Annotated in this window: 100 protein-coding genes and 1 pseudogene (1 of these 101 running past the window's edge); 28 read left to right on the forward strand and 73 right to left on the reverse strand. The window is 52.8% G+C overall.

Translation table 11 applies throughout. From position 1 onward, the window contains the following. The 11 genes from ACMHXI_RS02460 to sdhC all read right to left on the reverse strand — a co-directional run. Positions 1–454: transposase domain-containing protein (locus tag ACMHXI_RS02460; RefSeq protein WP_413733910.1), on the reverse strand; the 454-nt coding region annotated here is incomplete at its 3' end. A gap of 103 nt (positions 455–557) precedes the next feature. Next, positions 558–839: a hypothetical protein gene (locus tag ACMHXI_RS02465; protein ID WP_025890086.1), complete on the reverse strand. Its 282-nt coding sequence runs from the start codon at positions 837–839 to the stop codon at positions 558–560. Between the two features lie 92 nt (positions 840–931). After that, complete coding sequence (rnk, locus tag ACMHXI_RS02470; RefSeq protein ID WP_025011010.1) at positions 932–1,345, reverse strand: nucleoside diphosphate kinase regulator; 414 nt, start codon at positions 1,343–1,345, stop codon at positions 932–934. A gap of 513 nt (positions 1,346–1,858) precedes the next feature. Then, positions 1,859–2,731, reverse strand: coding sequence for a succinate--CoA ligase subunit alpha (gene sucD / locus ACMHXI_RS02475; protein WP_025011011.1), 873 nt, complete (start codon positions 2,729–2,731; stop codon positions 1,859–1,861). Further along, positions 2,731–3,897: an ADP-forming succinate--CoA ligase subunit beta gene (gene sucC, locus ACMHXI_RS02480; RefSeq protein WP_025888715.1), complete on the reverse strand. Its 1,167-nt coding sequence runs from the start codon at positions 3,895–3,897 to the stop codon at positions 2,731–2,733. The genes sucD and sucC overlap by 1 nt, the downstream gene beginning before the upstream one ends. Positions 3,898–3,974: 77 nt before the next feature. Then, positions 3,975–5,171, reverse strand: coding sequence for a 2-oxoglutarate dehydrogenase complex dihydrolipoyllysine-residue succinyltransferase (gene odhB, locus ACMHXI_RS02485; protein WP_028780473.1), 1,197 nt, complete (start codon positions 5,169–5,171; stop codon positions 3,975–3,977). Positions 5,172–5,201: 30 nt separating this feature from the next. Continuing rightward, positions 5,202–8,024 carry a 2-oxoglutarate dehydrogenase E1 component gene (gene sucA, locus ACMHXI_RS02490; protein WP_413733919.1) on the reverse strand — a complete coding sequence of 941 codons (2,823 nt, stop codon included), beginning with the start codon at positions 8,022–8,024 and terminating at the stop codon, positions 5,202–5,204. Between the two features lie 194 nt (positions 8,025–8,218). After that, positions 8,219–8,926, reverse strand: a complete 708-nt coding sequence (locus ACMHXI_RS02495) for a succinate dehydrogenase iron-sulfur subunit (RefSeq protein ID WP_025011014.1) — start codon at positions 8,924–8,926, stop codon at positions 8,219–8,221. A 12-nt stretch (positions 8,927–8,938) separates the two neighbouring features. Beyond that, positions 8,939–10,705 carry a succinate dehydrogenase flavoprotein subunit gene (gene sdhA / locus ACMHXI_RS02500; protein ID WP_025011015.1) on the reverse strand — a complete coding sequence of 589 codons (1,767 nt, stop codon included), beginning with the start codon at positions 10,703–10,705 and terminating at the stop codon, positions 8,939–8,941. Continuing rightward, on the reverse strand, positions 10,706–11,053 hold the full coding sequence (sdhD, locus tag ACMHXI_RS02505; RefSeq protein ID WP_025011016.1) for a succinate dehydrogenase, hydrophobic membrane anchor protein: 348 nt from the start codon (positions 11,051–11,053) through the stop codon (positions 10,706–10,708). After that, on the reverse strand, positions 11,047–11,442 hold the full coding sequence (sdhC, locus tag ACMHXI_RS02510) for a succinate dehydrogenase cytochrome b556 subunit (protein ID WP_025011017.1): 396 nt from the start codon (positions 11,440–11,442) through the stop codon (positions 11,047–11,049). The genes sdhD and sdhC overlap by 7 nt, the downstream gene beginning before the upstream one ends. A 412-nt stretch (positions 11,443–11,854) precedes the next feature. On the opposite strand from sdhC, the gene ACMHXI_RS02515 reads away from it, so the two are divergent. The 5 genes from ACMHXI_RS02515 (at position 11,855) to ACMHXI_RS02535 (ending at position 22,146) form a co-directional block, all read left to right on the forward strand. Next, positions 11,855–13,141 carry a citrate synthase gene (locus ACMHXI_RS02515; RefSeq protein WP_025011018.1) on the forward strand — a complete coding sequence of 429 codons (1,287 nt, stop codon included), beginning with the start codon at positions 11,855–11,857 and terminating at the stop codon, positions 13,139–13,141. 617 nt (positions 13,142–13,758) lie between these two features. Beyond that, on the forward strand, positions 13,759–14,814 hold the full coding sequence (locus tag ACMHXI_RS02520) for an efflux RND transporter periplasmic adaptor subunit (protein ID WP_045282719.1): 1,056 nt from the start codon (positions 13,759–13,761) through the stop codon (positions 14,812–14,814). A 21-nt stretch (positions 14,815–14,835) separates the two neighbouring features. Next, a complete protein-coding gene (locus ACMHXI_RS02525) occupies positions 14,836–18,084 on the forward strand; it encodes an efflux RND transporter permease subunit (protein ID WP_208186643.1) in 3,249 nt (1,082 codons plus the stop codon). Beyond that, entirely contained in the window at positions 18,081–21,152 is a 3,072-nt protein-coding gene (locus tag ACMHXI_RS02530) for an efflux RND transporter permease subunit (protein ID WP_208186645.1), read from the forward strand. The genes ACMHXI_RS02525 and ACMHXI_RS02530 overlap by 4 nt, the downstream gene beginning before the upstream one ends. Before the next feature lie 109 nt (positions 21,153–21,261). After that, positions 21,262–22,146, forward strand: coding sequence for an MBL fold metallo-hydrolase (locus ACMHXI_RS02535; RefSeq protein ID WP_413733924.1), 885 nt, complete (start codon positions 21,262–21,264; stop codon positions 22,144–22,146). 40 nt (positions 22,147–22,186) lie between these two features. Here ACMHXI_RS02535 and ACMHXI_RS02540 read toward each other — a convergent pair whose 3' ends face one another. The 5 genes from ACMHXI_RS02540 to ACMHXI_RS02560 all read right to left on the reverse strand — a co-directional run bounded on the left by ACMHXI_RS02540 (position 22,187) and on the right by ACMHXI_RS02560 (position 28,615). Continuing rightward, on the reverse strand, positions 22,187–22,912 hold the full coding sequence (locus tag ACMHXI_RS02540; protein ID WP_028780479.1) for a phosphotransferase: 726 nt from the start codon (positions 22,910–22,912) through the stop codon (positions 22,187–22,189). Between the two features lie 284 nt (positions 22,913–23,196). Continuing rightward, the gene (locus ACMHXI_RS02545) at positions 23,197–23,376 is read right to left on the reverse strand and encodes a Trm112 family protein (protein ID WP_025011023.1); all 180 of its coding nucleotides are present in this window, start codon (positions 23,374–23,376) and stop codon (positions 23,197–23,199) included. Next, the gene (gene lpxK, locus ACMHXI_RS02550; RefSeq protein WP_045282658.1) at positions 23,366–24,394 is read right to left on the reverse strand and encodes a tetraacyldisaccharide 4'-kinase; all 1,029 of its coding nucleotides are present in this window, start codon (positions 24,392–24,394) and stop codon (positions 23,366–23,368) included. Before lpxK ends, ACMHXI_RS02545 begins: the two co-directional genes overlap by 11 nt. Beyond that, positions 24,395–26,194 (reverse strand): lipid A export permease/ATP-binding protein MsbA, encoded by a 1,800-nt coding sequence (gene msbA / locus ACMHXI_RS02555; RefSeq protein WP_028780481.1) that lies wholly within the window; start codon positions 26,192–26,194, stop codon positions 24,395–24,397. 33 nt (positions 26,195–26,227) lie between these two features. Next, complete coding sequence (locus tag ACMHXI_RS02560; protein WP_338402358.1) at positions 26,228–28,615, reverse strand: DNA internalization-related competence protein ComEC/Rec2; 2,388 nt, start codon at positions 28,613–28,615, stop codon at positions 26,228–26,230. 29 nt (positions 28,616–28,644) lie between these two features. Between ACMHXI_RS02560 and ACMHXI_RS02565 the strand changes: the two genes are divergently transcribed. Continuing rightward, on the forward strand, positions 28,645–29,151 hold the full coding sequence (locus ACMHXI_RS02565) for a DUF2062 domain-containing protein (protein WP_144168519.1): 507 nt from the start codon (positions 28,645–28,647) through the stop codon (positions 29,149–29,151). A gap of 155 nt (positions 29,152–29,306) precedes the next feature. Here the strand turns inward: ACMHXI_RS02565 and lolE are convergent, their stop codons facing one another. From lolE to ACMHXI_RS02580, 3 genes are read right to left on the reverse strand one after another with little or no spacing between them, the layout of a single operon-like run. Further along, positions 29,307–30,566 carry a lipoprotein-releasing ABC transporter permease subunit LolE gene (gene lolE, locus ACMHXI_RS02570; RefSeq protein WP_208142877.1) on the reverse strand — a complete coding sequence of 420 codons (1,260 nt, stop codon included), beginning with the start codon at positions 30,564–30,566 and terminating at the stop codon, positions 29,307–29,309. After that, positions 30,563–31,279 carry a lipoprotein-releasing ABC transporter ATP-binding protein LolD gene (gene lolD / locus ACMHXI_RS02575; RefSeq protein WP_208142878.1) on the reverse strand — a complete coding sequence of 239 codons (717 nt, stop codon included), beginning with the start codon at positions 31,277–31,279 and terminating at the stop codon, positions 30,563–30,565. The genes lolE and lolD overlap by 4 nt, the downstream gene beginning before the upstream one ends. Next, positions 31,272–32,504 carry a lipoprotein-releasing ABC transporter permease subunit gene (locus tag ACMHXI_RS02580; RefSeq protein WP_039035104.1) on the reverse strand — a complete coding sequence of 411 codons (1,233 nt, stop codon included), beginning with the start codon at positions 32,502–32,504 and terminating at the stop codon, positions 31,272–31,274. The genes lolD and ACMHXI_RS02580 overlap by 8 nt, the downstream gene beginning before the upstream one ends. A gap of 96 nt (positions 32,505–32,600) precedes the next feature. Here ACMHXI_RS02580 and ACMHXI_RS02585 point away from each other — a divergent pair, with 96 nt between their 5' ends. From ACMHXI_RS02585 to ACMHXI_RS02595, 3 genes are read left to right on the forward strand one after another with little or no spacing between them, the layout of a single operon-like run. Further along, a complete protein-coding gene (locus ACMHXI_RS02585; RefSeq protein ID WP_039035105.1) occupies positions 32,601–33,197 on the forward strand; it encodes a hypothetical protein in 597 nt (198 codons plus the stop codon). A 53-nt stretch (positions 33,198–33,250) separates the two neighbouring features. Beyond that, positions 33,251–36,715 carry a transcription-repair coupling factor gene (gene mfd, locus ACMHXI_RS02590; protein WP_413733928.1) on the forward strand — a complete coding sequence of 1,155 codons (3,465 nt, stop codon included), beginning with the start codon at positions 33,251–33,253 and terminating at the stop codon, positions 36,713–36,715. Beyond that, positions 36,715–37,833 (forward strand): CsiV family protein, encoded by a 1,119-nt coding sequence (locus ACMHXI_RS02595; RefSeq protein WP_144165772.1) that lies wholly within the window; start codon positions 36,715–36,717, stop codon positions 37,831–37,833. Before mfd ends, ACMHXI_RS02595 begins: the two co-directional genes overlap by 1 nt. Here ACMHXI_RS02595 and ACMHXI_RS02600 read toward each other — a convergent pair whose 3' ends face one another. From ACMHXI_RS02600 to nagZ, 3 genes are all read right to left on the reverse strand, one after another. Beyond that, a complete protein-coding gene (locus ACMHXI_RS02600; protein ID WP_025011030.1) occupies positions 37,834–38,106 on the reverse strand; it encodes an acylphosphatase in 273 nt (90 codons plus the stop codon). It abuts the gene before it with no gap. A gap of 306 nt (positions 38,107–38,412) precedes the next feature. After that, complete coding sequence (gene ycfP, locus ACMHXI_RS02605) at positions 38,413–38,973, reverse strand: alpha/beta hydrolase YcfP (RefSeq protein ID WP_028780489.1); 561 nt, start codon at positions 38,971–38,973, stop codon at positions 38,413–38,415. An 83-nt stretch (positions 38,974–39,056) separates the two neighbouring features. Then, positions 39,057–40,073, reverse strand: a complete 1,017-nt coding sequence (nagZ, locus tag ACMHXI_RS02610) for a beta-N-acetylhexosaminidase (RefSeq protein ID WP_208184893.1) — start codon at positions 40,071–40,073, stop codon at positions 39,057–39,059. Positions 40,074–40,371: 298 nt separating this feature from the next. On the opposite strand from nagZ, the gene ACMHXI_RS02615 reads away from it, so the two are divergent. Then, positions 40,372–41,748 carry an L-serine ammonia-lyase gene (locus ACMHXI_RS02615; protein WP_025888736.1) on the forward strand — a complete coding sequence of 459 codons (1,377 nt, stop codon included), beginning with the start codon at positions 40,372–40,374 and terminating at the stop codon, positions 41,746–41,748. Between the two features lie 155 nt (positions 41,749–41,903). Here the strand turns inward: ACMHXI_RS02615 and hutW are convergent, their stop codons facing one another. Together hutW and cysB are read right to left on the reverse strand one after the other, a co-directional pair. Then, the gene (hutW, locus tag ACMHXI_RS02620; protein WP_335901112.1) at positions 41,904–43,250 is read right to left on the reverse strand and encodes a heme anaerobic degradation radical SAM methyltransferase ChuW/HutW; all 1,347 of its coding nucleotides are present in this window, start codon (positions 43,248–43,250) and stop codon (positions 41,904–41,906) included. Between the two features lie 218 nt (positions 43,251–43,468). Continuing rightward, the gene (cysB, locus tag ACMHXI_RS02625; protein ID WP_025011034.1) at positions 43,469–44,443 is read right to left on the reverse strand and encodes an HTH-type transcriptional regulator CysB; all 975 of its coding nucleotides are present in this window, start codon (positions 44,441–44,443) and stop codon (positions 43,469–43,471) included. Between the two features lie 228 nt (positions 44,444–44,671). Between cysB and ACMHXI_RS02630 the strand changes: the two genes are divergently transcribed. Continuing rightward, the gene (locus ACMHXI_RS02630) at positions 44,672–45,451 is read left to right on the forward strand and encodes a hypothetical protein (RefSeq protein WP_025011035.1); all 780 of its coding nucleotides are present in this window, start codon (positions 44,672–44,674) and stop codon (positions 45,449–45,451) included. A 272-nt stretch (positions 45,452–45,723) separates the two neighbouring features. Here ACMHXI_RS02630 and topA read toward each other — a convergent pair whose 3' ends face one another. Continuing rightward, complete coding sequence (topA, locus tag ACMHXI_RS02635; protein WP_208183799.1) at positions 45,724–48,363, reverse strand: type I DNA topoisomerase; 2,640 nt, start codon at positions 48,361–48,363, stop codon at positions 45,724–45,726. Positions 48,364–48,699: 336 nt separating this feature from the next. Between topA and astB the strand changes: the two genes are divergently transcribed. Continuing rightward, the gene (gene astB, locus ACMHXI_RS02640) at positions 48,700–50,034 is read left to right on the forward strand and encodes an N-succinylarginine dihydrolase (RefSeq protein WP_044734782.1); all 1,335 of its coding nucleotides are present in this window, start codon (positions 48,700–48,702) and stop codon (positions 50,032–50,034) included. A 161-nt stretch (positions 50,035–50,195) separates the two neighbouring features. Here astB and tnpA read toward each other — a convergent pair. Then, positions 50,196–50,523: pseudogene (tnpA, locus tag ACMHXI_RS02645) on the reverse strand (IS200/IS605 family transposase). Positions 50,524–50,684: 161 nt separating this feature from the next. Beyond that, the gene (locus tag ACMHXI_RS02650) at positions 50,685–53,117 is read right to left on the reverse strand and encodes an Ig-like domain-containing protein (RefSeq protein ID WP_028781265.1); all 2,433 of its coding nucleotides are present in this window, start codon (positions 53,115–53,117) and stop codon (positions 50,685–50,687) included. A 220-nt stretch (positions 53,118–53,337) separates the two neighbouring features. Here ACMHXI_RS02650 and ACMHXI_RS02655 point away from each other — a divergent pair, with 220 nt between their 5' ends. Beyond that, entirely contained in the window at positions 53,338–54,690 is a 1,353-nt protein-coding gene (locus ACMHXI_RS02655) for a dicarboxylate/amino acid:cation symporter (protein WP_028781266.1), read from the forward strand. Between the two features lie 156 nt (positions 54,691–54,846). Here the strand turns inward: ACMHXI_RS02655 and ACMHXI_RS02660 are convergent, their stop codons facing one another. From ACMHXI_RS02660 to htpG, 5 genes are all read right to left on the reverse strand, one after another. Further along, positions 54,847–56,151: an inosine/guanosine kinase gene (locus ACMHXI_RS02660; protein ID WP_025011037.1), complete on the reverse strand. Its 1,305-nt coding sequence runs from the start codon at positions 56,149–56,151 to the stop codon at positions 54,847–54,849. 161 nt (positions 56,152–56,312) lie between these two features. After that, a complete protein-coding gene (hemH, locus tag ACMHXI_RS02665) occupies positions 56,313–57,350 on the reverse strand; it encodes a ferrochelatase (protein ID WP_044734783.1) in 1,038 nt (345 codons plus the stop codon). A 70-nt stretch (positions 57,351–57,420) separates the two neighbouring features. Next, complete coding sequence (adk, locus tag ACMHXI_RS02670) at positions 57,421–58,065, reverse strand: adenylate kinase (protein WP_025888745.1); 645 nt, start codon at positions 58,063–58,065, stop codon at positions 57,421–57,423. A 187-nt stretch (positions 58,066–58,252) separates the two neighbouring features. Beyond that, positions 58,253–59,098, reverse strand: a complete 846-nt coding sequence (locus ACMHXI_RS02675; RefSeq protein ID WP_028781268.1) for a tetratricopeptide repeat protein — start codon at positions 59,096–59,098, stop codon at positions 58,253–58,255. Between the two features lie 70 nt (positions 59,099–59,168). Next, the gene (gene htpG / locus ACMHXI_RS02680) at positions 59,169–61,082 is read right to left on the reverse strand and encodes a molecular chaperone HtpG (protein ID WP_025011038.1); all 1,914 of its coding nucleotides are present in this window, start codon (positions 61,080–61,082) and stop codon (positions 59,169–59,171) included. A gap of 243 nt (positions 61,083–61,325) precedes the next feature. Between htpG and ACMHXI_RS02685 the strand changes: the two genes are divergently transcribed. Further along, positions 61,326–61,787 carry a carboxymuconolactone decarboxylase family protein gene (locus ACMHXI_RS02685; RefSeq protein WP_045282655.1) on the forward strand — a complete coding sequence of 154 codons (462 nt, stop codon included), beginning with the start codon at positions 61,326–61,328 and terminating at the stop codon, positions 61,785–61,787. A gap of 117 nt (positions 61,788–61,904) precedes the next feature. On the opposite strand, the gene recR is transcribed toward ACMHXI_RS02685, so the two are convergent. The 9 genes from recR to ACMHXI_RS02730 form a co-directional block, all read right to left on the reverse strand. After that, positions 61,905–62,504 (reverse strand): recombination mediator RecR, encoded by a 600-nt coding sequence (gene recR / locus ACMHXI_RS02690; RefSeq protein ID WP_039033855.1) that lies wholly within the window; start codon positions 62,502–62,504, stop codon positions 61,905–61,907. Between the two features lie 13 nt (positions 62,505–62,517). Next, positions 62,518–62,847 carry a YbaB/EbfC family nucleoid-associated protein gene (locus tag ACMHXI_RS02695; RefSeq protein WP_025011505.1) on the reverse strand — a complete coding sequence of 110 codons (330 nt, stop codon included), beginning with the start codon at positions 62,845–62,847 and terminating at the stop codon, positions 62,518–62,520. Positions 62,848–62,978: 131 nt separating this feature from the next. Then, a complete protein-coding gene (gene dnaX, locus ACMHXI_RS02700; RefSeq protein WP_413733936.1) occupies positions 62,979–65,858 on the reverse strand; it encodes a DNA polymerase III subunit gamma/tau in 2,880 nt (959 codons plus the stop codon). 121 nt (positions 65,859–65,979) lie between these two features. Beyond that, entirely contained in the window at positions 65,980–66,531 is a 552-nt protein-coding gene (gene apt / locus ACMHXI_RS02705) for an adenine phosphoribosyltransferase (protein WP_025011504.1), read from the reverse strand. 95 nt (positions 66,532–66,626) lie between these two features. Then, on the reverse strand, positions 66,627–67,022 hold the full coding sequence (locus tag ACMHXI_RS02710; RefSeq protein WP_025011503.1) for a response regulator: 396 nt from the start codon (positions 67,020–67,022) through the stop codon (positions 66,627–66,629). Positions 67,023–67,109: 87 nt separating this feature from the next. After that, the gene (locus ACMHXI_RS02715) at positions 67,110–67,484 is read right to left on the reverse strand and encodes a YbaN family protein (RefSeq protein ID WP_025888748.1); all 375 of its coding nucleotides are present in this window, start codon (positions 67,482–67,484) and stop codon (positions 67,110–67,112) included. Positions 67,485–67,881: 397 nt separating this feature from the next. Next, a complete protein-coding gene (locus ACMHXI_RS02720; protein WP_071239182.1) occupies positions 67,882–68,670 on the reverse strand; it encodes a DUF2063 domain-containing protein in 789 nt (262 codons plus the stop codon). Then, positions 68,670–69,506, reverse strand: a complete 837-nt coding sequence (locus tag ACMHXI_RS02725; RefSeq protein WP_208184897.1) for a DUF692 domain-containing protein — start codon at positions 69,504–69,506, stop codon at positions 68,670–68,672. Before ACMHXI_RS02725 ends, ACMHXI_RS02720 begins: the two co-directional genes overlap by 1 nt. 59 nt (positions 69,507–69,565) lie before the next feature. Continuing rightward, entirely contained in the window at positions 69,566–70,018 is a 453-nt protein-coding gene (locus ACMHXI_RS02730) for a hypothetical protein (RefSeq protein ID WP_025011501.1), read from the reverse strand. 293 nt (positions 70,019–70,311) lie between these two features. On the opposite strand from ACMHXI_RS02730, the gene ACMHXI_RS02735 reads away from it, so the two are divergent. Next, entirely contained in the window at positions 70,312–71,265 is a 954-nt protein-coding gene (locus ACMHXI_RS02735; protein WP_208184898.1) for a tRNA-dihydrouridine synthase, read from the forward strand. Between the two features lie 126 nt (positions 71,266–71,391). Further along, complete coding sequence (locus ACMHXI_RS02740; RefSeq protein WP_025890162.1) at positions 71,392–71,733, forward strand: TraR/DksA family transcriptional regulator; 342 nt, start codon at positions 71,392–71,394, stop codon at positions 71,731–71,733. A 212-nt stretch (positions 71,734–71,945) separates the two neighbouring features. On the opposite strand, the gene ACMHXI_RS02745 is transcribed toward ACMHXI_RS02740, so the two are convergent. From ACMHXI_RS02745 to trmJ, 14 genes are all read right to left on the reverse strand, one after another. Next, positions 71,946–74,597 (reverse strand): TonB-dependent receptor, encoded by a 2,652-nt coding sequence (locus ACMHXI_RS02745; protein WP_208184899.1) that lies wholly within the window; start codon positions 74,595–74,597, stop codon positions 71,946–71,948. 448 nt (positions 74,598–75,045) lie between these two features. Further along, on the reverse strand, positions 75,046–77,718 hold the full coding sequence (locus ACMHXI_RS02750) for a TonB-dependent receptor (RefSeq protein ID WP_413733940.1): 2,673 nt from the start codon (positions 77,716–77,718) through the stop codon (positions 75,046–75,048). Positions 77,719–78,106: 388 nt separating this feature from the next. Then, entirely contained in the window at positions 78,107–78,538 is a 432-nt protein-coding gene (gene ndk / locus ACMHXI_RS02755; RefSeq protein ID WP_025011497.1) for a nucleoside-diphosphate kinase, read from the reverse strand. 394 nt (positions 78,539–78,932) lie between these two features. Beyond that, entirely contained in the window at positions 78,933–79,130 is a 198-nt protein-coding gene (iscX, locus tag ACMHXI_RS02760; RefSeq protein WP_025011496.1) for a Fe-S cluster assembly protein IscX, read from the reverse strand. A gap of 81 nt (positions 79,131–79,211) precedes the next feature. Beyond that, on the reverse strand, positions 79,212–80,111 hold the full coding sequence (gene rimK, locus ACMHXI_RS02765; RefSeq protein WP_025011495.1) for a 30S ribosomal protein S6--L-glutamate ligase: 900 nt from the start codon (positions 80,109–80,111) through the stop codon (positions 79,212–79,214). 132 nt (positions 80,112–80,243) lie between these two features. Next, a complete protein-coding gene (gene fdx / locus ACMHXI_RS02770; RefSeq protein ID WP_025011494.1) occupies positions 80,244–80,579 on the reverse strand; it encodes an ISC system 2Fe-2S type ferredoxin in 336 nt (111 codons plus the stop codon). Between the two features lie 8 nt (positions 80,580–80,587). Continuing rightward, on the reverse strand, positions 80,588–82,450 hold the full coding sequence (hscA, locus tag ACMHXI_RS02775; protein ID WP_413733943.1) for a Fe-S protein assembly chaperone HscA: 1,863 nt from the start codon (positions 82,448–82,450) through the stop codon (positions 80,588–80,590). An 83-nt stretch (positions 82,451–82,533) separates the two neighbouring features. Next, complete coding sequence (gene hscB, locus ACMHXI_RS02780; RefSeq protein WP_025011493.1) at positions 82,534–83,058, reverse strand: co-chaperone HscB; 525 nt, start codon at positions 83,056–83,058, stop codon at positions 82,534–82,536. 23 nt (positions 83,059–83,081) lie between these two features. Further along, complete coding sequence (iscA, locus tag ACMHXI_RS02785) at positions 83,082–83,405, reverse strand: iron-sulfur cluster assembly protein IscA (RefSeq protein WP_025011492.1); 324 nt, start codon at positions 83,403–83,405, stop codon at positions 83,082–83,084. 14 nt (positions 83,406–83,419) lie between these two features. Beyond that, a complete protein-coding gene (gene iscU, locus ACMHXI_RS02790) occupies positions 83,420–83,803 on the reverse strand; it encodes a Fe-S cluster assembly scaffold IscU (protein ID WP_025011491.1) in 384 nt (127 codons plus the stop codon). Between the two features lie 32 nt (positions 83,804–83,835). Further along, the gene (locus ACMHXI_RS02795) at positions 83,836–85,050 is read right to left on the reverse strand and encodes an IscS subfamily cysteine desulfurase (protein WP_096142292.1); all 1,215 of its coding nucleotides are present in this window, start codon (positions 85,048–85,050) and stop codon (positions 83,836–83,838) included. Between the two features lie 81 nt (positions 85,051–85,131). Beyond that, entirely contained in the window at positions 85,132–85,593 is a 462-nt protein-coding gene (gene iscR / locus ACMHXI_RS02800) for a Fe-S cluster assembly transcriptional regulator IscR (protein WP_025011489.1), read from the reverse strand. Positions 85,594–85,791: 198 nt separating this feature from the next. After that, positions 85,792–86,613, reverse strand: a complete 822-nt coding sequence (cysE, locus tag ACMHXI_RS02805; RefSeq protein WP_025011488.1) for a serine O-acetyltransferase — start codon at positions 86,611–86,613, stop codon at positions 85,792–85,794. A gap of 14 nt (positions 86,614–86,627) precedes the next feature. Next, positions 86,628–87,356: a tRNA (cytosine(32)/uridine(32)-2'-O)-methyltransferase TrmJ gene (trmJ, locus tag ACMHXI_RS02810; RefSeq protein WP_025889458.1), complete on the reverse strand. Its 729-nt coding sequence runs from the start codon at positions 87,354–87,356 to the stop codon at positions 86,628–86,630. A 151-nt stretch (positions 87,357–87,507) separates the two neighbouring features. Here trmJ and suhB point away from each other — a divergent pair, with 151 nt between their 5' ends. The 6 genes from suhB (at position 87,508) to ACMHXI_RS02840 (ending at position 91,974) form a co-directional block, all read left to right on the forward strand. Beyond that, a complete protein-coding gene (gene suhB, locus ACMHXI_RS02815; protein ID WP_025011487.1) occupies positions 87,508–88,308 on the forward strand; it encodes an inositol-1-monophosphatase in 801 nt (266 codons plus the stop codon). Positions 88,309–88,659: 351 nt separating this feature from the next. Then, entirely contained in the window at positions 88,660–89,826 is a 1,167-nt protein-coding gene (locus ACMHXI_RS02820) for an NnrS family protein (RefSeq protein ID WP_186297281.1), read from the forward strand. An 85-nt stretch (positions 89,827–89,911) separates the two neighbouring features. Further along, positions 89,912–90,316, forward strand: coding sequence for a phosphate-starvation-inducible protein PsiE (locus ACMHXI_RS02825; protein ID WP_028781034.1), 405 nt, complete (start codon positions 89,912–89,914; stop codon positions 90,314–90,316). A gap of 277 nt (positions 90,317–90,593) precedes the next feature. Continuing rightward, a complete protein-coding gene (locus ACMHXI_RS02830; protein WP_054745529.1) occupies positions 90,594–90,896 on the forward strand; it encodes a PilZ domain-containing protein in 303 nt (100 codons plus the stop codon). A gap of 72 nt (positions 90,897–90,968) precedes the next feature. After that, on the forward strand, positions 90,969–91,637 hold the full coding sequence (locus ACMHXI_RS02835) for an AAA family ATPase (protein WP_025011484.1): 669 nt from the start codon (positions 90,969–90,971) through the stop codon (positions 91,635–91,637). Continuing rightward, positions 91,624–91,974: a hypothetical protein gene (locus tag ACMHXI_RS02840; protein ID WP_025011483.1), complete on the forward strand. Its 351-nt coding sequence runs from the start codon at positions 91,624–91,626 to the stop codon at positions 91,972–91,974. Before ACMHXI_RS02835 ends, ACMHXI_RS02840 begins: the two co-directional genes overlap by 14 nt. Here the strand turns inward: ACMHXI_RS02840 and ACMHXI_RS02845 are convergent. Beyond that, complete coding sequence (locus tag ACMHXI_RS02845) at positions 91,968–92,210, reverse strand: YecH family metal-binding protein (protein WP_025011482.1); 243 nt, start codon at positions 92,208–92,210, stop codon at positions 91,968–91,970. The genes ACMHXI_RS02840 and ACMHXI_RS02845 overlap by 7 nt on opposite strands. A 121-nt stretch (positions 92,211–92,331) precedes the next feature. Here ACMHXI_RS02845 and ACMHXI_RS02850 point away from each other — a divergent pair, with 121 nt between their 5' ends. The 3 genes from ACMHXI_RS02850 (at position 92,332) to ACMHXI_RS02860 (ending at position 96,292) form a co-directional block, all read left to right on the forward strand. After that, a complete protein-coding gene (locus ACMHXI_RS02850) occupies positions 92,332–94,008 on the forward strand; it encodes a sensor histidine kinase (RefSeq protein ID WP_044734795.1) in 1,677 nt (558 codons plus the stop codon). Beyond that, a complete protein-coding gene (gene btsR / locus ACMHXI_RS02855; RefSeq protein ID WP_413733949.1) occupies positions 94,005–94,715 on the forward strand; it encodes a two-component system response regulator BtsR in 711 nt (236 codons plus the stop codon). The genes ACMHXI_RS02850 and btsR overlap by 4 nt, the downstream gene beginning before the upstream one ends. A gap of 134 nt (positions 94,716–94,849) precedes the next feature. Next, complete coding sequence (locus ACMHXI_RS02860; protein WP_044734796.1) at positions 94,850–96,292, forward strand: carbon starvation protein A; 1,443 nt, start codon at positions 94,850–94,852, stop codon at positions 96,290–96,292. Between the two features lie 82 nt (positions 96,293–96,374). Here ACMHXI_RS02860 and ACMHXI_RS02865 read toward each other — a convergent pair whose 3' ends face one another. From ACMHXI_RS02865 to ACMHXI_RS02910, 10 genes are all read right to left on the reverse strand, one after another. Then, on the reverse strand, positions 96,375–96,923 hold the full coding sequence (locus tag ACMHXI_RS02865) for a YaeQ family protein (protein WP_025889452.1): 549 nt from the start codon (positions 96,921–96,923) through the stop codon (positions 96,375–96,377). A 55-nt stretch (positions 96,924–96,978) separates the two neighbouring features. Next, positions 96,979–97,890, reverse strand: coding sequence for a bifunctional precorrin-2 dehydrogenase/sirohydrochlorin ferrochelatase (locus ACMHXI_RS02870; RefSeq protein WP_208138889.1), 912 nt, complete (start codon positions 97,888–97,890; stop codon positions 96,979–96,981). A 20-nt stretch (positions 97,891–97,910) separates the two neighbouring features. After that, entirely contained in the window at positions 97,911–98,249 is a 339-nt protein-coding gene (locus tag ACMHXI_RS02875; RefSeq protein WP_413733952.1) for a rhodanese-like domain-containing protein, read from the reverse strand. A gap of 30 nt (positions 98,250–98,279) precedes the next feature. Beyond that, positions 98,280–98,597, reverse strand: coding sequence for a putative signal transducing protein (locus tag ACMHXI_RS02880; RefSeq protein WP_025889448.1), 318 nt, complete (start codon positions 98,595–98,597; stop codon positions 98,280–98,282). A gap of 249 nt (positions 98,598–98,846) precedes the next feature. After that, positions 98,847–99,794: a protein translocase subunit SecF gene (secF, locus tag ACMHXI_RS02885; RefSeq protein WP_028781039.1), complete on the reverse strand. Its 948-nt coding sequence runs from the start codon at positions 99,792–99,794 to the stop codon at positions 98,847–98,849. An 11-nt stretch (positions 99,795–99,805) separates the two neighbouring features. Next, complete coding sequence (secD, locus tag ACMHXI_RS02890) at positions 99,806–101,656, reverse strand: protein translocase subunit SecD (protein ID WP_071239192.1); 1,851 nt, start codon at positions 101,654–101,656, stop codon at positions 99,806–99,808. A 17-nt stretch (positions 101,657–101,673) separates the two neighbouring features. Then, entirely contained in the window at positions 101,674–102,006 is a 333-nt protein-coding gene (yajC, locus tag ACMHXI_RS02895; RefSeq protein WP_025011473.1) for a preprotein translocase subunit YajC, read from the reverse strand. Between the two features lie 28 nt (positions 102,007–102,034). Continuing rightward, positions 102,035–103,159, reverse strand: coding sequence for a tRNA guanosine(34) transglycosylase Tgt (gene tgt, locus ACMHXI_RS02900; protein WP_028781041.1), 1,125 nt, complete (start codon positions 103,157–103,159; stop codon positions 102,035–102,037). A gap of 149 nt (positions 103,160–103,308) precedes the next feature. Further along, positions 103,309–104,346 (reverse strand): tRNA preQ1(34) S-adenosylmethionine ribosyltransferase-isomerase QueA, encoded by a 1,038-nt coding sequence (queA, locus tag ACMHXI_RS02905; protein WP_025889444.1) that lies wholly within the window; start codon positions 104,344–104,346, stop codon positions 103,309–103,311. Positions 104,347–104,404: 58 nt separating this feature from the next. Further along, positions 104,405–104,566 carry a hypothetical protein gene (locus ACMHXI_RS02910; protein WP_156019312.1) on the reverse strand — a complete coding sequence of 54 codons (162 nt, stop codon included), beginning with the start codon at positions 104,564–104,566 and terminating at the stop codon, positions 104,405–104,407. A 146-nt stretch (positions 104,567–104,712) separates the two neighbouring features. Here ACMHXI_RS02910 and ACMHXI_RS02915 point away from each other — a divergent pair, with 146 nt between their 5' ends. Both ACMHXI_RS02915 and ACMHXI_RS02920 read left to right on the forward strand, forming a co-directional pair. Further along, on the forward strand, positions 104,713–105,306 hold the full coding sequence (locus ACMHXI_RS02915; RefSeq protein WP_028781043.1) for an ACP phosphodiesterase: 594 nt from the start codon (positions 104,713–104,715) through the stop codon (positions 105,304–105,306). 99 nt (positions 105,307–105,405) lie between these two features. Further along, positions 105,406–106,059 (forward strand): RluA family pseudouridine synthase, encoded by a 654-nt coding sequence (locus ACMHXI_RS02920; protein WP_413733956.1) that lies wholly within the window; start codon positions 105,406–105,408, stop codon positions 106,057–106,059. A 97-nt stretch (positions 106,060–106,156) separates the two neighbouring features. Here the strand turns inward: ACMHXI_RS02920 and ACMHXI_RS02925 are convergent, their stop codons facing one another. The 7 genes from ACMHXI_RS02925 to ACMHXI_RS02955 form a co-directional block, all read right to left on the reverse strand. Next, positions 106,157–106,492 carry a hypothetical protein gene (locus tag ACMHXI_RS02925; RefSeq protein WP_223828843.1) on the reverse strand — a complete coding sequence of 112 codons (336 nt, stop codon included), beginning with the start codon at positions 106,490–106,492 and terminating at the stop codon, positions 106,157–106,159. Positions 106,493–107,130: 638 nt separating this feature from the next. Further along, positions 107,131–108,351, reverse strand: coding sequence for a serine/threonine transporter SstT (gene sstT, locus ACMHXI_RS02930; RefSeq protein ID WP_025012087.1), 1,221 nt, complete (start codon positions 108,349–108,351; stop codon positions 107,131–107,133). 141 nt (positions 108,352–108,492) lie between these two features. Next, positions 108,493–109,389, reverse strand: coding sequence for a chemotaxis protein (locus ACMHXI_RS02935; protein ID WP_028781045.1), 897 nt, complete (start codon positions 109,387–109,389; stop codon positions 108,493–108,495). A gap of 75 nt (positions 109,390–109,464) precedes the next feature. After that, entirely contained in the window at positions 109,465–110,982 is a 1,518-nt protein-coding gene (locus tag ACMHXI_RS02940; protein WP_071239193.1) for a phospholipase D family protein, read from the reverse strand. A gap of 84 nt (positions 110,983–111,066) precedes the next feature. Continuing rightward, positions 111,067–111,528 carry a dual specificity protein phosphatase family protein gene (locus ACMHXI_RS02945; RefSeq protein ID WP_144133700.1) on the reverse strand — a complete coding sequence of 154 codons (462 nt, stop codon included), beginning with the start codon at positions 111,526–111,528 and terminating at the stop codon, positions 111,067–111,069. Between the two features lie 88 nt (positions 111,529–111,616). After that, a complete protein-coding gene (locus ACMHXI_RS02950) occupies positions 111,617–112,186 on the reverse strand; it encodes a methylated-DNA--[protein]-cysteine S-methyltransferase (protein WP_238336444.1) in 570 nt (189 codons plus the stop codon). A 106-nt stretch (positions 112,187–112,292) separates the two neighbouring features. Then, positions 112,293–113,891 carry a DNA-3-methyladenine glycosylase 2 family protein gene (locus ACMHXI_RS02955; protein WP_156019307.1) on the reverse strand — a complete coding sequence of 533 codons (1,599 nt, stop codon included), beginning with the start codon at positions 113,889–113,891 and terminating at the stop codon, positions 112,293–112,295. A gap of 278 nt (positions 113,892–114,169) precedes the next feature. Here ACMHXI_RS02955 and ACMHXI_RS02960 point away from each other — a divergent pair, with 278 nt between their 5' ends. Continuing rightward, positions 114,170–115,343: the 5' portion of an ABC transporter ATP-binding protein gene (locus ACMHXI_RS02960; protein WP_107110320.1), read on the forward strand. It continues 656 nt past the right edge of the window; only the first 1,174 of its 1,830 coding nucleotides appear in the window; its start codon is at positions 114,170–114,172; its stop codon lies beyond the right edge, outside the window.

Consider the following 115,343-nt stretch of genomic DNA (forward strand, 5'->3'; position numbering starts at 1 on the left):
CCTGATTGTTTTGCTCACTATCAGGTGTTCGCCATACGATACCATCGACCCCATAGAGATTGAGTCCACACCAATGAGGATGCTCTGCTCTTTCATGCCAGGTCTTGGCACTTCGCTTAAACACATCTCGAACAACGTCGGAGCCCAGCCGCTTGCGCGCTTGCGTGACAGCGCTGCGCGCAACGTAATCCACCTCTTGAGGTAAGACGATATCAAGCTTATTGATGAGAGAGCGGACGGATTCGCCTCTGAACAGAGCCATACCAATCACCGCCCAAATCATGGCATCCATAGGTAACTTACGTCGCCTTAAACTGGCAACACCATGTGAATCAAGGCACGACTGAATTAAATCGGGCTCAAGTACATCGGCCAGACAGGTGAATTCGGTAAGACGGTTGATATGAGTACGCGCCAAAGCTTCTGAAAGTTGCATAAAAAAATCCGATGACATGGGTCATCGGATTTTGATCCTTTCAGTGAGATCGTCAAGCGATCTGTCTTAACTGATCGGCATTACGCCAAGCGCTGGTTTTTTATTGCCGGTAACCTTGGAGTTACCAGTTTAAAGCCAGAGGCTCGCCCTTCTTCCTTGGGCAGGCATGGCTGAAAAGTGTTGGATCCGCATAGCAAAGAAAACGGTTATTGGCGAAAAGCCTGAACAACCAATCCCCCTCTTCGGCAAACTGCGCCGGTGGGGTCAAATTCCCTACGTGCTTGGGCTCCAAACCAGCAAACTGCATCAGTTTGTCGGCGTCCTGTTCACTGATCAACTGTGGATCCGCCGGTAATTTACCGCTGCCGGCAGAAAAACCATTGTGGACAAAGTACTGCTTCATCTTTATCTCCATTCCCTGTCGTTGGTGCATTCTGAGTGACTTAGTTGTATATCACTCCCGTATCCGTTCAAGAGCCTTACCGGCTCCGGTGCTTAGCGGTGAAAATCACCTGAGCGCTCCGGTTGATAGATAATCTCTTCAATCCGCACTTTCACTGTGCCGCCACCCGGGCCCGGCCATTCAATTTCATCACCCTGGGCCAAGCCCAACAAGGCGCCGCCAACCGGAGCCAGAATTGAAATTTTACCGGCACTGCCATCGGCATCTTTTGGATAAACCAGACGCAAGGTGAACTCTTCATTGGAGGAAGACATACGAAAACGAACTTCAGAGTTCATGGTCACCACATTGTCCGGCATCTCCTTGGATGGCCTGATTTCCGCTCTCTCCAGCTCAGCCTCAAGCGCTTGATGGCCAGGAAAGGCATTGGCCGGCAATGAATCCAGTAAACGCTCCAGGCGCTCCAGATCCACTTCAGAAATTACGATATTAGGTTGTGTACTCACAGCAATCCTCTACTTTTCAGAAAAGCCGCCTGAGCGGCCCCACATCGGGTCATCCCTTCCCCCATTGAGGGTTGACACCAATACCCAATCGCTGAAAATCGCCTGACAGGCGTTTCAGACTCATTCAGCTTGAATCAACTATCTCGAGGTCTTTCGCCCCCGAATTGCACTTCAGCGCCGCATCGGGCGAACCAATACGGCGCTGAAGTCTGTGTTAACACTGCATCAAACCCTCTGGGTTTATCCGGATACCCGCGTCAGTGGCTGCTCTGGCGCAACCCATTACCCGGCTCCTGATAACAACAAACCCACAACCCAGAGAAAGATGATTGATAACAATTTGAATTTTTTAATTTTTTAGCGCATTAATGCACCAAGACTCCCCGAAGGGATAGCCTAGCCCCAATCTAACCTTTTCCCAATCAAATATCCAGCCGGGGGCATCTGAGCTTCATCACAGCAGCCAATAAAAAAGGCGCCTTGCGGCGCCTTTTGTGAGCTTAACGACTGTGCTTACCAGCCGGTCTTCTCACGCAGCGCGCTGCCGATTTCGGCCAGCGAGCGTACGGTAGTCACGCCCGCGGCTTCCAGAGCAGCGAACTTGTCGGCGGCTGTCCCCTTACCGCCGGCAATGATGGCGCCCGCATGGCCCATACGCTTACCTGCTGGTGCAGTCACACCGGCAATGTAAGAGACCACAGGCTTGGTGACGTTGGCCTTGATGTAAGCCGCCGCTTCTTCTTCGGCGGTACCGCCGATTTCACCTATCATCACTATGGCCTCGGTCTGAGGATCGTTCTGGAACATTTCCAGTACGTCGATGAAGTTGGTACCAGGGATTGGGTCACCACCAATGCCCACACAGGTAGACTGGCCGAAACCTTCGTCAGTAGTCTGCTTAACGGCTTCGTAAGTCAGAGTGCCGCTGCGGGAAACGATACCCACTTTACCTGGCTTGTGGATGTGACCTGGCATGATGCCTATTTTACATTCGCCGGGGGTGATAACACCCGGGCAGTTAGGGCCAATCATGCGCACGCCGGTTTCTTCCAGCTTCACTTTTACCTGCAGCATATCCAGAGTTGGGATACCTTCGGTGATACAAACGATCAGCTCGATACCGCCATCGATGGCTTCCAGGATAGCGTCTTTACAGAAAGGCGCAGGTACATAGATAACAGATGCAGTGGCGCCGGTGGCGGCAACAGCGTCTTTCACAGTGTTGAATACTGGCAAGCCCAAGTGAGTGGTGCCGCCTTTACCTGGAGACACACCGCCGACCATCTGAGTACCATAGGCAATCGCCTGCTCAGAATGGAAAGTACCCTGACCGCCGGTGAAACCCTGGCAGATAACCTTGGTATCTTTGTTGATTAAAACAGACATTATTTGCCCTCCGCAGCTTTAACTACTTGCTGAGCAGCGTCGGTCAGACTTGTCGCAGCAATGATATCCAAACCTGATTCGGCCAGAACTTTAGAGCCCAGCTCGGCGTTGGTACCTTCCAGACGCACAACCACAGGCACTTTCACACCGACTTCTTTCACTGCACCGATAATACCTTCGGCGATCATGTCACAACGCACGATACCACCGAAGATATTCACCAGAACGGCCTTCACATTGCTGTCAGACAGAATGATCTTGAAGGCTTCGGCAACACGTTCTTTGGTCGCGCCACCACCTACGTCGAGGAAGTTGGCTGGCTTGCCACCGTGCAGGTTAACAATATCCATGGTACCCATGGCCAGACCGGCACCGTTTACCATGCAACCTACGTTACCGTCCAGAGCCACATAGTTCAGTTCGAACTTGGCAGCGTGGGCTTCACGTGGGTCATCCTGTGAAGGATCGTGCATGTCTTTGATCTTTGGCTGACGGAACAGAGCGTTACCATCTACGCCAATCTTACCGTCCAGACAGTGCAGGTTGCCTTCGGTGGTGATCACCAGAGGGTTGATCTCCAGCAGGGCAAAGTCATGCTCCAGGAACATGGTCGCCAGACCCATAAAGATCTTGGTGAACTGCTTGATTTGAGTTGGGTTCAGACCCAGCTTGAAGCCAAGGTCGCGCGCCTGGTAAGGCTGAGGACCTGTGATAGGGTCGATAATGGCTTTGTGGATCAGCTCAGGGGTCTCTTCGGCCACCTTTTCAATTTCCACACCACCTTCGGTAGAAGCCATAAACACGACGCGGCGAGTGCCACGGTCGACAACGGCACCCAGATAGAGTTCGTTGGCGATATCAGTGCAGCTTTCAACCAGGATCTTGGCAACCGGCTGACCTTTTTCATCAGTCTGATAAGTTACCAGATTCTTGCCCAGCCAATGTTCGGCAAAGGCTCTGATCTCTTCTTTGTCGCCAGTAACTTTAACGCCACCTGCCTTACCGCGGCCGCCAGCGTGCACCTGGCACTTGACTACCCACATGTTTCCGCCAATGCGACCGGCTGCTTCAACAGCTTCCTGAGCTGTGTCACAAGCATAGCCTTCTGACACTGGTAAACCATATTCGGCAAATAGGGCTTTTGCCTGATACTCATGCAAATTCATGATGATCTATCCGTATACTACGTTTTAAATCCAACCGGCCCCGAGGGGCCAGTCACGAGGTTATTGTCTGGCGGCGCTTACAAGTCCAGCAGCAGACGAGTTGGGTCTTCCAGCAGATCCTTAATGGTTACCAGGAAGCCAACTGACTCACGACCATCAATGATGCGATGGTCATATGAGAGAGCAAGGTACATCATGGGCAGGATTTCCACCTGACCATTGACTGCCATTGGGCGGTCCTTGATGGCATGCATGCCAAGGATTGCACTTTGTGGCAGGTTAAGAATAGGCGTCGACATCAAGGAGCCAAACACTCCGCCGTTGGTCACAGTGAAGTTACCACCTGTCATATCTTCCACTGTCAGCTTGCCGTCACGGCCCTTGATAGCCAGTTCGCGAACCGCTTTTTCAATATCGGCCAGGCTCATGGTATCTGTGTCGCGCAGCACAGGCGTTACCAGGCCGCGAGGCGTGGAAACGGCGATGCTGACATCAAAGTAGTTGTGGTACAGGATGTCGCTGCCATCGATAGAAGCGTTGACTTCTGGATAACGCTTCAGCGCTTCGGTTACGGCTTTCACATAGAAAGACATAAAGCCAAGACGGATGCCGTGTTTCTTCTCAAAGACTTCCTGATACTTCTTGCGGATGTCCATGATAGGCTTCATGTTGACCTCGTTGAAGGTGGTCAGCATGGCGGTGGAGTTCTTGGCTTCCAGCAGACGAGTGGCGATAGTCTTGCGAAGACGCGTCATAGGTACGCGCTTCTCGCTGCGATCGCCCGCCAGGGTCACAGGTGCTGTGGCAGCAGCTGCAGCTGGCTTGGCAGAGCTGGACTTAACGAAGGCTTCCACATCTTCTTTGGTGATACGGCCACCTACACCTGTGCCCTTGATTTTAGCGGCATCCAGGTTGTGTTCGGCTATCAGGCGACGTACTGATGGGCTCAGGGCATCGTTGCCTTCTGCCGCGGCTTCTTCAGCCTTTGGCGCAGCGGCTTCAGCCTGCTCTTTGCTCACTTCCTGGCCGGCAACCGCGCCGGCGACGAAGTTGGCGATAACCTGCTCTGCCAGGACGGTATCTCCTTCCTGGAACAGCAGTTCGCTGATCTGGCCATCTTCGGGTGCTACAACTTCCAACACCACTTTATCTGTTTCAATATCAACCAGGTTCTGATCACGGGAAACCGGCTCACCAGGCTTAACGTGCCAAGTGGCGATAGTCGCGTCGGCAACAGATTCGGGCAGTACAGGTACCTTGATTTCGATACTCATGGAAAGCTTTCCTTTTTGTATAAATTTCTATTACTTCAGTTTTAATGCGCTAGTGATCAGTGATTCCTGCTGATGCGTATGCAACTCAGGGTAGCCACAGGCCGGCGCTGCAGAGGCGTCACGGCCAGCGTAGCTGAGCTGGGCACCTTTGGGAATGGCTGCCCAGAAGTGATGCTGGCTGCAATACCAGGCACCTTGGTTCTGAGGCTCTTCCTGACACCAAACAAAGTCGGTCACATGCTGATAGTCTTTCAGTGCTGTTGCCATCTCTTCGTGTGGGAAGGGATACAACTGCTCGACCCGCACCAAAGCGACGTTATCGATATTCTCTTTGCGGCGACGTTCCAGCAGCTCGTAGTAAACCTTACCGCTACAGAACACCACGCGATCGACCTTGGCGGCATCCAATGTATCGATTTCACCGATAACGTTCTGGAATTGACCATTGGCCAGCTGATCCATGGAAGACACTGCCAGCGGATGACGCAGCAGCGACTTGGGAGACATTACCACCAGCGGACGACGCATTGGACGCACCACCTGACGACGCAGCATGTGGTAAACCTGAGCCGGAGTCGAAGGCACACACACCTGCATATTGTGGTTGGCACACAGCTGCAGGAAGCGCTCCAGACGAGCACTGGAGTGCTCCGGACCCTGACCTTCATAGCCGTGAGGCAGTAACATGGTCAAACCGCACAGACGGCCCCACTTCTGCTCACCGGATGACAGGAACTGGTCAATAACCACCTGGGCACAGTTGGCAAAGTCACCGAACTGGGCTTCCCAGATAGTCAGGCCGCCTGGCTCAGCAGTGGCATAACCGTACTCGAACGCCAGCACTGAGGCTTCAGACAACACTGAGTCAGTGATGTCGATAGGGCCCTGCTCTTCGGCCACATGGCGCAGCGGCAGGTAAGTAGTGGCATCGTTCTGGTTGTGCAGCACGGCGTGGCGATGGAAGAAGGTACCACGACCCGAGTCCTGACCGGTGATCCTAACTCTTTGCTTGTCTTCGAGGATGCTGGCATAGGCCAGAGTCTCGGCAAAGCCCCAGTCCATCAGCTTCTCGCCTTTGGCCATAGCAACGCGGTCGTTGTATATCTTGGCCACGCGGGAGTGCAGCTTATGGCTCTCCGGCACATAGCTTATCTTGTCGGCCAGATTCTGCAGACGTTCGCGGGTCATACCGGATTCAAAAGACTCATCCCACTCGCGGTTGAGATAAGGAGTCCAGTCCACAGTGTGCAGCGTCATTGGACGCCACTCTTTGACCACACAATCCCCTTGATCCAGCGCGTCACGATAGCTGTTGATCATGGCGGTGACATCGTCGGCCGCAATGCTGTTTTCGGCAATCAACTTGTCGGCGTAGATCTTACGTGGCGTTGGGTGCTTCTTGATCTTGGCGTACATCAGTGGCTGAGTCGCGCTTGGCTCATCGGCCTCGTTGTGACCATGGCGGCGGTAGCACACCAGGTCGATAACGACGTCACGCTTAAAGGTGTTGCGATAATCCACCGCCAGCTGAGATACGAAAGCCACAGCTTCTGGATCGTCAGAGTTGACGTGGAAAATCGGCGCCTGCACCATCTTGGCGATATCGGTACAGTATTCGGTTGAGCGCACATCCTGGTGGTTGGAGGTGGTAAAGCCCACCTGGTTGTTCACCACGATGCGGATAGAGCCGCCGACTTTAAAGCCACGGGTCTGAGACATATTGAATGTCTCCTGCACTATGCCCTGTCCGGCAATGGCCGAGTCACCATGGATGGTGATAGGCATTACCTGCAGGCCATCTTCGCTGCCGCGACGATCCAGTCTGGCGCGTACCGAACCCATCACTACCGGGTTAACGATTTCCAGGTGTGAAGGGTTAAACGCCAAAGCCAGGTGGACATTGCCACCGGGCGTTTCAAAATCGGAAGAGAAGCCCTGATGGTACTTAACGTCCCCTGAACCCAGCGTCTCATGATGCTTGCCGGCAAACTCGTCAAAGAGTTCGGCAGGACGCTTGCCCAGAATGTTAACCAGAACGTTAAGACGGCCACGGTGAGCCATACCCACGACTATCTCTTTGGTACCCGCTTCACCGGCGCGATAGATAATTTCGCGCATCATAGGCACCAGCGAGTCGCCCCCTTCTAGGGAGAAGCGCTTGGCTCCGGGGAACTTGGCACCCAAATATTTTTCCATGCCTTCGGCGGCATTCAGTCCTTCAAGGATCCGGGTCTTGACGGCCTTATCATAGCTGCCCTTACCCAGTGAAGGTTCGAGACGTTGCTGGATCCAACGTTTCTCCTCGGTGTCGGTGATATGCATATATTCGGCGCCGATAGAGCCGCAGTAAGTTGCCTTGAGCGCCTTCACCAGCTCACCCAGTTTCAGGGTATCACCGCCATAAGCAAAAGAACCTGTGTTGAACTCCCGCTCCATATCCTCGCCGCTCAGGCCGTGGAAAGCCGGATCCAATTCAGCAACTGTGTCGCGCTTCCACAGCTCCAGTGGGTCCAGATTGGCATTCTGGTGGCCACGGAAACGGTAGGCGTTGATCAATTGCAGAACTTTAACCTGTTTGGCGTCCACATCAGGATCGGACACACGGCTGGTACCTTTGCTGCGGCCTTCCTGTGCAAGAGAACGAAAATAGTCACGGATCTTGGAGTGAGAAGCTTCGGGTACATCAGCAGAGGCACCGTTCACGGGAGGGAGTTGCTCAAACACCGCACGCCAGTCATCAGATACCGAGGTGGGGTCTTCTTGGTAGGCTTCATACATCTCTTCAACGTAGGTCGAGTTCGCCCCACTCAAGTGAGATGATTCGAGCCAGGCTTTCATGCTGCCTTGGTGCATTTCTTATCCTTTCAAACTTGATACACGTGCTTAGCCATATTTTCCCTGCCTTGGCAGGGTCTCAGCCGCCCCTGGGACATCCGGATGTTACGGCCTTTTGTAGTCCTTTACACACAAAAGAGCCACTTCCTGCCCAGAGAAAGTGACTCCCTACGAGCCTATGTAGTTATTGGATTAAGCTCGTCGTCTTGCATTTATACAGCCCGCTTCAGCAACATAGACTTTATGTGTCCGATGGCCTTGGTTGGGTTCAAGCCTTTCGGACAAACATCCACGCAGTTCATGATGCCGTGGCAACGGAAGACGCTGTATGCATCATCCAGCTCGCTCAGACGCTCTTCGGTCGCAGTATCACGGCTGTCTATCAGGAAGCGATAGGCATGCAGCAGACCACTGGGGCCAACAAATTTGTCCGGGTTCCACCAGAATGATGGGCAAGCCGTAGAACAACAGGCACACATGATACATTCATACAGGCCATCCAGGTGAGCACGCTCCTCCGGTGATTGCAGATGTTCACGGGCCGGCTTCTTCTCATCATTGATGAGGTACGGCTTGATCTTCTCGTATTGCTTGTAAAACTGACTCAGGTCAACCACCAGGTCACGCACCACAGGCATACCGGGCAGAGGACGGATTTCAATCTTCTTGCCTTTGAAGGTAGACACAGGCGTGATACAGGCCAGACCGTTTTTGCCATTCATGTTCATGCCGTCGGAGCCACAAACCCCTTCACGACAAGAGCGGCGGAAAGACAGGCTTGGATCCTGCTCTTTAAGCTTGAGCAAGGCATCCAGCACCATCATATCTGAACCTTCAGCCACTTCCAGGCTGTAATCCTGCATGTAGGGCTTGGTATCTACATCAGGATTGTAGCGATAAACTGCAATATCCAATTTCATCTTCGCAACTCCTTAGTAGGTACGCTTCTTAGGCGGGAAGGCTTCACGTGTCTTGGGCGCCATGTTCACTTCACGGGTGGACATGGTTTCGTTGACAGGGTCAAACAGGCTGTGGCACAGCCAGTTGGCGTCATCACGCTCAGGGAAGTCTTCACGGCTGTGAGCACCACGGCTCTCGGTACGGAAGTTGGCTGCGTAAGCAGAAGCGATTGCTGTCGCCATCAGGTTATCCAATTCCAGACACTCGATACGCTGAGTGTTGAACTCTTTGGAATTGTCAGACAGCTTGGCATTGGCCAGACGCTCACGAATTTTCTGCAATTCTTTCAGGCCTTCGGCCATAGCATCACCGCTACGGAATACCGAGAAGTTCAGCTGCATGCACATCTGCAGATCTTTACGGATAACCGCTGGGTCTTCACCGTCTTTATTGCTTTCCCAACGATTCAGGCGCTCGAGAGACTTCTGTATGTCGGCTTCGGTCGCAGCCTTGGGATCTGCCGTTTCATCCAGCGCTTTACCCAGATGCTGACCGGCCGCACGACCGAACACCACCAAGTCGAGCAGTGAGTTACCACCCAGACGGTTGGCACCGTGAACCGATACGCAGGCGATTTCGCCCACGGCGAACAGGCCCGTGATATCTTCTTCAGTACCATCGGCGTTCTTATGGATCACCTGACCGGATACCTTGGTTGGCAGACCACCCATCATATAGTGACAGGTCGGGATAACCGGAATTGGGCCATCGGCGGGATCTATGTGAGCAAAGGTACGGGACAGTTCGCATACGCCAGGCAGACGCGCTTCCAGGGTTTCTTTGCCCAGATGGTCCAGTTTCAGCTTCAGGTGTGGGCCCATAGGACCTTCACAACCGCGGCCTTCACGAATTTCTGTCATCATGGAGCGGGCAACCACGTCGCGGGATGCCAGGTCTTTGGCGTTGGGCGCATAGCGCTCCATGAAGCGTTCGCCGTCCTTATTGAGCAGATAACCGCCCTCACCACGACAACCTTCAGTCACCAGAACACCTGCACCGGCAATCCCGGTTGGGTGGAACTGCCACATTTCCATGTCCTGCAGCTGAACCCCGGCACGGGCAGCCATACCAACGCCATCACCTGTGTTGATGTGAGCATTGGTGGTAGAGGCAAAGATACGACCGGCACCGCCGGTAGCCAATACAGTGGCCTTGGCTTTGAAGTAAACGATTTCACCGGTTTCAATTTCGATTGCAGTACAACCTACGATGGCACCGTCTTCGTTTTTAACCAGATCCAGGGCATACCACTCGGAAAATACCTGAGTCTTGTTCTTAACGTTCTGCTGGTACAAGCAGTGCAGCAGAGCGTGGCCGGTACGGTCAGCTGCAGCCGCGGTACGGGCCGCCTGCTCACCACCGAAATTCTTGGATTGACCGCCGAAAGGACGCTGATAAATAGTGCCGTTTTCAAAGCGTGAGAATGGTAGACCCATCTGCTCCAGCTCGATAACCGCTTCGGGGCCGGTCTGACACATGTACTCGATGGCATCCTGGTCGCCGATGAAGTCGGAACCTTTTACCGTGTCGTACATGTGGTGTTCCCAGTTGTCCTCGTGGGCATTACCCAGAGCAACAGTGATCCCGCCCTGAGCCGAAACCGTGTGAGAACGTGTAGGAAAAACCTTGGACAGGAGCGCACAGCTCTTGCCTTCTTGGGAAATCTGCAGTGCTGCGCGCATGCCGGCACCACCGGCACCAATCACGACAGCGTCAAACTCGCGTACTGGAATAGCCACTTAAACACCCCACACTATTACTATGCCTGACGCCAGATAAGCAAAGGCGGTCACGACAAAGACAAACTGTAAAACCCCACGCAGTGCTACGTTTTTGACGTAGTCTGTCAGTACCTGCCAGATACCGATCCAGGCGTGGATCAGCAGCGCAATCAGCGCCAACAGAGTAAAGACCTTCATCGGCAGTGAAGCAAACAGCCCATGCCAGACGTCGTAGGTGAGAGGTGAACTGCAAGCTGCGAATCCGACCAGGAATATAGTGTAAACGGCCAGAATAACGGCGCTTGCGCGTAATAGGATGAAGTCATGAACACCACTGCGTCCAAAACTCGCTGCATTGGTTACCATACCCAGATCCCCGCTAATACAGAAAACACTGCGGTCAGGACAAATACTGCCTTGGCCGATGCTTTACCCGAAGGTAACTCTTCCCAACGACCGGTATCCATTACCAGGTGACGCAAGCCGCCCAGCAAGTGGTAAGCCAGTGCGGTCAGAATGCCCCACAGGATAAACTTCACCACGAAGTTGTCTAACAGAGATTGTACGCCTTGGAAACTCTCGGCCGATGCCAGTGAGGCATTCAGCAACCACAGGAGTATACCAACAGCGAACAGCATGATGACACCGGAAACCCGGTGCAGAATGGACACAATTGCAGTCGCCGGGAAGCGAATGGTCTGCAGATCTAAATGGACAGGTCTTTGCTTTTTCACGTTCTGCTCACTCAGCTCCATTGAGCATTTTTTTTGTTATGTGAACCGATTTTGCTCTTACACAGTTCCGTGACTGAAGTCACAGAGAAGGGTTTCACAAAAGAAAGTTGAAACAAAAAGCTAACTTGTTGACAACACACAAAATTAGTTAATTAGTGATATGCTAACCAAGCCCGCCGTTTGCAGCTCTTGCGAGCCGGAGCAAGTATACTCGCCGTAAATGTCAAATACAAACATCACATTATCCAAATTTTGTTTTTTTGAGCTTTTTTCAGGATAAGTGCTGGTGTTATCAGGGAAATTGGTCTTACCTATACCATGGTCTAACGAATTTAAACGCTTATTTAAATTGAAATGTGATCTAGATTGGCTGTAAAGTAATGGCCGTTTGACATGCCGCACTCACATAAGAATGAAGTAAGGAGAACGGGGTATGGCTGATTTAAAAGCCAAATTGGAATTACCAGGGAACGACTCGATTGAACTGCCAGTGAAACAAGGAACTGCTGGTTTCGACGTAATCGACATCAGTAAACTCGGCAGTAAAGGCTACTTTACCTTTGATCCAGGATTTCTCGCGACGGCCTCCTGTGAATCTGCAATTACCTATATCGATGGCGCACAGGGCGTATTGTTGCACCGTGGCTATCCGATAGATCAACTGGCGACAGAATCCGACTATCTGGATCTCTGTTACCTGCTGTTGTACGGCGAGCTGCCAACCAAGGCAGAATATGAGAAGTTTGCCTACACAGTTAAAACTCACACTATGGTGCATGAGCAGTTGGCCTTCTTCTTCAGAGGCTTCCGTCGTGACGCTCACCCAATGGCCATGCTTTGTGGCGTAACAGGCGCCCTGTCTTCTTTCTATCAGGACTCTCTGGATGTCAACGATGCCCGTCATCGTGAAATTGCAGCCTTCCGCCTGGTTTCCAAGATGCCGACCATTGCCGCCATGTGCTACAAGTACTCCATAGGTCAGCCGTTCGTGTACCCACGCAACGATCTGAGCTATGCCGGTAACTTCCTGTCGATGATGTTCGCGGTACCTTGTGAAGAGTACAAGGTGAACCCGATTGTTGAACGTGCCATGGATCGCATCTTTATCCTGCACGCCGACCATGAACAGAACGCTTCAACCTCTACCGTGCGTCTGGCGGGCTCTTCGGGTGCCAACCCATTTGCCTGTATCGCTGCCGGTATCGCTTCGCTGTGGGGACCTGCCCATGGTGGTGCCAACGAAGCTTGTCTGCGTATGCTGGAAGAAATCGGCACTGTGGATCGCATCCCTGAGTTTATCGAACGTGCCAAGGACAAGGATGATCCTTTCCGTCTGATGGGCTTCGGTCACAGGGTTTACAAGAACTTTGACCCACGCGCCAAAGTGATGCGTGAAACCTGTCACGAAGTGCTGGCTGAACTCAAGGTTAACGACCCTCTGCTGGATGTCGCCATGGAACTTGAGCGTATCGCGCTGGAAGATGAATACTTCATCTCCAAGAAGCTCTATCCAAACGTCGACTTCTACTCAGGTATCATCATGAAGGCGATTGGTATTCCAACCTCCATGTTTACCGTTATCTTTGCCCTGGCCCGCACCGTTGGCTGGATTGCTCACTGGAAAGAGATGCTGGATCAGCCTGGTCACAAGATCAGCCGTCCACGTCAGCTCTACACAGGTGCCACATCCCGCGACTTCGTGGAACTGGACAAACGCTGAGCCTGACAACGCTAAGTCTAACTCATTGAAAAAAGGCGCCTTGGGCGCCTTTTTTGTGTTCAAGCATGTCGCGTGATCAAGGGGAAACCAGCCAGGCTTCACTTTCGATAACCGGCTGCTAACTTTGTTCTGCAAATTGGCCCTCGCCTAACCCACTATCTCTTAAGCTCACTTGCTGTTGTCTCACCTCTCAAAAGCCGGTTCACCCGCTAAAGCCGCATCCTGCACAACTCTTCATGTCACTAACTCCTACCGCCACTAACTCTTAATGCCGCCAACCCTAATGTCACCAACCCTTAGTGCCCACTTCATGTTATCAAGCCTCAATAGCGCCGCCTTTAGCGAATGAGTGAGCCCCTCGCTTGCCGTGAACTGTATTACACCATCAGCTCAGCGCAGTGCGGTCACTTCCCTGGTCTCAGCTCAGCCGCTTGCGCAGACGCTATACTGAGCAGCATTGGTAAAAATCATCACAAAATAAACTTTTTTGCTACATCGGCATCAAACACCTCAATAAGGTAGACACCAAAATATTATTACCCTTTGTTTTAAAAGGAAATTTAAAATTGGCATTGGTTTTGCTTTATCGCAACAAAGATCAAGATAAGGACTTTCACATGAAGCGTAACCTCACCTACACCCTGAGCACTGTTTTGCTGCTTGGGTCTTTGGCCAGCGGCTGCAGCGAACAGCAGCAAGAAGAAGAACAACAAGCCTTTGCCATTCCGGTCGAGACCAGCATAGTCACTCAAGGCCAGGTTTCCTCCTTCTACGCCACCACAGCCACACTGGAAGCGCCACAAGAAGCTCATGTGGTCAGCCGTATTGCCGGGTTGATAGAAGCTCTGCAAGTCGAGGAAGGTGACAGAGTCACCAAGGGGCAGTTGCTGGCGGTGATAGACTCCCGTCGCCAACGTTATGAACTGGATAAGGCCGAAGCCGAGGTGCAAATCATCGAGCAGGAGCTCAACCGGCTGAAGAAAATGAATAACCGTGAGTTTGTCAGTGCCGATGCCATGGCCAAACTGGAATTCAACCTGCAAGCCGCCAAGGCGCGTCGGGACTTGGCCAAACTGCAGGTGGAAGAAAGCCAAATCCGCTCTCCCATAGATGGCGTCGTCGCCAAACGTTTTGTCAAACAGGGCAATATGGCCAAGGAGTTTGAAGAGCTGTTCTACCTGGTCAATCAGGATGAGCTCTACGGCATAGTCAATCTGCCGGAGCAGCAACTGAGCAGTTTGCGCATAGGTCAGGAAGCCGAAGTCATCAGTTCCCGCCAGCAGCAAGTGGCGGCCAAGGTACTTAGAATAAGTCCTGTGGTGGAAGCCACCAGCGGTACTTTCAAGGTAACCCTTTCGATCCCCAATCAGGATGCCAGTCTCAAGGCCGGGATGTTTACCCGGGTGGAACTCAGATACGACACCCACGATAATGTGATAGTGGTGCCCTATAACGCCGTCATCAATCAGGATGATCGCAAGGCGCTCTATGTGATCGAAGAGGGCAAGGCGCAGCGCCGCGAGGTCAAACTGGGTTACCGCCAGGACGATAAAGTGGAAATCACCGAGGGCATAAGTCCGGGTGAACAGGTGGTGGTTCGCGGTCAACACAATCTCAAGGATCAATCATTGGTGGAAGTGATAGCTCCGCTGGATCTGGCCAAGGCCAACTAACTGTCACAAGGACCACCTCTTATGTCTATTATTACCACTTCGGTCAAGCGTCCGGTGACCGTCTGGATGTTTATGCTGGCCGTTATCCTGTTCGGCATGGTGGGTTTCTCCCGTCTGGCGGTAAAGCTGTTGCCTGACTTGAGCTACCCCACACTCACCATACGCACCCTATACGAGGGCGCGGCACCCGTGGAGGTAGAGCAGCTTATCTCCAAACCTATCGAGGAAGCGGTCGGTATTGTTAAAGGCTTGAGGCAGATAAGTTCGATTTCCCGTTCCGGTATGTCCGATGTGGTGCTCGAATTTGAATGGGGCACAGAGATGGATATGGCCAGTCTCGATGTGCGGGAAAAACTCGACACCATAGAGCTGCCACTGGATGTGAAAAAGCCTTTGTTGCTGCGCTTTAATCCCAATCTCGATCCCATCATGCGCCTGGCACTGCCGGCCCCCAAGGCCACAGAAGCCGAGCTCAAGCGCCTGCGGACTTATGCCGAAGAGGAGCTTAAGCGGGATCTCGAGTCGCTTTCCGGAGTCGCTGCCGTGCGCCTTTCCGGCGGACTGGAGCAGGAAGTGCATATTCTGCTCAATCAAGAGAAACTGGCACAGCTGGATCTCAGCAGCGAAGCCATTCGCAACCGTATCAGTGAAGAAAACGTCAACCTTTCTGCCGGTAAGGTGATCCAGGGCGACCGCGAATATCTGGTGCGCACCGTTAACCAGTTCCACTCCCTCGATGAGCTGGCCAATGTGATTGTCTATCAAAAGGGCAATACCCTGGTACGTCTTGGCGAAATAGCAGAGGTCACAGATGCCTTTAAAGAGCGCAGCGATATTACTCGCATCGGCGGCAAGGAGTCCATTGAGCTCGCCATCTATAAGGAGGGCGATGCCAATACGGTAGCCGTAGCCAGTAAGCTTAAGAGCCAGTTGCAACAGATGCGCTCCGAGGCCAAAGACAGCGCCACGCCAGTGCCCGAGATAATTTACGATCAGTCGGAGTTTATCGAAAGCGCCGTCAGTGAAGTGACTTCATCAGCCCTTATCGGCAGTCTGCTCGCGATGCTGGTGATCTACCTGTTCCTTCGAGACATCATCCCTACCCTGATCATCTCCATCTCTATCCCCTTCTCTGTGATAGCCACCTTTAACATGATGTATTTTGCCGATATCAGTCTTAACATCATGTCGCTCGGCGGTATCGCGCTGGCGGTGGGGCTGTTGGTGGATAACGCCATCGTGGTGCTGGAAAACATCGACAGGTGCAAGGCCCAGGGGATGGATCGCCGTCAGGCCGCCATCACAGGAACCAAAGAGGTGGCCGGGGCGATTTTTGCCTCCACCCTGACCACGCTGGCGGTATTTGTACCCTTGGTATTTGTCGACGGCATTGCCGGAGCCCTGTTTGCCGATCAGGCCCTGACCGTTACTTTCGCCCTGCTGGCCTCTTTGCTGGTTGCCCTCACCTCGATTCCTATGTTGGCTTCCCGCGAAGGCTTCACAATGTTGCCGGAACTGGTCAAGCGTGACAAACCGCAGCCTCCGGCGGGTAAGCTTGGCAAACTCAAGCATTACAGCGCCACTGTGTTTACTTTCCCTTTCCTGTTGCTGCTCAGCTATCTGCCAAGATTGCTGCTGACGCTGGTGTTAATCGTCACCCGGCTGCTGGTGTGGCTGGTATCCCTGGTGATGAAGCCGCTGTCCAGACTGTTTAACCTTTGCTACGGCTGGCTGGCCGATGGCTATCGGCCGCTGCTGAACCTGGCGCTCAAGTTCCGAGGCATCACTCTGGCGCTGGCCGTTGTGGTCACCGCCATCTCTGGCGTCTTGATGAGCCGCCTGGGAATGGAGCTGATCCCACCGATGAATCAAGGCGAATTCTATGTGGAAATCCTGCTGCCTCCCGGCAGTGAGGTGAGCCAAACCGATGCCGTATTGCAGCGTCTGGCGCTGGCTATCAAGGACAGAGAGGACGTGAAACACGCATACAGCCAGGCCGGCAGCGGTGGACTTATGACCTCGGATACCCGGCGTGGCGGCGAAAACTGGGGGCGTCTGCAGGTGGTGCTGGCCGATCACCGCGCGTTTGACCAAGTTGCCGCCAAACTGCGCAGCACTTTGCGCACTATTCCCGAGCTGGAAGCGCAGATCCAATATCCCGAGCTGTTCAGCTTCAAGACTCCGCTGGAGATAGAGTTGTCCGGCTATGAACTGGAACAGTTGAAAACCTCGGCCGCTTCACTGGTTAAGGCGCTGGAGGGCGATCCCCGCTTTGTCGATGTCAGCAGCAGCCTGCGTGACGGTCAGCCGGAGCTGAGTATCCGTTTTGATCACGCCAGAATGGCCGCCCTTGGCCTGGATGCGCCAACCGTGGCCACCAGCATAGCCCAGCGGGTTGGCGGTACCGTAGCCAGCAAATACACCCTGAGGGAGCGCAAGATAGATATTTTAGTGCGCAGCGAGTTGGATGAACGCAATCAGATAAGCGATATCGATGCCATGCTGATCAACCCATCCAGCCCGCAGCCCATCCCCTTGAGCGCCGTGGCCGATGTCTCGTTGACTCTCGGACCTTCGGCAATCAATCGCATCAGCCAGCAGCGGGTAGCCATAGTGTCGGCCAATCTGGCCTATGGCGATCTTAATCAGGCAGTGGCCAGTGCCAAACGCATTCTCAGCCAACTGACACTACCCGCCTCGGTGCAAAGCCGATTCGGCGGTCAGAATGAAGAGATGGAGCATTCGTTCCAATCGCTGAAGATAGCGCTGATCTTGGCGGTATTCCTGGTTTATCTGGTGATGGCCAGTCAGTTTGAGTCATTGCTGCACCCCTTGCTTATCCTGATGGCTGTACCCATGGCACTGAGCGGCAGTATCTACGGCCTGGCGATAACCGGCACCCAGTTGTCTGTCATCGTCTTTATCGGCCTTATCATGCTCGCCGGGATAGTGGTCAATAACGCCATAGTATTGGTAGACAGGATCAATCAGCTCAGGCAAAGCGGCAAACAACGTCTCGACGCCATCAAGCAAGCGGCAGCATCGCGTTTAAGACCCATACTGATGACCACACTGACCACCAATCTGGGGCTGCTGCCCATGGCAATAGGCTTAGGGGATGGCAGTGAAGTACGTGCCCCCATGGCGATCACTGTCATTTTCGGCCTCAGCCTGTCGACTCTGCTGACTCTGGTGGTTATTCCTGTGCTCTATGCCCTGTTCGACCGCAAACAGTACGCCGAGCCGGCCACCATGGGAGAAGGCGCATGAACCTGACCAAACTGGCGCTTAAGCGCCCGGTGACCACCAGCATGTTCTTTGTGGCCATTTTGCTCTTTGGTCTGGCCGCCAGCCGCTTGCTGCCGTTGGAGATGTTCCCCGGGATAGAGATACCGCGGATCTTCATCCAGGTGCCTTACAAAGGCTCCTCTCCGGCGGAAGTGGAACGCGACATCACCAATGTCCTGGAAGAGTCACTCGCCACCATGGGTGGACTCGATGAGCTGCGCTCACGTTCCAGCCAGGATGGCAGCGAGATAGAAGTGAGAATGAAGTGGGGTGAAAACGTCGCCGCCCGCAGCCTGGAAGCGCGGGAAAAGGTGGATGCGGTGCGCCATCTGCTGCCAACCGATGTGGAGCGGGTGTTTATCATGCAGTTCTCCACTGCCGACATGCCTATGCTGAATATCAGGATATCCAGTGAGCGGGAACTCTCCGGCGCCTTCGATCTACTGGAAAAACAGCTCAAACGGCCACTGGAGCGGGTGGAAGGTGTCTCCAAGGTCACTCTCTATGGCGTGGAGCAAAAACAGATAGAGATACGTCTCGATGCCCAGCGCCTGGCTGCCAGTGGCATGAGTGTTCCCGCCATTCACAAGCGTCTGGCGGCAGAAAACTTTGTGATAAGCGGCGGCAACCTGAGGGACAACGGCCGGGTCTATCAGGTGTCTCCTAAGGGCGAGTTCCGTAATCTCGAAGAGATCAAGGCGCTGGTATTGCTGCCGGGTTTGACCCTGGGCGATATCAGCGAAGTCAATTTCGCCCTGCCTGAAGCCACCGAGGGCCGCCATCTGGATAAGAAATATGCCGTCGGCCTGGATGTGTTCAAGGAATCCGGCGCCAATCTGGTGGAGGTTTCGGCCAGGGTGCTTAAAGTGATTGAGGCCGCAAGAGAGGACAAGCAATTTCAGGGGATCAAGCTGTTTATCATGGAAGATCAGGCCCATGGAGTGAAATCGTCACTCAAGGACTTATTAATGTCCGGCCTGCTGGGCGCCCTGCTCTCCTTTGCCGTGCTGTACCTGTTCCTGCGCAACCTGCGCATGACTCTGGTGGTGGTTTCCTCCGTGCCCATCTCCATCTGTATGACATTGGCCGGCATGTACTTTCTCGGCTACAGCCTCAATATCCTCTCTATGATGGGGCTGCTGCTGGCAATAGGTATGCTGATTGATAATGCCGTGGTGGTCACAGAGAGTGTGTTGCAGGAGCAGCAACATGGCGCTGCCGGTCACAATACAGATGACAGCCCCAACGACAATGGCGATCGGGCAATCCTCAACGGGGTCGACAAGGTAGCGCTGGCGGTGCTGGCCGGCACCCTGACCACGGCGATAGTGTTCCTGCCGAATATTTTCGGGGTCAAAGTGGAGCTGACTATCTTCCTCGAACATGTTGCCATCGCCATCTGCATTTCGCTGGCAGCCTCGCTGTTGGTGGCCAAGACACTGATCCCCTTGATGCTGTCAAAACTGCAACTCAGGTTTGAGCGGGTCGAGAAAGAATCGCGGCTGCAGAAGTCTTACCACACCAGTCTCAACTGGATATTGCAGCACCCGAAAATCGCTACTTGCCTGGCACTGCTGATGTTGCTGTCAACCGCCCTGCCGCTGTCGTTGGTGAAACAGGACAGTCAGGACAGCCAAAGCAAGGAGCGCTTCTACATCAACTACCAGTTGGAAGGACGTCACAGCCTGGCGGTCACCGAGGCCATGGTCAGCCAGATGGAAGACTACCTCTATGCCCATAAGGAAGAGTTCCACATAGATGCCGTCTACAGCTATTACTCTCCCGAGGATGCCTCTTCCACCATACTGCTGAAGCCGGATCTGGAGGAAGATGTCGCCGAGCTGAAAAAGCGGATCCGCGAAGGATTTCCCAAGTTCTCCATTGCCAAGCCTCAGTTTGGCTGGGGCAGCGATGAGTCCGGCGTCAGAGTCACACTGACCGGGCGATCCACCTCAGAGCTGATTCGCCTCAGTGAACAGGTGATCCCTTTGCTCTCCAACATAGAGGGCCTGCATGATGTGCGCTCTGAGCTCAACGGTGCCCAGCAGGAGGTGATAGTACAGATAGACAGAGAGCTGGCCGCCCGCCTGGGACTGAGCATCAAGGATATTGCCGGCAGTATCTCCTTGGCACTGCGGGGCGCGGCGCTGCGTTCATTTCGCCACGATCCCAGTGGTGAGCTCAGAATCGAACTGGCCTTTGAACGCGACTGGCGTCAGTCGCTGGAGCGGCTAAAACAATTGCCCATAGTGCGACAGGACAACAAGGTCTATTCGCTCGAGAGTCTGGCCAAGGTGGAAATTGTCCCCAGATTCGATGTCATTCGTCACTATGATCGCCAGACGGCACTATCCATAGGCGCTAACCTTGAAGATCTCAGTATGGAAGAGGCGCAGAAACAGATCATGGCGGCGCTCAAGCATGTCAACTTCCCCCATGGTTATGACTACTCACTCAGAGGCGGCTTTCAACGTCAGGACGAGGAAGAGTCAGTCATGCTGATCAACATGGTGTTGGCGATTGCCATGATCTATATAGTGATGGCGGCTTTGTTTGAGTCGCTGCTGCTGCCGAGCGCCATCATTACCAGCATACTCTTCTCCATCACAGGGGTATTCTGGGCCCTGTGGCTGAGTGGCACGCCTATGTCCGTGATGGCCATGATAGGCATACTGATCCTGATGGGGATAGTGGTCAACAACGGCATAGTGCTGGTGGATCAAATCAATCAGATGACGCCACCGCTGGAGCAGTTGTCTGAGGTCATCGCCTCTGTCTGTGTCACCCGCTTGCGGCCGGTATTGATGACGGTTGGGACCACAGTTCTGGGCCTGCTTCCTCTGGCGCTGGGAGACACTCAGATAGGCGGCGGTGGCCCGCCATACTCACCTATGGCGATTGCCATCATAGGCGGCTTGAGTTTCTCCACCCTGACCAGTCTCTATTTGGTGCCCCTGTGTTACCAGGCCTTCTTCCGCCTGCGTCATAATGCGGCCATCAGGCTCGGGCAATCGCTCAAACTCAGTCAGCGCCTGCTGCCCTGGACCTGAGCCCAAAACACCGCAGAACAGATAAAAAAGCTGCCATGGCAGCTTTTTTATTGCCCGGACATCAATAGCGAACTAGCTTTATCCCAGCACTCAACTATTTGGAGTTCCCATGCCAGGTTTGCTTAAACGCTTTACATCACTCGTGCTGTTTACATTTGTCAGCTTGGCTGCCGCGGCGGAAAACAATTCCTATGCCGAGAATCCCTATGCCAAGGTCAAGATAACCACTCATGAACTGCTGCCAGGTCGCTATATGTTGACCGGCGCCGGCGGCAACATAGGTGTCAGCGCCGGGGAGGATGGACTGCTTATCATAGATGACCAGTTTGCGCCGCTGGCAGAGAAGATTTCTGCGGCATTACAGGGTCTCAAGCCGGGCCATCCGGCTTTTGTCATCAATACCCATTTTCACGGCGATCATACCGGGGGCAATCTGTACTTTGGCCAAAACGCCAACATTCTTGCCCACGAGAATGTGCTCAAGCGGTTGAATGAGAAAGCAACCCAAAAGAAGGCGCTACCTGTTATCACTTATGACAAGGGACTGAAAATTCACTTCAACAACCAGGTGTTGGAACTTATTCATCTGGGCCCAGGGCATACGGATGGTGACACCCTGGTGCTGTGGCAGGATCGCAAACTGGTGCATATGGGCGATCTCTTCTTTAAAGACAGGTTTCCTTTTATCGATCTCGACCACGGCGGCTCAGTCATCGGCTACAGAGACAATGTCGCGGCCGTGCTTGAACTCATAGATCAGGATACCTTGGTTATCCCAGGTCATGGTGAACTGGCCAATAAGGCCGATCTCCTGAGGTTCAAACATATGCTGGATGACTGCATCAATTGGATGAAAGAGGGCAAGCAGCGCGGCATGACTCTCGAACAGATGCAGGCCACAGAACTGCCCCAAGCATGGCGGGAATGGGGCTGGCAGTTCATCCCCAAGGAGCGCTGGGTCAAGACCCTGTATCAGGGATTAACCCAGGAATGACTGCCCTCTCAGTTGTAGGCGTTTATTGACTCGGCAAGGCTCAGGCAGGAATATTGCGAAAATGCCACAACACCCAATAGATGGGCTTGAGATCACGGCCGCCTATATCGCGAAACGGCCTCAGCAACAGATAGAGCCACTGCCAACTGACCAGGAAACTTCTGGTCTCATGCCAGATAGCTTCACCACCGGCTTGGCGATAACTGGCTATCGCTTGGGCAATCGCTTCGTTGGCCGGCCCCATGTAGCGGTATAAGCTGTGAATGTACACCAGCAGATCCCTTATCTGCTGCATCAGCATGTCTTTACCCTTTTGATTGGCTTCAAAGTCGATAAAGGTTACCTGTCCCTGTTGCCAACTGATATCCCTTAGTGCCGGACGGCCGTGGGCCAAGCCCATACTGTGCAAACCCGCCAAAGCAGCGGCGCTGTCATTGAGGATCTGCTGCATGCCTTGCTGATCCTGCGATTTGAGTGCCAACCAGTCTTTGACTGTCACACCGGCATCTTCCACGACAAAGTAGCCCTTATCGGACTGAACAATGCGCGGCACAGGAGCTGAGCGGCTGGCCAGATGTTCCAGAGTCTGTTTCTCTTTTTCCAGCGCCAGTTGAGGATTGGGTTTCAACACCCGCATGGCCCCCTGAAGAGTCTCTGCCTGTTTGAGCCAGTATTTTTTACCCTCATATTCAAACGAGCAAATACGCTCCCCGGGATGAGCTTCCAGCACCCGCAGAACATATTGATTGAATTTAGGTTGCTCCATGGACAGGACTCCCTTCCAAGAATTGGTGGTGGTTCACAGAAAATTCTTATTAGTATCTTAGGGAATGGCGATTAAAGCAAATTCACTTAGGCTAAAACCCTGCTATTTAACGCATTTTCAGAGACTAATACCACAGAGGCTTAATGATAAAAACAATTGATGAATGAAATTAACAATTTCCAAACACAACAACTAATACAAAAGAGGGAGACGATGCCAGGGAGGGAAGTAGAAATGTAGACCCCAATCCGCTGTTGCGGATTGGGGGGATCGGACAGGGGCTGTTATTGCTTTTCCTGCCAAGGCTCGGCCTTGTCAGCCAGCAGCACAGGGATCCCATCATTGATAGGATAAGCCAGCCTATCTGCCTTACAGATGAGTTGCTGTGCCTGCTTGTCATACTCCAGTCTGCCTTTACATATGGGGCAGGCTACGATTTCCAATAGTTTCTTATCAAACGCCATCAGACTGTCCTTTTTGGTTTGCCTTTTGTTTGCTTGCCATTGCCTCTCGCACCCGAGTCAGCAATTGGGCATCGAATTGGGGTGATAGCTTGGCATTGACGGCCAAATACCACCAGTGTTGTTTTGCAAATTCGCGACACTTGATCGCATCTTTTTCTGTCATCAGCAGCGGCAGTTCATCACCAAGCGGCGTCAAGGCCTCCAGACTGTAGGCCTGATGATCGGCAAAGACCTCTTGGGCTTCGAGCTTGAACCCCATCTGAGAGAGAGTTTCAAAAAAACGTTCCGGATTACCGATACCGGCCATGGCTTTTACCGCCATAGGCGCTGTGGGGGCCTGAGTCTGGTTTTCCCCTGCGACACTCAGTACTGCACCGGGAATGAGCTGCATACCAAACTCTCTGACAGTATCGCTGGCTTCACCGTTGTGAATAACGAAATCGGCACTCTCCAAGCGCCATTCACCCTCTCTCAAGGGACCTGCTGGCAATAACATGCCATTACCCAAGCGGCGGCTGGCATCGAGCACCACCACTTCAATATCCCGCGCCAGTCGATAATGCTGCAAACCATCATCGCTGATAATAATATCCACCTCAGCGGACGCCAGCAGCAACTCGGCGGTGGCTATACGATCTACTCCCACAGCCATAGGCACTTGAGTGCGGGCCACTATCATCGCCGGCTCATCACCAAAATCCGTTGGATTGGCGCCTTGGGGCACAAGTCTCGGCTCGGTTTGACCACTGCCATAACCACGGCTTATTACCCCGGGGTGGTAACCATAGTGCCTGAGCAACTCAATCAGATAGATAACGGTAGGCGTCTTGCCACTGCCGCCGACGGTAATGTTGCCGACAATGATCACGGGTACGGGCAAAGCTTGCGAGGCCTTGAGTCCAAGTTTAAACCCCAGGCGTCTCAGGCCACTGAGCAAGGCAAACAACCAGGAAAGCGGCCAAAGCAACCACCTTGCCCAATGCTTCTGATACCAGATACGGTTAAGCAGAGCTTCCACTTAACCTCCGAATTGCATCTGGTACAACTTGGCGTACGTCCCATCCTTTTCCAGCAAGCTCTGATGCGTGCCGCGCTCGAGGATCTTGCCCTGATCGACCACCAAAATCTGATCGGCACTTTCAATGGTCGACAGCCTGTGGGCAATAACTATCGAGGTACGATTGCGGCGCAGGTTATCCAGCCCCTTTTGAATCGCCTTCTCTGATTCGGTATCCAGTGCCGAGGTCGCTTCATCGAGGATCAACACAGGGGCATCCCTGAGGATGGCTCTGGCAATGGCGATCCGCTGGCGTTGACCACCGGACAACATCACGCCGTTTTCACCTATCTCGGTATCCAGTCCTTGGGGCAAGGTTTCGATAAACTCCATCGCATAGGCCAATTTGGCGGCGTTTTCTATCTGTTCGCGGGTCGCCTCGCCTGGATAGGCATAGGCGATATTATTGGCTATGGTGTCGTTGAAAAGAGTGACCTGCTGCGACACCAACGCGACCTGGCTACGCAGACACTTGAGTGAATAGTCGTAAATACTGACATCGTCCAGGGTAATCTCCCCCTGTTTCAGTCCAGCGTAAAAACGAGTCACCAGACTGGCGATGGTCGACTTACCCGAGCCTGAACGGCCCACCAGCGCCAGAGTCTGCCCCTGACGCACTTCAAAGTCGATATTCTCAAGCGCCAGACGCTCCTGCCCCGGATAACCAAAGCTGACGTTATCGAAACGCAGATTACCCTCAACCCGCTCTACTGTGTGAGTGCCGCTATCGGACTCCCCCGGAGTATCCAGCAACTCAAACACTGTGGTACAGGCAGCAATACCGCGTTGAAACTCGGCGTTAACCCGGGTGAGGTTCTTGATGGGCTGCAGCATGGCCAGCATGGCACCCAGGATAGTGGCAAAGGTACCCGCGGTCAGTTCATCCTTCAGGCTGTCAAAGCTCGCAGCATAGAGTACAAAGGCCAATGCAAAGGAACCTATGATCATAATAAGCGGTTGGCTGATGGCCTGGGCCGCTGCCAACTTCATGTTCTGATAGCGGTTTTGATCGTTGACCTTGGCAAAACGCTCGGCCTCAGTCTTCTGACCGCCGAAAGACAACACGTTCTTGTGGCCCTTGATCATCTGCTCGGTCACTGCAGTCACTGACCCCATGGCGCCCTGGATCTGCCGCGATACCTTACGGAAGCGGCGACTGACAACGGCAATCACCACCCCGATGAAAGGACCAATGATCAGAATGCAAAGCGACAGCTTCCAGGAGTAATAGAACATCAACCCCAGCATGCCGATGACAGTGACACTGTCTCTCACCAAGGTGATCAGCGCGCTGCCGGAGGCTCTGGCAATTTGCTCTGTGTCGAAGGTTACTTTGGAGATCAAGGAACCCGTGTTTTCCTTGTCCATATAGCTGACAGGCAGCGACAGTATGTGTTCAAACACCTGCTGACGCATGTCCTGAATAAGCTTGGCACTGATATAAGAGATGCCATAGGTAGAGACAAAGTTGGCCAATCCCCTAAGACTGAACAGCCCCACTACCACGAAGGGGGCCATGGTCAACACATCCGAGCTGGCATTAAACCCTTTGGAGGTGCCCAGCTCCACGCCGGCAACGACCGAATTATTGGCAAAGCCTTCATCAATAAAAGGTTTCACAAAAGCGATAAAAGTAGCGTCCACAACCCCATAGGTGATCAACGCCAGAATCGAGATGATAAATACCCCTTTGAGAGGCTTGAGGTAGGACAGCAAACGTCTGAAAACCGTCCAGACTTCACGTTGTTGAGATGTGCTCATCAGCGAAACTATATTTATGACAAAGTCGCCATTCTACTCTGGATTCCCTGCCATACCAAACCCAAACAAGCGGTTATACCAAAATGGCGCCAGATCCTCGCGGTAACTGTGCACTGTATAACCTTGGCTATCAAAGTGGATACTCACCTGCCCCAGCTCGCCGGAAATCAAGGCTTGGGCCCCAAAGGCGTGATATCTCAAACGTATCTCCTCTTTGGGAAACCCCCAACGATTGCCATATCCGGCAGCAAACAACACCCATTTCGGCGCCACAGCACCGATAAACTCTGGGTGAGATGAAGTGCGGCTGCCATGATGGGGCGCCAGTAAAATATCGCTCTCAAGTGAGCTTTTTTTGTGCAATAAGGCAACCTCGGCGGCCAGCTCTATGTCCCCCGGTAACAGTACCCTATGATGTCCATCGAAGAGTTGCAGCACGCAGGAACCGTTGTTGCCTGGCTCTGGCTGCTCGGGGCCGAGAAAGTTCAGCTCTATCCCTTGCCAATCGAGCATCCCCGGACGGCAGCCCCTGTGCCAACGCTTTGGATGACTGCTCTTGAGCTCAGGGACATCGGTTATCAAACCTGCCTTGTCAAAGGCCTGCATCAGCACTTGGGTACCTCCGGCGTGGTCATTATCGCCATGGCTGACAATAAGGAAATCGAGCTTGGTCACGCCTTTGGCGCCAAGGAAAGGCACTATCACCCGCTCTGCGTAGCTGAAACGCTCGCCAAAAGCCGCACCTGTATCATAGAGCAATGCATTAGGCCCCTTTTGTACCACCACAGCCAGCCCCTGCCCCACATCCAACATATGCAGCTGCCAGCCCTTGGGTTTGAGCAGTCCAAGCCATAGCCCGAGCTGCAGTATAAAGGGCAATATCAGCAGCATGGCCACTCCCCGCCCCTTGGGCAACAAACGCCAACAAAGCCATGCCGGAAACAGCAACAGCGCCGCGGCGCTGAGAGCCTGCGGCAACATGAGCCAGCCGCCGGGAAGCTGACTATTGAACTGCCATAATTTTTGCACCGGCCAGAGACTGAGAGACGCCAATTGCCAAGGCATGAGTGCCACTGCATCCATGCCGAGAGCGGAAAAAATCGACCACAGCAGCAGTGCCAGTAGCGCCAGAGGGATCACCAGTAAACTGAACCAAGGCACCAGCAGCAAGTTGAGCCACAGGCTGTGAACTGTCACGGCGCCAAAGAGTACCGCCTGCAGTAACGACAGCCCCAGACAAAGGCGCCACTGTATCGCCCAAAATGCCAAGGCCCAGCGCTTGAGCTTGGCAGGCCAGTGGGTCAGCACTTGCTCCTGCTCCAGAGCGTTAGGATTATGAACTTGATGGTTAAGGCTAAGCAAAATTAACGCCAGTGCCGAGAATGACAACCAAAAGCCGCCGCTGAGACTGGCCAAGGGGTCAATCAAGAGCACACAGGCCAGCGCCCACAGCAGCCGATCCCAGGCCGAGGCATAGCGCATCATTAATGAAGAGAGCACCAGCAAAAACAGCATCAGCAAGGCTCTTTGGGTGGCAATGGCAAAGCCCGCCAGATAGGCATAAAAGAGTGCCATCAGCAACGCCGCCAAAGATGCCAACACCAAATTGCGCCGCCCATAGGTGGGTGCCCAACGTTTGAGCGCTCCAAAACTCAGCAGATAACACCAGAAAGCGACCACCGAAAGATGCAACCCAGAAATCGCCACCAGGTGGGCATTGCCGGACTGGCGCAGCTCTTGCCAGCGCGCCTTGGAAAAGAGTGACCGCTCACCCAAGGTCAGCGCCAGCAGCAGATCGCCGCCATCGATTTCGGCCAATATTGGAGTTAACTCTGTGACCAAACGTGCCCTGAGCCCAGTTGATGGCAACAGCCGCTCACCTGATATCACCTGGCCTCTGGCAGCTATTCGCTCGCCGAGCAGATAGCGCTGACGATTGAAGCCGCCCTGATTAAGCACGGCGGCGAAGGTTCTGGGTTTGACTTCAAACTGCCACACCTCACCCAATTGCGGTGACGGCAATGCATCCCCCTGCCAGCTCAAACGCCACATGGAGGCCAGGGTTGGAGAATTATCATCAATTGGCCGAATATCCATACGGATCCAGTCGCCGTTTGCAGAAACTAGTGATATGATTTCGCCCCGCAGTGTCTGAGTAACAGACGTTTCAGAGCTGGATGATGAGTCAGTAAGGCTTTTAATATCAATAACTAACTGACAGTAAACACTGACCCACAGCACGCCGCCCAAAGCACCATAGAGCAAAGCACTTCCCTTGGGAACCCAGCTCCCGCTCAAGACTCTGAGGCACAAGACCAGCAGCACTGCAATAATTGGCAATGAGAATAAGGGCGGTATCCAAGGCCAAAGCATGGCCGAGAGTACAGCGATGCAAAAGCCCGATAAGCATTGATTCATCATTGAGTAATTTAAGACAGCAATCCAAGCCTATGCCAAAAAAGATCATTCAGAGATTCATGCCCGATCCGGAGAAACTGAGGAATCATAAACACCTCAGGATCTTCGGCAGCCTGCTGAACAAACCCAACCTCTGGGCACTGAATCGCCGCTCTGCCCCCGGCGCCTTCGCCATAGGCCTGTTTGTTGCCTGGATGCCGATGCCGTTCCAAATGGTGTTGGCCGCCGCGCTGGCAATCTACTTCCACGTCAATCTGCCGGTGTCGGTCGCCTTGGTTTGGATTACCAACCCTGTGACCATGCCGCCCATGTTTTACCTGGCCTATTTGATAGGCGCCAAGCTGCTCAATCACCCGCCGCAGCAGTTTACCTTCGAAGCCAGTTGGGCCTGGATAGAATCTTCCATCAGTACCATAGGCCCACCTTTCCTGCTCGGTTGTTTGGTATTGGGTGTGGTCAGTGCCCTGACGGGATATTTTGTGATCAAGAGTGCCTGGCAGTACTCCATCTATCTGCAGTGGCAAAAACGACGTAAGTAATTGCTGCTGGCAGTAACATCACTGGAGCGGCACAATTCAGGGATACCTAGTCTTAGCGCTGACCAAACTTGGCAACCCAAAGCATGTTCAGCCAACCAAAACCAAGAACCCGGCGATGGCCGGGTTCTTGGTATTTAGGATGTGCCTGTCGCTTATCAGCGCCCGGCCAGGGCGGTTGCCGGGGCGATTCGACTGGCCCTGAACGCCGGATACAAGGTAGCCAGCAGACTCATCAGCAGCGCCATAGCCACCACGACCAGTACGTCTGACAACTCGAGCCTGGATGGCAAGAAATCGATAAAATAGATATCCCCCGAGAGCAACTTATGCCCGGTCAACTGCTCAATCCCCTTGGCGATGGCCGAGAGATTCTTGGCCAGCAGTACCCCCAGTAGAGCTCCTATGGCGCAGCCGAGCACACCATTGAGCGCACCCTGGACAATAAATACCAGCATCACGGCGCCGCGCTTAAGTCCCATGGTCATCAAGATGGCGATTTCCGAAGCCTTGTCACGCACCGCCATTACCAGGGTGGAGACTATGTTGAAACAGGCCACACCTATTACCAATGCCAGCACCAGATACATGACGGTGCGCACCAGCTGAATGTCCTGGTAAAGATGCCCCTGGGTGCGGGTCCAGTCGTTGAGATACAAAGTCTGGCTCTGGGCATAACCCAGCTCGCGAATCAGCCGCGGCGCTTCAAACACACGTTCAACCTTGATTCTCACCCCGGTCACCTCGTCTGCAAGCCCAAGCAGGCGCTGGGCATAGGCCATGGGCACATAAGCCGTGGTGTATTCAAGCTCGCCGCCGAGACGAAAACTGCCGCTTATCAACAACGAATGACTGCGGGCCTGCGCCAGTTGACCACTGCCCTTGCCATGGGGTGATGGCAGATAGAGGGTCAGGCGCTCACCCACCTTAAGTCCCAGTTTGTCCAGCATCCCCTGGCCCAGCACGATATGATTGCTGTCGCCCGCAAGGCTCTGCCAGCTTTCCTGTGTCAGATATTGACTCAGGGTCGAAACCCGCGCTTCGGCCTCGGGATTAACCCCCACCACAGACAAGCCGACAAAGCCGCCCGGCTTTTGCACCAACCCCTGCATACGTGCCAGCGGAGCGGCGGCGCTGATGCCGTCGATTTGCTCGGCGTCCGACACTATCTGACGCCAGTCATGAATAGGTTCGCGGACCTGGCTCAACTCCCCCTGGGGCACAACCCCGAGCAGGCGCTGCTCCAGCTCGCGCTCAAAGCCGTTCATCGCCGACAGCACCAGAATAAGCACGGCAACCCCGAGGGCGATACCTGCGGTGGAAGCAAAAGAGATAAAACTGATAAAACTGCTGCTCTGGCGGGCACGGTAAAAGCGCCAGCCGATGACCAGGGGCAGCAAGGCAGGATGCGCCGTCATTGGCCCGCCTCCGGCGCCGACAAACGACCATCGACCATCTGCAGCTGCCTATCCATCCTGGTCGCCAGTTGATGATCATGGGTTACCACCACAAAAGCCGTGCCCAGTTGTGAGGCCAGCTCGCGGATAAGCTCATAGACAGCCTCGCCGCTGTGGGCATCCAGGTTACCCGTAGGTTCATCGGCAAGTACCACTTTGGGGCTGTTGATCAAGGCCCTGGCAATGGCCACCCGCTGGCGCTCACCACCGGAAAGCTCCGCCGGGGTGTGAGCCAATCTATGTCCCAGCCCCACTCTTTCGAGCAAGGCCCTGGCCTGCGCTCGCACTTCCGCCTTGGGTCGACCGGCAATCAGCCCCGGCATGGCCACGTTTTCCAGGGCATTGAATTCGGGTAACAGATGATGGAACTGATAGATAAAGCCCATCGCCTGATTGCGCAGCTGTGCCTGGCGGGAAGCCGAGGCCTTGTATAAATCCTCGCCTTCGAGCAACACCTGACCGGCAGAAGGCCTATCCAAGGTGCCAAGAATATGCAGCAAGGTACTCTTGCCCGAGCCCGAACTGCCGACAATCGCCAACTGCTCCCCCGGATACACCTTGAGGTCGACCTGCTCCAGCACCTTGGTGCTGAGCTTACCTTCTTGATAACTCTTGCTGACGGCTTTGGCTTCAAGGAGCGCGGCTTGTTGCATGGTATTGATTCTCTTATTCATATCTAAGTGCAGTCGCAGGTTCTACCCGGGCGGCCCGAATAGCCGGGTATAAGGTGGCGGCCAGGGTCATCAGCAGAGTGCCGATGGCGATAAGCACCAGTTGCTGCGGTTCCAGCTGCACGGGTAACCTCTGCCCGGCGCCCAATACGGCGATCCCCAGGGTCGACAGCAGCGGATTAATGTTGAGGGTGGCCACTATGCCAACACCCAAACCCAGCGCCAGGCCTATCAGGGCATTGAGGGAGCCCTGGGAGATAAAAATCGTCATGATATCCAGCCTGCCCAGCCCCTGGGTCTTGAGCACGGCGACATCGGCAGTTTTATCCACCACCATCATCACCAGCGCAGAGACGATATTGAAGGCTGCCACCGCAACAATCAGGCTTAACATCAAAGACATCATGTTCTTTTCCATCTTCACCGCGGCGAAGAGATGGCCATAACTGTCACGCCAGTCGCTGACGCTCACCTCGACTCCCTTATCTTCGAACAAATGTTCAACCTTGGGCGCCAGCGCCGGGGCGCTGAAGGGGTCGCTCAGAAACAGCCTGAGATCCTGAATTTGCTTTGGCGACTGACGCATCAAGCGGCGGGCATCTTCATAGTGCAGAAAAGCCACCCCGGCATCTACCTGAGAACCCATCTCAAAAATACCCGCCACTTCAAAAATTCGCTGGCTGGGAACAGGCCCGAGCGGCGAGTACACCACACCATCACCGCTGAGCAGGCGCAGCTTGTCTCCGGTGGCAACATTAAGCCGCCGTGCCAGCTCTGAGCCCAACAACACCCGGTAGCTGCCGCTGCTGAGCGAATCGAAGGCATCCAGATAGGCGTGTTTGGCTACAACCGAGAGATTTTTTTCGGCCTCGGGGTAGATGCCATAGAGCTGCACCGCACTGATATTATCGGCCGACTGGGCCATCGCCTGGGTGGTCGCCGAAGGCGCCAGCCCAAGCACGCCGGGCAATTGTTGCAAATCGCCTTTAAAGCTTTGCCAGTCATCAAAAGAGTTGTCCGTATGTACTGTCAGTTGTGGAATGGCCCCCAGGATACGGGTCTTGAGCTGGCCTTCCAGGCCGTTCATCACAGAGCTGACAATAATCAATGCTGCCACCCCGAGAAAAATCCCGCTGACGGCGAAGAAGGTAATAAAGGAAGCAAAAGCGTTGGCCTTGCGGGCACGCCAGTAACGATAACCTATGTAAAATGAGAGTCCCGGATTCATGAGAGGGATAGCATGTCCTGTGCGCTGCGCTTGCTAAATCAATGAAGTGGGCACGATAATAGGTGGATTGACTGGGTAAATACAAGAGGCGGGACCTTGTTTCCTGAATCCAATCCATACTTCAGCGTGCCCCACGCCTTCGATGTCTATCTCAGCCTCTGGCCCAAGGACACTCCCTTGCCGACCGAGAGCCAACTGCTGGCGATGCAATCCACCGGCTTGAAACTGATGAGCGAGGTCAAGGCGCTGGAAGCCGGCTGTTTGTTGCAGCTGAGGCAACTCGGCGATGAGGGCCGGGCAATAGTCGACTACCTCAAACTCCAGTCCCGTAAGATAGATCTAGTGTTACAGCACGTATTGGAGCAGGAGAGCCGCGAAGGCCAACACTGCCCCGGGGTGCAATTTGGCGGCAGCGGCGTGCGGGTGCAGTTACCCCAGGCACTGGACGCCGGTACATTTTGCAAGCTGACCCTGTTTATTCGCGATGAAATCCTGTCCTTGCAGTGCATCGCCTCGGTGCGGGAATGCCGCGACGACCCAGACCATGAAGGCCAGTTTCTGGCCGATCTCGACTATCGGGTGATCCAGGATGCCGATATCGAACTCTTGGTCAAGGCCAGTCTCAGCGTGCAACAAAAGCAGCTCAAGCGGCGTAAGGCCAGTCAGGATCCCAACTGGCATGAGCCATCCTAAATCTCTACAATGGTGCGCAATCCATTCAGAATGAATCTGTTATCACATCTTCAATGAATAAGTTTTCTGTACTGGCGCCTGAGGGTGCCCCAAAGGCCGGCGAGATCCGCCATCTCGGCCTCGGCGAAGGCGTGGAGCGCGCGCTGACCTTGGCCAACCTCGCCCGCCAACATCAAGGTGTCAGCCTGTTGGTAACAGCGGATACGCCAACCGCCCTGACACTGGAAGCCGAACTTAAATACCTTTTGGGTGATGCCCTGCCCGTGTGGTTGTTTCCCGATCGGGAAACCCTGCCCTACGACAGCTTTTCGCCGCATCAGGATCTGATCTCCCAGCGGCTGGAAACCCTTTCAAGGTTGCCAAGTGCCAAGCGCGCCCTGGTAATAGTGCCTATCAACACCCTGATGGTACGACTGCCGCCCAAGTCTTTCCTGTCGGCCAATGTGATGTTGCTGAACAAGGGTGACAACTACAGCCTGCAACAGATGCGCGAGCACTTGGTCAGCGCCGGTTACCATCTGGTCGGCCAGGTTTATGAACATGGTGAATTTGCCATTCGCGGCTCGATTCTGGATATCTTTCCCATGGGCTCATCCGAGCCGCTGCGAATTGAACTGTTCGATGATGAAGTGGAATCGATTCGCCATTTCGATCCTGAAACCCAGCTATCCAAGGAACCCCTGTCGCAGGTACGAATGCTGCCGGCCAAGGAGTTCCCCACAGATGAACGGGCCATTGAAGGCTTCCGCCAGCGTTATCGGCGCTATTTTGAAGTATTGGTTAAAGAGCCCGAGTCCATCTATCAGCAGGTGAGCCGCCATTTGATGCCCGCCGGTATCGAAAACTACCTGCCCTTGTTCTTTGATGAAACCGCGACACTATTTGACTATTTTGCCGGCGATGTGCAACTGCTGACGCTGGGCGACCTGCAGCAAGCCGCCGACACCCACCTGACTCAGGTGCGCAATCGCTATGAAGACAGGCGGGTCGATCCGCTGCGGCCCCTGCTGGCCCCGGCAGACCTATATCTGTTGACCGAGCAGCTGTTTGCCGCCTTCAAGCGCTGGCCAAGACTGCAACTGAGCCAGGTGGATGCCCAAAAACAGCAGCAATTGGCTGCAGTAAGCGCGCTGCCGGATATCTCGGTCAACCATAAGCTGAAGCAGCCCTTGCAGGCATTGGCCGATTATATCGCCTCGGCGGGCAGAGTCCTGTTGAGCGCCGAATCCGAAGGCCGCCGCGAGGCGCTGATGGAGCTTCTGGCCAAGATAGAGTTGCGCCCGGTACTGTTCCCGCATCTCAAGGCGTTTATCGACTCGGATGCGCCGCTGGGGTTAATCGTCTCGCCCCTTGCCAAGGGCTGCGTACTCCATGAGCCCAAGCTGAGCATTATTTGCGAGACCGAGCTCTTCGGTCAGCGGATCTCCCAGCAGAGGCGGCGGGAAAAACAGCGCCAGATCAGCAGCGATGCCCTGATTAAAAACCTCGCCGAGCTCAAGGTCGGCCAACCCATAGTGCATCTGGAGCACGGCGTCGCCCTCTATCAGGGGCTGGAAACCCTGGATACCGGCGGCGTGGTGGCCGAATACCTCAAGCTGGAATACGCCGGTGGCGACAAACTCTATGTGCCTGTGTCGTCACTGCACCTCATCAGCCGCTACGCCGTGGCACCGGATGAATCCCCCAACCTCAACAAGTTGGGCAACGAGAGCTGGGCCAAGGCCAAGAAGAAGGCGATAGAGCGCATTCGCGATGTGGCCGCCGAGCTGCTGGATGTTTACGCTCGCCGTCAGGCCCGCCCCGGCGAGGCCTGTGAACTGGATGAGGCCGAATACGCCCTGTTCGCCCAGGGTTTCCCGTTCGAAGAGACAGTGGATCAGGAAACCTCCATCGCCGCCGTTCTCGCCGATATGCAGTCACCGGTGGCTATGGACCGTCTGATCTGTGGTGACGTGGGCTTTGGCAAGACAGAAGTGGCCATGCGCGCCGCCTTTGTTGCCGTCAACGCCGGCAAGCAGGTGGTGGTGTTGGTGCCCACGACTCTGCTGGCTCAGCAGCACTATGAAAACTTCAAGGACAGGTTCGCCGACTGGCCGGTGCAAATTGAAGTCATGTCCCGTTTTCGCACCGCCAAAGAGCAGCAACAGGTGATTGCCGACCTGGCAAACGGCAAGGTGGATATTGTTATCGGCACCCATAAACTGCTCAACAGCGAGGTGAAATTTGACTCCCTCGGCCTGCTTATCATAGATGAGGAACACAGGTTCGGGGTACGGCAGAAAGAGAAGATCAAGGCGCTCAGGGCCAATGTGGACATTCTCACCCTGACGGCGACCCCTATTCCCCGCACCCTGAATATGGCCATGTCCGGCATGCGGGATCTGTCGATTATCGCCACCCCGCCGGCCAAACGCCTGGCGGTGAAAACTTTCGTGCGCGAATACGACAAGGCCAGTGTCCGTGAGGCCATAGAGCGGGAGATCCTCCGTGGCGGCCAGGTCTATTACCTGCACAACAATGTGGAGAGCATAGAGAAACGCGCCGAAGAGCTGCGCGAGCTGTTGCCCGATGCCAGAGTGGTCGTAGCCCACGGCCAGATGCGTGAGCGCGAGCTGGAGCGGGTAATGTCCGATTTCTACCACAGACGCTACAACGTGTTGGTGTGTACCACCATTATTGAAACCGGTATCGATGTGCCGAGCGCCAACACCATCATCATAGAGCGGGCCGACACCTTCGGGTTGGCGCAGCTGCATCAGCTCAGGGGCCGGGTTGGCCGCTCCCATCACCAGGCTTATGCCTATCTGATGACCCCGCATCCGAAACGCATGACCTCAGATGCCCGCAAGCGTTTGGAAGCGATTGATGCCCTGGAAGATCTTGGCGCCGGCTTTATGCTGGCGACTCAGGATCTGGAGATCCGCGGCGCCGGTGAATTGCTGGGGGATGAGCAGAGCGGCCATATCTCCAAGATAGGCTTCAGCCTCTATATGGAGATGCTGGAGTCGGCGGTCAAGGCGCTGAAACAGGGCAAGGAGCCATCCCTGGCGCAGATGCTCAACCAGCAGTGCGAAATCGAGCTGAGGATCCCGGCGCTGTTGCCGGAAGACTATGTGGGCGATGTCAATATTCGTCTGTCGCTCTACAAACGGATAGCCAACTGCACTACGGAAGCGGCGCTGGATGAGCTCAAGGTAGAACTGATTGACCGTTTCGGTTTGTTGCCTGAAGCCACCCGTAACCTGATGCAACTGACACTGTACAAGCATCAGGCCACCGCGCTCGGGCTGAAGAAACTGGATTTTCACGCCCGCGGCGGCAGTGTAGAGTTCGGTGACGATCATATTATCGATCCCGGCTTTATCATTGGCCTGTTGCAATCCCAGCCACAAATCTATCGAATGGATGGACCGAATAAGTTAAAGTTCACCCTGGCGGCCGAAAGCAGTAAAGAACGCCTGGAGATAGTGGGTCTACTGCTGCAACAACTGGCACAACACACTGTGGGAGAAAAATAGTGTATCGAAATATGCTGGCAACCCTGGCTCTGGGGCTGACACTTTCGCCTGTATTGCAGGCGGCACAATACCCTTGGTACGAAGTCGAGGTATACCTGTTTGAACGCCCCGGGCCAAGCACGGAAAAGTGGCCGGATACGCCGCTGGAGCTCAAGCTGAACAAGACCATAGACTTGATCACTCCCCAGGTCGCCACCGAAATCAGCTCAAGCAGCATGGCTGTGGGAGACTGTGATCCGCAATGGCAATCTCAATCCGCAGACAGCGCAGCAGATAAGGCTCTCAATAAAGATACCTTTGACTCACAGCGCGGCCGTCCCCTTCAGGCAGGCCAAGTGATATCTCTGGCCCAGACCGATAACACGACTCAAGCGGATGCCGCCGGTTTGCCTTGCCAACAGCAGCAAGCGGAAATCCGTATGCCCAAGCAGTTGCCTGTGAATATCAGTCCCAGAGACAGCAGCACAGCCAGCCAACCCGGCGCCTTGCTGCTCAGTGAGAACCAGGCCCAATTTGGCGGTGTTATCAATGCCCTCAAGCGGCAGAGCGGTTTGAAAGGGCTTTTGCACCTCACCTGGCAGCAACAGATGAAACCTCGCCATAGAGCAGAGGCGATGCATCTCTTTGGTGGCCGTAACTTTGGCTCGCAGTTCAGGCAGTCAGGTTTACCCCAGAGCCAGTTGGACACGACTTCAAGCTCCTCTTTGAATGGCTTGTCGGAAGACAAACTGCCTGGGCAGGCAATAGGCAATGGCCTAAGTGAACCAAATCAAATGGGCAGTGAGGAATACGCAGCGCTTGGGAGCTTGATGGTCCCCAAAACACCCAAGGCGGTGTGGGAGTTCGATGGGCTTTTGAATATCTATCTCAGCCATTATCTCTATGTGGAAACCCGCTTTAACTTGAGGGAGGCCGGCTATAAATCTCTGGCCACCCAGGAAGGCGAACCTGAGCTGCAAACCCCCTTTCTTTACAGCATTCCCATGGAACAGAATCGCCGTATTCGCAGCGGGGAAATACACTACTTCGATCATCCCAGAATGGGGATGATCCTACAGGTAAGGCGTATGGCCCAGCCGGGCAGCCAAACTCAAGCCGATGGTGGCGAAGAACTCTGATCAATCACTGATAGAGAAGTCGAGGTAGATCTCATCTGCCTCGTCTTCCTCTACATACACTCCATCGACCCGAGCCTGAGGTGGCCCTTGCTCGCACCAGGCAATCAAGTGGTCGACCGCCGGGAAGGCGCCCTGCGCCAACACCTCGACCGAACCATCTTCTTTGTTGCGCACATAGCCTGTCACCCCAAGTGACTGAGCCTTTTGCTGGGTAAAGCGTCTGAAACAGACTCCCTGCACCTTGCCTTTCACAGTCAGCAGCACCCGCTTCATGGGCGTCTCCTTGTAGACTTGTCTTGGTGGCCTTGTGTTGCCATGCTTATAAATCAAGCAGTTGATTAACAAAAAAGCAAAAAAAACAGCTAACAAAAGAGTGTTAGCTGCATCGGGCGACATACGCAAAAGGTCTGGCACTGTATGAATAACCGAATGTAACATTCTGTATCAAACTCGCCATGGTTGGTAACTTTACACAGTCAATGGCCCGATGCAACCAGCGAAACAAACTGAAAAACAACCCGGAGGCACTCTCGTGACTTGGATCACAAAAAGCACTCAATTTACCGTATGAGTGGATATTTATCCTACCCGTTCAACCCCCTCTGTTTGCTTGAAGGCTTTTATCTGAGTCAAATGGCTCGCCAGCGAAGCAAACTTATGACTCTGTTGTTTGTCCCAAATCACTTCATAATAGCGGCTGAGCAAGGCATGACTGCGGGTGCTATCCAAGACCTCATCCTCGGTCGACAGCAGGCACAGGGCACGGTTACGGTTCTTACTGCGAAAATCGGTCACGCATTTGCTGGCAATATCGGCATACTCTTCCGGCCTGTCTATCTTGCCGGGCATATTTTCCTCCGGCCACAGATTGGGGTTGACCAATACCGCCTTGAGCCCGGACAGAAAAGCGATTCGCTCGGCCCAATAGGCACCCAGCCCCACACCTATGATCAGTGGATGGGGGTCATCGGTGAGTTTAAGCTGCTTACTGACCTCATTCAGCAGATGCTGCATGTCGTGTCTGGGATGCTGGGTGCTGTAGCTGATGAGACGCACATCATCATCAATAAACTGTAACTGTCTGACTTTTTCATGATTACCCGGGCTGGTGGCATCAAATCCGTGAAAATACAAAATCATTTTGTTTCCTCAAGTCTCATTTCCAGTCATGGTTATACAGGTTTCAAACTAACCAAGTTAGTTTGCGCCTATATTGTGCCAAATCAATTTTTTGTGGATGAAATCCTTGCCGCCAGCTCGCGGGCCCGCTCCCAGCGTACTTCATCCTGTAATGCACGCATCACCTTTACGGGGTCGGCCCTTAATGTTGCAGCCGGGAAAGGATTGCTCTCTGGCCAAGGGAAGTCCCCCAGAAGACTTCTGGCACCCTCAGGGTCATTGCATACCAATACCATGTTACAACCGGCATCCAGCGCCGCTCTGGCCCTTGCCTGATAATCTCCGGCTACCGCCGCCCCTTTCATGCCGAGATCGTCCGAAAAAATCACCCCGTTAAAGGCCAGTTTGCCACGCAGCTCATGTTGGAGCCAAAAAGATGAAAAACCGGCTGGGTTAGGGTCTACTTCGGGATAAATGACATGAGCCGGCATAATGCCTTGGAGTATCTCTCTGGCGATCAGCTGTGAAAAAGGCTGCATGTCACACTCGGCAATCTCTTGGTAACTGCGCGGGTCGACCGGCTGGGCAATATGGGAATCGGCCTCGACGCTGCCGTGGCCGGGAAAATGTTTGCCCACCGCGGCCATACCGACCTCAGTCATGCCTTCAATAAAGTCCGCTGCCAGAGCCGTGACCTGCTCGGGCTTTGAGGCGAAACTGCGAGTGCCTATCACCTGACTGATACCATTGAGATCGAGCACAGGGGCAAAGCTTAAATCTATGTCACAAGCCAAGAGCTCAACGGCCATCAGGAAGCCCAGCTCTTTGGCCCAGGTTGTCGCCAGTTCCAGCGAGCCTGCGGCGGCCGGCAATATATCGCCCATGGCTGGGATTTCGGTAAACCCTTTTCGAAAACGCTGTACCCTGCCCCCTTCATGGTCGACGGCGATCAGCAGTTCGGGACGCACACTGCGAACCGCACGGATCAGGGCTATCAGTTGCTCTCTGTCTTGGTAATTACGGCTGAAAAGGATTAGGCCGCCAACGGCCGGGTGCTGCAGGACAGAGGCCTCCTCTGGCGTCAACTCGACAGAGGCAAGATCCAGCATTAAGTGACTCATAAACATCTCCAACAGGGTACCGCGCATGAAAGCGACTGAAAAAGGTACGAAATGGTGTTAGCCCCGATACAGGTATGGCTGCCAGGATAGCGCGACTAGGGTCAATCCCATTGTTAGCAAGGCTAATCCGACCATAGCTTGATAAAAATAACTAATGATATTCCAGGCCAAAAGTATGGGATACTTGCCCTATGGGCAGAGTAACTCTGGGTCAAGGTTACTCCGAAACCCGCGTATGCGCGAGCAATGCGCCTCCCAATGACTAAAATAACAACGAAACAGCAACAGGGTTAACCAAATGATTAGCGTATTCGATATGTTCAAGATAGGTATAGGGCCCTCCAGTTCCCATACCGTGGGTCCGATGAAAGCGGGCAAAATCTTTATCGAACAACTGGCTGCAGATGACTTACTTGGACAGGTCGACGAACTGCAGGCCGAGCTTTTTGGCTCTCTTGGACAAACGGGCAAGGGCCACGGTACGGGCAAGGCGGTGATCCTGGGATTGATGGGGGAAGATCCGGAAACCGTCGATACCGACAGCATAGAGACGATTCTGGCAGAGGTGGCCGACAGCCAGACACTGACACTCAGCGATGGCCGTAAGGTTAAGTTTACCCGCGAAGATGGCATCACCTACCACAGACGCAAGACACTGCCTGCACACGCCAACGCCATGACACTCTACGCCCTCAAGGGCGGAGAGTGTTTGTATCAACGCACTTACTATTCGGTCGGCGGCGGTTTTATTCTCGATGAGGATGAAATTCAGCAGCGTAACGCCTCTCCTGCGACCCCCATTGCCCAGGCTCCTTACGATTTCAATACCGCCAGCGAACTCTTGGAGCTGTGCTGCGACAATGGCCTGAGCATCTCTTCGCTGATGATGGCCAATGAGCTCAGCATAGCCCCAGAGAGTGAAGTCAAAGCCAAACTGTGGCATATCTGGCAAACCATGAAGGCCTGCGTGGAGAAAGGCTATCAGAAAGAAGGTATTTTGCCCGGCGGTCTCAAGCTGCGCCGCCGCGCCCCGGCGCTGTATCGCCGTCTCAAGGCTGAGGGCCGCAACAACATAGATCCCCTCAATGCCATGGATTGGGTGGACTTGTTTGCCCTGTCGGTGAATGAGCAAAATGCTGCCGGCGATCGGGTGGTAACGGCCCCGACCAATGGCGCCGCCGGTATCATCCCCGCCGTGCTCTGCTACTACGACACCTTTGTTCAGGAAGTGGATGAAGATGTCTGTAGCCGCTTTCTGTTGACGGCCGCGGCCATAGGTATTCTGTACAAGAAAAACGCCTCCATTTCCGGAGCCGAGGTTGGTTGTCAGGGCGAAGTCGGCGTGGCTTGTTCCATGGCAGCAGCCGCTCTGACCGAGATCATGGGTGGTACGGTCGAGCATGTCGAAAACGCGGCGGAAATCGGGATGGAACACAATCTGGGGTTAACCTGCGATCCTGTCGGCGGCCTGGTACAGGTTCCCTGTATCGAACGTAATGCCATGGGCGCCGTCAAGGCGATCAACGCTTCACGCATGGCGCTGCGCGGCGACGGTAATCATAAGGTTTCCCTGGATAAGGTGATCAAGACCATGATGGATACCGGCAAAGATATGCGCAGCAAGTACAAGGAAACCGCCAAAGGCGGCTTGGCGGTTAATATCGTCGAATGTTGATTGGTGCCGCCCTGCGCTGACTCAGGGGATAGCAAGAGTAGATTCGTTCACCAAAGCTCATATGAGGCGTTGCTCAGGCAACGCCTCAATACTGCCCCCCCTGTTTACAAGATTTCCGATGCCTGTAACCCTCTTTTTCTGATAGCTTGCAGACCTTAAGCACAATTTTCCCGCTCTTGTGGAACAGATGGATATTCCGCCGGCGGGTTGCGCTCAAGGTATTCAAACAAGCCCGACTGCATACTGACATTCCAAAAACGCCCCGCCATAGACAACTCCAAGGCCGTTTGACTGAGCTCGGCCAAACCATGGCTTTGCCAACGTAAAAACAGCGGCATCAAGTGACCGACCAGACTGTCAGGCAGGAGAGAAAATGCCAGGGAGCCTGAGTCCAGAGCGCCCTTAATCGTGCCGGCAAATCCTTTGGGCACAGGCGCTGTAATATGGGCCGGTGGCCGGATCCCTAGCTTCAGCGCCTGCTGCCAGGCCGAAAGCTCACGGCCATACATGATGCCATACCCGAGAATGTTACCGCCGGCACCGGCACCAAAGGGAATGATCTCGGCGCCGGCTTTGGCCATATGGTTATAGCGGCTGCGTTCTCTGACATCTCTGCGCCAATGGTTACAGGACAAAGCTTGCCAGGCGCCAGCCTCAAGAGTCTTGGCACCATAAGCGTACATCCGCGCGCGAGTAGCACTGTCAGCACGCGGCGCTTCAGCCTCACTCTGCTGCTGGCGCTGAATACGGCTGCCACTCAAGGTTATCAGCTGATACAGATCCACTCCGTGAATGCCGCTTTCAATCACATCGGCAATATCCTGCTGCCACACCCGCTCATCTTGCCAGGGCAAGCCAAAGATAAGATCGGCAATAACAGGTGCATCATTTCGGCGGCTGAGTTGCTGTAGACGCTCTATGACCTTTTCCCTTGAGTCCAGACGCCCCGCGGCAAGGCGCACCTGGGTATCAAAGCTCTGCACCCCGAATGAAAAGCGATTAACCCCACCATTGAGTGCCGCCTGCCATTTATCGTCGCCAAAACCGTTGAGACGCCCCTCCAGGGTGATTTCCGCATCATCACTCAAGGGGAAATCAGTCAGTGAACGCAGCAGAAGTGCGATTTGGCTGGCCGTCATGTCGCTCGGCGTGCCGCCACCTATGTAGACGGCCTGGAAAGGCCTGCTTTGCACCAGTGGATTTTGGCCGGCGCGGCGTAGCTCAGCGCTCAAGGCTTCAACATAATCGGCTATTCGTTGCGGCTTGGCGCCATTTTCAAAAAAGTTACAGAAACTACAGCGTTTTCGGCAAAAAGGGATGTGCAGATAAAGAGCACGCTGGCTGCTGGTCGAGGTTTGTTGCCAAAGCTCGTGCCATTGGCCGGCATCGAGCTGAGCTTCAACTCTGACTCCGCCATGGGAATGGGGCGCACGTTTTGGGCTAAAAGCAAACTGCAAGGGGGATGGGCTGGCGATCCCCGTCATGGAAGGAGTGAAAATCATCGGAAAGTCCGTTGAACGACAGATTTAAATGATAATAAATATCATTACAATTATTTTGATTCAGATCAACAGACTGTGAAGCGGCTCCTGAAATTTACCCAAGAGCTTAGTGATAACGTCAAAAAATCCCCAAGGTGCAATGATCGCAGTTACTTCTCCAGCCTTGTAACAGCATAAAAAACCGCCCAACTTGTGGACGGTTCTGTTAAGCAGTGGTCTCAGCGCAGCGGCAGTTCGACATCGGCGAACATCTGCTCTATCAACTGCGCATCACGCAATGCAACCGCCTTTTCCACCACATCCCTTGTCAGGTGCGGCGCAAATCGTTCAATAAAGTCATACATATAACTACGCAGGAAGCTGCCCTTTCTAAAGCCTATCTTAGTGGTACTGTGAGCAAACAGATGACTGGCGTCTATAGCCACCAGATCCTTGTCGATCACAGGATCAATCGCCATGGAAGCTATCACACCAACCCCGAGACCCAATCTGACATAAGTCTTGAGCACATCGGCACTGGTGGCGCTGAAGACGACTCTGGGCTCAAGCCCGGCACCATGGAAACCACGCTCAATTTCCGAGGCTTTATCAAAACCGAACACATAAGTGACCAAGGGGAAGCGCGCCAGCTCTTCAATGCTGATCTGACTGCGGCTGGCCAGAGGGTGATCTCTGGATACCACCACAGAACGATTCCAGTGGTAACAAGGCAACATAATCAGGTCGGAATAGAGATGCATCGCCTCGGTGGCAATGGCAAAATCGGCGTCCCCGCGAGCAGCCGCTTCGCTTATCTGCGATGGCGTGCCCTGATGCATATGCAGATTTACCTTGGGATAACGTTCAATAAACTGGCGGATAATCTGCGGCAAAGCATAGCGGGCCTGAGTATCTGTGGTAGCGATATTCAGCTCCCCCTGATCCGGCTTGGTGTACTCTTCGGCCACTTTCTTGATACTTTCGACTTTACCGAGAATATCATTGGCAATTTTGATGACCTGTTCGCCGGCCGGTGTCACATGGGTCAAGTGTTTACCGCTGCGACCGAAGATCTGGATCCCCAGTTCATCTTCCAGCATGCGTACCTGCTTACTGATCCCTGGCTGAGAGGTATAAAGGTTTTCGGCGGTAGCGGAAACATTGAGGTTGTGATTGACCACTTCTGCAATATATCTGAGCTGTTGCAGTTTCATCTTTAGATCCTTGAATTTCTGCTCCATTCAGGAGCAGAATTTGAATGTTGTAATGCCGGACATCTATAATCAATGGTTATAGTATAAAGCAATAACTAAATCAAACAGGAATATAGCCACGAATGCGAACTATCTTCAGGACAGATACCTCATGCTGGACTAAGATAACTAGGCTAGTTTATTGATTTATTGTAGCATTAACAGAATTATAAAATTTACGGAAAGGCTATGGCATTTACTCTTGTACTGGTGCTGATTGGCGCGCTTCTTCTGCTGGTGATCGGCATCAATGTTATTCAGCAACAAAAAGAGCGAGCCGAGGCCGAACGTCGTACCGAGCTGGCTCGCCAACGGGCTATTTTGGACGAAACCGAAGAAGTCCTCTCCAATACCGGCATGTTCCCTTGCTCTTCACAAATGGTTTTGGTGCTCTACAAGCGTATTCAGGATGCGGCAAGAATCGCCGTTACCCTGAGCAAAGCCAATCAGAAAGGGGATTATGAGCGGCGGCTGACTGATCTTGAGGCGCTGATCAACAATCTGCAAAGCAGCGGCCCTCAAACACCGGCCATTGAAAACTTTCGCCTGCCTGACAACGATCGTCAGGTATTGGTGCTGGTACAGACCTTGAAAAAGCTCAAGGCGATTTTGCGCGCCGAGCATAACAAGGGCAAAGTCGATCCCACAGTATTTGCCGCTGAAGAAGGACGCATTGACAGCCTGCAACTCAGGATCAATGTGGAGAGCATGCTGTCACGCGCCCGCGCCGCCAGTTACATGAAACAATACGGCTCATCGAGGCAGATGGTCACCAAGGCACTCAGTACCCTGCATACCATCAAGGCACAAACTCCGAATGATCCCTTTATTGCCCGAAAAGTGGATGAAGCCAAGCAACTGCTCGATGAAATCATGGGCGCGCAAAAGATGGCTCAGCCCAGCGCCCCCAAACAGAAAAATGATGAAGATGATATCGATGTGTTGTTCCAGCCTAAGAAGAAGTGGTAAGCCGTCAACTTGAGCTTAAGCTACTACCGGTAAACTCCAACAAAAAGCACCTCTTGGGTGCTTTTTGTTGCTGCTGTCGGTTTTGCCTAGCCAAGTGAACTCTGCCAGCCAAGTAACTCATCCCCAAAGTTCTCTCAGCCAATTCTATCTCGATTAATTTATTCCGAATAATCCAGGCTGCCGATACAGCCCGTTTAGGGTCAACTTACACTTTCACAAACAATAACGCCCTGCAATTGCAGGGCGTTATTGGCTCAAGTATTCAGTTGAGCTTAGCTCTTGGCTTTCTTTTTCTTGCTGTTTTCAGCAAACCACTTGCCATCGCGATAGTGGGCGACCCAGCCGGTTGCCTTACCATCAACTTCGCTGGCCACGTACTGCTCTTTAGTCTTGCGGCTGAACTTCACCAGAGTCGGATTACCTTCATCATCTTTCACCGGCGCATCGGCCAGGAACTGATATTTGGGCCACAGCAACTCACGGTATTCCACCAGCTCGGAGACCAACGGCGCGCGGGTTTCGCGGGATCTCGGGAAGGTACTGGCGGCCAGAAAGATACCCGAGGCACCATCACGCAAAACAAAATGAGCGTCAGACTTGCTGCACTTGAGTTCGGGCAATGGAATAGGATCTTCCTTGGGTGGCGCCACTTCGCCATTCTTGAGCAGTTTACGGGTGTTCTTGCACTCGTTGTTGGTGCAACCAAAATACTTGCCGAAACGGCCGTTCTTCAGCTCCATATCACTGCCGCAGCGGTCACATTCAATGACCGGGCCTTCGTAACCCTTGAGTTTGAACTGTCCCTTCTCGACTTCATAACCCGGGCAGGCAGGATTGTTACCGCAAACATGCAACTTGCGGGTTTCATCCAACAGGTAGCTGTCCATGGCGGTGCCACAGATGCCACAGCGATGCTTGGCCCTGAGCGCCTCGGTTTCGGCATCTTCGCTCTCGCTGATCGCTTCTTCACCCGGAGTCAGGTTCAGCGTGGTCTTACAACGCTCTTTCGGGGGCAATTCGTAGCCGGAACATCCCAAGAACACACCCGTAGTGCCTGTACGGATCCCCATGGGGCGCCCACAAGTAGGACAGGCTATGTCTGTCAGCACCATCTGGTTGGGGCGCATACCGCCCTCTTCCGGTGGCAGCTCGGCATGTTGCAACTGCTTGGTGAAATCTTTGTAGAAGCCATCAAGCACCTGTTTCCAGTCGAGTTGCCCCTGAGCAACGTTATCCAGGGTCTGCTCCATTCCGGCGGTAAAGTCATAGTTCATCAGGTTGGCAAAGTTTTCCACCAGACGTTCACTGACAATTTCACCCATCTTCTCGGCGTAGAAACGGCGGTTTTCCACTTTCACATAACCACGGTCCTGGATGGTGGAAATAATAGTGGCGTAAGTAGAGGGACGACCTATGCCGCGCTTTTCCAATTCTTTAACCAGAGAGGCTTCGCTGTAACGCGCCGGTGGCTTGGTAAAGTGTTGTTTGGGATCCAGTTGTTTCAGATCCAGTTTATCGCCCTTGGCCAGATATGGCAGAGTGACTTCTTCTTCATTCTTGCGTTTTACCGCAGATTGTACCCGGGTCCAACCATCGAATTTCAGGGTGCGACCACTGGCCTTCAGCTCAAACTCACCGGCCTTGACCGTGAGTCGGGTGGCATCATATTGAGCCGGAGTCATCTGACAGGCAACAAACTGGCGCCAGATAAGCTCATAGAGCCGCTGAGCGTCACGCTCCATGTCGGTCAGTGACGCAGCGTGTACAGAGACATCTGAAGGTCGAATCGCTTCGTGAGCCTCTTGCGCGCCCTCTTTGCTGCCATAACGAATAGGCGCATCCGGCAGGTACTTGTCGCCGAACTCTTTGGCAATCATGGCTCTGACGTTATCCAGCGCTTCCTGGCTCAGATTGGTAGAGTCGGTACGCATATAAGTGATATGACCCGCCTCATAGAGACGCTGGGCCATCATCATGGTCTTCTTCACCCCAAAACCGAGACGGGTACTGGCGGCCTGCTGCAGTGTCGAGGTAATAAAGGGAGCGCTGGGCTTGCTTTGAGTGGCCTTGTCTTCGCGGCCGATCACCTCATAACTGGCCGATTGCAGCGCTGCCACAGCGGCCAGCGCCTGGGCTTGGTTGACCGGCTCAAATGCCTTGCCGTTTTGCTTGACCACTTGCATGGTCAGAGCATCATCGGTAGCGGTCGCCAACTGAGCGTGCAGATCCCAGAATTCTTCAGGCACGAAGGCTTTAATTTCGGCTTCCCGCTCAACCACCAAACGCACTGCTACCGACTGAACCCGTCCGGCAGAGAGGCCTCTGGCAACCTTTTTCCACAGCAGCGGCGAAACCATAAAGCCCACTACCCGATCGAGGAAACGTCGAGCCTGCTGAGCGTTGACCATATTGTTGTCGAGATCGCTGGGTTTGCTGAAGGCATCCTGGATGGCACTCTTGGTGATCTCGTTGAACACCACCCGCTTATAACGGGAATTGTCGCCGCCTATCACCTGCTGCAGATGCCAGGCAATCGCTTCCCCTTCTCTATCCAAATCCGTCGCGAGATAGATTTCATCGGCGGAATCGGCCAGCGCTTGCAGCTCTTTTACCACCTTCTCCTTACCAGGCAGAATTTGGTAGTTGGCTTTCCAGCCATGCTCAGGATCAACCCCCATACGGGCAACCAGAGCCTTTTTCTCTTTCACCTTCTTGTACTTGGCCTTTTCTTCAGGCGACATTTTACGCACTTCGGCTGCGCTTTTTGCCTTGCCGTTGGCGTCGGCGGAGGAGGAAGTCGGCAAGTCACGTATGTGACCCACACTCGACTTAACGATGAATTCTTTACCAAGATATTTGTTGATAGTCTTGGCTTTGGCCGGCGATTCGACAATAACTAGCGATTTACCCATAGTGTGATTTGCGCCAAACGATCTCAGAACGGTGAAAATTGGCACCATATATAGAGGGTTGTCCTCGGACTTTCAAGTTAATCCCTCTTTTATGTGTACCGGCGACTCAATTTTTAAGCAGGGTTAAAAATTTGTACAAAATAATATTGCGTAATTAAAAACTAATATTTCATTATTTCACTGCAAGCAAGTAATAGTTATGCATTTGTGATGAAAAAGCACTTTTGCCACCCTGTGGGGCGACTTGTTAAGCCTAGGAGCTCAAGTATACTGGGGCCAGTCCAGGGCCTGGATTGGGCCCCTATAACAACCTCAAATACCCCAAAAGGACAAGCAATGAAGCATTTTGAAGCGAATTTTGACGGATTGGTGGGACCCACCCACAACTATGCTGGCCTGTCGTTCGGCAATGTCGCCTCCCTGAACAATGCTGCCCAGGCAGCCAACCCCAAGGCTGCGGCCAAGCAGGGATTACAAAAAGCCAAGGCGCTGGCCGACATGGGGATGATCCAGGGCATGCTGGCACCGCAAGAACGCCCCGATCTGCATACGCTGCGAAGGATAGGTTTTAGCGGTACCGATAAAGAAGTACTGCAGAAGGCCGCCGAGCAGGCACCGGCGGTTCTCAGAGCCTGTTGCAGCGCCTCCAGCATGTGGACCGCCAATGCAGCAACCGTATCCCCAAGTGCCGATACCCATGATGGCCGTGTGCACTTTACCCCGGCCAACCTGGTGGATAAATTGCATCGCTCAATCGAGCCGCAAACCACAGGCAACATTCTCAAGGCCATTTTCAGTGACAGTCGCTATTTTGTACACCACCAGCACCTGCCGGAACACAGCAGTTTTGGTGATGAAGGCGCTGCCAACCACACCCGCCTGTGTCAGGAATATGGTCATGCCGGAGTCGAAGTCTTTGTTTACGGTCAGGAAGCTACCAATCCTCAGGCCATAAAACCGAAGAAGTTTCCCGCCAGACAAACGCTGGAAGCCTCACAGGCTATCGCCCGCTTACATCGTCTTGATGAAGACAATACTGTCTTTATTCAACAAAATCCTGAGGTGATAGATCAAGGCGTATTCCACAATGATGTGATTGCTGTCGGTAACCGCAATGTGCTTTTTCATCACGAGCAAGCCTTTGTTGATACCAAGGCCAAGCTGGCAGAGATCCGGGCCAAGCTGGAAGGTGATATCCATTTCATTGAAGTACCGACCGCCAAAGTCAGTATTCAGGATGCGGTCAAATCTTACCTGTTCAACACACAACTTTTGAGTATGAGTGACGGCAAAATGGTCATCATAGCGCCAACCGATTGTGCCGAGAACCCTGCGGTAAAGGCCTACCTCGATGAACTGCTGACTCTGGATACTCCGATTCAGAAAGTTGAATACTTTGATGTTAAACAAAGCATGCAAAACGGTGGTGGCCCGGCTTGCCTTCGTCTGAGGGTCGCCATGAATGATGCCGAGTTGGCAGCCATCAATCAGCATGTACTGCTCGACGATAACCTGTTTACTCGCCTCAACGCCTGGGTGGACAAACACTACCGCGACCGCTTGTTACCCGCAGACTTGGCCGACCCACAATTGATAGTCGAGTCTCGCACCGCGCTGGATGAGCTGACCCAGATAATGAAGCTCGGTAGTGTCTATCAGTTTCAGAGATAGGCAACTTCTTAATGAAAAGACCACTCAAATGAGTGGTCTTTTTGTAGATAGCGCGTATTTCAAGTCGTTATAGACCAATCGACATGTACAAACACTCTTGTAAAAAATCCACCTGCATAGCAGGTGGCTTTGAACAGCCCCCTAGAAGGGGGCTAAAAGAATCACCCATCCAAACCAAGCTTGATCTGACCGTTTGATTCCTCTGCCTCTACTTTCTGTTGATACCTTACATATCGACGAATGATCTCTTCGTTTGCTCCCACTGAAAACACTCAAGCTTGGCGGAAGTCTCACCAGTAAGTGAACATGGTCTATCTGGACATTTAGTTCTACTATCCGACACTTCTTCATGCCGCTATAGCTATAAATACTTCGACAAACCTCCTGCCCAACTCGGCCCTTCAAGATCCTGTGTCTATACTTTGGCGTCCATACAGTGTGATACTGACAGCGATAGAAGACGTGCGATGCACTTTCATATCGGCTCATACTGCTTACTCCTTGATTTGCTGGTAACAAACCGAGTCAGTATGCAGTATGGGCACTCTTCGGGCTGAGCCCCGACTTGACGATCACCACCTCCATAGGAGGTGGTTTTGGGGTGACAATAAAAAAGGCGCCGATGGCGCCTTTTGGGTCACTTGATTTTATCAATAAATATTGACCTTCAAGTTAACGACTTCGGTTTCTGCACCACCAGGAGTTTTGACCTTAACAATGAAGGAACCTGAATCTGGTTCATCTGCCCCCTTCAAGGTTACGCTGAATTGACGGCCACCGTTGTGATTGGAGCTGGGCCAAGTATAGCTTCCTGAGCTGGCTACCGAACCGGCAGATGTCGTAAAGGTCACCACGCTTCCGGATGGCATTTGCTGATTATGCAAGTCAGAAATAGTGAACTGCACTGTCGCACTCGATTTACCGTTGATATCAATGTCACCTCCCAGATTATCGCCGTCACGATCAATGATGCGGATGTCGGCTGGGTCGGTGGCATAAGCCGTGCTGCCAGACATTACCATCACCAAGCTGGAACGTACGTTGATGGATTGAGAATGACTAATGCCATCGGCACAAGCGTCATGGGCGGGGATAGAGCACAATACACCATTGTATTTGCCATCGGCCGAGTCAAATACGCCATCGCTGTCGAAGTCGATCAGTTCCTCATTCTCACCGCCAATTTCACCACCGGCTTGCTGAGGATTGAACAATCCATCTTCATTGTGATCAACAAAGGCCTCTGCCAGATCATAAGGTTGGCCACTGACATCAGTACCTTGGAATGCAGCGACTTCAGATGCGTCAAAACGGCCGTTACCATTGGTATCCGGGAAAGACTCCTCACCGTTGGCTGTAGCTGTGATGGTTGCGCGGCCACCATACTTTTGGCCATAGAAGTTGCCACCGGTTGCAGAAAGCTCCGCAATGGGGTTACGGGAGCCGCTGTTATCGACCAGTAATTGGCCTTCAGGGCGAGCGTTCTGGCTGGTCCAAGTCACTGAGCAAACACCACCTGTGGTGGTACACGAAGGAGTAATTGCGCCCCCCTCTGTTGTAAAGTAAACCGCCGTGCCGTCCGGAACCGGGTTATTGAAAGCATCGGCCAGACGAGCAGTTACTTTCACTGCCGTGCCATCTACATCCCATCCCTCGGCATTGAGGGTTTCAGCCGAAAGCGAGAAGGAGTCCTGATCCGGTTTACCGGTAGAGATAACCAAGACACTGGACTGACTGGAGATCAGCGGAGAGGTCCCATCTATGTCAGCCGTCACCCGAACGGTAGTTGCTACCGTGCCCGAATTTACAACTGTCTGTACTATCCCTTCGTTATTGGTTGTCGCCGTTGCCGGGTTGAGACTCAAACCACCTACATCGGTATTAAGGCTGAAACTGACGGCCTTGTTGGCAACAGCATTACCATTGGTATCCAACACCTTAAAGCGAATAATAGAGGACTCATCCGAACCTGTACCCTTGATACCGATATTCTCAGGGGAAGCATCAACAAACACTATGCTTCCGGCGTCGGCTGCCAATATTTTCACAACCCCGGTAGCAGACAGGTTTTTGCCACCAACATCGGCAGAAACCGTGATGTTATCGTCACCGACACATCCTTTGGCCAGATAAGTACTGGTCGCCAGGCCATTAATGGCCGTTACAGGGCTACTAATTACGGCTTCAGGAGAGGTCTTTTTGGAACAGGTTGATGAAAAACTCACATCGACAGGTTCAGTAAACGGCTTACCTTGGCTATCTTGCAACATTACCGAAATCGTAGCGGTCCCCCCCGCCGATAGAGTCGCTGCACTCACTGCTGCTTTTCCGGAAACAAAAGGATCACCACTCCCCATCTGTACATCTGAAGCACCGATCACAAAGACATGCTCAGCCTTTTCACCGGTTGCCAACGAGGCGGTGGCAGAACTGGCGCCTGGAGTACTTCCTGCATAAATACTGACGCTGGCCTTACCGTTGGCATCCGTAATCGCAGTTTTTATCGGGAGATCGCCCAAAGAGGCATCGAATGTCACTATGGCCGGTTTTGACAGGCCGGTTACTGTGGCAACAAGAATACCGGGAGATGTGCTGGTAATGCTGTCTGTCGTATTACCATCAACGTCAGTAAGAGTTAAGGTGACTTGCGCGCCACCTCCGGCTTGACCGCCATCACCTTTCATAGTGAAACCGACCGAGGCAGACTCTCCTGAGCTGATTGCAGCGCTAACAGTACCGGCACCGGCAATGTTGGACGTTGCCAGCGAAATCACGGCTTTGCCATCTGCATCAGTCAGGGCTGTGCCTATGGCTGGGTTGAAGGTGCCCAGGTTTTCGTTACTTAGGGTAAAAGTCACCAGTTGCCCCGCCAACGCTCCCGTTAAGCTATTGCTGACAGTCGCAGTCAAGGTCGCAGGGTTTTCTGCGGAAATATTGGGATCTGAAATATTCAGAGTGACGGTTGTTGTTCCCGTTGGCGGCGTCGAGCCATCCCCGGTATCTGAAATACTGCCCCCACCGCCACAGGCAAATAAAAGAAAACTACATAATAAAGTGAAGCAAAACTTAAACGCTGACCTCATTGTCAGACTCCCTGTTACTCAATAAATACGAACAATCTGCTTGTGTATTACTTATAGAGCAACATTACACAATTTTCCTTAAACATTTCCAGCACAAATGCGCTATACGACTCATTATTTGCCAAAAACTTTAACTCACGTATCATTTCCTCGAGAGAGCTTTCTTGCTAGGCTTTAGTGCGCCAAATAACAAAAGTACAAGAATTAAACAGGAAGATTTATGGCATTCACTCCAACCAAGAAAATAGGCCTGACCGGCAAGATCCTTATCGGGATGGCGGCCGGTATTTTATTCGGCCTTCTTCTGAGACATTTTTTCCCCGATGGTGACCTGAACTCAGAACAAGTTCGGCAAGACCCCTACTTCATCTTTGTTGAGGATTACATCACCGAAGGTTTTCTCAACGTTGTCGGTACCATCTTTATCTCCAGCTTGAAAATGCTGGTGGTGCCATTGGTATTTATCTCTCTCGTCTGCGGTACCAGCTCACTCAGTGAGCCTTCAAAACTGGGACGCCTTGGGGGTAAAACCTTGGCTTTCTATCTGTTTACCACAGCCGTTGCCCTGACACTGTCGATTATGGCGGCGGTATTGCTGCATCCTGGACATAGCAGTATGCCTACCGCAGGTAACAGTTTTGAGGCCAAAGATGCCCCCAGCCTGGCAGAAGTGTTAATCAACATAGTGCCCACCAATCCGATGCAGGCAATGAGTGAAGGCAATATGCTGCAGATCATCATCTTTGCCGTGATCTTTGGTTTCGCCATCTCTCATGTGGGTGACAAGGGCAAGCGGGTTGCCGCCCTGTTTGAGGACCTCAATGAGGTAATCATGAAGGTGGTAACCCTGATCATGCATCTGGCCCCCTATGGCGTATTTGCCCTTATGGGTAAACTGGCATTGACGCTCGGTATGGAGACCTTCAGCAGCGTAGTCGCTTACTTCTTTGTGGTACTGGGCGTACTGCTGGTGCATGCCTTTGTCACCTACCCAGTGCTGCTCAATCTGCTTTCAGGGCTGAATCCCCTCACCTTTATCCGTAAAATGCGCGACGTGCAGCTATTTGCCTTCAGTACCGCCAGTTCCAACGCTACCCTGCCGGTCACTATCGAAACGGCCGAGCATCGCCTGGGCGTAGATAATAAGATAGCCTCGTTCACCTTACCCTTGGGCGCGACCATCAACATGGACGGCACCGCCATCATGCAGGGTGTGGCGACTGTGTTTATTGCTCAGGTTTACGGTATCGACCTGACGATTACCGACTATATCACTGTGGTTGTCACGGCCACCTTGGCCTCAATCGGCACAGCCGGGGTACCGGGAGTGGGTCTGGTGATGCTGGCCATGGTGCTCAATCAAGTGGGCCTGCCGGTAGATGGTATAGCACTGATTATCGGCGTAGACAGATTGTTGGATATGGTGCGCACTGCGGTTAACGTCACAGGTGATACAGTCGCAACCGTGGTGATTGCCAAGTCGGAAAATGAGTTCAATGAAGAGACCTTCAATGACCCTAAAGCCGGCAAAAACAATGTCAGCTTTCACAAGGAACACCACACTCCCATGTAAGGGATAATCCGGATTTGGGTATCAAAGCCAAGTTAGCCCTTGCTGCTTGGCTTTCAGATATCAAAAACAAAAAGAGTGGAAATACAAAGAGGGCGCTCATTTGAGCGCCCTCTTCTTTTAATCTATTTGTCTTTTAATCTACTTGTGGAAACGAGCTTAACGCTCCCAGTAGGCTTCTTCCAGGCTATCTTCCCGCTCAGGCAAACCTCTGGAGAGGCGTGGGCTATGCTGCGCCAGCACTTCATAAGCCACCCGGTTGGCGTACTTACAGATTTGCGAGAATGAGGAGTAACACAAACCATCGCGTTTATGCTTGCTGGAGCCCGGCACGTTGGTCTTATGGAAAGTATTGGCCGCCAAGTCATGCAAGAGAGCAGACAGAGCGCCATCACCGGCGCCATTGGTATTGTGAATCTTCTCCGGCCCGCCCATGTAAGGCGAAATATGGGCATACACCTTGATGGGCTTGTCACAGTCTTTTTTCAGTTTCGGGCGGGAGAACTCATAACGGTTGAACTCAGGAATAGCACCGGGAAGCAGAGTATGAGCCGTCTCGCGTTTCTCGGCATCGTTGGTATAACCGGCGGTGTAAAGTCCCGAAGCACCCGCTGTGGTCAGTACCATGTCACACCATTCAAGTGCCGCTTCACTGGCCAGCAAAGGATCGGCAAATCCGGTCAGCGCCTCACCTTCATCTTCATTCATCGCCAGCACAGTAACGTGCTGGCGAATAAACTCCTGCCACCACTTGGGATCTTCGGCAATCAGGAAGCGGGTTCCCAAGGTCAGTACTACCGGCACTTCGGCTTCCTGGGCGTAGCGAATGGCGGTCAACGCCGCTTCACCAATCTGATCGCCATCGCTGGCTCGCATCAGGTAGGCAGTCAACACCAAAGCAGAACTGCCCTGAATCACTTCTTTATCGATAAACTCAGGGCTTAACTTGTCCATTGAGCCTTTGCTGATGGCAAAAGTGCGCTCACCGCCATCGGAGATCAGGGTAAAACAGCGACCTATAGGGCCTTCAACCGGTTGCAGGTAGTTAAGATCTACCTTGGACGAGGTGTTGCAGAGATAGCGGTAGGCATAACTGCCTACTTCAATATTCTTGCTCATCACGCCAAAGAGCACAGATCTGTCATCGGCGAGAATTGAGTAATTATGAATGGTATTGCCGATAGTACCGCCGGCAAACTCATCGCTGACCAACTCACGGCTTTTGAGCTCATGATACAACTGGTGGGCACTGGCATCATCAATCAGAGTCGAGTTGCCTTTGGGTAAGCCGTAACGCTGCAGCAGTTCATCTTCGACCTTGGCTTCGATATCCACCAGAGTTTGATCTATACCTGAAATCCAGGTACTGAAAGGTTGCGGCTGTTGAGTCAACTGCGCCAGCAGAGGATCACGGGTTTTGACCGGGAAATAGTGTTTGGATTTACGCTGACCGGGAAATTTCATATTGGGCTCTCGTTGTCTTCGTCCCTGAGTAGCTGCACTGCTTGAGTACAAACTTTCCTGATAATGATCTTAGGCCAGGCTGACTGGGCTGCCAGCGACCACACCGAATGGCGGCAGATTCTATCACAAATCCACCGCCGCACCAGTGCGCGCTCGCCGGCTTAATGCCAGTTTTCAGTGTGAAACTTCACCAAATCGGCAAGAAAACGCATATGAGCCGATTGTGCATTGAGACAAGGGATAAATTGATATTGTTTCCCACCGGCTTCAAGGAAGCTTTCACGGCCCCCTTGGGCTATCTCCTCCAGTGTTTCCAGACAGTCGGCGGCGAAGGCGGGACTCATGATATCGACCGCTGTGATTCCCTGTCCCGGCAAAGATTCGAGCAGCTCATCGGTATAAGGGGTTAACCAAGGCTCTTTGCCGAAACGGGATTGAAAGCACAGCTGCCATTCGCCTTCACCCAGGCCAAGTTCGGCGGCCAGCAACTTGGCCGTGGTTTCGCAATGACTGCGATAAGGATCGCCCTCCTTGATGTAGCGCTCAGGCACCCCATGAAACGACATAAGCAGCCTTTGTCCCCGCCCTTCTCGCTGCCAATGGCTACGGACGCTGCCTGCCAGGGCCTGAATATAACCTGGCTTGTCGTGGTAATCCCGCACAAACCTCAGCTCAGGCAGATTACGCTCCAGTTTCAGTGCAGCGGCAACACCATCAAACACACTGGCCACAGTGGAGCAGGAATATTGAGGATAGAGAGGCAACACCAGCACCCTGTCCACACCGGCATTTTTCAGCGCCGTCAGGCCATCATTCAAGGACGGGCTGCCATAGCTCATACCCAGCTCCACAGGAATATGGCAGCCAGTTTGCTCCCGAAGCAATTCCGCCAGCGCTTGTCTCTGCTGTTTACTGACCACCATTAATGGCGAGCCTTCTGCTTGCCAGATAGACTGATACAACTTGGCGACTTTGCCCGGTCGGGTATTGAGAATAATCCCTTGCAACAGGGGTTGCCACAGCCAGGGAGACAGATCCACCACACGTTGATCACTGAGGAACTGCTTCAAAAAAGCACGCACCGCCGCTTTGGTTGGCGCAGAGGGAGTTCCCAGGTTAACTAAAAGCACACCGAATGGAGGACGGGTATCCTGCACTGTATTATTCCTGTTCCGAGAAAGATGGCGCCAAGTTAACATCGCTAAAACCATAAAAAAAGCCCGCAGCTGCGGGCTTTTTTCGATTATGAGAACCGGTTCTGATAATTAATCAGCCCAGTGCCTTCACAATGGCTTCGCTGACGGAAGCAACGCTCTGGGTACCATCGAACTTGCTGTACTTGGTATCACCCTTGGCAGCCATGGCACCATAGTAATCCACCAAAGGTTTGGTTTGTTCGTGGTAGATGCCAAGGCGCTTACGTACTGTGCTCTCTTCATCATCGGGACGGATAACCAGCTCTTCACCAGTGACGTCATCCTTGCCTTCTTCTTTAGGCGGATTGAAGACTACATGGTAAACCCGGCCAGAACCAGGGTGCACCCGACGACCGCTCATACGCTTGACGATTTCTTCGTCCGGCACATCGATCTCAATCACATGATCGACATGGATACCGTTGGCCACCATGGCATCAGCCTGTGGAATGGTGCGCGGGAAACCGTCCAGCAGGAAACCCTTGGCGCAATCGTCCTGAGTAATGCGCTCTTTGACCAGACCTATGATCAGCTCATCTGAAACCAATTGTCCGGCGTCCATCACCTTCTTGGCTTCCAGTCCCAAAGGCGTACCGGCCTTGACGGCAGCACGCAGCATATCGCCGGTTGAGATCTGTGGAATGCCATACTTTTCCATGATGAACTGAGCCTGGGTACCTTTACCGGCACCAGGGGCGCCCAATAGGATAATGCGCATATCAAGAGTCCTCTTTTCGCATTGATATTCTTGTTAGGGCGGCGATCTTCGCACATCTGACCGCCCATGAGAAGGCTTTTGGCTTCGACTTTAGCCACAGAAACGCCAAAAAAACCTGACAGCTCTGACCTGTTGAAAATGGTCAAAACCGCTCAGGCAGAGGCTTGGGCTGTCAAGCTTGACTCTATCAGTAGAGTAAACTGTAGAGCTTGCGACGATAGCCGCTCGCCAGTGCATTCCCCTGGCCAAGGGCTGAAAGTATCGTCAGAAACTGTTGTTTCAACTCACCATTGCCGGCGTTGAGATCTTGCTGCAGTTGCGCAAAAAGCAGCTCAAGAGCCTCTTCATCCCGGTGCGCCTGATGCAGTGCTGTTGCCAGCTTGCCAAGTAAACTCAGGTCACCCGGAGCCGCTTCAAGCGCTTGTTGCAAAGAGCGGATTTCCGGCGTATCGGCAGCCTCTTCCGCCAATTTGAGTTTGGCTTGTAAACTGGCGTAGTATGCATCCTGATCTTCAAGCTTGATGCCGGCAAGCAAGCTCTTGGCACCGGCAATATCACCGCTTAACAGGCATGCATCGGCATAGGGCAAGGCCACCTCGGCGCCGTTGTGCTCGCCATAGGCCTCCTTCAGCAGCACCAGGGCTGCCGCGGCATCGCCTCCTGCGAGTAATTCTCTGGCGTCAGCAAGTTGCAACTCCCAGGCGGCGGGCAGATGTTTATCCAGCATGGCCTGAATTTGCGACTCGTCCTGCACCCCGGCAAATCCGTCAACCGGCTGGCCCTGACTGAGGAACAAAGTGGTCGGCAGGCTCTGGATCTGGAAATAGGAGGCAATTTCCATCTCGGTTTCACAGTTAACGGCCGCCAGCAGCAGTTGCCCCTGATAACGGCTTGCCAATGCTTCCATGGTGCCGAGCAGCCCCAGACTCTCCGGGCTCTGCTGTGCCCAGAAGACCAACGCGACCAACTGTTGTTTCGAGGCTTCCACCACCTGTTGAATATTGTCGCGGGTCAGTTCGATACGTGTTTCCATAGCAATCCTTGTTGGATGGTCGGGCTATTCCCGAGTAAAAAAGGGCCATAAAGGCCCTTTTTTGATTAGCTTACTTAAGATTGGCAAGCAGCATCTGGTTCATCAAGCGGATAAACTCAGATGGGTCGGCCAGGCTGCCCTTTTCTGACAACATTGCCTGTTGCAACAACAGGTTACTCCAGTCATTAAAGCGGCTTTCGTCTGCCTCTTCATTGAGCCTGGCCACCAGCGGGTGCGTCGGGTTCAGCTCAAATGTCGGTTTGACTTCCGGCACCTGTTGGCCGGCGGCCTGCATCAGCTTGATCATCTGGCTCGACATCTCACCTTCACCGGCCACCACACAGGCTGGGGTATCGGTCAAACGCGTGGTCACCCGCACATCCTTCACCTTATCACCCAGTGCTTCTTTGATACGCTTGAGCAAAGACTCGGACTCAGCCGCCAGTTTTTCCTGTTCGGCCTTTTCATTCTCATCTTCCAGCTCACCGAGATCCAACTCGCCGCGGGTGACAGAGTGCAGCGCCTTTTCCTTGTACTCGGTCAGATGGTTGATGAGCCACTCGTCGATGCGATCAGACATCAACAGCACTTCGATGCCCTTCTTACGCAGCAGTTCAAGGTGCGGACTGTGGGCCGCCGCCTCATAGCTGTCGGCAACAATATAGTAAATCTTGCTCTGACCTTCTTTCATCCGGCCAATGTAGTCGTCCAGCGATACCGTTTGCGCCGCGCTGTCATTGTGGGTCGAGGCAAAACGCAGCAAGCCGGCCACACGCTCGCGGTTGCTCCAATCCTCTGCCGGGCCCTCTTTCAGTACCTGGCCGAACTCGGCCCAGAACTGCTGGTACTTGTCACTGTCGTCTTTTGCCAGTTTCTCCAGCATGCCCAGCACCCGCTTGGTGATGGCCGTGCGCATGGCTTGGGTCACCTTGTTGTCCTGCAGTATCTCACGGGAGACGTTCAACGGCAGGTCGTTTGAGTCGATAAGGCCTTTGACGAAACGCAGGTAAGAGGGCATAAACTGCTCGGCGTCATCCATGATAAATACACGCTGAACAAAGAGTTGCAGACCCTGCTTGCGATCCCGGTTCCAAAGGTCCCAAGGCGCCTTGGAAGGAATGTAAAGCAAGCTGGTGTATTCCTGCTTACCTTCGACCCGGTTGTGACTCCACAGCAGAGGATCGCTGAAGTCATGGGAGATATGCTTGTAAAACTCCTGATATTCCTCATCGGAAATCTCAGACTTGTTGCGGGTCCAAAGCGCGGTGGCCTTGTTCATCACTTGCCATTGACCTTCGGTCGCAGGTACTTTTTCACCATCCGGGCCTTCAGACTCGGGCGAACCTTCCTGCCACATCTCTACCGGAATGGAGATATGATCTGAGTACTTGGTGATGATAGAGCGCAAACGCCAGTCGTCGGCAAACTCTTTTTCCTCTTCGCGCAGATGCAGAGTAATCTCGGTACCGCGGCTCTCTTTGACTATGTTCTCAACGGTAAAGTCGCCTTCACCTGCAGACTGCCATTGCACGCCTTCATCGGCCTTGTGGCCGGCAGCGCGGGTTCTCACCGTTACCTTGTCGGCCACAATAAAGGCCGAGTAGAAACCCACACCGAACTGACCAATCAGCTGCGAGTCTTTAGCGGCATCGCCGGAGAGGTTTTTGAAGAATTCTGAAGTGCCTGACTTGGCAATGGTACCCAGATGCTCGATAACGCCGTCACGGGTCATACCAATACCATTGTCTTCAATGGTAATAGTGCCCTTTTCCTTATCGGTACTGATACGTACCCTGAGCTCGCCATCACCTTCATAAAGCGCATCGTTGGTAAGCGCCAGATAACGCAGTTTGTCGGCGGCATCGGCAGCATTGGATACCAATTCACGCAAGAAAATCTCTTTGTTGGAGTACAAAGAGTGGATCATCAAATGCAAAAGTTGTTTGACTTCAGTTTGAAAACCATGAGTTTCTTGATGTGACATGAATAGCTTCCCTTGTTTATCGCAATAGGTTAAACCAACTTGAGTTGCTTAACTAAATGGGGATGCGATTTTTAAATTCAAGGGCGGAAGGACACAGACCGATAACAGCCGTCGAAAAAATAGCCCTCACATGGCCCAAAATATCGCCTGGATGCCGATTGACGATTTCCATCCATGTCGGAAATATCCAATCTTTGCGCTCTTTGCCCGGTTATCGTCTGAGACCCTATCTCAGGAGATATCATGATGAAACGACTCGATTACGCGAACGCCGCACCACAGGCAATGAAGATTCTTTACCAACAGGAAAGCTACTTCCACCAACAATTCAATGCATCGGAAACCATGTCAGTGACTATCTGGGAGCTGGTCAAACTCAGAGTTTCACAGATCAATCAGTGCGCCTTTTGTATTGATATGCACAGTAAAGACGCACTGAAGTACGGCGAAAAGGCCGAACGAATTTTTGGCCTCAATGCCTGGCGGGACATGCCCATCTATAGCTACGAAGAAGGTGTCGCCCTCGGTTGGGCCGAGAAACTGACCGCCGGTTTAAGCATCAGCGATGAAGAGTACCAACAGGTGCTGGATTGTTTCGGCCCTCAGGCGATGACAGATTTGACCATAGCTATCAATGCCATCAATAGTTGGAACCGTATAGTGAAAGTGTTTAAACCCGAGGTAGGCAGCTACCAGCCCCAATGACTCGGGTTACCCATGGACGGCAAACTATTCTCCCAAAGGCAGGCACACCTGAAACAGTAAAAAAATAGCCCCGCATAGGCGGGGCCGGTATTCACAGAAGGCACATTAAATCAAACGTCAGAGCGGCAATCGTCCATTAAACGACAATGCCAAGGTTGTGCTGTCGACATATTCCAGCTCACCGCCTACCGGAACCCCATGAGCGATTCGGCTCACCTTAACTTGGTAGCGATGGGCGATATCGGCAATAAAATGCGCCGTGGCATCACCTTCCACCGTCGGGTTAGTGGCCAGGATAAGCTCGGCAATCTCGCCTTTGGCCAGATGCTCTTCCAGCAGCGCCAGTCCCAACTCCTCGGGTCCGACACCATCGAGCGGCGACAGATGCCCCAGCAACACAAAATAACGGCCACTGAAATGCCCACCGGCTTCGATAGCCAACACATCGGCCGGCGTTTCAACCACGCAGATGGTATCGGCGTTGCCGCGCCGAGGACTGGCGCAGATGGGACACAGCGTTTCCTCGGTGAAGGTGCGGCAGGACTGACAATGCCCCACCTCCTTCATGGCTCGCTCCAACGCTTCAGCCAACTTGAGCCCGGCTTTACGCTCGCGCTCAAGCAGTTGAAACGCCATCCGCTGTGCCGATTTAGGGCCGACACCTGGCAGACAACGCAGCGACTGGATCAATTCATCCACCAGTGGGCTGAATTTCATCTGTTATTCCGACTCAGAATGGCATCTTCATGCCAGGAGGCAGTTGCATGCCACCTGTCACTTCGGCCATCTTGGACTTTTGGTTCTCTTCAACACGGCGAGCCGCATCGTTGCATGCCGCGGCGATCAGATCTTCCAGCATCTCTTTGTCGTCTTCCAGCAAGCTGGGATCTATCTCGACTTTGCGAACATTATGGCTGCCGGTCATGGTGACTTTCACCAATCCTGCGCCTGACTCACCAGTGACTTCCATGCGGGCAATCTCTTCCTGCATTTTGGCCATTTTTTCTTGCATCATCTGGGCTTGCTTCATCAGGTTGCCCATACCGCCTTTTCCAAACATAGCTTTATCTCTTCAATTCAAGTTGTGAGTAACAGGTCAAAGTTGGCTAATCTTACTGAAATAAACCCGCTTGGCAATCCAAGAGTCGCTTTGAGCGGCAATCTTATGAAGCGGGTAACATCCACAGTGCCCTAGGGCGCCTTGTCTGCAATCAAATTAGCCCGTTGACTGAGCAGCTCAGGGGGATATCCGAGAGTATCCTGATCCAGTTCGGCCCCCATATGACTGACAAGCCATTGAATGTTTTCATCATTCATCAATGAAGCATGAGCCCCGCTCAGGAGCTCCTGATGAAAACGATAACGAATTTCCAACGGCGTTTCCCTTTGGTCATCTACTCCTACGACAATCTCTGTGCGGCAAGGTTTCCCAAACAGTTTGGAAAGCGCCTCTTCGAGCTGTTTGATAGCCGAATCTGCCGCCAAGTGCTTTTGATCCGGCTTGAGCAGCAAGGGCAGCGGTTCAGCTATCCGCTCACAGACTGAGTTTACCGCCAGTTGCCGAACCCGGCCGCCTATTTCGAGCGAGGACATCAATTTATACCAATAGAGATCCTGTGGATGACCGCTGGGCGGAGCATGGGCGAAGGCCTCGGCGGACTCCGGGCCTGGTGCTTGGCGCGGCTCGGATGCAGGCCGAGCTCCTGTGTTTACAGTATTTACTGTAGCGCTTTGGCCAGATCCCAGCTCAAGCTCATTTTTCAGCTCATGTCCCGGCTCGTCTACCGCCTGTGGTGCAGCTTCCTGTGCTGTCTGCTGCGCGGTATGTTGTGGTTGTGGTTGTGGCTCAGGCACAGACTCTGGTTCGGCTTGTAGGAAAGCCACGTTTTGAACCGTTTCACTGTCTTGCATTGCCTCGCGACCAGCTTCAACCGCACCCTCTGGGGCATCTTCCCATGGTGGCCTGTCCTCCTTGAGCGCCGCAACATGATTTGGGCCAGATTTGGAGGGCACTTCCCCGGCAACAGGAGTTTGTGTTTCTGCTTGGGAGGGCTCAGGGCTATTGCTTGGTTCAGGGCTGTCTACCCGCTCAGGGCTTTTGCTCAGCTCAGGGCTGTTTCCTGGCTCTGCTGCCGCTTCTGACTGAGTGGCAGCTACAGCATCGGACTCAGGTGCTGCAGCCGCGCTGCGGCGCTCCAGCAAGGGCTTTTTTTCTTCACCGTCCTTGGGGCTGGCGGCCTCTATATCACTGAGCAGCAAATCCCGGGTGGCAAGCACCTGATCGAGCAGATCATCACCCAAGATGTCATCGCTGCCCGAGTCTATGTTGGCATCGGCAGGCACTGGCTCGCTTGATGGCTTATTTGATAGCGATGCCTCGGAGGTACTCTTGTCAGCAGCGGATGGCATTTGGCCGTCCATCGACATCTGCTGCTGATAAAAATCCAGGCTGCTATCCTGCCCTTCACCTTGCAGTGAATAGCCCATGGCAGTATAGAAGTCATCCTGAGATTGCTGCTCATCACTAATAGCCGAGGTTTCAGCTTGTGACACAGGCTTGTGAGGTTGAGCTGCAGCCGGTTGCCGTGCCGGCAGAGACTCGGCCACTTTAGCAGGCTCAGAGGCCTCATTCCGGAACCCCATGCTACCGGCCTGGGATAACAGCAGCGCTTGTTCGGCCAATAAGGCCTGTTCGTCTGCATCTTCGCCCTCATCGGCAGCCATCTGTGAGTCAATATTGCTCGCCTGCGTCTCAGCCGCCGGGCTTACCTGTGTTGGCATCTTGGCAGCTTGCGTCTTTTCGGCTTGCGCTTCAACAACCTGGCTTGTAACAGATTGAGCAGAGGCGGCTTGAGGTTTTATCTCATCGGCGTTATTGCTTGCCAGGGGTTGATTCAGCGCCCCGACCGTCGCAGGCGCAGCGGCACTGCTGCTGTCATCCAAGGCAGACAGATCGGCGACTTCACCCCTTTGCCAGCGTTTGGGCGGCGTTTCCGGCACAAAGGCAACGGCTCTGAGTAACGCCATCTCCAGCCCTGACTTGGGATCCGGTGCATAAGGCAGCTCCTTGCGACCGCTGAGCAGCAACTGGTAATAGAGCTGCACCTGCTCGGGGGTGAGGTTTTCACCATAGTGGTTAATTCTGGGACCAAACAGCGACAGATTGGCCGCCGCCGGCGCAAACTGACTCAGGGTTATCTGATGCAAGAGCTCCAGCAAGCTACGCAGCACTTCGGCAGCATCGGCGCCAAATGCCAGCACCTTGGCCACTTCCTGCATCATTTTGGCGATGTCGCCTGTGAGGAGCGCATCAAACAGCGCCAGCACCTGGCGCTCATCTATGGCGCCGAGCATGGTTTGTACCTGCTCCAGCATCACTTGCCCGGCTCCAAAGGCGATAGCCTGATCTGTCAGGCTCAGGGCATCTCGCATACTGCCGTTGGCGGCTCGCGCCAGAAGCGTCAGCGCAGAAGTTTCAAACTTAAGACCTTCGCTTTGCAAAATATGCTGCAACTGGCCGGCCATCTCCGTCTGATCCAGACTCTTTAGGTTAAATTGCAGGCAGCGGGACAGTACAGTCACCGGCAGCTTTTGCGGATCTGTGGTGGCCAGCAGGAATTTGACGTGCTCAGGGGGTTCTTCCAGTGTCTTGAGCAGCGCATTGAAACTGCTGCGGGACAGCATGTGAACTTCGTCTATCAGGTAAACCTTGAAACGCCCCCGGGTTGGGCGATACTGAACATTATCCAGCAGTTCGCGGGTATCATCTACCTTGGTACGGGAAGCCGCATCGACTTCGATAAGGTCGACAAAACGCCCCTGGGCAATTTCCTGACAGGCACTGCATTGGCCACATGGCTTAGCGGTGATCCCTGTTTCGCAGTTGAGCCCTTTGGCAAACAGGCGCGCCAAACTGGTCTTGCCGACGCCGCGGGTACCGGTAAACAGATAGGCATGGTGCAGTCGTTGCTGACTCAGGGCATTGGTCAATGCATGCAAGACATGAGATTGGCCGACTACCTGATCAAAACTGGCAGGTCGCCATTTTCTGGCTAGTACCTGATAGGACATGAAACTCCCCAAAATCCATAAAAGTATCTTTGCGGGAGCAAGCTCCGCGGATCGTAAAACAATAACATGAGGTATGACTTCACGCTACCGAGACGACCCGCAAAGCAGCAGGGCTGAGCTTTTATTCGCCGTCAAACTCGCACAGCTTAACCAGTTCGAGCCCTTGCTCGGTCAGGCGCTGTTCACCGCCCAGGTCCGGCAGGGAGATCACAAATGCGGCGTCCTTCACCTCGCCGCCTAAGCGACGGATAAGCTTAACTGTGGCTTCAATGGTGCCACCGGTTGCCAGCAAGTCATCGATAACCAGTACCTTGTCACCCGGCACTATGGCATCAACATGCATTTCCAGGGTGTCGTGGCCATATTCCAGCTCATAGCTTTCGGCTATGGTTTCTCTTGGCAACTTGCCGGGCTTACGCACGGGAATAAAGCCCACACCCAACTCCAGCGCCAGAGGGGCACCAAAGAGGAAACCACGGGCTTCGGTACCGACAACCTTGGTAAAACCATGATCTTTATAATGATCCACCAGCAACCGAATGCTTAACTGGTAGGCAACTGGGTCTTCAAGCAGACTGGTTACGTCGCGGAACAGGATCCCGGCTTTAGGATAATCCGGAATGGTTTTAATGCTTTGCTTAATCAGGCTTAAGCTGTCGGAGTTCATTGCCATAGTCTCAATACTTCATTTCCAGACACTGGGCCTGGCTCTTTACAACAAAAAAGTCCACACTGAGGTGGACTGCATTTCAAAAATCCGGCTAAAGCTTAAGCCGCTTTAATCCGCCATGCAACAATCTCTGTCGATAAGTGATCCAGGAGTTGTTGCTTTGTGTCACAGTTCAATGGTTTTCTCCAAAAGCCATTAACCTGGGACATATCCATACTGGCGGCCACTTCCTCTTGGCTGTGAGTACTTAGCACCACGACAGGCAGGTTGGCATAACCGTCGAGTTGCCTGAGTAGCGGGATGAAGTGCGGCCCGTCGAGCAAAGGCATGAAAAAGCCACTAATCACGGCATCGAAGTTTTGCCGCTCGGCGCACGCCAGCCCCTGCATGCCATTGGTGGCCAACGTACAGTGCCAACCTTGGCTCTGGAACAGTTCGGCCAAAGCCTGTTGGCTGATGTTATTATCATCAACAAGCAAAATGTTGAAACTCATTAAATTTCCCTGGTGGTTTCAAGGCGCGCCAAGGCTACCCCAACTGAATGACAAAATCACGACAAGTCGACGTTTTTGTCTACAGGATCACTCACTATCTTCCAGCTCGGGGATCTGCCACAGGAACAACAACAGACAGACACAGCAAACGGCAAGTAAGAGTTTCACCCACCAAAGTGGCACCAAGGCAATGCTGAGGGCAAAACTGGCACCACTGACCAAAAAAGCCCTTCGCTTTAATCCTTTACGCATCGCTTTACGGGAATGCCAATCGGCAAGAGGCTGGGCAAACCAAGGATGACTGTGCAGCCAATCGTGTAGCCTTTCGCTGGAGCGGGCAAAACAAAAAGCGGCCAACAAAATAAAGGGAACCGTGGGCAGCACAGGCAAGACGATGCCGAGTAATCCCATAGCCAGGCTCAAGATACCCGAGATTAAAAAGAAGCCTCTTTTGATAACCATCCAATTTCCTCTGGAAAACCGGTCGCGCCTAAACAAAAGCCACCGCTGAGGGTGGCCATTGTAGCAAAAGCTGGATCTTGCTGCTTCAGATCAATCCCGCGTGTTTCAGCCAAGACAGACTGGCAGGCAGTGTAGGTAACAGCATTACCAGAATAAAACCAAGAAAATACAAAATATTGAATGGGTCTTTAAACGGCTGACTCATGACAGCTCCTCTACTTCTAGGGCCAGTGTGGGAGTGATCTCAATCACAAAACCGCGCTATTCTAGCCCTTTCTCATGCCGATAAAAACCATGTTTTTTCAATGGGATTAGCCACTCCCTTGCATTCAGGCCGTACTCAGGCATCAATGTCAGCCAAAGGGTCAGCCAAAGGCAAGTACAGCTAAAAATAAACTCATGCCTGACAAGGTGTTGTGGCTTGGATGGCGGTTGTGGGTTGCTTACGAATAATGCCCAAGACCGCCAGCTCCGCCAAAGTAGTGAGCGCACCCTGACAAAGCTGCGGCTCTGGAAACTGGGGAAATGTCTCTGCCAGCCAAGCAAGTAACCGGGTAAAACTCAGCGGCGTTTGCTGCAGTTTGGCCAACAGCTGCGCCGTCATGGGATTGAGCCTTAAAAAGCGCACCTCCTCTTCCCGGTCACGATAGACACAGAAAAATACTGGGGTGGCCGCCACCGAATCCGGGCGGAAATCTGGGCTAATTCGGTCAACTTCGAACTGATATTGCGCCACTCTGGCGGTGACGGCCAATTGCAGTTTTGCTGCCAGTTGCTCCAGTGCCTGGAGCTCGGTCGGCTCCAGCCAAGGCGCCGAACTGTCCACTGCCACAGATACCTGCAGTTCCAAGAGTTCATAATGTGCCAGCTCCAGCATAAAAGGCATGGCATCCAAAGCGCTTGCCTGTTCCCGACACAGATAGTCGAGAAACTCGGCGGCAATATCGATAAACAACGGGCTTTGACAATCATGGCGGGCAAAGAAATCCTTTACCAACGCCAACCACTGCGCCTCTGTATGCAACGACTTAAGAACCGGATAGGCATTGGAAACAAAGCCATTGACATTATTGAAAAAAAGCTCGCGATATACCCGCATGTGCCGTTCATCGGTGCCGGCCGGCAAAGGCATATCATCCCGCCGCAAATAGGCAACAAAAGCCTGTTGTAATTGGGCCAAGGCCATCAAGCTCTCCTCTCTTGTGCAAATGCACCCAAGGCCCGGTGTTGCAGCGTGTCTATCTGCTTCAACTCCTGACACAAGACTTGGGTTTCGGGAATATTAAAGTCCCGCTCCAGCAAGGTGGGATGCACCCCGTGCAACCTATAGCACTCTGCCAGCAGTTGCCAGACAGGGTCGATAATATCGGCGCCATGGGTATCGATAATCAGATCTTCATCCTGCTGATAGTGACCGGCAATATGCAGGTAAGCGATGCGCTCACTGGGCATGGCAGCCAGAAAAGTCTTGGGGTCATAACCGTGATTAACTGAGTTGACATAGATGTTGTTGACATCCAGCAGCAGACGACAGTCAGCCTCTTCCAGCACGGCGCAGACAAACTCTTGCTCTGTCATCTCGGCACCCGGCGCGGCATAAAAGGACACATTTTCCAGAATCAATGGCCGCTCCAGAATCGCTTCAACCTGTTTGACCCTGGCACTGACATGCCGTACAGCCTCATAAGTAAAAGGGATAGGCATAAGATCGTACATATGCCCATCGGCGGAGCAATAGCTTAAGTGTTCTGAATAGACATCTATCTGGTGCAAATCGAGAAAGCGCTTAATCTCTTTGATAAACGCCAGATCCAGCGGAGCTGGGCTACCAATAGAAAGACTGAGCCCATGGCAGTAAAATGAATGCTTCTCGGTCAGTTGTCGAAACTGCTTGCAAAACTTACCCCCCAGGCGCATCCAATTTTCCGGCGCAACCTCGAAAAAATCGGCCTCCTTGGGTGCTGCCTGACAAAACTCGGCCAGCATCTCCCGCCTAAGCCCCAAACCGACACAGTTATTCATAAATAATTACCGCCTTTGTGGTTTCAGACAGGGCGCAATGCGCCCTGCACTATTCAGCTTCAGTGGTTACTACCGCACTTGGCTTCACCACACTTGCCTTCCTTGACCTTATTGGCTTCGGCTTTGGCTTTACCCTCGGCGGAATGCTTCATTCCTTCGCCACACTTGCCTTCACCGCACTTTCCTTCTGCGGCTTTTTTCATGCCTTCACCACACTTACCCTCGGCGGCCTTATTCATGCCCTCACCACATTTGCCTTCGGCAGCTTTCTTCATCCCTTCGCCACACTTGCCTTCGCCGCATTTACCCTCACGGCCCTTGTGCTCGGCTTCTTTGGCTTTCTTATCACCACATTTACCTTCGCCGCACTTGCCTTCATTACCAACCAATTGATAACCGGCTTCCATTGCCTGAAAACCGAAAGCACTGGCCTGGGCCTCTGCCGCGACGGTGGAACCTGCGATAACCATACCCAAAGCGGCTGCTACTGTAGTTGTCTTGACTGTCTTCATTGTCTTTCCTGCCTGTTGCTCATAGAGTTGTTACGAGTGACCGGCCTCGATTGCCGGCTTGCAATATCAGACCCGGGGACAGCAGAATCTATTTCACATTTTCAACCACGGATCACAGTTTTTACCTAAAACCCCATATAGGGATACATGAGTAAAATAGCAAATGCCGATAAGATCAAGCTGTTAACAGTTAGATCTCTCGAATAAGCCTGTGCCTTTTAAGCTGTCGATTGGTGCCGGATGGGATTTAAGGTAGAATGCGCCACTTTCTATTTCAGCCAGGCCTTAAACACGTGCGTATTATTCTCGCCCCTATGGAGGGGGTTGTTGACAATCTGATGCGGGAACTGCTTTCTGCAATTAATCCTTATGATCTGATGGTCACAGAGTTTGTACGTGTGGTGGATCAACTTTTGCCTGAAAAAGTCTTCCATCGCCTCTGCCCCGAACTGCTGCAGGGCGGCATGACTCTCAGTGGTACGCCGGTCAGGGTACAACTTTTAGGACAGGAACCTGGTTGGATGGCTGAAAACGCCTTGAGGGCAATAGAACTCGGCTCCCAAGGGGTAGATGCCAACTTTGGTTGTCCGGCCAAGATGGTCAACCGCAGCAAGGGCGGTGCCGTGTTACTCCAGTATCCGGAGCAGATCCATAAGATAGTCAAAGCCATGCGGCAGGCGGTTCCTGTACCTCATGCGGTGACCGCCAAAATTCGCCTGGGGTTCGAAGACAAGAGCCTGTTTATGGAAAACGCGCTGGCAATTTATGAAGCCGGCGCCACTGAGTTGGCTGTCCATGCCCGCAGTAAAAAAGACGGTTACCGTCCACCCGCCTATTGGGAATATATCACTGAGATCCGTGAAAAACTGGCCATTCCCGTGATCGCCAACGGCGAGATTTGGAACCGGGAAGATGCCCTGCGCTGCATGGAAGTAACGGGTTGCGACAGTATCATGGTGGGCCGCGGCGCCATCTCTCTGCCCAATTTGGCGGATCACATTAAAAACGGCGCCATGCAATACAGCTGGCAACAGACCCTGGCACTGCTGATGAGTTACAGCCAGAAAGAGCTCAGCGGCCGCAAGAGTTGCTACTACCCGGCACGGATCAAACAGTGGTTCAGCTACCTCAATCGCCAGTATCCACAGGCCGATACCCTGTTCAGAGAGCTCAGGGTACACAAGCAAACCGACGACATAGTGGCCACTCTCAGCCGAGCTCATCGCGAAATAGATGACAAGATGTGAGCAATTCTGACAAATTAGCGCCTTAACGACAGAAAATGTCACCCAGATTTGATCTTTATCATAGTGACATTGACCCGGCTGTTTAGACTAAATGACCGTAGACTCAATCTTTACAGGCAATTATCAGTGAGCAGCTCCCATATCAGACAAGCATTGTCGGCGTTAGAAATCGATCTCAGGAAAGAGATAATGGTGCTCGGACCCCACTGGGATCCCCAGATGTCACTCAGTGATCTGATTGAAACCATGACTCAGGCCGATCTTTGCAAACATCCTCTCTACCACAGACTATTGAGGCTGGATGCCGCCCTCTGCCAACTGGATTTAGGGCTTTATGGTCTTTGTGCAGACTGTGAGGCTGAAATCGAAGCATATCGGCTCGACAGAGATCCGACCGAGCAGCGTTGTGAACGTTGCCATGAGCAATATAAACACGAACACAGACAAGAATTGCGATTGAATCACTGATTGATCAATCAAGAGCGATGAAGGCAACCTCAAGGGTTGCTTTTTTTTATGACTATCGTAAAACTCCGCTCTTTTTTTGCGCGTATGTCCTCGGCTCCTGACAGACAAGCTTTTATTCGGATAAACGGAACCCCCAACCTAGTTGGGGGCTCTATACAAAAAAGCCCCGCCAAAATGGCGGGGCTGAGCCGTAAGGGAGAATCGGCGTTTTATCAGAACTTCTGATTAATGGTTACAAACCAGGTGCGACCCAGTACGTCGTACAGACCTGTGTTGACATCACGATAGTCAGCATAGTTGTACCAGGTTGGTGCTTCCTCATCGAAGGCGTTATTCACACCCAAGGTGATGGAACCATTCCAGTCGTGGGCGTAGCTTACCTGGACGTTGTGCTTGAAGTAGCTTGGTACGTTGATTAGGTATTCGTTGTTGTATTCAACAGCTCCTGAATCCTGGCCACCTATATAGTAGGTAGTCCAAGCTGCACTCCAGTTATCACGACTCCAGTTGATTGACGCACTGCCACGCCATTCGGGCTTGTCCTGCAGACCTGCTTCATCGAAGAAGTCAGACTCGGCATCGGCCTTGGTCTTATATTCCAGTACATGAGTCATTTCCAACTTCAGACGGAAATCACCGAAATCAGTTGCCTGGTTGTAGCTGGTGACAAAGTCAATCCCGGAAGTTTCCAGCGCACTCAAGTTACGATACTGGCTGTGAATGGTCTCAATCTTGCCATCGCTGCCACGAATGATATAAGGCGAACCACCATTGGCTTCTTCTTCACGGATCAGATCCGCAACATCGACCACTTCAATCTTGCTGTCGTAGCTGATGTCATAGTAAGAGGTTTCAATACTCCAATCGTCAGTCACGTTCCAGACGAAGCCCAGGGTCAAGGACTCACCCTCTTCCGCTTTCAGATCCGGGTTACCGCCATAGAAGGTCTTATATTGGTTACTTGGGCTACAGTAGTTTTCATCGGCCCCGGGGTTGGCACTACACCAGACAGTATCCAGGGTACGTTCAAAACTCAGCGCTTCACCGGAGAACATCTCACCCATATTAGGGGCACGGAAAGACTCACCCCAGCTGGCACGCAGCAACAGAGAGTCAACCGGACGCCAGCTCGCAGAGAACTTGGGCACAACTGAATCGAAGGTTGAAGAGGCAAAGCCGGAAGCTATGTTACCTTCCTGCTCATAGCGCTCATAACGAACTGCAGCGGACAGATCCACATTGTATGGCAGCGAAGATTGCAGTTCCAAATAGCCAGAACTGCGATCCCGGGTTGCATCAACATCGTCGCCACCCGAACCACCGGAGATAATACCGGCAGCAGATTGCGGGTCACTCAGCTGCACAAACTCAATCATCTCATACTCGGCACCGACAACAGCGGCCAAAGTAATACCGTTGCCTTCATACAGCATGCCGGACAACAGACCATCAAATTGGGTGCTGTTAAATTGCGCCTGATACACACCGGTATGGGCCGCTTGACCATAGAGATCAGCCATCTGCGCATCCCAATCTTCATAGCTCATCCCTATGGTGTTGAAGACATCATAGTTGCCTGTGTTGATCAGGTCCTGAACGATATTGTCGTTGATCAGGTTGTAGTTGAATGAGTCAGTGGTTGAACGTGTATGCTGGGCATTGATTTCCCAATCGATACCGTTACCCACATCCCAATAACCTACCAACCCGGCCAGGAAGTCGATTGAGTTGGTTTCAGTGGTAGTGTCACGCTCACCAATCTGTACCGAACGCATACGGATCTCAGTGATATCTGTGCCCAATGGGTTCATTGGGTTGTCCGCAGCCATGGTTGGGGCGTTGGTTGATACCGGGGTGCCCGCGTAACGGGTATTGGTTTCACTCAGACTGGCAGAAGCGCGGCCACGGAACTGTATGTCGTCAGTCAGCTGGTAATTGAAGTTAGACAGAATACTGTTGCGGTTCACATTACCAAACAGCTTGGTCACCTTACCAAAGTCGTAGTAACAGGTTCCGGCATTGGCGCCGTCGGTACCATCAATAACATTCGGTGCCTGGGAGCAAAGCTCGCTATTGGTATAATTGGCCGATTTACCATCGGCGCCAATATAGGTAGCTCTTGGGATCACACTATAGGAGCTGATGCCGTTCCAGCTAGGATCATCAAAGCGCCAAACATCTTTATCGTACACAGAGGTAGTATCGTAATGCTCGAACGTCAGGGTGATATTGCCCTTATCTGTGCTAAAACCGGCCGCTACAGAGAAACGTGAAGAATCGCCGCCTTCCACATCAGGTGATTCACCGGTGTAGTTCAGCTCAACACCTTCAAAGTCTTTCTTGGTAATGATGTTAATTACCCCGGCAACCGCATCCGAGCCGTAAACTGCAGAGGCGCCGTCACGCAGAATTTCGATTCGCTCAACAATCGCCATTGGGATGCTGGAAGTATCGGCAACGGTTCCTGAGCTTGAGCTGGTACCCGGCATACGGCGACCATCGAGCAGGATCAAGGTTGCCTGAGAACCCAGACCACGTAAATCCACATCACTGGTGGCACTGGCCCCGGCACCATAGCCGGACATGCCACGCCAGGAACCAAAGCTGTTGATACTGGAGTTATTCAATACATCGGCAACCGAGGTTTCCCCGGTAACCTTAAGATCGGCTGCTGTGATAACAGTAACAGGTGAAGCGGTTTCCATATCCACTTGTTTGATACGTGAACCAGTTACTTCAATACGCTCGACTTTGCCTTCTTTTGCTTCTTCAGCGGTTGCATATCCGCTGAAAGCTATTCCCGTAACTGCCGCAGCAAGTAAACCGCGACGAACTGCCTTTGCAGTTAAACTGATGGAACTCATACTTGTCTCCCTGATGTTTCTTTCTGCAAGAAATATCTGATTATTTTTGTTTTAAACATTGCAAACAAATTGCAACACTCACAAAGATACTCCACAAATAAAACAATGCGGTCAACAAACAAAACACAAAAACAACCAATTGGCAACCAATTGATACAAACAAATAGAGCGAAACTGCCAATGAAACTTAAAAACACCTATAAATCAAAATTTTAAAACAAAAACACACAAGCGATACATATTGAAAAATATGTTTTTATTAAGTTAAAATGTTCCATAAATTTAATATTTAAGAAACAACTATCTCGTGGCAAAAAAAATCACACCGAACCAGAATAAACATTTAGCAAACACCTGAATCAATATGTATCTAACATCATTTTCCCTTTGTTTATTTTAGGCATAAAAAAACCGGCTTATTAAGCCGGTTTTCAAGGTTTGAATACTCTTAGAAAGTAAACTCTACCCCTGCATAATATTCACGTCCAATAACGTTATAGTAGGCTCGTGGGTAATGAGGCCAGCTGGACTGGGTGTAATCGATCTCCGGTCCTGAATCAAACAGGTTGTTGATACCGGCAGAAACCTTCAGATTGTCGTAGATGAAGTAACTGGCAGCCAGGTTAACCTCGACATGGCTATCGATTTTCACCGGATAAGTGCTGTCCAGACCTTCGCTGACAAAGTAATCCATCCGCTCACCATTCATGCTGTCGATATACTTGAACAGAATGTTGGTGGAGAAGTCGTTGTAAGACCATCCCAGGTTCAGGTTGGCACGCAGCTGAGGCGCAGATCCCTCACCATCGATAAGGTCCAGCTCCTCTGAATCCGGAGTCAGCTTTTCCTTCCAACGGGTCAGGTAAGTCCCTTCCAGGCGGCTGCTGAATTCACCATAGCTCTCGGTTTCATAGCGATAGCCCAGAGAGAAATCAATACCGGCAGTCTCACGAGAAGACATATTCATCGCCTGAGTGTTCACTTTCAGCAACTTGCCATTGCTGTCACGTTCAATCTTGTCGGCAAAGGCATCGGCGTGATCCAGAATATACTGCGCACTCGGGTCATTCACCAGATTGTCGATTTCAACCATCCAGTAGTCCACCGTCAGGTTGATACCTTCATAGTCCCAGACCAGACCCAGGTTGTAGTTTTTACCCTCTTCGGCTTCCAACTCTGGGTTGGCACCGATGGCAATCGGCAAAGACTCAATCTTGTCACATTCACCATAGGCTTCACAGCGCGGAGTGTCGATAACTGTGCTGTAGCCAGTGGTAGGATCGCCAAACAAACGCTGCATATCCGGTGCGCGGAAAGTCTCGGCATACAAAGCACGCAGCATCAGGCTGTCGATTGGACGATATTCCAGTGACACTTGCGGAGTAAACTGGCCACCAACATCAGACTCATCATCATAGTAGTCATAACGTCCGGCCAGTGTCATGGTCAACTGATCCAGCAATGGCAAGGCCAGCTCGGCATAGGCAGCATACTGCTCACGTTCACCTTCGGCGCTGCTGCCCCCCTTGCCTATGACGCCACCGTTGGAGGTGAAGCTGTCAGACTTATCGTAGAACCACTCCTTGCTGTATTCGATACCCACAGCGTAGGCAGCAGTGCCTCCGGTAAGTTCGAACGCATCACCATTGATACCGGCACTAAAGCTGGACAGAGTAGATTGTCCCTTCTTGTTACCTTCGTAGTTCAGCAGTGCCGCATCTTCAGGAGAGATCACATCCAGCAGAGACTTGCCGCTGTCGCCAGAGGTCAGGTAGTCGAAGGTGCTCTGGTAAGTTGGAGAACCGTTGCTGCGGGATTCCACTGTCTGACGCGCAATAGACCAGGAAGTATCATACTCGATACTGTCGGTCAGGAACCCCTTGGAACCTATGATGAAAGAGAAGTTATTGGTTTCAAAGTCAGAGGTACGTGGCCCCAGCTCACTCATTCTGCGGGTGTAGTAGTAGTCGCCGTCTGCAGCATTGGCAAAGTCACCACCGAATGCAACATCTTTGTTGTCGAAAGTCTGGGAAAAACCTTTGTCTTCATTAAAAATAGTGACCGCATTACCCGCCACTTTGAACTTGAAATCAGTGCCCACTGTCGCAGACTCAATCTCGGTAAAGGTCGAGGAATGAGTGTAATCGATACGGGAATACAACTGATGATCCGCATTCAGCTCCTTGGTGAGGTTGATCATGGTCGAGTAGCGCTTCTGCTCCGGCATGAAATCACGCTGCTTGGAGCGGTCAAAACCACAGCGACCATTTTCCATCACCACATAACCACGGGCCTCACATTCTGCCGGTGACAAGGTCTTGGTCAGCGAAGTTTTGTTATTGCCGAGGTCCTGTACCAGGTTGGCACCGTAGGAGCTGTAACCTGAGTAATACGCTCCATCGACAATATCTGTGCCCCATTCTGAGCGATCTGTCCCTTTCAGTGCCGTTCTGTCTTCATATTCGGCAAAGAAAGTCAGGTTAGCCGTATCACTGCTGACACCTGTCATGAAAGAGAACTGATTGTTGCGCAGACCACCTTCATCCGTGTCGGAGAAACGGTACTTGAAAGTTGTCTGTTCGACATCTTTCTTGAGAATGATGTTGATAACACCGCCCATGGCGTCAGAGCCGTAAATAGCCGAGGCACCTGTAGTCAGGATCTCGATACGCTCGATCGCACCCAAAGGAATATTGGCAGTATCCACGAAGCTGTCGGTACCACCGGCACCAAAGGGATACTTGGGCACCCGCTTACCATTGATCAGGGTCAGTACCCGACCGGCGCCCACGCCACGAAGGTTGACAGAGGAAGCGGCAGGGGTAAAACCGTGCACCTCTTGTTGAGACATGGAGCCACCTGAGTTCTGCGACAGGTTACCCAGTACATCCTGAACCGAGTTAAAGCCACCTTTCTCAATATCGGCAGCACTCATCACAACAACAGGAGAAGCATTCTCCATATCTGTGCGTTTGATACGGGAGCCAGTAACTTCAATACGTTCTACTTGTTCTGTAGCCTGAGCATCATCGGCGGCATAAACCATTGTAGGGATTGATGTGGAAACAAAAGCAAACAGACTAAAGCGGATGGCCTTAGCGACTGCAGTCTGCGTTGACATATTCTCATTCCTTTTTCAAGCACGGTGGCAGGGAGGGAACACCGTGTTCTTATTCTATGTAATACTCAGCCCCCCAAACGAGAAACATACCAATAACAGCAACATTATCAATCACTTAAATGATAACGAATTGTTGACACACGGTTTAATTTGTAAAACTCAAGCACCTTATCAATCAAAAACTAATGATATTTTTACAGAACAAATGCCGGCTACAGCCAAGATGTATCATTAGGTATCAAAACATTTTATTTACAACGCTTACTTTTCAACCCACTGTTAATGCAACGCTTTTGATGAAAAATGTGATGTAGGTAGAATTTCTACTGCACACAAAAATCAAACAAAAAAGGAGCCATTCGGCTCCTTTTTGTCTATTTGCTGTTAATTAACGAGTGCGAGGGCACAGCTCATCAGCAGCAAAGAAGTATGCGATTTCGCGCTCGGCTGATGCCAGAGCATCAGAGCCGTGAACAGCGTTCTCATCGATGCTGTCAGCAAAGTCAGCACGCAGAGTTCCACGGGCAGCTTCAGCAGGATTGGTCGCACCCATGATTTCACGGTTGGCCAGAACGGCGTTTTCACCTTCCAGAACCTGAACCATGATAGGACCAGAAGTCATGAAAGAAACCAGAGCACCAAAGAAAGGACGCTCGCTGTGCTCAGCGTAGAAACCTTCGGCTTGTTCTTTGGTCAAGTGAACCATTTTGGCGGCAACAATTTTCAGGCCGGCAGTTTCAAAACGGTTGTAGATAGCACCAATGTGGTTCTTGGCTACCGCATCAGGCTTAATGATAGAAAAAGTACGTTCGATCGCCATGACTAGCTTCCTTAATCAGCGAGTTTTTAAATTTCGCGCGGATTATACGAAATAAATGCGCCAGATCCTAATCCTATCTCGCAAAGCGCCTGGCAAAATCTACCGGGAGGAGGTACACAAAGACTCAATGCCGACGCTTGAGCCAAAGGTAACCGCCGCAGAGACAAACCAAAAGTAATAACAAAGGCATAAACTGAGGAAAATGATGAAACAAGCCAACACCACCATGCCCCGAATGTGCCAGCACGGCCGGAGCAAATAATCCAAAACTACAGGCGAAGAAACGTGACATGACAAACCTCCGAAACCGGCACAACAATTTATTAACTAAGCTAATATAGTTGACTCGTGATGGTGATAATTTGACCGGGATCAGTTTTCTGCCAGAGGGGGGTTACTTTTCCTCGATCCAGCATTGCTGCACGGCTTCGAGAATTTTCTCGCTGCAGCGTTTAGGGTCATCATCGAAGGCTTCCAACGCCAATATCCACTCGTAAAGCTCAGGGAAATGCAGTTGCTCTGGATCCACATCAGGATGTGCCTCCAGCAACTCCAAAGCCAAGTCTAATGAATCTATCCACTTGAGTCCCATGGTTACTCCTGCTTCAGATAAGTACTGACTTTGAGTATAGCGCCGCAGTTGAAGCCTTAATAGCCTTGATTGAGACCAAGATCAGGCTTCGCTTGGTGTCTTGCCCTTACGCCTCTGCTTGGCAATAAACTCTATGATGGCGCCGGCAACATCTTTGCCGGTAGCGGCTTCAATCCCTTCGAGTCCGGGTGATGAATTGACCTCCATCACCACGGGTCCATGGTTGGAGCGTAAAATATCCACGCCGGCAACATTCAACCCCATGGTTTTGGCGGCGCGCACCGCGATTGAACGCTCTTCCGGAGACAACTTCACCAAGGTTGCCGTGCCGCCCCGATGCAGATTGGAGCGAAACTCTCCCGGCAGAGCCTGGCGTTTCATGGCGGCAATGACCTTGTCGCCGAGCACAAAACAGCGGATATCGGCCCCTTGGGCCTCCTTGATATATTCCTGTACCATAATGTTAGCCTTGAGGCCCATAAAGGCCTCAATCACACTCTCGGCCGCCTTACGGGTTTCAGCCAGCACCACACCTATCCCCTGAGTGCCCTCCAAGAGTTTAATCACCAAGGGAGCACCACCGACCATGTCGATAAGATCCGGAATATCGCTGGGCTTATTGGCAAAACCTGTCACTGGCAGTCCTATGCCTTTGCGGGACAGTAACTGCATGGAGCGCAGCTTATCCCTTGAGCGGGAGATCCCCATGGAGCTATTGAGTGTATAGGTAGCCATCATCTCAAACTGACGCACCACAGCCGTGCCGTAGAAGGTAATGCCGGCACCTATTCTCGGGATCACCGCATCGAAGGACGGCAACTCGACGCCCCCGATATGAATACTGGACTGCTGCATACTGATATTCATATAGCATTCCAGCGGATTGATCACCTGCACCTGATAACCCCGTTCCTGGGCGGCCTCCACCAAACGGCGTGTGGAATATAAGGTTTTGTTCTGTGACAAAATTGCAATCTGCATCCAGGTCAGTGTCCCTAAGAGTGAAAAAGACAGCGCATCATACGCCTGCCGTGTTGGAAATCAATCTCTGCACGCCAAGCATAGCAATAAAAAACCGGCCACTTGGGGCCGGTTTTCAAAAGATGTCAGCACTTAACCTTCACTGACCATGTTGACTGTGTATTTAGGGATTTCAACAACCATATCACCTTCAACCACCTTGGCCTGACAGGACAGACGACTTTCAGGCTCCAGGCCCCAAGCTTTGTCCAGCATGTCGTCTTCCAGATCATCGCTGGGTTCAAGCTCATCGAAGCCTTCACGCACTATCACATGGCAGGTGGTACAGGCACAGGATTTCTCGCAGGCATGCTCTATGTTGATGCCGTTTTTCAGCGCGACATCCAAAATGGATTCACCCACCTCTGCCTCCACCACGGCGCCTTCAGGACACAGTTCTTCATGGGGCAAAAATACTATCTGTGGCATAGTCTCACCTATATGTTATCGACCGACTGACCCTTCAGTGCGGCCCGAATCGAATTGTCCATGCGTCTGGCGGCAAACTCCTGGGTCTGCGCATCCACCGCTTCTATCGCCGCCTTGATGGCATCAACATCGCCATTGGCAGCGGTTTCACTCAAGTCAGCCATGGCGCGGTCAACCAGAGCGCGCTCCTCCTGGCTGAGCAGCTCGCCATCTTTCGCCAGCGCCGAGTGCAGCGATTCCAGTACCCTGGCCGCTTCCACTCGCTGCTCGGTGAGCATTCTCAGCTCAATATCCTCTTTGGCGTTCTGCATCGAATCCTTGAGCATTCCGGCAATTTCAGTATCACTCAGACCGAAGGAAGGTTTAACCTGGATGCTGGATTGCACCCCGGTCGACTTCTCCATGGCGGTGACGCTGAGCAAACCATCGGCATCGACCTGGAAGGTCACCCGAATATGCGCTGCACCAGCGGCCAATGGTGGAATGCCCTTGAGGGTAAAGCGTGCCAGAGAGCGGCAATCGGCCACCAGTTCACGTTCACCTTGCACCACATGAAACGCCATGGCGCTCTGACCGTCTTTGAAGGTGGTAAATTCCTGGGCTCTGGCAACCGGAATGGTGGTGTTACGCGGAATCACCTTCTCCACCAAACCGCCCATGGTTTCAATACCGAGCGACAACGGGATCACATCCAGCAGCAGCAGATCCGAGTCAGGCTTGTTACCCACCAGAATATCGGCCTGTACCGCAGCGCCTATAGCGACCACGCGATCAGGGTCGATTGACGTCAGCGGCGCCTTGCCAAAGAAGTCACCGACCATTTCCCGCACCAGAGGCACCCGGGTGGAGCCGCCAACCATCACGGTTTCCAGCACCTCGTCAGTATCCACTCCGGCATCACGTAGGGCCTTGCGGCAACCCTGAATGGTTTTCTTCACCAGCGTGCTTATCAACTGGTCAAACTCACTGCGACTCACCTCGGCTTCACACTCACTGCCATCTTTCAGTGTCAGCTTAGCAATAGTGCTGTCGCTATCGGTCAACGCTTCTTTTACCCGCCGGGCTTCCATCAGCAACTGCCGCGCTTCCTGGCTTGAAAGCGACTCCAGCGCCATGCGTTCACGCAGTAAGCCTTGCAGCAGCTCATCAAAGTCATCACCACCCAGGCGGGAATCGCCACCGGTTGCAAGTACCTCAAACACGCCGCGGTTGAGGCGCAAAATAGAGATATCAAAGGTACCGCCGCCCAAGTCATAGACGGCAATGACGCCTTCCTGTCCCGAGTCCAGGCCATAGGCGATGGCGGCCGCAGTTGGCTCGTTGAGCAGGCGTAAGACATTGATACCGAGCAAAGCTGCCGCATCTTTGGTTCCCTGACGCTGGGCATCATCAAAATAAGCAGGCACTGTGATAACCACGCCTTCCAAAGGCCCGCCCAGGGTAGACTCGGCGCGGGCAATCAGGGGGCGCAATACCTCTGCAGACACCTGAACCGGATTCATCTTACCGGCGCGGGTCACAAACAGAGGCAGACCGTTTTCACTGGCTTCAAACTGATAAGGGAAAGCTTGCTCACCGATTTGCACATCGGCCAAAGAGCGGCCCATGAAACGCTTCACCGACACTATGGTGTTTTCAGGATCCTTGGCCGAATCGGCCAGGGCATCGTGACCCACACGAACACCCTGCTCGCCATAGTGCACCACAGATGGTAATGAATGCCGACCTTGCTCGTCGGCCAGCGTGCTCGCCTCGCCGCTGCGAACCGCAGCAACCAGGGAGTTGGTAGTACCCAAGTCTATCCCTGCGGCCAATCTGTGTTGGTGAGGAGCGGCCATTTGGCCGGGTTCAGCAATCTGCAAAAGTGCCATAGTCTTCCATCTTGTGTTTAAAAAGTTGGCCCAATCAAAAATTGAGCCAACCGTAGGAATATGCTTGAAGGCCGAAGGCGACGTCAGTCGAACAGCGCATCCTGGGCCCGCTGCAGTTCATCCTGCAATTTTGCCATAAACTTCAACTTGCGGACTTGATCTGCCGCGGCTATTGCGTCAGCCTCTTTGGAACTGTGAAGTTGGTTACGCAGCAGCTCTGTCACCTGCTTACGGTAAGCCGCAAATGAAACATCGAGCTCATCGATATCGCTCTGGGCATCGCCGCTCTGGCCTATCTCTTCCAGCGCTTCACGCCATTCCATCTGCTGCATCAAAAAGGCGGTGTCTTTAACCGTGGTGGTCTCGTGACTGATATCCACACCTTTGAGCGCCAACATATGTTCGGCCCGACGGATAGGATCTTTCAGGGTCTGAAAGGCGTCGTTTATCTGGGCAGTGCGGGAAATGGCCAGCAGTTTTTGCTGTTCACTGGCGTTGGCAAACTTGTCGGGATGCACCGCCCGCTGCAGATCGCGATAGCGACTGGCCAGCTCGGCGGTGTCCACATCAAAGGAGGGAGTTAAATCAAACAGCTCGAAATAATTCATATACTCTCAGGCAGCGGTGAAACTCAAACCGTGAAGCTCTCACCGCAACCACACTCACCTTTGGCGTTAGGGTTATTGAATTTAAAGCCTTCGTTGAGTCCTTCCTTGACAAAGTCCAGCTCGATCCCCTGAAGATAGATGAAGCTCTTGGCATCTATGATGATGTTGACACCATCTATGTTGTAAACCTCATCATCTTCATTGAGTTCGTCGACAAATTCCAGAACGTAAGCCATCCCGCTGCAGCCTGAAGTCTTGAGCCCCAAGCGCAAACCTATGCCTTTTCCTCTGTTGCTCAGAAAGGCACGGACACGCTCGGCGGCGGCAGGCGTCATAGTAATAGCCATCTTAACTCCTGGCGTTATTTAGCTTGCTTGGACTTGTACTCTTCCAGAGCCGCCTTGATGGCGTCTTCGGCCAGAATAGAACAGTGGATCTTCACAGGTGGCAGAGCCAGCTCTTCTGCAATATCCGTGTTCTTGATGGCAGCCGCTTCCTCGATGGACTTGCCTTTAACCCATTCGGTCACCAAAGAGCTTGATGCGATGGCGCTGCCACAGCCATAAGTCTTGAAGCGAGCGTCTTCAATGATGCCCTGGTCGTCAATCTTGAGCTGCAATTTCATCACGTCACCACAGGCAGGCGCACCCACCATGCCGGTCACTACGGATGGGTCGTTCTTGTCGAAAGAACCTACGTTACGCGGGTTCTCGTAATGATCTATCACTTTTTCACTGTAAGCCATGATACTGCTCCAAATTCATCTATCCGCGGGGATCAGTGGTGTGCCCACTGCACCTGGTTGAGGTCCACACCATCTTTGAACATTTCCCAAAGTGGTGACATTTCTCTCAGTTTGCCAATAGAGTTTTTAATGGTTTCGATTGCATAGTCGATATCTTCCTCGGAAGTGAAACGACCGATGGAGAAACGAATTGAGCTGTGCGCCATCTCGTCGTTCAGCCCCAGGGCACGCAGCACATAGCTGGGCTCCAGACTGGCAGAAGTACAGGCCGAGCCGGAAGATACGGCCAAGTCCTTGAGCGCCATCATCAGCGACTCGCCTTCCACATAGTTAAAGCTGACGTTCAAGCTGCCGCAGGCACGTTGCTCCATATCGCCATTGAGATAGGTTTCTTCGATATCTTTGATACCGTTCCACAGCTTGTCGCGCAGATAGCGAATACGTTCGTTATCTTTTTCCATATCGGCTTTGGCAATGGCTGCCGCTTCGCCCATACCTACAATTTGGTGAGTCGCCAGGGTGCCGCTGCGCATACCACGCTCATGACCACCACCGTGCATCTGGGCTTCCAGACGAATACGAGGCTTACGGCGCACATACAGGGCACCTATGCCTTTAGGGCCATACATCTTGTGACCCGAGATAGACATGAGGTCTACTTTGGTCTTTTGGATATCGATAGGCAGTTTACCGGCACTCTGGGCAGCATCCACATGGAAGATGATGCCTTTGCTACGGCACAGTTCGCCGATGGCATCAATATCGTGGATCACGCCAATCTCGTTGTTGACATGCATGATGCTGACAAGAATAGTGTCGTCGCGCATGGCCGCTTCCAGGCGCTCCATGGGAATAATACCGTTGGCCGCAGGTTCCAGGTAAGTGACCTCGAAACCTTCACGTTCCAGCTGACGGCAGGTATCCAGTACGGCCTTATGCTCTGTCTTGCTGGTGATGATGTGCTTACCCTTCTTCTGGTAGAAGTGGGCAACACCTTTGATAGCCAGGTTGTCAGATTCAGTGGCGCCGGAGGTGAACACGATTTCACGGGGATCGGCATTGATCAGCTCCGCGACCTGGTTGCGGGCAATATCCACTGCTTCTTCGGCCTGCCAGCCGTAGCGGTGTGAACGGGATGCGGGGTTACCGAATACACCGTCCATTGTCATGTACTGTACCATTTTGTCTGCAACCCGGGGGTCTACAGGCGTTGTTGCGGCATAATCCAAATAGATAGGAAGCTTCATTACACACTCCGTACTTCGCAGTCTCGGCCGAGGCTACATACAACGTACATTATTCGTTTTTATATCCACCAGAGGATCAGCTCAAGCGCTGACTCTCTGCTCCTGCTGCATCTTATCTTGCTTTACCGAGATGAACTGTACATCCCGTTTCTGCATCAGTGCAGCAAGGCTGATGCCATTTAAAAAGTCAGAAATCTGTTTGCTCAGGTCACCCCAGAGCGAATGCGTCAGACAGCGGGTGCCACTCTGGCAATTCCCCTGTCCCTGACAACGGGTGGCATCGACAGATTCATCTACCGCATGTACCACCATGCCCACCGAGATATCATTGGCTTCCAGTCCGAGGCGGTAACCACCACCGGGACCGCGCACACTGGCGACCAAGCCTTGTTTTCTAAGTTTGGCAAAGAGTTGTTCTAGGTAAGAAAGGGAAATCCCCTGGCGCTCGGAAATATCTGCCAGCGGTACCGGCCCCTGAGCCGAATGTATGGCCACGTCCAGCATGGCTGTCACTGCGTAGCGACCCTTAGATGTAAGTTTCATAAAACGACCACGGCTCCCAAACAGGTATGTGGGAATTTCAACATACCCGAGCAATTTAGTCAAGTATAAATCCTACTTGTTTACTCGGGTATTAGTGGTTCATAAATCAGGTTGAATACCCTGTCTGCTTGGTGGGGTATTTAACCTTTTTCGCCGCGATTATTCAATGGCAAAAGCCCACAAAATAGCCATTAAGTATCAGATTATGGGATCAAACTCATCCATTGCCTGCTGGCGCTTTTCCGCCGCAGCGGTTTCGGCCTCGCTGAACTCGCCCACATCCAACTCAGGCAGACGCTCGGTGCAAACACTGCCGCCCATTTTCTGAACCGCCTGACAGACTTCCTGTACTTTGGAGTCCATCAGATGCATATGGTCCAGCATCTGGCCTATGGCATTGGCAACAGGGTCGGGGTTGTCGGGTGACACGGCGTAGGCGTCAAAACCATATTTCTTGGCCATGGCGCTGCGACGCTCGCTGGTTTCCTTGGACTGAGCCGACGCCACTGTGACAGCCCGGCCAGGAATACCCACAACAGTAGTGTCCTTGGGCACGTCTTTGACCACCACAGAGTTGGAACCAACCCGGGCACCATCATGCATGGTAATGGGGCCCAGCACCTTGGCCCCCGCTCCTATGACCACGTTATTGCCAAGGGTTGGATGACGTTTACCGGCTTGCCAGGTGGTGCCTCCCAAGGTCACTCCGTGATAAAGGGTACAATCATCGCCAATCTCGGCGGTTTCCCCTATAACAACTCCCATGCCGTGGTCGATGAAGAAGCGCCGACCTATGGTTGCGCCCGGGTGTATTTCCACCCCGGTAAGCCAACGGGAAAAGGTGGACAAACAGCGCGCCAGAAAACACCAATTGGCCTTCCACAGCTTATGACTGATACGGTGCAGCCAAATGGCCTGCATACCCGGGTAATTGAGCAATATTTCCAGCGCACCGCGCGCCGCAGGATCCCTATGGTAAATGGACCCTATGTCCTCTTTCAGTCTGGCTATCACACCCATCTTGATTCCTCGGATTACTCTTCTTTGCTGTCGACCTTTTTCTCTACCGATGTCAGGATCCCGCGCAGTATGTTCATCTCCTGCGTTTCGATTCTGGCACGGGTGAACAGGCGCCGCAGCTTGATCATTACCTGTCCCGGATGATTCTTGATAATAAAGCCGGTTTTTTGCAGTGTCCGTTCCAGATGTTCAAAGAAACGCTCATGATCTTCACTGCTGGGATACTCAACCAGCTCCTGCTCGGCTTGTTGATGCTTCTCCAGCCAGGCCACCCGGGTTTCATAACAGATAAGCTGCACCGCCTGAGCCAGGTTGAGTGAGCTGTATTCCGGGTTGGCGGGGATACACACATGATAGTGGCATTTCTGCAACTCTTCGTTGCTCAGACCATGGCTTTCACGGCCAAAGACAATGGCAACCGGGCCCTGACTGCTCTCAAGCGCCAATTTACTGCCCGCTTCACGGGGTTCGAGCACGGGCCAGTCGAGAGTGCGGCTGCGGGCACTGGTGGCAATCACCAAGCTGCAGTCTTTAATCGCCTCTTCCAGGCTATCGACCTTGACCAGATGTTTGAGAATATCGGAGGCACCGGCGGCAAGCGCAATGGACTGGCCATCTGGCTCAACTTTGGGCTCCGCCAGATAAAGGTTGGATAATCCCATTGTTTTCATGGCCCTGGCCACAGAACCTATATTTCCGGGATGCGTGGTACCTACCAGGACGACACGAATATTGGAGAGCATGGAACAACTTCAAAAATAAAAAAATCAGGAGGCGGATGGTACCACAGGCACATTTTTTTGCTTATAGAAAAATCGCCATTTGATATAACTGACAACTAGGGTATAATCTGCGCCGAATTTTTGTCCGTTCTTTAACATCCAGGGGATTGCAATGCATCCGATGCTGACTATTGCCGTGCGCGCTGCTCGCGCTGCGGGCCAAACTATTATGCGTGCCTACACCGAACTCGACCGTATTGAAGTCGATGCCAAAGGTGTCAACGATTTTGTGACCAGTGTAGACAAGGAAGCAGAAGCAGCAATTATCTATCAGATCCGCAAGTCCTATCCTGACCACAGCATAGTGGGTGAGGAAAATGGCGAAAACCGCGGCACCAACCAAGATTATCTGTGGATTGTTGATCCTCTGGACGGCACCAATAACTTTGTTAATGGTGTACCTCACTTCGCCGTTTCCATCGCCATGCAGTACAAAGGCAAGACTGAAGTTGCCGTTGTTTATGATCCTGTTCGCGATGAACTGTTCAGCGCCGTCCGTGGTAAAGGGGCCAAGCTGAATGATTTCCGTATCCGTGTAAACAATGTCAGCGATCTGGGCGGTAGTCTGGTTGCCACTGGCTTCCCTTTCAAGGCCCGTCAGCATACTGAAACTTATATGAAGCTGTTTGGCGAGACTTTCTCTCTGTGTGCCGACTTGCGCCGCGCCGGCTCAGCTGCGCTGGATCTGGCCTATGTGGCCGCCGGTCGTGTAGACGCCTTCTTCGAACTGGGCCTCAAGCCTTGGGATATCGCTGCCGGCGATCTGATTGTTCGTGAAGCCGGTGGTACAGTTACCGACTTCAGTGGTGGTCACAACTATTTGCTCTCTGGCAATATCGTTGCCGGTGCGCCTAAAGCCACCAGCCTGCTGGTCAAACGCTTCCGTCCCCTGTTGAGCGATGCTCTGAAGTAAGTTATCAGACAAGTGCTTAAGCAAACATTGCAATAGGCTGCTAAGTGCTGAAGTCTGTTGGTAAAAACCGCCTCATGGCGGTTTTTTTACGCCTGAACGCCAAGAAGATAGAGCGGACTTCAATCCGTTCGAGTAAATCAGATTGAATCAAACAGGATTAAATCAATAAGGCTCTGGCCGAGCCAAGCCGGAATAACCAAGGATGGGGATCGTCCCTCAGTCTCTCATACAGATAACTCTTTGGATATATTTACATGTATTTATATTGCACCTTAAAATGCCCGAGTACTTTGTTTGGGTATTTAAGGCAAGACTATGAGCAAATCCGGCACTCGCAACACCCGGGGCGGCATCCTCAACATCGATGAACCGGCCAACAAGCAGTTTCCGCTGGCGCTCTTCCGTTTGGGCTTCAGACCTTTTTTTCTCGGCGCCAGCCTGTTCGGCTTGTTATCACTCTTACTTTGGGGAGCGTTACTCAGTGGTCAAGTACCACTGACGCCCCACGCCAACCCTCTGTGGTGGCATGGTCACGAAATGCTGTTCGGTTTCACAGGCGCTGTTATCGCGGGCTTTTTGTTAACAGCAGTTCAAAACTGGACAGGGGTTCCAGGTATAAGAGGCTGGCCATTGCTGCTGCTCTGGTGTCTATGGCTGGCTCCCAGACTACTCTTGCTCGATGCCGGCATAGCCCCTTTTACTTTGGTCATGCTGCTGGATTTGGCCTTCTTCCCAGTCACGGCGCTACTACTCGGTTTAGCCGTTATTCGGGTCAAACAGTGGCGCAACCTGGTGTTTGTGCCTCTGCTGCTATTGCTCTTCGGTGCCAACCTCCTCTCTTATCTCGGCCTTGAACAGCCCGGATTGGCACAAAAAGCACTGCAAGCCGCGGCGCTGCTGGTCGTTCTCCTGGTGGCCCTGCTGGGTGGCAGGGTGATCCCCTTCTTTACCGAGCGCGCCACCGACTTTAACCGCAAGGCGCCAAACCCTTTACTCGAAGCGCTCAGCTTCGCCTCCTTACCCCTGATGCTTATCAGTCTATTTTTACCCTACCCTTGGCTAACACAAGCATTGGCCTTGCTGGCAGGTGTCTCATTGCTACTGCGCTGGGCGCGTTGGGGCTGGCGCGCCAGTCTCAAGGTACCACTGCTGTGGTCACTGCATTTAAGTTATTTGTTTATTCCGCTCGGACTGTTGATTATCGGTGTCAGTGGCCAGATGATGTTGGGGTTTCATGCCCTGACCGTTGGCGGTATGGGCGGAATGATCCTGGCTATGATGGCGAGGGTATCTTTGGGGCATTCCGGCAGACCGCTGCAGATTGCCTGGCCCATGATACCCGCCTTTAGCTTGATATTACTGGCTGCAATATTGCGGGTTACGGCAGCTATTGTGCCCCAGGTAAGCCAAATCTTGCTGATGGGCGCGATTATCTGCTGGCTGATGGCATTTGCCACTTTTGTTTTGCTTTACGCACCAATCCTTTGCCGAGCGAGGCTGGATGGCCGCCCCGGTTAAAGGTTCTGTGAAAGCTATCACACAGATTTCGCGGCAGGCAGAAAATTTGCTGATACTATTTAGGAAATGATTTCAGGGAGTTTTCATGGAACTGTATCGCAAATACGGCTCTAAGAGCCTTAAAGCCGTCGAACATCTGGTGTTGATTGTTATTGCCATTGCCACAGTCGTCGCCATTGGCCAGGAGATAGTGCATATCTTCAAAATGGGGGCTGTGGCCCTTGCCGATCTGCTGTTGCTGTTTATCTATCTGGAAGTGTTGGCAATGGTGGCCAATTATGCCGAGTCCGGCAAGTTGCCTGTACGTATGCCACTCTATATCGCGATTGTAGCTTTGGCCCGTTACTTAATTTTGGATATGAAGTCGATGGAGGATTGGCGCATAGTCGCCATTTCAATCTCGACCCTGGTACTGGCGGCAACCGTGATAGTGATCCGCTGGGGGCAGTTGAAGATGCCCTACCCCAAGAATCAAGAGTATGACAACTGAATTCGATGAGCCCGGCAAACGCCGGGTTCTTTTTTATCGGCTAGAGATAACCGGCCGCAGTTACCGACAAATCTATGCTATTTTTAAAACACTTATACCATTGCACATGAGAGTTGACTCACTCAGCAAGAATAAAAGCTGTGGTGGCAAATAGGGCAAGAAAGGTTTATCAGGGTAGTTCGACCTTGGCCTTGGATGCATACACGGCAACGAGTGACTCTAACTTAGATAATGCATGGGAAACTGCCGACTATCCATTGAATTAAAGGGGACCGACATGGATGAAAATCTGGATGACTTTATCGAAAGACGCAGGTCACTGCGGGTCGATCTGGAGGCGGAGCGGATCAGGCTTCATTGGTTGGATAAAGCGGGCAATGAGCACAATGACGATGGTGTCTGTATCGATCTGTCCAGACGGGGAATTTTGTTTGAATACAGTCAGCCTTTTGCCTTGGGAGAACTGGTATCCGTGACCTTCCATGCCGGAACCGATGCCCAAAACACTGTAAAAGGACAGGTGTGCCGTTGCAGCGAGAGTCACCCAAAGAGTTTTCACATCGCTATGCAACTTATCTAGACTCCGACGCAGTATCCGGGGTGTTCTATACTTTAATTCAACATAAGTACCGAGGACACGGGGAGAAAATTCATGATACTGCTCGTAGGTGGGGAGAAAGGTGGTAGTGGCAAGAGCTGCCTGGCCCAGAATTTGGCTGTACACATTACCCAGAAATATCAGGCCAATGTACTGATGGTCGACTGTGACCCACAGCGCACCACATCCGACTGGATCCAGGCCCGTAACAATGACCCTTCCCTGCCGGCCATCAACTGTATTCAGCTCTACGGCAAGATCCGCAACGATCTCCTGAGTCTCGATGAACGTTTCGACTATGTGATAGTCGACTGTGGCGGTCAGGACAACCTGGCAATGCGCGCCGCCATGTCGGTTGCCAGTTATGTGGTAATCCCCTTGAGGCCCAAGCGGCGCGATTTGAAAACCTTGCCGCATATGGAAGATATGCTCAGCACCTGTAAGATGGTCAACCCCAAGATGGTGGCGACAATTGTACTGACCCAATGCCCGGCCCTGCCCTCACAGTTCAAACGCATTCTTGAAGCCAAGGATGTGGTCAACTCATTCGGTCTCAGGGTGCTGGATTCAGTGACCTTTAGCCGTAACATTTATGATGACAGCGAAGAAAAAGGCTCCTCCGTCATCGAAATTGAGCCCGATGGAAAAGCCGCCGAGGAAATTCGCAATATCGCCGACGAGCTGTTAGCCATTCCGCCGGAAAACTCTTATGAGCTTAACTGATCTCAAACGCCAAAAGATCAAACCCAAGGCAAAGAAGGTCTCTGTCGAGGATTTTATCGAAGATGCCAACAACTATGCCCATGGGAAACCCAGCCGCTTAACCGGGATAGCGGCCGCCAAATCCCAAACGGGTCTGGATAAAAAATCCACCCGTCTCTATCGCCATGCCACTTTTACCTTGACCGAAGCCAGCATCAGCCAGCTGGACAGCATCGCCCGTAAGACAGGTATTGCCAAATCCAGGCTACTGCGGATCTTCATTCGCGACTTTCATAACCTGAGCGATAAAGCCCAGGCCGAAATGATCGCCCGAGATGAGGCAGGCGAAACTCAGTGACGGCAAATTTTGCTCTCAAGGGTGCGCAGCCCCTGAGGTGATTCGATAAATTTGCCCTTGGCGGCCAGGAAGTTGAGCAAGGCGTCGGCATCCATTCCCTCTGCGCTGCAGGTATGATAACGGGCGTCTTTACCGAAACGCTCCTGCATCAGTGCCTTGAGATTGTTCCTCTGAATGGGAGCGGTTTGTTCCAGCAACAACTGCAGCACCTGATGGCCATGTACCGAAGAATTCATGTATCCTCCACAAAATAATGAGTCGCTGCCGATTTTTAACGGATTTTGCTGCAGCATTCCCTGATTTTGCGCAACTTGTTTGTCATTATGGCGGCGGTTTGCTTGCGCAAGAGGAGTTTTCATGTCCCTTATTCTATTGCTGACACAACAGATGAGCCTGTATTTGGTGATTGTTTATCTGGTCAGCAAGACCCCTTTGTTCAAGCTGTTTACCGAGGCATCGACCCGGCTGCCCCATAAGATCTTTCTCTATCTGGTATTTTCCGGCTTTTGCATCATGGCCACTTACTTTGGTGAGCAGACCCATGGTGCCATCGCAAATACCCGCGCCATGGGCGCCGTACTCGGTGGCCTGCTCGGCGGCCCGACAACAGGTTTGCTGGTCGGCCTGACAGGAGGTTTACACAGGTATAGCTTGGGTGGTTTTACCGATCTGGCCTGCGCGGTTTCCACCACCCTGGAAGGTTTATCCGCCGGGATGATCAGCTATTATCTGCGCCGTCAGGGCAAGGCCGAGTTGGTATTCAATCCCATTCTGGTGTGTCTTATCACCTTTTATGCCGAGATGATGCAGATGAGCATTATCCTGCTACTGGCAGAGCCTTTTGATGAAGCCTGGGATTTGGTGCGTCAAATAGCCCCGCCCATGTTGCTGGTCAACTCCATAGGCGCAGCCCTGTTTATGAGCATGGTGCGGGACCAAAAAACCATGTTCGATAAACTCTCGTCCAGTTTCTCTACCAAGGCGCTGAAAATCGCCGAGCGCAGTGTGGGCCTCTTGAGCTCCGGCTTCAACGAGGAAACCAGCACCCAGGTTGCCAAGATAGTCATAGAGGAAACCAGTGTCGGCGCCGTGGCCATCACAGACAGGGAAAAACTCTTGGCCTTTATCGGCATAGGAGCCGATCACCACTTGCCCGGCACTCTGATATCGTCCCAAATAACCCTGGATGCCATACAGCAGAATAAGGTGATGTTTGCCGACGGAGTAGAGGTTCCCTATGCCTGCTCCATCTCCCCCGGTTGTAAATTAGGCTCCAGTTTGGTGATCCCGCTTCGCAGCGACAACGAGGTCATAGGGACCATTAAACTGTATGAACCCAAGAACAAGCTGTTTCTCAATATCAACCGTACTCTGGGGGAAGGTATCGCCCGCCTGCTGTCGAATCAGATTCTCTACGGCCGTTTCGAGCAGCAGCAAAACCTGCTGACCCAGGCCGAGCTCAAACTGTTGCAAGCTCAGGTCAACCCGCATTTCCTGTTCAACGCGCTCAATACCATAGGGGCTATCATTCGTCGCGATCCGCCCATGGCCAGAACCTTGCTGCAACAGCTGAGTCAGTTTTTACGGATTAACCTCAAGCGTACTGCCGGCCTGGTGACCCTGGGAGATGAGCTTGAGCATATCGAAGCCTATCTCACCATAGAAAAAGCCCGTTTCATTGACAAGCTTGAGGTAGATATTGCCATTCCCGAATCTCTACTGGCGATCAGAGTGCCGGCCTTTACCCTGCAACCCATCATAGAAAACGCGGTCAAACACGGCACTTCGCATCTGATAGACACTGGCCGTATTCAGGTAGAAGGCCGCCGCACCGATGACAGACTCATACTGGAAGTCACGGATAATGCAGGGCTCTATCAACCCGCCGAAGAATCTGACGGCCTGGGGATGAACCTGGTGCACAAAAGAATACAGAATCTCTTCGGCACAGATTACGGTGTCAGTGTCGAATGCCGGCGCGACAGTTACACTAGAGTCAGCATACATTTACCCATAACGGAAACAGCCCTGTGATCACTTGTCTTATTGTCGATGACGAACCTTTTGCCCGAGAAGAGTTGGCAGAGCTGCTGCTTCAGGCCGGCGACATTGAAATTCTCGGCCAATGTGGCAACGCCATAGAGGCCATGCAAGCGATAGCCAAGCTCAAGCCTCAATTGCTGTTCCTGGATATTCAAATGCCAAGGATCAGCGGCATGGAGCTTATCGCCATGCTGGATCCCGACATTATGCCCAGAGTAGTGTTTGTTACCGCCTACGATGAATTTGCCGTCAAGGCCTTCGATAACCATGCCTTCGACTATCTGCTCAAACCCCTGGATGAGAAGCGCCTCAGCCAGACCCTGGATAAGCTTCGCCGGGATCTCAGGCCTCAGTCGCTGTCGGCCATAGCGCCACAACAACTGCAACACCTGCCCTGCTTCAGCGGCAACCGTCTCAAGGTGGTCCCTGTCACCGAGGTGGAGTTTGTCTTCAGCGATCTCGGTGGGGTGCATGTGGCGACCGCCAGGGAGAAGGTTCATACCCAGTTGACACTGAAGCTACTGGAAGAAAAAACCCCGCTGCTCAGATGCCATCGCCAGTATCTGGTGGCGCCCACTGCCATTGCCGAGATAGAACTGCTGGAAACAGGCGCCGAGGTCACCACCCGCAGCGGCGCCAAGATCCCGGTATCGAGACGCTTTCTCAAGCCGCTGAAACAGCTGTTTGGTTACCAGTAAAGCACAAGCTAACAACCGCTCGGCGCCCTAGATAACCGCTCACCCCCGACTTTTGACCGCTGACCCAGTTCCCGCTGGGCCTTGTAACCAAAGTGTTTACAATTGCGTCAACTCAAATCGGGGAGATAACAACTATGATGTGGTTTTTGCTGTGTGTCGGTCTGTTGATCGGCGGCTACTTCATCTACGGTACTTTTGTAGAAAAAATATTCGGGATTAACAATAAAAGACAAACACCCGCCTACGCCCAAACAGATGGTGTCGACTATGTGCCCATGTCCAAGGGCAAAGTCTACCTTATCCAACTGCTGAACATAGCCGGTGTGGGCCCTATTTTCGGCCCTATTCTGGGGGCCCTTTACGGCCCGGCGGCCATGTTGTGGATTGTTATCGGCTGTATCTTTGCCGGTGCCGTGCATGACTACTTCTCCGGCATGCTGTCGGTACGTAACGGCGGTCAGTCAGTGCCTAACCTGGCGGGTAAATACCTTGGCAAAGGTGCCAAGAATTTTATGAACATCTTCGCCATCATACTGCTGTTGTTGGTGGGTGTGGTGTTTATCTCAGCTCCGGCCGGCTTGCTCGGTAAACTCACCGGCGGCAGCGTCGGCCTGTTTGTCGGCATCATCTTTGTTTACTACCTGATTGCCACCATAGTGCCGGTAGACAAAATTATCGGTCGCCTTTATCCCTTCTTCGGCGCCTTGCTGCTGTTCATGTCTGTCGGTTTGACCATAGCCATAGTGCTGTCCAGTGAGCATACTCTGCTGCCGGGCTTTGAAGCCGGTGACTTCCTGCAGAACCTGAATCCGGACAATGCCCCGCTGTGGCCAGCGCTCTTCATCACCATCGCCTGTGGTGCCGTTTCAGGTTTCCATGCAACCCAGTCTCCCTTGATGGCCCGCTGCGTTGAAAATGAATCCAATGGCCGCTTCGTGTTCTACGGTGCCATGATAGGCGAAGGTATCATTGCCCTTATCTGGTGTGCCGTGGCCCTGTCTTTCTTCGACGGCGTCGAAGGGCTTAAAGCCGGTATGGACGGCAACCCTGCCAACGTGGTTTACGGTGCTTCAACCGGTCTTCTCGGTGCTGTCGGTGGTTTTATGGCGGTGCTTGGAGTCATCATTCTGCCTATCACTTCCGGCGATACTGCCTTCCGCTCCGCCAGGCTGATCTTGTCTGAGTACTTCAATATGCCTCAGACAGAGATGCCCAAGCGATTGATGCTGGCAATTCCGCTGTTCGTCATAGGGGCCATACTGACCCAGGTGGACTTCGGTGTAATTTGGCGCTACTTCGGGGTCGCCAACCAGGCAACAGCGGTAATGATGCTGTGGACAGCCTCGGCCTACCTGTTGCGCCACAACAAGCTGCACTGGATCTGTACCATTCCGGCAATGTTTATGACCACGGTAGTGATAAGCTTCCTACTCAACTCCAGTACCCTGGGTGCCGGTCTGCCAATGACAGTATCCACCATCAGCGGCATAGTGGTGACCCTGCTGGTAACCGCCCTGGTGATAATAAAGACCAAAGGCCGTAACGAGGTCGATGAGGTGATCCCTGAAGAGGGTTAAGCTCAGGAAACCTGCATAACCCAAGAGCCGCCCTTTTGAGGCGGCTCTTGTTATTTAAAACAACTCGCAGCAACCGAAACAATCACAGCGCCAAGGGCTTCAACACCTTAGGCTCCACCATCACACTGGCACTGTCGCTGCTCAGGTAAATAATCCCGTCGCTGATATTGCAGCCCAGTTTCATTGAGCGGCTGACCAATTGCGCCATCTCCTTCACCTGCTCTTCGGGTATCTCCCAAACCTTGAGGTTGGCATAACGGTTAAAGGCATGCTGATTCTGTTGCCACCATACAGGCACGCTGCGGCCACCATAGGTAAACAGCTGCACTTCATCGGCGCGGCCGCTGGCCTTGCGCAGCCATTTTTCATCGCTCTGGCCAAACTCGACCCACAAACGAATATCACCGTTTAGCTCGCGATCCCAAAGTTCAGGCTCATCATCGACACACAAGCCCTTGCTGAAGGCCAAACTGTCAGTGGCGTTGAGCGCAAAAGCCAGCAAGCGCACCATCATACGCTCGTCGGTTTCCGACGGATGCTGAGCAATGGTCAGCTGATGATCCTGATAATAATGCCTGTCCATGTCAGCAATACTGAGCTGAACTTTAAAAATACTCGCCTTCAAGGCCATGATAACTTCTCTGTGATAAAGAGGCTGATGCTGCCTCAATAAGGAAATAAAGGGGTTAAATAGCGCCGGGGCGCAAATGTTTGGCGAACGGAAACGCCGCCTTGAGCCTGGCGACTTCGTTTGCGTCGGCCAGACGCAACATCCGCATACCGGCTTGATAGGATGCCAACAGGCCACTGTCTGCCATAGGCGCAGTGCGTGACGCGTCCCGGCGGATAAGCTCCAGCAACTCAGCCGTAGGGGCAGCATCTGTTATCAGGCTGTCTATCCGCTGCAGCATAGGCATCGCGGCCAGCGGCAACAACTGCAGATGACAGTCATCTGCCAACAGCAGTAACTCCCCTTGGGCTTCACCTGAGGCAAAGCTCAACTCGAAATTCTCCCGGGTGCTGGCGTCAAACCTGTCACCATTGAGCTTAAAGAAATGCTCCCAGAAGCGCCGCCTGGCATCCACCGAAGGCAGGCGCTGCTGCACTTCCTCTCTGTGCTCGGCAATAAAATCCAGCAAAGGGCTAAGGCTTGGTGGCAGCAGAGTTTCAAGTTTGGCTCGCAAGTCTCTTGCAAAAACAGGCGCGGCGCCTGCTGTGCTGATAGCCATTACCAGTCGCCCTCTATCGACGATTGAGGGGGTGATAAAATCACACTCGGATGGGGTATCGACCACATTGACCCATACACCAAGCTCGCGCGCCTTGGACGCCAGTGTTTGGTTCAGATGACTGTCGGCTGTAGCCAGATAAACCAGCTCCCGCTCGGCAAGATCCCGCTCCTCCACGCCCCGGCGCGACAGCCAAATTCGGCCACTGGCCGCATAGGCTTCCACCTCGGCGCTCACCTTGGGCGCCACAACGTGAATTTCGGCTTCGGTTCTGGCCAAGAGATCCAGTTTGCGGCTGGCCACTTCACCGGCACCGACCAGCAGCACTCTTATCCGCGATGTATCAACAAAAAGGGGAAAATATTGCATTAATCCTGTACCAAAGGCAGTTAGTGGGCGCACCAGGCTCGATAACCACCGGCAAGCGAGGCCACATTTCGGTATCCCAGCTGTTGCAGGCTCAGTGCTGCCAATAAGGCGCGTTGCCCACCGGCACTATAGAGTAACAGTACGGCCGACTTGTCGGGAAATCGCTTGGCAATATCACGCTCCAGTATGCCTCGGGACAAGTGTTTGGCCAGCGGCAGACGATCTTTGAGCCACTCACGATCTTCACGTACATCGATGAGTTGCCAACCGTCGTCCTGCTGATACTCTTCAATGCTCAGCTCACGAACCTGGCCTCTTGCCTGTTCGACCAAGGCCATAAAATCAAGGCTGTTTGTCATTTGCCACTCTCCGGCTGTGCCAGCGATAACTTAATTATGGCACTCGCTGCGTTCGGCGCTGCACTGCCAACAGAGCTCAAAACTGGCGTCGTTGAATTCATGACATTGCAGACACTGCCACTGGGGTCTATCGGCATTGAGACTGGCCAACTGCGATTGAGCCTGCTCCCGCTGAGATTCCGGGACCCAAAGTTCAACGGTTTGCATATCAACCGGCAACTCTCCCACACCGCCCAGCAGAGCTTCACCACGCAGTTCGACCCTCAATCCTGAGGTCTCAAGCATTCCCTTCCAGGTATGAGCCTGCAGCAGATTACCACCGGCTACCATGACTTTTCGTTCTTCCATGTTTCTTCCTACAACTTTAGGCTCTGCCGCAGCAGAGAAATTAAGGAATGGATCCTGTGGAAGGAGCCGCTGCCCATGCTACTGATAAACGCCTGGACTGTCGAGTGACAGAATTAAGTGAATTTACTTTTTGATAACAAAACCGCAAATCTACACCAAAAACTGATTGGGGAGCCTGACTTCAAAATCGTTTCCAGCTATCCAGACACAAAAAAGCCACCCGCAGGTGGCTTTTTCAACTTGGGTTTATCAGGGCATCAGCGAGGGCTGATCGGCGCCTTCTTTCTCTACTTCCACCGGCATCATATGCTCACGATTGATCCCAAGCTTAATTGCCAGGAAGCTCGCCACATAGATGGAGGAGTAAGTACCCACCAAAATCCCCATCAGCAATGCCGTGGCAAAGCCGTGGATCAGAGTGCCGCCCTTGAGGAACAGCGCAACCACAGTAATAAGCGTGGTTCCGGTGGTGATAATGGTACGGCTCATGGTCTGGGTGATTGAGGTATTCACCACTTCCACAGGTGTTGCCTTACGCATCTTGAGGAAGTTCTCACGGATACGGTCAAACACTACGATAGTATCGTTGAGCGAGTAACCCACCACGGTCAGCAAGCCTGCCAGTACCGTCAGGTCAAACTCCAACTGCAGGAAGGAGAACAAGCCCAGTGTCACTATCACGTCGTGCGCCAGCGCGGCAACCGAGCCCATGGCCAGACGCCACTCGAACCGGAAAGAGACGTAGATAAGAATACAGATAAGCGCAACCAGTACCGCCAGGCCGCCCTGCTCTGCCAATTCCTTACCGACCTGAGGGCCAACAAACTCTACGCTCTTTTGCTGCACAGCCGGGTCTTGTTTGGCTGCAGCGGCGAAGACTTCCTTGACCTGAAGGTCGCTCTTGATGCCTTCTCGCACCTGCAGGCGCACTACCACATCGCGGCTGGAACCGAAGTTCTGTACCACGGCGCCCGAGGTCAGCTCAGTGTCCAAGGCAAGACGCAGCTCGTCCAGGTTAGCGGGTTTACTGAATTCCATGATGACAGAGGTGCCACCGGTGAAATCCAGTCCCCAGTTGATCCCCTTGGTTGCCAGGGAAGCCAGGGAAGCCACTACCAGCACTGCCGACATAATACTGATGGGCAGAGCGTGACGCAGGAAGTTGATAGAGCCTTTAAATGATAAAATCTGCAACATAATCAGCTTCCTCAGATCGACAGTTTCTTCACGCGCTTGCCGCCCCACATGGCGTTTACAATCGCCCGGGTGCCGACAATAGCGGTAAACATGGATGTCGCGATACCTATCATCAGGGTCACGGCGAAGCCTTTGATGGCGCCGCTGCCCACTGCAAACAGGATAAGTGCGGTGATGAAGGTGGTAATGTTGGCATCGGCAATGGTGGAGAACGCGTTGCCATAACCTTCATGAATAGCCTGCTGAACACTGCGACCTGCGCGAAGCTCCTCACGGATACGCTCATAGATAAGCACGTTGCCATCCACCGCCATACCCACGGTCAGCACCATACCGGCGATACCCGGCAGAGTCAGCACTGCGCCCGGGATCATCGACATCACACCAACAACCATGATCAGGTTGGCACACAGCGCCAGGTTGGCAATAACACCAAAGGCGCGGTAGTAGATCAGCATGAAGATCAATACCACTGCCATACCCCAGAGCATCGCCTGCATCCCATTTTCAATGTTTTCGGCACCCAGGCTTGGGCCTATGGTGCGTTCTTCCACTATGGATACAGGTGCAATCAGCGCGCCGGCACGCAGCAGCAGCGCCAGGTTCTGGGCTTCACCATGAGATAGACCCGTGATAACAAAGTTACGGCCGAGGCGAGCCTGAATGGTTGCGACAGAGATCACTTCCTCTATCTTATCCATCTTCACGCTGCCGTCAGGGTTACGCTTGCCGCTGTCCTTATACTCGATGAACAGGGTCGCCATCGGTTTGCCGATGTTGTCCTTGGTCACGTTGGAGAAGATACTGCCGCCCTTGGCGTCCAGGCTGATACTCACCTGAGGCCGGCTGTATTGGTCGAAGCTTGGCTGAGCGCCGGTAATATGATCACCGGTCAGCATCACCTCTTTCTTCAATACGGCAATACCGCCTTCACGACGAGGATACACCTCGGAACCGGGTGGTACCCGTCCCGATTGCGCCGCGTTCATGTCGGCTTTCTCGTCGACCATATGGAATTCAATGGAAGCGGTCGCCCCGAGGATCTCTTTGGCGCGAGCCGTATCCTGTACCCCAGGCAGTTCAACGATAATGCGCTCGGCGCCTTGACGTTGTACTACGGGTTCAGCAACCCCAAGTTCGTTCACCCGGTTACGAATAGTGGTGATGTTCTGCGACAGAGCGTCTTCTTTCACCTGCTTGAGGTAGACTTCGCTCATGGTGGCCATCAGGGCAAAGTTGCTGCCCTCGCTGGCATCGCTGAATACCATATCGTTGGAGCGACTTTTGAGGAAACTCTCGGCCTTGGCCAGGTTCTCGGCATCGCGGAACTTGATCTCAATACCTTTGGCCGTAGCCTTGACACCCGAGTAGCGGATCCCCTCTTCCCGCAGCTGACTGCGGAAATCGGCGATCTTGGCTTCTTCCATCTTGCGGATGGCTTCGCCCATGTCCACTTCCATCAGGAAGTGCACGCCACCACGAAGGTCAAGACCCAGTTTCATCGGTGAACCACCGAGAGACTCAAGCCAAGCCGGTGTCGCCGGTGCCAGGTTCAACGCCACGCTGAACTTGTCACCCAAGGCTTCGGCTATCGCTTCTTTGGCCAACAACTGCTGTTCGGCATTGTTGACTCTGACGAGTAACTGACCGTTTTCCAACTCGGAACGCTTGACACCTATCCCCTTGCTTTGCAGCAAGTCGTTAATCTGTGTCTGGGTAGTGACAGTCACATCCGCACCGCGGGTGCCCACCACTTGTACCGCGTGATCCTCACCAAAGAGGTTAGGTACGGCATAGAAAGCCCCGATGGCGATGATAATCACCACCATCAGGTTCTTCCATAAAGGATACTTATTTAACACGCCTCAGCCCCCTTGGCTTATAGCGACTGGATAGAGCCTTTTGGCAATACCGCCGCGATATAATCTTTTTTGATGGTGATCTGGGTGCTGTCGTTCAGGCTCAGCAGAACATAATCATTCTCGTCGCTGATCTTGGCAATTTTGCCTATGATGCCACCGCTGGTCAGGACTTCGTCGCCCTTACCCAGGGACGCCATCAGATTTTTGTGCTCTTTAACACGCTTGGACTGAGGACGGAAGATCATGAAATAGAAGATCAGACCGAAGATCACCAGCATGAACACCAATTCCATGGTACCGCCAGACTGAGGAGCACCGGCCGCACTAGCGTAAGCATTTGAAATAAACATATTTTTCTCTTCTTATCAGCAAATAAAATCAATCCACCAATTCAGGTACTTCACGGCCTTGACGACCATAGAAGTCCTTCACAAAGGCGTCTAATGTACCTGTCTCAATGGCGCCGCGCAAACCTTCCATTAACCTTTGGTAGTAACGCAGGTTATGTATGGTATTGAGACGGGCCCCGAGAATTTCATTACAGCGGTCCAGATGGTACAGATACGCCCGTGAGTAGTTCTTACAGGTGTAGCAGTCACATTCCGGATCCAGCGGTGATGTGTCGTCACGATGCCGCGCGTTGCGGATCTTGATAACACCTTCTGTGACAAACAGGTGGCCGTTGCGGGCATTACGGGTTGGCATCACACAGTCAAACATGTCGATACCGCGACGTACGCCTTCAACCAGATCCTCCGGTTTGCCTACCCCCATCAAATAACGGGGCTTGTCTGTTGGGATCTGCGGACAAACATGCTCCAGTACTCTGTGCATGTCCGCCTTGGGTTCCCCTACAGCCAAGCCGCCGACGGCATAGCCGTCAAAACCTATTTCCAACAAGCCCTTGAGGCTTTCATCACGCAGATCTTCATAGACACTGCCCTGAATAATCCCGAACAGTGAGTTGGGGTTTTCCAGGCGGTCGAACTCATCCCGTGAACGTTTTGCCCAGCGCAGTGACATCTGCATCGACTTGCGGGCTTCGTCATGAGTGGCCGGATACGGCGTGCACTCATCGAAAATCATCACCACATCCGAGCCGAGCGAATATTGGATCTGCATCGACTTCTCGGCATCCATGAAAATCTTTTCGCCGTTAATGGGCGAGCGGAAATGCACCCCTTCTTCGGTGATCTTGCGGATATCACCGAGACTGAAAACCTGGAAACCACCCGAGTCGGTAAGAATCGGCCGCTGCCAGTTCATGAAATCGTGCAGGTCACCATGCTTACGCATGATCTCTTCACCTGGGCGCAGCCAGAGGTGGAAAGTGTTCCCCAGCAGAATATCGGCTCCGGTGGCGCGCACTTCTTCCGGAGTCATCCCCTTCACAGTGCCGTAAGTTCCAACCGGCATAAAAGCCGGGGTTTCGACTGTGCCACGGTCAAAAATCAATCGGCCCCGGCGTGCGCGGCCATCAGTTGTATCCAATTCAAATTTCATGATTTACCTCGTCAGAGAAACAGTCTGACCTTAATTACGCGGACTTAGGCCGCAGCGTATAGACAACAGAGGGTCAAAAAGGCAAAAGGTTCACCCTTAAGACAAAATACCCGCTCATTGAGGCGGGTATTTTAAAACAAAAGTCGTAATCAGTGAGCTTTTTTAGTCACAAACATGGCATCACCGTAACTGAAAAAGCGGTATTTTTCGGCAATCGCGTGCCGATAGGCGTTCATCACCTCATCAAAGCCGGCAAAAGCACTGACCAACATGATTAGAGTCGACTCCGGCAGGTGGAAGTTGGTGACCATGGCATCCACTACCTGAAACTCATATCCGGGATAGATGAAAATATCTGTATCCCCTTTGAAGGCCTGCAATTCGCCTTCACTGGCGCGGGCTGCGCTCTCGAGCGAGCGCACCGAAGTGGTGCCAACCGCGATCACCCGTTTCCCGGCCGCCTTGGTGTTGTGGATTTTTGTCACCACCTCGGCCGGCACTTCGGCCCACTCAGAATGCATCTTGTGTTCCAGTACGTTATCGACCCTCACCGGCTGAAAAGTACCGGCGCCAACATGCAGGGTCACAAAGGCAATATCCACGCCTTTGGCTTTCAGCTCGGCCAACATACTGTCATCAAAGTGCAAACCGGCTGTCGGCGCCGCAACCGCGCCCGGGGTTTGGTTATAAACTGTCTGATAGCGCTCTTTGTCGGCATCTTCATCGGGACGGTCTATATAGGGTGGCAACGGCATATGGCCTACCTGCTCAAGCACTTCGAGCACACTCGGACCGGATACCAGTTCAAGTTCAAACAGCGCATCGTGACGCGCTCTCATCAGCATCTTGAAGCCGCCATCGAGTAAAATTTCACTGCCTTCTTTCGGCGACTTGGAGCTGCGCACATGGGCAAGCACCCGCTTATCATCCAGCATCCGCTCCACCAGGATTTCCAGCTTACCGCCGGTTGCCTTCTGCCCGAACAGGCGCGCCGGAATAACCCGGGTATTGTTGAATACCATGAGATCGCCTGGCTGAACCAGGTTCAACAATTCGGTGAAGCGGCAGTCGCTAAGGGCCCCGCTGTTACCATCCAGAGTCAATAATCTGGACGCACTGCGTTTCTCCATTGGGAACTTGGCAATCAGTTCCTCTGGAAGATCGAAAGAAAAGTCTGCTACACGCATGAATGGGCCTCGGCTTAGCTGGAAACGGCGGCTAGTCTAGGGATTTGAGGCGTTAAGATCAAGGCTCCAGCGGTTCGTTTGCCGTTTCGGCAATGGGCTTGTTGTCATCGAAGGGCTCGCGCCGATATTCGAGTTGCTCGAATGGAATGTCCACCTCGACCCTGCGTCTCTGGGGCCGGGGCGTTTTGTTGATAAGTTTATTGAACCAGTCCCACATCATCCTTGATCCTCTGCGTCACCGAACGCTAAGCGTAGCATCTTATTTCACTGAGCAAAAAGAGAACATTCATCGAGGCGCCAGAGACTGTTTTCATTTGCCGGCTTGTCATGGTAACTTGAGGGCGAATTCGACACCCAGTAGCCAATATGAACTTCCTTGCACACCTGCATCTGGCCGATATCAGCCAAACCTCTCTCGGCGCCAATCTCGCCGGCGACTTTGCCAAAGGCAATATCCAACAGTTTCCCAAACATTTGCAACAAGGGCTCTGGCTCCATAGACAGATAGACAAGTTGACCGATAGCCACGAGTTAACCCGCGAGTTAGTGCGTACTTTCCCCAAGCCGCTTGCCAGAGTGGCGCCTGTACTGATGGATTTGGCCTTTGACCATATGCTGGCCAAATACTGGGAGGAATATCATCATCAACCTTTAGCTGCCTTTTGCAACAAGGCCTACGAGAGCCTAAGGCAAACTCCCTCCCTACCCGAAGGCTTAACCAAACTGGCGCCTGTGATGGAACAGCAGAATTGGCTATTGAGTTATCAAAGCCGCCAGGGACTCAACAGTGCGGTGACAGGTGTGAGTCGCCGCCTTTCAAAACCTGAGCTGTTCAACGGCGCCCAACAGGCGCTGCAAAAACTCGATACCGAAATTGAAATCGCCTTTCGAACCTTTTACCCGCAATTGATGGCTTACAGCCGGATATGGGCCAGAAAGACCCCGGCAGAATTTCTCTGATTGAGGCAAAGTGCCAACTGCCACGTTCGGTGAACCCACAAAGCCACTTTTGCCGGGCCTATGGCTTTGTTAGAATTGCGCCTTCACGAAGGAGAGTTCATGCAAGTTTTTGAGTACCGCCCACCGGCCCTGCCCTGGCTCGATATCCGCTATCTGGATCGCGATATTATCATCATCAACAAGCCATCCGGGCTGTTGTCCAACCCTGGTCGCGCCGCCGTAACCCATGACTGCGCCCTCACCCGCTTGCAACGCCTGTATCCGGAAACCATATTGGTGCACAGGCTGGACTGCGCCACCTCAGGGATCATGGTTTTCGCCCGCAACAAGGCCGCCGAGTCCAGTCTCAAGACTCAGTTTCAAGAGCGGCAAAGCGATAAACTGTATGTGGCCGAGGTGGCAGGATATCTTGAACAGCCAGCCGGTGTTATCGACTTGCCACTGGCAGCGGATAAGGCCAATCCGCCTCTGCAGCAAGTCTCGGAGCAAGGCAAAAAAGCGATCACTCACTACAAGGTGCTTGAGCGCCGTGAAGATTCCAGCCTGGTGGCATTGCAACCGGAAACCGGCCGGACTCACCAGCTCAGAGTCCACATGCTCGCATTGGGGCATCCGATTTTAGGGGATGATTTCTATGGTGGCAGTGAGATTGAAAATGCCCGTCCGCGGCTCTGTCTGCATGCTGCCAGCCTGGCATTTTGCCACCCTTACTCGGGCGCCGAGATGCATTTTGTCAGCCTGTCACCTTTCTGACCCCTGCAAGGCTTGATAAAGAAAGCCTTAGAAAAAACAGCTAAAGAAAACGCCCGCTTAGCGGGCGTTTTCTTTTCAAGACTTAATCAGACTGCTATCAGGCACTCATCACAGATTTGGGTTCCAGACTGAAGCTATCGCCTCCTTCGGTGCAAAACTGCAGCTTGCCCTCTGCGGTTAAAATAAAGTACTCACCAAACAGGTTACCACCCATATCTTCCAGACATAAACCGGCATTGGTCTGTTTGGACCTCATCTCATCCACGCTGTGGCAACCATCGCTGAACCAGGTTTCCAAAAACAGCTTGCCACCTTCACGATACAGGGTCAGTTCTTCACCACTGCCGGGGCGACTATCCTGCCAACAACCAAGAAATTCTCGCTGTTGTTCGTTCTGTCGGTGCAGACGCTTGCGCTTTTCTACTCCAGACATATCCATACCCTTAAACCATGTCAGCCCAGCCTCTTTGGCTGACCCCAAATGCATGACATTAAGCATAGAACTCATAGTGCCCCTTTACCCGGCCAAAAGTAACAGAAAAGTGAAAAATTTGATTCCAAATCATTAAAAACCAATAAGTTAGAATGAAATCTCTCTAATGTGCGCAGTGTAGCCCAGTGAAAAAATAAAAGTGTGATCAAGATCACTTATTGCAGCTAATTTAAGCAATTTATGAAATGACTCACACAATGCCCTTCCCGTCGGCCGTTTAAACGGTCACACCATGGCAAATGGGGCCAAAAACAAAGGGCGGCCCCGAGGCCGCCCTTTATCTTCAACAATGTTTCTTAGGGAAGGTGCGAATAAGTCCTCGTGGCCTTCTCTTTTGTAGAGAGTGGCTTGCACAGCAATTGGCGTTCAAGGCATCTGACTGAAGGCATGCCGGGGCCTGTCGAAGTCGGATAACGCAGAGAGCCGGTTGCTGTGAAAGCCCCGAAGGGCGTGGCTTACAGGCCTGCCTGCTGTGTTGTGCTTCTTGCAAAGGACTAGGGCCATTTGCTGCGAACCACGCCTTGCATCCAGGCCTGTAAGTCGACGCAGAGCACACATGGGGCTTGTTCGCACCTTCCTTAGCTTAGCTTGCGCTCTTCGGCCTGGCAGACTGCCGCGGTAAACAACACATCGGTAGAAGAGTTCAGTGCAGTTTCGGCCGCATCCTGAATGACCCCGATAACAAAGCCAACAGCCACCACCTGAATGGCGATGCTGTCGCTGATGCCAAACAAGCTACAAGCCAGAGGGATCAGCAGCAGTGAACCACCGGCTACCCCGGAGGCACCACAAGCCGACACAGCGGCCACCAGGCTCAACAGCAAAGCGGTAGGCAGGTCGACACTGGTGCCTGTGGTATGCACAGCAGCCAGGGTCAGTACGGTAATGGTAATTGCCGCGCCGCCCATGTTGATAGTGGCCCCCAGAGGAATAGAAACCGAATAGGTGTCTTTATGCAGTTTGAGGCGCTCACACAAGGCCATGTTCACCGGAATATTGGCGGCGCTCGAACGGGTAAAGAAGGCGGTTACGCCGCTCTCTCTCAGACAAGCGAACACCAGCGGGTAAGGATTGCGTCTTGTCTTGTAGAACACCAAGAGCGGATTCACGACCAGGGCTATGATAGCCATGCTTCCCAGCAAGACGCCGAGCAGACGGCCATAATTGTACACTTCCTCAAAACCGCTCTCGGCAAAGGTCACGGCCACCAGACCGAAAATGCCTATCGGCGCCAAGCGGATAATAAAGCGCACCATCTGTGAGATCCCATGACTGACATCGGCAAATACCTGTTTGGTCGAATCACTGGAATGATGCAGTGCCAATCCAAGACCAATACCCCAAGCCAGAATACCGATATAGTTGGCATTCATCAGAGCATTGACTGGGTTGTCGACCAATTTGAACAACAGAGTATTGAGAACTTCCAGAATACCTTGCGGCGGCGACAATAACTGTTCAGGCGCCCTGAGCTTGAGTGTGGTGGGAAACATAAAGCTCATTACCACAGCTGTAAGTGCCGAGGCAAAAGTACCGAACAGGTACAAGGCGATAATTGGCCGCATATTGCTCTTGGTATTTTTCTTCTGATTGGCAATCGATGCCGCCACCAGCAGAAATACCAGGATCGGCGCTATCGCCTTAAGCGCGCCGACAAAAAGATCTCCAAGGAAAGAAACGCTCTTTGCCCATTCCGGAGCAAAGTGTGCGAGCCCCATGCCCGCGATGATCCCCAAAAGGATTTGCAGTACAAGACTGCTCTTGGCCAATCGGGCCAAAAGTAAAGAAGATTGGTTCATTGCCTGACCTGTCGTTATTATCTTTCTGGCACCAGTGCCACAGGAGTTACGTTTTTAGCGGATGAAACCGCTAATGTCTAGCTTTGAAGCCTATTTGTGTCGTCTGGATAACCCTGAGCACGCATTTTGGCAACAGTGATGTCATTTTTGACTATCTTGTGCAATTTGGGCGCCTCTGAGCATAGCTTCGATGAGTTCATGGGCATCGAACTTGGTGAGGGCTTCGTTGGCACCTACCTGGTGCGCCTGGCTGACACTGATCTCACTGGAAAGCGAGGTATGCAGAATAATATAAGCTCCGGCGAGTGCCGGTTTGTCTCTCACCTCAAAGGCGAGTTCATAACCATCCAGACCCGGCATTTCGATGTCGCTCACCAGGAGATCCACAGGGCGTTTTTCGGCCGCGGCCTTTTCCATGATGGCCAAAGCCTGAGCACCGTTTGAGGTGACTTCATAGGGGATATTTATGGAATCCAGCGCATCGGACAGTTGCTTTCTGGCCACCTTGGAGTCGTCCACCAGCAAGATCCGCAGCGGTTTCAACCTTTCCCTTTGCACATCGGTCAGCATGGCCACACTCTGGGCCGCAATCGGGAAAATCTTCGACAGCAGCAACTCAACATCCAGCAGTTGTACCAGCTTATTGTCGTAACGGGTCACTCCGGTCAGATAGGCATTGCGTCCCAGGTTATCCGGCGGTGATTCAATATCTCGCCAGTTACATTCGAGGATCTTGTCTATGCCGCGAACCAGAAAGCCTATCTCCATCCGCTGACAATCTGTGATGATGATAAAACAGCTCTTGCGCTCCTCTGCGGTGACCGGGCGATAACCAACGGCCGCCGCCATATCCACTACGGGAATAGTGTGTCCTCTGAAGTTTACCGCACCCATCACAGCTGAATGAGATTGGGGGATCTGGTTTAGTGGCATATAAGGTACCAACTCACGGATCTTCAAGGTGCCGATGGCAAACAGCTGGCTTGCCGACAGATGAAACAGCAGCAGTCCCTGAGATTGATTGGCCTTACTCTTCATAACAACACCATAACAGACAATAAGTTAAACGCTTCAGGATAACACAGGCTTGAACCTATGGTGGCCTACTGCAGTTCACAATTGCGACTCAATAGGCAAAAGGCTGAGGATATCGGCACTGAGACGGCGCCAGAAACCGGCGGCAGGCTCATTATAGAACACCTCTTGTTTGGCATCGTCGTGCCACACAAGCTCATCCTCCTCCAGCGCCAATCGGTAAGCATTGCGCAGTAAGGCGCCGCCCAGTTGCCGCTGCATGTGTTCGGCAAGCTTGGGCTGATGTAGCAGAATTCCCATTTCAGTATTGATCCAGGCAGAGCGGGGATCAAAATTGAACGAGCCGACGAACACATCTTTATCGTCCAGCACAAAAGTTTTGGCATGTAGACTGGTGCGTGAGCTGCCGCGCCATGAAGAAGGCTTATGGTCAGGGTCGGCCTTGACTTCATAGAGGCTGACACCGGCTTCCAGCAGTTGCCGACGATACTTCTTGTAGCCGGCATGCACGGCCACTACATCTGTGGCTGCCAGGCTATTGGTCACCACAGTAACCTCAATGCCATTGGCTACCGCCTGTGCCAGGGCATCGGCCCCTTTGGCGGTGGGCACAAAATAGGGCGAGATGATCAGTATGTTGTTTTCAACCTGGGACAGAAAACGACCAATATCGGCCAGCATCCAACTCTCGGGCTCGGCGCTGCGCAGCTTATCGGGCGGGTCAAACAACACCTTGGCTTCGCCCCAATACCAGTCGAGTTGCTGCTGCTCCATGTTGGTTATCAACTGGCTCTGCAACAGGCGCTGATAATAGGGGTGATCCTGCATCGCCTGCTGCTCCTGCCGCATCTTGGCATCGGCCTGCAGCAGTTTTTCCCGGGTCAGACGCTTGGGCAGCAGCTGCTCAAGTGGAATGGTCAGCGGCGCATTCCAGTAAAGATCAAACTGATCAGAGATAGCCGGGACGGCTTTTCCTATGGCGAGCAAGTCAAAGTCACCGAACTCAAGTTCATCGTTGGCAGAAAAGTACTCATTGCCTATGTTGCGCCCTCCCACCACAGAAACCATGTTGTCCACCGTCAGCGACTTATTGTGCATTCTGTGGTTCAAGCGGGCGAAACTGAACAGCCAAGACAAGCCTCTGAAGGTGCGGGAATATACCGGGTTATAGAGGCGAACCTGAATATTGGGATGATGATTCAAGGCCGCCAGTCCGGATTCGAGCGGCGCACTCGTGGTGTCATCCAGCAGCAGCCTTACCCGCACACCGCGCTCGGCAGCTTCCAACAGTTGCCACACCAGGGTTTTGCCGGTTTCATCGGCCCGATAAATGTAGTACTGCAGATCGATACTGCTCTGGGCACTGCGGATAAGCGCCAACCTGGCAATAAAGGCATCGACACCTTCGGCCAACGGCAGCACACCCGTCTGCGATGGGTGGATGGACAATTGAGGTTCCAGATAATCCAGCAAGACAGAACTCTCCGGCGTTGCCAGATAGCTGGAGTCGCTGTAAGCGGGATCCCGTGTCGGTGCCGAGCTACAGGCACTCAGCAAGGACAAGAGGATCAACAGTATTCCAAACTGTGGCAACATTTTGAATATTCTTCGAAATAGTGAAGAGTATTCAAGCATTAATTCGTTCCGGGATCCAGCATTCCCGCCTCCTGCTCTGGCTTGCTATTCCTGTAAAGCATAGAGCACATCGAACACAAACTGGTCCCAGCCATGGGATTCAAAGGCGGCATCGGCCACCGCTCGAACACGGGAAACCGCATGCAGCGGTGCCACACCATGTTCCATCAGATAGTAGGCCAGCAACAGACAAGTACGGTTTTGCCCAGACTCGCAATGAACCAGTACCCCTAGCCCGGCTGCACGCTGGCGCTTGATAAAGTCGAGCGCCTTGGGCAACTGTTCGACACAGAGCCGTAAATCGGCATCCAGCGGGGTTTCTCCACTCGGCAAAGGGATACAGGCAAACTCAAATGGCGACTGAGGCCAATCGGCCACCACATTTTCAGCCAGGGAAAGAATCGCGCCTATCCCGGAGCGCTGCAGCTCATCGAGATCCCAGTTCTGGCCTGCTGGGCCCCGGCTTCCTGCCAACTCTCCCTCTTCCAGCCAAAAGAGTGGTTGCATCTGTGTTTTCCTCAGTAATACGCGACTTCAGTCAGGCTTCAGAATACCTCAAATCGCCGGAGGATTTCGTTGATTTATGCCAAAAAGATTAACTTGGACGACCTGCTTCCAAGTCAAGCAGTTGTTGCTTCATGGCCAGGCCCCAGGCATAACCGGTCAACTTGCCATCCTTGCCTATGACTCTGTGACAAGGCACGATAATCGCTATCGGGTTGGCGCCATTGGCAGTGCCGACAGCGCGGACCGCTTTCGGGTTATCAATCTTTATGGCCAGCTCGCCGTAACTGGTGAAGCTGCCGTAGGACAACCCCACCAACGCCTGCCAAACGGTGCGTTGAAAGCGTGTCCCTTTGGGAGCCAAAGGCAACTCGAATACCTGTCTGGCGCCAGCAAAATACTCCGATAGCTGGCTCTTGGTCTGCGCCAATATCGCCTCAGCCCGCGCCTTTTGCGCCGCATTCGCGCTCGCCAGCGGGATCCGGCGCTCTCTGTCATCCCCCGTCAAAACCGACAGATGTGACAACCCATGGGGCCCCGCAGCAAGCCACAGCCTGCCCACAGCCGAATCCATGATAAGCTCCGCCACCGGCACCAATTCTGCTGCCGGCCACTCTTTACTCAGCGATACGGCCAAGCTCGGTTTATCTTGTGTATTCATAGGATTAATCCCTTGATTTTATGGCTTTTGAATAGGAGTTTGACCCTGATGCCTGTCACCTCTGCAACCCATCTCAGAGCTCTTCATTCATTGCTATTAATGGGTTCTATGCCGACTGCCAAAGTTGTAGAGTAAGATAACTGCCCCAGGGCGACGCCGCTTCAGTGACACCTTGCAGTAACGCTTGGTAATGGGCCGCACTTTTCTTGGCGCCACTCTTGTTGTCCATACTTTTCTTGCCTTTATGCTGACCAACTGCACCTTGTTTAGCCGAATCCGGGTTAAGTTGAGTCAAGTTCCCGTTAACCTCGGTCGAGATTGTCGTTTCACCAAGCAGCGTGAGCAGACGCTTACGGATTATCAAATCGCCGCCGAGCAACACATCAGGATCCGACAACCCGCGCATTCTGGCGTAGGCTATGGTCCAGGGGCCAATCCCTTTCAAACTGAGCCAAGCCTCGGGCTCGGCATCACCATGCTCAAGCTGAAAACGCGCCAACTCAGCCAATGCCGTCTTTCTGCTTGCGGGCATTTTCAACTCGTCAAAGTCCGCCGCCAACATGCTTTCTGGCTCGGGAAAGAAGCTGATTTCGCACCCGGCGATAACTCGCCTCTCACCTCTGGCTGCCACCAACTGCCCCAACAGTTTGGTGGCTTGGGTAACGCTGACCTGCTGGCCCAGAACAGCCCGCACACCGGCTTCAAACAGAGAGCCTGCTGCCGGCAGTCTCAGCCCCGGCTCCCAACCAAAGGTGGAGTCTGCCAGTGTGATAGGTTGCAACACTTGCTCAACCTGCTGCATATCAGCGTCGAGATCCAATATCCTTCTTATCCGATTGACCAATACCGGCAACAAGCTAAGCTCGGCGCCCTCTTCCAATGCCAGGGTAACTGCGACTCTATTTTGCGAGGCCTGCAACTCGGCAAAAAACCAAGCTTTGAACCCGCCTTTGTCGCTGTTGAGTAACAGGCTGCGACCATAGCCCTGGCGGCCATCAAGTTCAAACCACTCCATTCCTGTTACCGCCCGCAGGCGATAAAAATCAAGTAGCGCTTGCCAGGCATAAGGCGGCCGGTAACTCAAAAAAAGTTGCAGCCTGTTACTGTCGTCCATTTGCGTATCAGCGCTACGTCTGAGTGCCGACGGGGTTAGCTGCAGCTGACTCTGAAACACTTCGTTGAAACGGCGAATACTCGTGTATCCCGCAGCCAAGGCCACTTGCGTGATAGGGAGCCGGGTTTGGTGCAGCAACTGCTTGGCAAACATCAATTGCTGAAACGCAGCGTATTGCTTGGGAGACAGGCCCAGCGCTTCGACAAACAGCTTGCGCAGATAACGACTGCTGATCCCGAGGCGCTGTGCCAAGTGCTCGACACCTTTCGCCGACTCGCCGCTCAAGGCGCCCTGCTCTATCAGGGTTACCGCCCGCTCCAGCGTGGTTCTCGTGCCTTTCCAGGCACAGGAGCCGGGCGCGCTTTCCGGCCGGCAACGCAAACAGGGGCGCAAACCTTGATTTGCCGCGGCGGCGGCCGAGAAAAAGTAATCGACATTTTCCTCTTTCGGCGCCACCGCCGGGCAGATAGGCCGGCAATAGATCCCCGTCGTCTTCACCCCGATAAAGAAGCGGCCATCAAACCTGGGATCGCGACTAAGTCTCGCCCGGCGACAGGTGTCGGTGCTGAGCTCGGTAAAAATCGTCATCATCTGTTTCGCTATCGTCTATAACCTGGATGCAGATTACCCCGCGAACACGGGGGAAACCAGCGGAAAACGGAACTGAACCCCGAGACCAAACCCAAACTATTGATCCGGAATAATAGCTGCCCTACAGATAAAAATTGGGTATGCTGGAACGGCTTGAATAAAAATCACTCCAGATCCGCAAGGCCCGATGTCTGCCCGCATAACCGGGCAAGAATCATTCTTTGCCAAGAGATAAATCGCCCATAACAGTTTGCCAAGAGAAGGCCATGATAAAGACGTTGTTTTCCCGCTTTGAACACTGGACGGATCCACTGCCGGATATAGAACCATCTCCGCCGCCCAAAGGGCTCTATGCTTTTTGCCGCCACTACACCAAAGGTTTCGAGCGACCGCTGATATTGATGTCAATATTGACCGCAATTCTGGCCATGCTGGAAGTGTCGCTGTTTGGCTTTATGGGGCAGTTGGTTGATTGGCTGGTAGACAAGGATCCACAAACCCTGCTGCAGGATGAAGGACTCAAGTTACTCGGCATGACCTTGCTGGTACTCGTGCTCTTGCCTGTACTCATCTTGCTGCACGCCTTGATTGTCTACCAAAGTCTGCTGGGCAACTATCCGATGGCTATCCGCTGGCTGGCGCACAAATACCTGTTGAAACAGAGTGTTTCCTTCTATCAGGACGACTTTGCCGGCCGCATTGCCACCAAGGTGATGCAAACCTCTCTGGCGGTGCGGGAAACCGTGATGAAACTCTTGGACGTGCTGGTCTACATAATGGTGTATTTCACCTCCATGTTGGTGATGATAGCCAGTGCCGATATGCGCTTGATGCTGCCCATGTTGGCATGGCTTGCCATCTATATCGGCCTGCAGTGGTATTTCGTGCCCAAGCTGAAAGCCGTGTCTACCGAGCAGGCCGATGCCCGCTCAACCATGACGGGTCGAATCGTCGACAGCTACACCAATATTGCCACGGTCAAACTCTTCTCCCACACCCAGCAGGAAGCCGAATACGCTCAGTCGAGCATGAAAACCTTCTTGGATACCGTGCACAGGCAGATGCGTCTGGTCACCGGAATTAACGTCAGTGTGCAGCTGCTGAACTATTTCCTGGCCTTTAGCGTGGCAGCCGTATCCATCTGGCTCTGGAGCGACAGTGCCATCAGTGTCGGCGCCATAGCGATTGCCGTCAGCCTGGCTCTGCGGCTCAACGGCATGTCGCAATGGATAATGTGGGAAATCAGCTCACTGTTTGAAAATATAGGGACAGTGGCCGATGGTATGAGCACCCTGTCCAAACCCACCCGCATTCTGGATGCCGAAGACGCCAAAGCCATTTTAGTTGAGCAAGGGCAAATCGATTTCGATAAGGTCAGCTTTCACTATGGAGAACAGAGCGGCGTGCTGGAAGGGCTGGATTTACAGATCAAGCCAGGTGAAAAAGTCGGTC

Origin of the sequence: Shewanella sp. BJSY2023SW005 (assembly GCF_047314585.1) — a bacterium.
Taxonomy (GTDB): domain Bacteria; phylum Pseudomonadota; class Gammaproteobacteria; order Enterobacterales; family Shewanellaceae; genus Shewanella; species Shewanella algae.

Coding starts and splice junctions, on each gene's coding strand:
- nagZ (WP_208184893.1), bottom strand. CDS start 40,073: ATGAGTCACTTAATGCTGGATCTTGCCTCTGTCGAGTTGACGCCAGAG.
- odhB (WP_028780473.1), bottom strand. CDS start 5,171: ATGAGTATCGAAATCAAGGTACCTGTACTGCCCGAATCTGTTGCCGAC.
- cysB (WP_025011034.1), bottom strand. CDS start 44,443: ATGAAACTGCAACAGCTCAGATATATTGCAGAAGTGGTCAATCACAAC.
- ACMHXI_RS02750 (WP_413733940.1), bottom strand. CDS start 77,718: ATGTCAACGCAGACTGCAGTCGCTAAGGCCATCCGCTTTAGTCTGTTT.
- ACMHXI_RS02955 (WP_156019307.1), bottom strand. CDS start 113,891: ATGATGACGATTTTTACCGAGCTCAGCACCGACACCTGTCGCCGGGCG.
- mfd (WP_413733928.1), top strand. CDS start 33,251: ATGAATAAGTTTTCTGTACTGGCGCCTGAGGGTGCCCCAAAGGCCGGC.
- ACMHXI_RS02920 (WP_413733956.1), top strand. CDS start 105,406: ATGCAAGTTTTTGAGTACCGCCCACCGGCCCTGCCCTGGCTCGATATC.
- ACMHXI_RS02825 (WP_028781034.1), top strand. CDS start 89,912: ATGGAACTGTATCGCAAATACGGCTCTAAGAGCCTTAAAGCCGTCGAA.
- ACMHXI_RS02535 (WP_413733924.1), top strand. CDS start 21,262: ATGCCAGGTTTGCTTAAACGCTTTACATCACTCGTGCTGTTTACATTT.
- lolD (WP_208142878.1), bottom strand. CDS start 31,279: ATGAATAAGAGAATCAATACCATGCAACAAGCCGCGCTCCTTGAAGCC.
- ACMHXI_RS02660 (WP_025011037.1), bottom strand. CDS start 56,151: ATGAAATTTCCCGGTCAGCGTAAATCCAAACACTATTTCCCGGTCAAA.
- ACMHXI_RS02725 (WP_208184897.1), bottom strand. CDS start 69,506: ATGAATAACTGTGTCGGTTTGGGGCTTAGGCGGGAGATGCTGGCCGAG.
- ACMHXI_RS02525 (WP_208186643.1), top strand. CDS start 14,836: ATGTCTATTATTACCACTTCGGTCAAGCGTCCGGTGACCGTCTGGATG.
- ACMHXI_RS02515 (WP_025011018.1), top strand. CDS start 11,855: ATGGCTGATTTAAAAGCCAAATTGGAATTACCAGGGAACGACTCGATT.
- ACMHXI_RS02840 (WP_025011483.1), top strand. CDS start 91,624: ATGAGCTTAACTGATCTCAAACGCCAAAAGATCAAACCCAAGGCAAAG.
- ACMHXI_RS02910 (WP_156019312.1), bottom strand. CDS start 104,566: ATGATGTGGGACTGGTTCAATAAACTTATCAACAAAACGCCCCGGCCC.
- yajC (WP_025011473.1), bottom strand. CDS start 102,006: ATGTTTATTTCAAATGCTTACGCTAGTGCGGCCGGTGCTCCTCAGTCT.
- ACMHXI_RS02580 (WP_039035104.1), bottom strand. CDS start 32,504: ATGAATCCGGGACTCTCATTTTACATAGGTTATCGTTACTGGCGTGCC.
- ACMHXI_RS02730 (WP_025011501.1), bottom strand. CDS start 70,018: ATGAAGACAGTCAAGACAACTACAGTAGCAGCCGCTTTGGGTATGGTT.
- ACMHXI_RS02530 (WP_208186645.1), top strand. CDS start 18,081: ATGAACCTGACCAAACTGGCGCTTAAGCGCCCGGTGACCACCAGCATG.
- ACMHXI_RS02715 (WP_025888748.1), bottom strand. CDS start 67,484: ATGGTTATCAAAAGAGGCTTCTTTTTAATCTCGGGTATCTTGAGCCTG.
- ACMHXI_RS02710 (WP_025011503.1), bottom strand. CDS start 67,022: ATGAGTTTCAACATTTTGCTTGTTGATGATAATAACATCAGCCAACAG.
- ACMHXI_RS02600 (WP_025011030.1), bottom strand. CDS start 38,106: ATGAAGCGGGTGCTGCTGACTGTGAAAGGCAAGGTGCAGGGAGTCTGT.
- ACMHXI_RS02685 (WP_045282655.1), top strand. CDS start 61,326: ATGATGAAACGACTCGATTACGCGAACGCCGCACCACAGGCAATGAAG.
- ACMHXI_RS02940 (WP_071239193.1), bottom strand. CDS start 110,982: ATGTTGCCACAGTTTGGAATACTGTTGATCCTCTTGTCCTTGCTGAGT.
- iscR (WP_025011489.1), bottom strand. CDS start 85,593: ATGAAACTTACATCTAAGGGTCGCTACGCAGTGACAGCCATGCTGGAC.
- cysE (WP_025011488.1), bottom strand. CDS start 86,613: ATGGGTGTGATAGCCAGACTGAAAGAGGACATAGGGTCCATTTACCAT.
- ACMHXI_RS02880 (WP_025889448.1), bottom strand. CDS start 98,597: ATGGAAGAACGAAAAGTCATGGTAGCCGGTGGTAATCTGCTGCAGGCT.
- hemH (WP_044734783.1), bottom strand. CDS start 57,350: ATGTTAACTTGGCGCCATCTTTCTCGGAACAGGAATAATACAGTGCAG.
- ACMHXI_RS02745 (WP_208184899.1), bottom strand. CDS start 74,597: ATGAGTTCCATCAGTTTAACTGCAAAGGCAGTTCGTCGCGGTTTACTT.
- ACMHXI_RS02520 (WP_045282719.1), top strand. CDS start 13,759: ATGAAGCGTAACCTCACCTACACCCTGAGCACTGTTTTGCTGCTTGGG.
- ACMHXI_RS02615 (WP_025888736.1), top strand. CDS start 40,372: ATGATTAGCGTATTCGATATGTTCAAGATAGGTATAGGGCCCTCCAGT.
- trmJ (WP_025889458.1), bottom strand. CDS start 87,356: ATGCTCTCCAATATTCGTGTCGTCCTGGTAGGTACCACGCATCCCGGA.
- iscU (WP_025011491.1), bottom strand. CDS start 83,803: ATGGCTTACAGTGAAAAAGTGATAGATCATTACGAGAACCCGCGTAAC.
- ACMHXI_RS02655 (WP_028781266.1), top strand. CDS start 53,338: ATGGCATTCACTCCAACCAAGAAAATAGGCCTGACCGGCAAGATCCTT.
- msbA (WP_028780481.1), bottom strand. CDS start 26,194: ATGAGCACATCTCAACAACGTGAAGTCTGGACGGTTTTCAGACGTTTG.
- sstT (WP_025012087.1), bottom strand. CDS start 108,351: ATGAACCAATCTTCTTTACTTTTGGCCCGATTGGCCAAGAGCAGTCTT.
- ACMHXI_RS02795 (WP_096142292.1), bottom strand. CDS start 85,050: ATGAAGCTTCCTATCTATTTGGATTATGCCGCAACAACGCCTGTAGAC.
- ACMHXI_RS02495 (WP_025011014.1), bottom strand. CDS start 8,926: ATGAAATTGGATATTGCAGTTTATCGCTACAATCCTGATGTAGATACC.
- ACMHXI_RS02875 (WP_413733952.1), bottom strand. CDS start 98,249: ATGACAAACAGCCTTGATTTTATGGCCTTGGTCGAACAGGCAAGAGGC.
- ACMHXI_RS02650 (WP_028781265.1), bottom strand. CDS start 53,117: ATGAGGTCAGCGTTTAAGTTTTGCTTCACTTTATTATGTAGTTTTCTT.
- ACMHXI_RS02845 (WP_025011482.1), bottom strand. CDS start 92,210: ATGAATTCTTCGGTACATGGCCATCAGGTGCTGCAGTTGTTGCTGGAA.
- ACMHXI_RS02860 (WP_044734796.1), top strand. CDS start 94,850: ATGATGTGGTTTTTGCTGTGTGTCGGTCTGTTGATCGGCGGCTACTTC.
- ACMHXI_RS02865 (WP_025889452.1), bottom strand. CDS start 96,923: ATGGCCTTGAAGGCGAGTATTTTTAAAGTTCAGCTCAGTATTGCTGAC.
- adk (WP_025888745.1), bottom strand. CDS start 58,065: ATGCGCATTATCCTATTGGGCGCCCCTGGTGCCGGTAAAGGTACCCAG.
- ndk (WP_025011497.1), bottom strand. CDS start 78,538: ATGGCGATCGAACGTACTTTTTCTATCATTAAGCCTGATGCGGTAGCC.
- ACMHXI_RS02560 (WP_338402358.1), bottom strand. CDS start 28,615: ATGATGAATCAATGCTTATCGGGCTTTTGCATCGCTGTACTCTCGGCC.
- lolE (WP_208142877.1), bottom strand. CDS start 30,566: ATGACGGCGCATCCTGCCTTGCTGCCCCTGGTCATCGGCTGGCGCTTT.
- ACMHXI_RS02695 (WP_025011505.1), bottom strand. CDS start 62,847: ATGTTTGGAAAAGGCGGTATGGGCAACCTGATGAAGCAAGCCCAGATG.
- rimK (WP_025011495.1), bottom strand. CDS start 80,111: ATGCAGATTGCAATTTTGTCACAGAACAAAACCTTATATTCCACACGC.
- dnaX (WP_413733936.1), bottom strand. CDS start 65,858: ATGTCCTATCAGGTACTAGCCAGAAAATGGCGACCTGCCAGTTTTGAT.
- secF (WP_028781039.1), bottom strand. CDS start 99,794: ATGTTGCAGATTTTATCATTTAAAGGCTCTATCAACTTCCTGCGTCAC.
- recR (WP_039033855.1), bottom strand. CDS start 62,504: ATGAAATTCAGCCCACTGGTGGATGAATTGATCCAGTCGCTGCGTTGT.
- tgt (WP_028781041.1), bottom strand. CDS start 103,159: ATGAAATTTGAATTGGATACAACTGATGGCCGCGCACGCCGGGGCCGA.
- queA (WP_025889444.1), bottom strand. CDS start 104,346: ATGCGTGTAGCAGACTTTTCTTTCGATCTTCCAGAGGAACTGATTGCC.
- ACMHXI_RS02925 (WP_223828843.1), bottom strand. CDS start 106,492: ATGTCTGGAGTAGAAAAGCGCAAGCGTCTGCACCGACAGAACGAACAA.
- ycfP (WP_028780489.1), bottom strand. CDS start 38,973: ATGATTTTGTATTTTCACGGATTTGATGCCACCAGCCCGGGTAATCAT.
- ACMHXI_RS02870 (WP_208138889.1), bottom strand. CDS start 97,890: ATGCAATATTTTCCCCTTTTTGTTGATACATCGCGGATAAGAGTGCTG.
- sucA (WP_413733919.1), bottom strand. CDS start 8,024: ATGCACCAAGGCAGCATGAAAGCCTGGCTCGAATCATCTCACTTGAGT.
- apt (WP_025011504.1), bottom strand. CDS start 66,531: ATGGCAATGAACTCCGACAGCTTAAGCCTGATTAAGCAAAGCATTAAA.
- sdhC (WP_025011017.1), bottom strand. CDS start 11,442: ATGGAGCTGAGTGAGCAGAACGTGAAAAAGCAAAGACCTGTCCATTTA.
- ACMHXI_RS02850 (WP_044734795.1), top strand. CDS start 92,332: ATGTCCCTTATTCTATTGCTGACACAACAGATGAGCCTGTATTTGGTG.
- ACMHXI_RS02950 (WP_238336444.1), bottom strand. CDS start 112,186: ATGAATACACAAGATAAACCGAGCTTGGCCGTATCGCTGAGTAAAGAG.
- iscX (WP_025011496.1), bottom strand. CDS start 79,130: ATGGGACTCAAGTGGATAGATTCATTAGACTTGGCTTTGGAGTTGCTG.
- ACMHXI_RS02945 (WP_144133700.1), bottom strand. CDS start 111,528: ATGCAACCACTCTTTTGGCTGGAAGAGGGAGAGTTGGCAGGAAGCCGG.
- ACMHXI_RS02675 (WP_028781268.1), bottom strand. CDS start 59,098: ATGGAAACACGTATCGAACTGACCCGCGACAATATTCAACAGGTGGTG.
- topA (WP_208183799.1), bottom strand. CDS start 48,363: ATGGGTAAATCGCTAGTTATTGTCGAATCGCCGGCCAAAGCCAAGACT.
- ACMHXI_RS02630 (WP_025011035.1), top strand. CDS start 44,672: ATGGCATTTACTCTTGTACTGGTGCTGATTGGCGCGCTTCTTCTGCTG.
- sucD (WP_025011011.1), bottom strand. CDS start 2,731: ATGTCTGTTTTAATCAACAAAGATACCAAGGTTATCTGCCAGGGTTTC.
- ACMHXI_RS02540 (WP_028780479.1), bottom strand. CDS start 22,912: ATGGAGCAACCTAAATTCAATCAATATGTTCTGCGGGTGCTGGAAGCT.
- ACMHXI_RS02545 (WP_025011023.1), bottom strand. CDS start 23,376: ATGGCGTTTGATAAGAAACTATTGGAAATCGTAGCCTGCCCCATATGT.
- sdhD (WP_025011016.1), bottom strand. CDS start 11,053: ATGGTAACCAATGCAGCGAGTTTTGGACGCAGTGGTGTTCATGACTTC.
- hscB (WP_025011493.1), bottom strand. CDS start 83,058: ATGAATTATTTCGAGCTGTTTGATTTAACTCCCTCCTTTGATGTGGAC.
- fdx (WP_025011494.1), bottom strand. CDS start 80,579: ATGCCACAGATAGTATTTTTGCCCCATGAAGAACTGTGTCCTGAAGGC.
- iscA (WP_025011492.1), bottom strand. CDS start 83,405: ATGGCTATTACTATGACGCCTGCCGCCGCCGAGCGTGTCCGTGCCTTT.
- astB (WP_044734782.1), top strand. CDS start 48,700: ATGAAGCATTTTGAAGCGAATTTTGACGGATTGGTGGGACCCACCCAC.
- ACMHXI_RS02835 (WP_025011484.1), top strand. CDS start 90,969: ATGATACTGCTCGTAGGTGGGGAGAAAGGTGGTAGTGGCAAGAGCTGC.
- ACMHXI_RS02935 (WP_028781045.1), bottom strand. CDS start 109,389: ATGAAGAGTAAGGCCAATCAATCTCAGGGACTGCTGCTGTTTCATCTG.
- htpG (WP_025011038.1), bottom strand. CDS start 61,082: ATGTCACATCAAGAAACTCATGGTTTTCAAACTGAAGTCAAACAACTT.
- sucC (WP_025888715.1), bottom strand. CDS start 3,897: ATGAATTTGCATGAGTATCAGGCAAAAGCCCTATTTGCCGAATATGGT.
- hscA (WP_413733943.1), bottom strand. CDS start 82,450: ATGGCACTTTTGCAGATTGCTGAACCCGGCCAAATGGCCGCTCCTCAC.
- ACMHXI_RS02565 (WP_144168519.1), top strand. CDS start 28,645: ATGCCAAAAAAGATCATTCAGAGATTCATGCCCGATCCGGAGAAACTG.
- ACMHXI_RS02720 (WP_071239182.1), bottom strand. CDS start 68,670: ATGGCCTTGGCCCAATTACAACAGGCTTTTGTTGCCTATTTGCGGCGG.
- suhB (WP_025011487.1), top strand. CDS start 87,508: ATGCATCCGATGCTGACTATTGCCGTGCGCGCTGCTCGCGCTGCGGGC.
- hutW (WP_335901112.1), bottom strand. CDS start 43,250: ATGATTTTCACTCCTTCCATGACGGGGATCGCCAGCCCATCCCCCTTG.
- ACMHXI_RS02915 (WP_028781043.1), top strand. CDS start 104,713: ATGAACTTCCTTGCACACCTGCATCTGGCCGATATCAGCCAAACCTCT.
- ACMHXI_RS02830 (WP_054745529.1), top strand. CDS start 90,594: ATGGATGAAAATCTGGATGACTTTATCGAAAGACGCAGGTCACTGCGG.
- ACMHXI_RS02465 (WP_025890086.1), bottom strand. CDS start 839: ATGAAGCAGTACTTTGTCCACAATGGTTTTTCTGCCGGCAGCGGTAAA.